Source organism: Guptibacillus hwajinpoensis, from assembly GCF_020524165.1.
Lineage (GTDB): Bacteria > Bacillota > Bacilli > Bacillales > Guptibacillaceae > Guptibacillus > Guptibacillus hwajinpoensis_D.
In genome coordinates this window covers 402,023-517,365 of sequence record NZ_JAIVKU010000005.1, presented here as the reverse complement: position 1 = coordinate 517,365, position 115,343 = coordinate 402,023, and the positions used below count along the sequence as shown (strand labels likewise).

The 115,343-nt window shown below is 41.7% G+C and carries 120 protein-coding genes and 3 pseudogenes (2 of these 123 running past the window's edge); 100 read left to right on the top strand and 23 right to left on the bottom strand.

Going from position 1 to position 115,343, the window contains the following annotated elements; all coding sequences use genetic code 11:
* From LC090_RS15705 to LC090_RS15655, 11 genes are all read left to right on the top strand, one after another.
* Positions 1 to 646, top strand: the 3' portion of a protein-coding gene (locus LC090_RS15705) for an asparaginase (RefSeq protein WP_226658967.1). Its footprint begins 368 nt before the window's first position; only the last 646 of its 1,014 coding nucleotides appear in the window; its start codon lies beyond the left edge, outside the window; the stop codon is at positions 644 to 646.
* Positions 647 to 661: 15 nt separating this feature from the next.
* A complete protein-coding gene (gene aspA / locus LC090_RS15700) occupies positions 662 to 2,092 on the top strand; it encodes an aspartate ammonia-lyase (protein WP_226658966.1) in 1,431 nt (476 codons plus the stop codon).
* A gap of 387 nt (positions 2,093 to 2,479) precedes the next feature.
* Positions 2,480 to 3,757 carry an ABC transporter substrate-binding protein gene (locus LC090_RS15695; protein WP_226658965.1) on the top strand — a complete coding sequence of 426 codons (1,278 nt, stop codon included), beginning with the start codon at positions 2,480 to 2,482 and terminating at the stop codon, positions 3,755 to 3,757.
* Positions 3,758 to 3,877: 120 nt separating this feature from the next.
* Positions 3,878 to 4,777, top strand: coding sequence for a carbohydrate ABC transporter permease (locus tag LC090_RS15690; RefSeq protein ID WP_425590669.1), 900 nt, complete (start codon positions 3,878 to 3,880; stop codon positions 4,775 to 4,777).
* Positions 4,778 to 4,780: 3 nt separating this feature from the next.
* Positions 4,781 to 5,620: a carbohydrate ABC transporter permease gene (locus LC090_RS15685; RefSeq protein WP_224597289.1), complete on the top strand. Its 840-nt coding sequence runs from the start codon at positions 4,781 to 4,783 to the stop codon at positions 5,618 to 5,620.
* A 74-nt stretch (positions 5,621 to 5,694) separates the two neighbouring features.
* The gene (locus LC090_RS15680) at positions 5,695 to 6,708 is read left to right on the top strand and encodes a LacI family DNA-binding transcriptional regulator (protein WP_226658963.1); all 1,014 of its coding nucleotides are present in this window, start codon (positions 5,695 to 5,697) and stop codon (positions 6,706 to 6,708) included.
* Between the two features lie 29 nt (positions 6,709 to 6,737).
* On the top strand, positions 6,738 to 8,081 hold the full coding sequence (locus LC090_RS15675; RefSeq protein WP_226658962.1) for a GH1 family beta-glucosidase: 1,344 nt from the start codon (positions 6,738 to 6,740) through the stop codon (positions 8,079 to 8,081).
* A gap of 499 nt (positions 8,082 to 8,580) precedes the next feature.
* Positions 8,581 to 9,234 carry an ABC transporter permease gene (locus LC090_RS15670; protein ID WP_273834102.1) on the top strand — a complete coding sequence of 218 codons (654 nt, stop codon included), beginning with the start codon at positions 8,581 to 8,583 and terminating at the stop codon, positions 9,232 to 9,234.
* 16 nt (positions 9,235 to 9,250) lie between these two features.
* A complete protein-coding gene (locus LC090_RS15665) occupies positions 9,251 to 10,246 on the top strand; it encodes an ABC transporter ATP-binding protein (protein ID WP_226658961.1) in 996 nt (331 codons plus the stop codon).
* 1 nt (position 10,247) lies between these two features.
* Positions 10,248 to 10,985: an ABC transporter permease gene (locus LC090_RS15660; RefSeq protein ID WP_226658960.1), complete on the top strand. Its 738-nt coding sequence runs from the start codon at positions 10,248 to 10,250 to the stop codon at positions 10,983 to 10,985.
* Between the two features lie 19 nt (positions 10,986 to 11,004).
* On the top strand, positions 11,005 to 11,916 hold the full coding sequence (locus LC090_RS15655; protein WP_226658959.1) for a glycine betaine ABC transporter substrate-binding protein: 912 nt from the start codon (positions 11,005 to 11,007) through the stop codon (positions 11,914 to 11,916).
* A gap of 49 nt (positions 11,917 to 11,965) precedes the next feature.
* Here LC090_RS15655 and LC090_RS15650 read toward each other — a convergent pair whose 3' ends face one another.
* From LC090_RS15650 to LC090_RS15640, 3 genes are read right to left on the bottom strand one after another with little or no spacing between them, the layout of a single operon-like run.
* Entirely contained in the window at positions 11,966 to 12,487 is a 522-nt protein-coding gene (locus tag LC090_RS15650) for an NAD(P)H-dependent oxidoreductase (RefSeq protein ID WP_226658958.1), read from the bottom strand.
* 50 nt (positions 12,488 to 12,537) lie between these two features.
* Positions 12,538 to 13,173, bottom strand: coding sequence for an SDR family NAD(P)-dependent oxidoreductase (locus LC090_RS15645; protein WP_226658957.1), 636 nt, complete (start codon positions 13,171 to 13,173; stop codon positions 12,538 to 12,540).
* A gap of 49 nt (positions 13,174 to 13,222) precedes the next feature.
* A complete protein-coding gene (locus LC090_RS15640; protein ID WP_226658956.1) occupies positions 13,223 to 13,657 on the bottom strand; it encodes a MarR family winged helix-turn-helix transcriptional regulator in 435 nt (144 codons plus the stop codon).
* A 292-nt stretch (positions 13,658 to 13,949) separates the two neighbouring features.
* On the opposite strand from LC090_RS15640, the pseudogene LC090_RS15635 reads away from it, so the two are divergent.
* The 24 genes and pseudogenes from LC090_RS15635 to LC090_RS15520 form a co-directional block, all read left to right on the top strand.
* Positions 13,950 to 14,187: pseudogene (locus LC090_RS15635) on the top strand (glycerate kinase); the annotation flags it as partial.
* Between the two features lie 316 nt (positions 14,188 to 14,503).
* Positions 14,504 to 15,343 (top strand): GNAT family N-acetyltransferase, encoded by an 840-nt coding sequence (locus LC090_RS15630; protein ID WP_226658955.1) that lies wholly within the window; start codon positions 14,504 to 14,506, stop codon positions 15,341 to 15,343.
* Between the two features lie 101 nt (positions 15,344 to 15,444).
* A complete protein-coding gene (locus tag LC090_RS15625; protein ID WP_226658954.1) occupies positions 15,445 to 15,963 on the top strand; it encodes a DinB family protein in 519 nt (172 codons plus the stop codon).
* Between the two features lie 147 nt (positions 15,964 to 16,110).
* Positions 16,111 to 16,647, top strand: a complete 537-nt coding sequence (sigY, locus tag LC090_RS15620) for an RNA polymerase sigma factor SigY (protein WP_226658953.1) — start codon at positions 16,111 to 16,113, stop codon at positions 16,645 to 16,647.
* On the top strand, positions 16,644 to 16,976 hold the full coding sequence (locus tag LC090_RS15615) for a YxlC family protein (RefSeq protein WP_226658952.1): 333 nt from the start codon (positions 16,644 to 16,646) through the stop codon (positions 16,974 to 16,976). The genes sigY and LC090_RS15615 overlap by 4 nt, the downstream gene beginning before the upstream one ends.
* On the top strand, positions 16,963 to 17,175 hold the full coding sequence (locus LC090_RS15610) for a transcriptional regulator (RefSeq protein WP_226658951.1): 213 nt from the start codon (positions 16,963 to 16,965) through the stop codon (positions 17,173 to 17,175). Before LC090_RS15615 ends, LC090_RS15610 begins: the two co-directional genes overlap by 14 nt.
* A gap of 4 nt (positions 17,176 to 17,179) precedes the next feature.
* Positions 17,180 to 17,380: a PLD nuclease N-terminal domain-containing protein gene (locus LC090_RS15605; protein WP_226658950.1), complete on the top strand. Its 201-nt coding sequence runs from the start codon at positions 17,180 to 17,182 to the stop codon at positions 17,378 to 17,380.
* An 11-nt stretch (positions 17,381 to 17,391) separates the two neighbouring features.
* A complete protein-coding gene (locus tag LC090_RS15600) occupies positions 17,392 to 18,285 on the top strand; it encodes an ABC transporter ATP-binding protein (RefSeq protein WP_226658949.1) in 894 nt (297 codons plus the stop codon).
* Positions 18,282 to 19,058, top strand: coding sequence for an ABC transporter permease (locus LC090_RS15595; protein WP_226658948.1), 777 nt, complete (start codon positions 18,282 to 18,284; stop codon positions 19,056 to 19,058). The genes LC090_RS15600 and LC090_RS15595 overlap by 4 nt, the downstream gene beginning before the upstream one ends.
* Before the next feature lie 241 nt (positions 19,059 to 19,299).
* Entirely contained in the window at positions 19,300 to 19,476 is a 177-nt protein-coding gene (locus LC090_RS15590) for a hypothetical protein (protein WP_226658947.1), read from the top strand.
* Positions 19,477 to 19,722: 246 nt separating this feature from the next.
* Entirely contained in the window at positions 19,723 to 21,540 is a 1,818-nt protein-coding gene (locus LC090_RS15585; protein WP_226658946.1) for a sigma-54-dependent Fis family transcriptional regulator, read from the top strand.
* A 151-nt stretch (positions 21,541 to 21,691) separates the two neighbouring features.
* Entirely contained in the window at positions 21,692 to 22,888 is a 1,197-nt protein-coding gene (locus LC090_RS15580; protein WP_226658945.1) for an iron-containing alcohol dehydrogenase, read from the top strand.
* Positions 22,889 to 22,918: 30 nt separating this feature from the next.
* Positions 22,919 to 24,255: pseudogene (locus LC090_RS15575) on the top strand (GntP family permease).
* 30 nt (positions 24,256 to 24,285) lie between these two features.
* Positions 24,286 to 25,743: a CoA-acylating methylmalonate-semialdehyde dehydrogenase gene (locus tag LC090_RS15570; RefSeq protein WP_226658944.1), complete on the top strand. Its 1,458-nt coding sequence runs from the start codon at positions 24,286 to 24,288 to the stop codon at positions 25,741 to 25,743.
* Positions 25,744 to 26,047: 304 nt separating this feature from the next.
* Positions 26,048 to 26,494, top strand: coding sequence for a hypothetical protein (locus LC090_RS15565; protein WP_226658943.1), 447 nt, complete (start codon positions 26,048 to 26,050; stop codon positions 26,492 to 26,494).
* Between the two features lie 223 nt (positions 26,495 to 26,717).
* Complete coding sequence (locus tag LC090_RS15560) at positions 26,718 to 27,416, top strand: DUF421 domain-containing protein (protein WP_226658942.1); 699 nt, start codon at positions 26,718 to 26,720, stop codon at positions 27,414 to 27,416.
* Between the two features lie 467 nt (positions 27,417 to 27,883).
* Positions 27,884 to 28,627, top strand: coding sequence for a hypothetical protein (locus LC090_RS15555; protein WP_226658941.1), 744 nt, complete (start codon positions 27,884 to 27,886; stop codon positions 28,625 to 28,627).
* Between the two features lie 217 nt (positions 28,628 to 28,844).
* Entirely contained in the window at positions 28,845 to 31,916 is a 3,072-nt protein-coding gene (locus LC090_RS15550; RefSeq protein WP_226658940.1) for an McrB family protein, read from the top strand.
* Complete coding sequence (locus tag LC090_RS15545) at positions 31,891 to 34,401, top strand: restriction endonuclease-like protein (RefSeq protein ID WP_226658939.1); 2,511 nt, start codon at positions 31,891 to 31,893, stop codon at positions 34,399 to 34,401. The genes LC090_RS15550 and LC090_RS15545 overlap by 26 nt, the downstream gene beginning before the upstream one ends.
* Positions 34,402 to 34,481: 80 nt before the next feature.
* Complete coding sequence (locus LC090_RS15540; RefSeq protein WP_226658938.1) at positions 34,482 to 34,805, top strand: nucleoside triphosphate pyrophosphohydrolase; 324 nt, start codon at positions 34,482 to 34,484, stop codon at positions 34,803 to 34,805.
* A 232-nt stretch (positions 34,806 to 35,037) separates the two neighbouring features.
* Positions 35,038 to 36,174: a YHYH domain-containing protein gene (locus LC090_RS15535; RefSeq protein ID WP_226658937.1), complete on the top strand. Its 1,137-nt coding sequence runs from the start codon at positions 35,038 to 35,040 to the stop codon at positions 36,172 to 36,174.
* Positions 36,164 to 36,787, top strand: coding sequence for a hypothetical protein (locus tag LC090_RS15530; protein WP_226658936.1), 624 nt, complete (start codon positions 36,164 to 36,166; stop codon positions 36,785 to 36,787). Before LC090_RS15535 ends, LC090_RS15530 begins: the two co-directional genes overlap by 11 nt.
* A 299-nt stretch (positions 36,788 to 37,086) precedes the next feature.
* On the top strand, positions 37,087 to 37,404 hold the full coding sequence (locus tag LC090_RS15525) for a topoisomerase DNA-binding C4 zinc finger domain-containing protein (RefSeq protein WP_226658935.1): 318 nt from the start codon (positions 37,087 to 37,089) through the stop codon (positions 37,402 to 37,404).
* Between the two features lie 113 nt (positions 37,405 to 37,517).
* The gene (locus LC090_RS15520) at positions 37,518 to 38,453 is read left to right on the top strand and encodes a DNA/RNA non-specific endonuclease (protein ID WP_226658934.1); all 936 of its coding nucleotides are present in this window, start codon (positions 37,518 to 37,520) and stop codon (positions 38,451 to 38,453) included.
* A gap of 177 nt (positions 38,454 to 38,630) precedes the next feature.
* Here the strand turns inward: LC090_RS15520 and LC090_RS15515 are convergent, their stop codons facing one another.
* The 9 genes from LC090_RS15515 to LC090_RS15475 form a co-directional block, all read right to left on the bottom strand.
* Entirely contained in the window at positions 38,631 to 39,212 is a 582-nt protein-coding gene (locus tag LC090_RS15515; RefSeq protein WP_226658933.1) for a GNAT family N-acetyltransferase, read from the bottom strand.
* Positions 39,213 to 39,272: 60 nt separating this feature from the next.
* Entirely contained in the window at positions 39,273 to 39,662 is a 390-nt protein-coding gene (locus LC090_RS15510; protein WP_226658932.1) for an SRPBCC family protein, read from the bottom strand.
* 18 nt (positions 39,663 to 39,680) lie between these two features.
* A complete protein-coding gene (locus LC090_RS15505; RefSeq protein ID WP_226658931.1) occupies positions 39,681 to 40,127 on the bottom strand; it encodes an SRPBCC family protein in 447 nt (148 codons plus the stop codon).
* Positions 40,111 to 40,434, bottom strand: a complete 324-nt coding sequence (locus LC090_RS15500; protein ID WP_226658930.1) for an ArsR/SmtB family transcription factor — start codon at positions 40,432 to 40,434, stop codon at positions 40,111 to 40,113. Before LC090_RS15500 ends, LC090_RS15505 begins: the two co-directional genes overlap by 17 nt.
* 278 nt (positions 40,435 to 40,712) lie before the next feature.
* Positions 40,713 to 41,195: a DUF4489 domain-containing protein gene (locus tag LC090_RS15495; RefSeq protein ID WP_226658929.1), complete on the bottom strand. Its 483-nt coding sequence runs from the start codon at positions 41,193 to 41,195 to the stop codon at positions 40,713 to 40,715.
* A 28-nt stretch (positions 41,196 to 41,223) separates the two neighbouring features.
* Complete coding sequence (locus LC090_RS15490) at positions 41,224 to 41,817, bottom strand: DUF4489 domain-containing protein (RefSeq protein ID WP_226658928.1); 594 nt, start codon at positions 41,815 to 41,817, stop codon at positions 41,224 to 41,226.
* A gap of 21 nt (positions 41,818 to 41,838) precedes the next feature.
* A complete protein-coding gene (locus LC090_RS15485; RefSeq protein ID WP_226658927.1) occupies positions 41,839 to 42,318 on the bottom strand; it encodes a DUF4489 domain-containing protein in 480 nt (159 codons plus the stop codon).
* A 282-nt stretch (positions 42,319 to 42,600) separates the two neighbouring features.
* Complete coding sequence (locus LC090_RS15480; protein WP_226658926.1) at positions 42,601 to 42,927, bottom strand: ArsR/SmtB family transcription factor; 327 nt, start codon at positions 42,925 to 42,927, stop codon at positions 42,601 to 42,603.
* On the bottom strand, positions 42,927 to 43,355 hold the full coding sequence (locus LC090_RS15475) for an SRPBCC family protein (protein ID WP_226658925.1): 429 nt from the start codon (positions 43,353 to 43,355) through the stop codon (positions 42,927 to 42,929). Before LC090_RS15475 ends, LC090_RS15480 begins: the two co-directional genes overlap by 1 nt.
* A 182-nt stretch (positions 43,356 to 43,537) precedes the next feature.
* On the opposite strand from LC090_RS15475, the gene LC090_RS15470 reads away from it, so the two are divergent.
* From LC090_RS15470 to LC090_RS15340, 28 genes are all read left to right on the top strand, one after another.
* Entirely contained in the window at positions 43,538 to 44,134 is a 597-nt protein-coding gene (locus tag LC090_RS15470) for a flavin reductase family protein (protein WP_226658924.1), read from the top strand.
* Between the two features lie 126 nt (positions 44,135 to 44,260).
* Positions 44,261 to 44,782 (top strand): DUF6141 family protein, encoded by a 522-nt coding sequence (locus tag LC090_RS15465; protein WP_226658923.1) that lies wholly within the window; start codon positions 44,261 to 44,263, stop codon positions 44,780 to 44,782.
* A 302-nt stretch (positions 44,783 to 45,084) separates the two neighbouring features.
* A complete protein-coding gene (locus LC090_RS15460; protein WP_226658922.1) occupies positions 45,085 to 45,780 on the top strand; it encodes a DUF4176 domain-containing protein in 696 nt (231 codons plus the stop codon).
* A complete protein-coding gene (locus LC090_RS15455; RefSeq protein ID WP_159781778.1) occupies positions 45,767 to 45,991 on the top strand; it encodes a hypothetical protein in 225 nt (74 codons plus the stop codon). The genes LC090_RS15460 and LC090_RS15455 overlap by 14 nt, the downstream gene beginning before the upstream one ends.
* A gap of 15 nt (positions 45,992 to 46,006) precedes the next feature.
* Positions 46,007 to 46,315, top strand: a complete 309-nt coding sequence (locus tag LC090_RS15450) for a hypothetical protein (RefSeq protein WP_226658921.1) — start codon at positions 46,007 to 46,009, stop codon at positions 46,313 to 46,315.
* Positions 46,312 to 48,315 carry a hypothetical protein gene (locus LC090_RS15445; protein WP_226658920.1) on the top strand — a complete coding sequence of 668 codons (2,004 nt, stop codon included), beginning with the start codon at positions 46,312 to 46,314 and terminating at the stop codon, positions 48,313 to 48,315. The genes LC090_RS15450 and LC090_RS15445 overlap by 4 nt, the downstream gene beginning before the upstream one ends.
* Positions 48,316 to 48,329: 14 nt before the next feature.
* The gene (locus tag LC090_RS15440; RefSeq protein WP_226658919.1) at positions 48,330 to 48,584 is read left to right on the top strand and encodes a hypothetical protein; all 255 of its coding nucleotides are present in this window, start codon (positions 48,330 to 48,332) and stop codon (positions 48,582 to 48,584) included.
* A 539-nt stretch (positions 48,585 to 49,123) separates the two neighbouring features.
* Positions 49,124 to 49,438 (top strand): DUF5082 domain-containing protein, encoded by a 315-nt coding sequence (locus LC090_RS15435; RefSeq protein WP_224884981.1) that lies wholly within the window; start codon positions 49,124 to 49,126, stop codon positions 49,436 to 49,438.
* A 130-nt stretch (positions 49,439 to 49,568) separates the two neighbouring features.
* Entirely contained in the window at positions 49,569 to 51,203 is a 1,635-nt protein-coding gene (locus tag LC090_RS15430) for an AHH domain-containing protein (RefSeq protein WP_226658918.1), read from the top strand.
* Positions 51,204 to 51,225: 22 nt separating this feature from the next.
* Entirely contained in the window at positions 51,226 to 51,729 is a 504-nt protein-coding gene (locus LC090_RS15425) for an ankyrin repeat domain-containing protein (RefSeq protein WP_226658917.1), read from the top strand.
* A gap of 137 nt (positions 51,730 to 51,866) precedes the next feature.
* The gene (locus LC090_RS15420) at positions 51,867 to 52,898 is read left to right on the top strand and encodes an HNH endonuclease (protein ID WP_226658916.1); all 1,032 of its coding nucleotides are present in this window, start codon (positions 51,867 to 51,869) and stop codon (positions 52,896 to 52,898) included.
* Positions 52,889 to 53,320, top strand: a complete 432-nt coding sequence (locus LC090_RS15415; RefSeq protein ID WP_226658915.1) for an SMI1/KNR4 family protein — start codon at positions 52,889 to 52,891, stop codon at positions 53,318 to 53,320. Before LC090_RS15420 ends, LC090_RS15415 begins: the two co-directional genes overlap by 10 nt.
* Positions 53,321 to 53,336: 16 nt before the next feature.
* Positions 53,337 to 53,786 (top strand): SMI1/KNR4 family protein, encoded by a 450-nt coding sequence (locus tag LC090_RS15410; RefSeq protein ID WP_226658914.1) that lies wholly within the window; start codon positions 53,337 to 53,339, stop codon positions 53,784 to 53,786.
* A gap of 386 nt (positions 53,787 to 54,172) precedes the next feature.
* Entirely contained in the window at positions 54,173 to 54,691 is a 519-nt protein-coding gene (locus LC090_RS22205; protein ID WP_226658913.1) for a DNA/RNA non-specific endonuclease, read from the top strand.
* 5 nt (positions 54,692 to 54,696) lie between these two features.
* Positions 54,697 to 55,164 (top strand): DUF600 domain-containing protein, encoded by a 468-nt coding sequence (locus tag LC090_RS15400; RefSeq protein ID WP_226658912.1) that lies wholly within the window; start codon positions 54,697 to 54,699, stop codon positions 55,162 to 55,164.
* Between the two features lie 458 nt (positions 55,165 to 55,622).
* On the top strand, positions 55,623 to 57,980 hold the full coding sequence (gene helD / locus LC090_RS15395) for an RNA polymerase recycling motor HelD (protein WP_226658911.1): 2,358 nt from the start codon (positions 55,623 to 55,625) through the stop codon (positions 57,978 to 57,980).
* Positions 57,981 to 58,376: 396 nt separating this feature from the next.
* On the top strand, positions 58,377 to 59,186 hold the full coding sequence (larE, locus tag LC090_RS15390; protein WP_226658910.1) for an ATP-dependent sacrificial sulfur transferase LarE: 810 nt from the start codon (positions 58,377 to 58,379) through the stop codon (positions 59,184 to 59,186).
* 15 nt (positions 59,187 to 59,201) lie between these two features.
* On the top strand, positions 59,202 to 59,969 hold the full coding sequence (gene larB / locus LC090_RS15385; RefSeq protein ID WP_226658909.1) for a nickel pincer cofactor biosynthesis protein LarB: 768 nt from the start codon (positions 59,202 to 59,204) through the stop codon (positions 59,967 to 59,969).
* Between the two features lie 12 nt (positions 59,970 to 59,981).
* Entirely contained in the window at positions 59,982 to 60,710 is a 729-nt protein-coding gene (larC, locus tag LC090_RS22000) for a nickel pincer cofactor biosynthesis protein LarC (protein WP_255648134.1), read from the top strand.
* A 19-nt stretch (positions 60,711 to 60,729) separates the two neighbouring features.
* On the top strand, positions 60,730 to 61,206 hold the full coding sequence (gene larC, locus LC090_RS21995) for a nickel insertion protein (RefSeq protein ID WP_255648133.1): 477 nt from the start codon (positions 60,730 to 60,732) through the stop codon (positions 61,204 to 61,206).
* A 44-nt stretch (positions 61,207 to 61,250) separates the two neighbouring features.
* Entirely contained in the window at positions 61,251 to 63,029 is a 1,779-nt protein-coding gene (locus tag LC090_RS15375) for a PrpR N-terminal domain-containing protein (RefSeq protein WP_226658908.1), read from the top strand.
* 329 nt (positions 63,030 to 63,358) lie between these two features.
* Positions 63,359 to 64,678, top strand: a complete 1,320-nt coding sequence (locus tag LC090_RS15370; protein ID WP_226658907.1) for a four-carbon acid sugar kinase family protein — start codon at positions 63,359 to 63,361, stop codon at positions 64,676 to 64,678.
* A gap of 20 nt (positions 64,679 to 64,698) precedes the next feature.
* Positions 64,699 to 65,730, top strand: coding sequence for a TRAP transporter substrate-binding protein (locus LC090_RS15365; RefSeq protein ID WP_226658906.1), 1,032 nt, complete (start codon positions 64,699 to 64,701; stop codon positions 65,728 to 65,730).
* 75 nt (positions 65,731 to 65,805) lie between these two features.
* Positions 65,806 to 66,297, top strand: a complete 492-nt coding sequence (locus LC090_RS15360) for a TRAP transporter small permease (protein ID WP_226658905.1) — start codon at positions 65,806 to 65,808, stop codon at positions 66,295 to 66,297.
* Positions 66,294 to 67,571 (top strand): TRAP transporter large permease, encoded by a 1,278-nt coding sequence (locus tag LC090_RS15355; protein WP_226658904.1) that lies wholly within the window; start codon positions 66,294 to 66,296, stop codon positions 67,569 to 67,571. Before LC090_RS15360 ends, LC090_RS15355 begins: the two co-directional genes overlap by 4 nt.
* A gap of 24 nt (positions 67,572 to 67,595) precedes the next feature.
* On the top strand, positions 67,596 to 68,597 hold the full coding sequence (pdxA, locus tag LC090_RS15350; RefSeq protein ID WP_226658903.1) for a 4-hydroxythreonine-4-phosphate dehydrogenase PdxA: 1,002 nt from the start codon (positions 67,596 to 67,598) through the stop codon (positions 68,595 to 68,597).
* A gap of 155 nt (positions 68,598 to 68,752) precedes the next feature.
* A complete protein-coding gene (locus tag LC090_RS15345; RefSeq protein WP_226658902.1) occupies positions 68,753 to 69,997 on the top strand; it encodes a lactate racemase domain-containing protein in 1,245 nt (414 codons plus the stop codon).
* A gap of 101 nt (positions 69,998 to 70,098) precedes the next feature.
* Complete coding sequence (locus LC090_RS15340) at positions 70,099 to 70,713, top strand: sulfite exporter TauE/SafE family protein (RefSeq protein ID WP_226658901.1); 615 nt, start codon at positions 70,099 to 70,101, stop codon at positions 70,711 to 70,713.
* A gap of 33 nt (positions 70,714 to 70,746) precedes the next feature.
* Here the strand turns inward: LC090_RS15340 and LC090_RS15335 are convergent, their stop codons facing one another.
* A complete protein-coding gene (locus LC090_RS15335) occupies positions 70,747 to 71,847 on the bottom strand; it encodes a CdaR family transcriptional regulator (protein ID WP_226658900.1) in 1,101 nt (366 codons plus the stop codon).
* Between the two features lie 143 nt (positions 71,848 to 71,990).
* Here LC090_RS15335 and LC090_RS15330 point away from each other — a divergent pair, with 143 nt between their 5' ends.
* From LC090_RS15330 to LC090_RS15310, 5 genes are all read left to right on the top strand, one after another.
* Positions 71,991 to 73,151, top strand: coding sequence for a glycerate kinase (locus tag LC090_RS15330; protein ID WP_226658899.1), 1,161 nt, complete (start codon positions 71,991 to 71,993; stop codon positions 73,149 to 73,151).
* Entirely contained in the window at positions 73,151 to 74,272 is a 1,122-nt protein-coding gene (locus LC090_RS15325) for a 2-keto-3-deoxygluconate permease (protein ID WP_226658898.1), read from the top strand. The genes LC090_RS15330 and LC090_RS15325 overlap by 1 nt, the downstream gene beginning before the upstream one ends.
* Positions 74,273 to 74,386: 114 nt before the next feature.
* Positions 74,387 to 75,649 carry a nickel-dependent lactate racemase gene (gene larA, locus LC090_RS15320; protein WP_226658897.1) on the top strand — a complete coding sequence of 421 codons (1,263 nt, stop codon included), beginning with the start codon at positions 74,387 to 74,389 and terminating at the stop codon, positions 75,647 to 75,649.
* A gap of 204 nt (positions 75,650 to 75,853) precedes the next feature.
* Positions 75,854 to 76,132 (top strand): ArsR/SmtB family transcription factor, encoded by a 279-nt coding sequence (locus tag LC090_RS15315; RefSeq protein ID WP_226658896.1) that lies wholly within the window; start codon positions 75,854 to 75,856, stop codon positions 76,130 to 76,132.
* Positions 76,133 to 76,179: 47 nt separating this feature from the next.
* Entirely contained in the window at positions 76,180 to 76,566 is a 387-nt protein-coding gene (locus LC090_RS15310) for a VOC family protein (RefSeq protein WP_226658895.1), read from the top strand.
* A gap of 145 nt (positions 76,567 to 76,711) precedes the next feature.
* On the opposite strand, the gene LC090_RS15305 is transcribed toward LC090_RS15310, so the two are convergent.
* Genes LC090_RS15305 through LC090_RS15295 form a run of 3 tightly spaced genes read right to left on the bottom strand, consistent with a single transcriptional unit; the run spans position 76,712 to position 82,114 of the window.
* On the bottom strand, positions 76,712 to 78,283 hold the full coding sequence (locus LC090_RS15305; protein WP_226658894.1) for a SagB family peptide dehydrogenase: 1,572 nt from the start codon (positions 78,281 to 78,283) through the stop codon (positions 76,712 to 76,714).
* A 19-nt stretch (positions 78,284 to 78,302) separates the two neighbouring features.
* Positions 78,303 to 80,225 carry a TOMM precursor leader peptide-binding protein gene (locus LC090_RS15300; protein WP_226658893.1) on the bottom strand — a complete coding sequence of 641 codons (1,923 nt, stop codon included), beginning with the start codon at positions 80,223 to 80,225 and terminating at the stop codon, positions 78,303 to 78,305.
* Positions 80,222 to 82,114, bottom strand: a complete 1,893-nt coding sequence (locus LC090_RS15295) for a putative thiazole-containing bacteriocin maturation protein (RefSeq protein WP_226658892.1) — start codon at positions 82,112 to 82,114, stop codon at positions 80,222 to 80,224. The genes LC090_RS15300 and LC090_RS15295 overlap by 4 nt, the downstream gene beginning before the upstream one ends.
* 590 nt (positions 82,115 to 82,704) lie before the next feature.
* Here LC090_RS15295 and LC090_RS15290 point away from each other — a divergent pair.
* Positions 82,705 to 82,872 carry a hypothetical protein gene (locus tag LC090_RS15290; RefSeq protein ID WP_226658891.1) on the top strand — a complete coding sequence of 56 codons (168 nt, stop codon included), beginning with the start codon at positions 82,705 to 82,707 and terminating at the stop codon, positions 82,870 to 82,872.
* Here the strand turns inward: LC090_RS15290 and LC090_RS15285 are convergent.
* Complete coding sequence (locus LC090_RS15285) at positions 82,869 to 83,342, bottom strand: MarR family winged helix-turn-helix transcriptional regulator (RefSeq protein ID WP_226658890.1); 474 nt, start codon at positions 83,340 to 83,342, stop codon at positions 82,869 to 82,871. The two genes, LC090_RS15290 and LC090_RS15285, sit on opposite strands and share 4 nt — an antisense overlap.
* A 309-nt stretch (positions 83,343 to 83,651) precedes the next feature.
* Between LC090_RS15285 and LC090_RS15280 the strand changes: the two genes are divergently transcribed.
* A complete protein-coding gene (locus tag LC090_RS15280; RefSeq protein ID WP_226658889.1) occupies positions 83,652 to 84,137 on the top strand; it encodes a hypothetical protein in 486 nt (161 codons plus the stop codon).
* Positions 84,138 to 84,256: 119 nt separating this feature from the next.
* The gene (locus tag LC090_RS15275) at positions 84,257 to 84,628 is read left to right on the top strand and encodes a VOC family protein (protein ID WP_226658888.1); all 372 of its coding nucleotides are present in this window, start codon (positions 84,257 to 84,259) and stop codon (positions 84,626 to 84,628) included.
* 54 nt (positions 84,629 to 84,682) lie between these two features.
* Here LC090_RS15275 and LC090_RS15270 read toward each other — a convergent pair whose 3' ends face one another.
* Positions 84,683 to 85,078 carry a VOC family protein gene (locus tag LC090_RS15270; protein WP_226658887.1) on the bottom strand — a complete coding sequence of 132 codons (396 nt, stop codon included), beginning with the start codon at positions 85,076 to 85,078 and terminating at the stop codon, positions 84,683 to 84,685.
* A gap of 184 nt (positions 85,079 to 85,262) precedes the next feature.
* Here LC090_RS15270 and LC090_RS15265 point away from each other — a divergent pair, with 184 nt between their 5' ends.
* The 3 genes from LC090_RS15265 (at position 85,263) to LC090_RS15255 (ending at position 86,694) form a co-directional block, all read left to right on the top strand.
* Positions 85,263 to 85,610: a YciI family protein gene (locus tag LC090_RS15265; protein WP_226658886.1), complete on the top strand. Its 348-nt coding sequence runs from the start codon at positions 85,263 to 85,265 to the stop codon at positions 85,608 to 85,610.
* Positions 85,611 to 85,642: 32 nt separating this feature from the next.
* Positions 85,643 to 86,422, top strand: coding sequence for a GNAT family N-acetyltransferase (locus tag LC090_RS15260; protein WP_226658885.1), 780 nt, complete (start codon positions 85,643 to 85,645; stop codon positions 86,420 to 86,422).
* 62 nt (positions 86,423 to 86,484) lie between these two features.
* Positions 86,485 to 86,694, top strand: coding sequence for a hypothetical protein (locus LC090_RS15255; RefSeq protein ID WP_226658884.1), 210 nt, complete (start codon positions 86,485 to 86,487; stop codon positions 86,692 to 86,694).
* A gap of 732 nt (positions 86,695 to 87,426) precedes the next feature.
* Here LC090_RS15255 and LC090_RS15250 read toward each other — a convergent pair.
* Entirely contained in the window at positions 87,427 to 87,741 is a 315-nt protein-coding gene (locus LC090_RS15250) for a heterocycloanthracin/sonorensin family bacteriocin (protein ID WP_226658883.1), read from the bottom strand.
* Positions 87,742 to 87,996: 255 nt separating this feature from the next.
* Positions 87,997 to 88,365 (bottom strand): VOC family protein, encoded by a 369-nt coding sequence (locus LC090_RS15245; RefSeq protein ID WP_226658882.1) that lies wholly within the window; start codon positions 88,363 to 88,365, stop codon positions 87,997 to 87,999.
* A gap of 195 nt (positions 88,366 to 88,560) precedes the next feature.
* Between LC090_RS15245 and LC090_RS15240 the strand changes: the two genes are divergently transcribed.
* From LC090_RS15240 to LC090_RS15205, 8 genes are all read left to right on the top strand, one after another.
* A complete protein-coding gene (locus LC090_RS15240) occupies positions 88,561 to 89,331 on the top strand; it encodes a phosphotransferase family protein (RefSeq protein ID WP_226658881.1) in 771 nt (256 codons plus the stop codon).
* Positions 89,332 to 89,426: 95 nt separating this feature from the next.
* A complete protein-coding gene (locus tag LC090_RS15235) occupies positions 89,427 to 89,702 on the top strand; it encodes a hypothetical protein (RefSeq protein ID WP_226658880.1) in 276 nt (91 codons plus the stop codon).
* Positions 89,703 to 89,999: 297 nt separating this feature from the next.
* Positions 90,000 to 90,515 carry a nucleotidyltransferase family protein gene (locus LC090_RS15230; RefSeq protein WP_226659383.1) on the top strand — a complete coding sequence of 172 codons (516 nt, stop codon included), beginning with the start codon at positions 90,000 to 90,002 and terminating at the stop codon, positions 90,513 to 90,515.
* A gap of 184 nt (positions 90,516 to 90,699) precedes the next feature.
* Positions 90,700 to 91,605: a DUF4367 domain-containing protein gene (locus LC090_RS15225; protein ID WP_226658879.1), complete on the top strand. Its 906-nt coding sequence runs from the start codon at positions 90,700 to 90,702 to the stop codon at positions 91,603 to 91,605.
* 416 nt (positions 91,606 to 92,021) lie between these two features.
* A complete protein-coding gene (locus LC090_RS15220; protein ID WP_226658878.1) occupies positions 92,022 to 92,429 on the top strand; it encodes an HIT family protein in 408 nt (135 codons plus the stop codon).
* A 133-nt stretch (positions 92,430 to 92,562) separates the two neighbouring features.
* Complete coding sequence (locus LC090_RS15215) at positions 92,563 to 93,096, top strand: sigma-70 family RNA polymerase sigma factor (RefSeq protein WP_226658877.1); 534 nt, start codon at positions 92,563 to 92,565, stop codon at positions 93,094 to 93,096.
* The gene (locus LC090_RS15210; protein WP_226658876.1) at positions 93,077 to 94,438 is read left to right on the top strand and encodes a DUF4179 domain-containing protein; all 1,362 of its coding nucleotides are present in this window, start codon (positions 93,077 to 93,079) and stop codon (positions 94,436 to 94,438) included. The genes LC090_RS15215 and LC090_RS15210 overlap by 20 nt, the downstream gene beginning before the upstream one ends.
* 186 nt (positions 94,439 to 94,624) lie before the next feature.
* Entirely contained in the window at positions 94,625 to 95,536 is a 912-nt protein-coding gene (locus LC090_RS15205; protein WP_226658875.1) for a helix-turn-helix domain-containing protein, read from the top strand.
* 276 nt (positions 95,537 to 95,812) lie between these two features.
* Here LC090_RS15205 and LC090_RS15200 read toward each other — a convergent pair whose 3' ends face one another.
* Positions 95,813 to 98,203, bottom strand: a complete 2,391-nt coding sequence (locus tag LC090_RS15200; RefSeq protein ID WP_226658874.1) for an immune inhibitor A domain-containing protein — start codon at positions 98,201 to 98,203, stop codon at positions 95,813 to 95,815.
* Positions 98,204 to 98,676: 473 nt separating this feature from the next.
* On the opposite strand from LC090_RS15200, the gene LC090_RS15195 reads away from it, so the two are divergent.
* From LC090_RS15195 to LC090_RS15125, 15 genes are all read left to right on the top strand, one after another.
* Complete coding sequence (locus tag LC090_RS15195) at positions 98,677 to 99,543, top strand: ABC transporter ATP-binding protein (protein ID WP_226658873.1); 867 nt, start codon at positions 98,677 to 98,679, stop codon at positions 99,541 to 99,543.
* Positions 99,540 to 100,256, top strand: coding sequence for a hypothetical protein (locus LC090_RS15190; protein ID WP_226658872.1), 717 nt, complete (start codon positions 99,540 to 99,542; stop codon positions 100,254 to 100,256). Before LC090_RS15195 ends, LC090_RS15190 begins: the two co-directional genes overlap by 4 nt.
* A gap of 21 nt (positions 100,257 to 100,277) precedes the next feature.
* Positions 100,278 to 100,805, top strand: coding sequence for a DUF6773 family protein (locus tag LC090_RS15185; RefSeq protein ID WP_226658871.1), 528 nt, complete (start codon positions 100,278 to 100,280; stop codon positions 100,803 to 100,805).
* A 6-nt stretch (positions 100,806 to 100,811) separates the two neighbouring features.
* On the top strand, positions 100,812 to 101,012 hold the full coding sequence (locus LC090_RS15180) for a helix-turn-helix transcriptional regulator (RefSeq protein ID WP_226658870.1): 201 nt from the start codon (positions 100,812 to 100,814) through the stop codon (positions 101,010 to 101,012).
* Between the two features lie 209 nt (positions 101,013 to 101,221).
* Complete coding sequence (locus LC090_RS15175; protein ID WP_226658869.1) at positions 101,222 to 103,627, top strand: M14 family zinc carboxypeptidase; 2,406 nt, start codon at positions 101,222 to 101,224, stop codon at positions 103,625 to 103,627.
* 115 nt (positions 103,628 to 103,742) lie between these two features.
* Entirely contained in the window at positions 103,743 to 104,465 is a 723-nt protein-coding gene (locus LC090_RS15170; RefSeq protein ID WP_226658868.1) for a DUF421 domain-containing protein, read from the top strand.
* Positions 104,466 to 104,989: 524 nt separating this feature from the next.
* The gene (locus tag LC090_RS15165) at positions 104,990 to 106,039 is read left to right on the top strand and encodes a TRAP transporter substrate-binding protein (protein WP_369522757.1); all 1,050 of its coding nucleotides are present in this window, start codon (positions 104,990 to 104,992) and stop codon (positions 106,037 to 106,039) included.
* A gap of 98 nt (positions 106,040 to 106,137) precedes the next feature.
* Positions 106,138 to 106,677, top strand: coding sequence for a TRAP transporter small permease (locus tag LC090_RS15160; protein WP_226658867.1), 540 nt, complete (start codon positions 106,138 to 106,140; stop codon positions 106,675 to 106,677).
* On the top strand, positions 106,674 to 107,954 hold the full coding sequence (locus LC090_RS15155; RefSeq protein WP_226658866.1) for a TRAP transporter large permease: 1,281 nt from the start codon (positions 106,674 to 106,676) through the stop codon (positions 107,952 to 107,954). Before LC090_RS15160 ends, LC090_RS15155 begins: the two co-directional genes overlap by 4 nt.
* 100 nt (positions 107,955 to 108,054) lie before the next feature.
* Positions 108,055 to 109,023: a sugar kinase gene (locus LC090_RS15150; protein WP_226659381.1), complete on the top strand. Its 969-nt coding sequence runs from the start codon at positions 108,055 to 108,057 to the stop codon at positions 109,021 to 109,023.
* A 17-nt stretch (positions 109,024 to 109,040) separates the two neighbouring features.
* Positions 109,041 to 109,697, top strand: a complete 657-nt coding sequence (locus tag LC090_RS15145) for a bifunctional 4-hydroxy-2-oxoglutarate aldolase/2-dehydro-3-deoxy-phosphogluconate aldolase (RefSeq protein ID WP_226658865.1) — start codon at positions 109,041 to 109,043, stop codon at positions 109,695 to 109,697.
* Positions 109,694 to 110,842: a galactonate dehydratase gene (gene dgoD / locus LC090_RS15140; RefSeq protein ID WP_226658864.1), complete on the top strand. Its 1,149-nt coding sequence runs from the start codon at positions 109,694 to 109,696 to the stop codon at positions 110,840 to 110,842. Before LC090_RS15145 ends, dgoD begins: the two co-directional genes overlap by 4 nt.
* 6 nt (positions 110,843 to 110,848) lie before the next feature.
* Entirely contained in the window at positions 110,849 to 111,745 is an 897-nt protein-coding gene (locus tag LC090_RS15135; RefSeq protein WP_226658863.1) for an AEC family transporter, read from the top strand.
* Between the two features lie 96 nt (positions 111,746 to 111,841).
* Positions 111,842 to 112,108 carry an HPr family phosphocarrier protein gene (locus LC090_RS15130; protein WP_226658862.1) on the top strand — a complete coding sequence of 89 codons (267 nt, stop codon included), beginning with the start codon at positions 111,842 to 111,844 and terminating at the stop codon, positions 112,106 to 112,108.
* 89 nt (positions 112,109 to 112,197) lie between these two features.
* Positions 112,198 to 112,959 carry an SDR family oxidoreductase gene (locus LC090_RS15125; protein WP_226658861.1) on the top strand — a complete coding sequence of 254 codons (762 nt, stop codon included), beginning with the start codon at positions 112,198 to 112,200 and terminating at the stop codon, positions 112,957 to 112,959.
* A 158-nt stretch (positions 112,960 to 113,117) separates the two neighbouring features.
* Here LC090_RS15125 and LC090_RS15120 read toward each other — a convergent pair whose 3' ends face one another.
* The gene (locus tag LC090_RS15120; RefSeq protein WP_226658860.1) at positions 113,118 to 113,285 is read right to left on the bottom strand and encodes a hypothetical protein; all 168 of its coding nucleotides are present in this window, start codon (positions 113,283 to 113,285) and stop codon (positions 113,118 to 113,120) included.
* Positions 113,286 to 113,461: 176 nt separating this feature from the next.
* Here LC090_RS15120 and LC090_RS15115 point away from each other — a divergent pair, with 176 nt between their 5' ends.
* Both LC090_RS15115 and LC090_RS15110 read left to right on the top strand, forming a co-directional pair.
* The gene (locus tag LC090_RS15115; RefSeq protein ID WP_226658859.1) at positions 113,462 to 113,647 is read left to right on the top strand and encodes a hypothetical protein; all 186 of its coding nucleotides are present in this window, start codon (positions 113,462 to 113,464) and stop codon (positions 113,645 to 113,647) included.
* 92 nt (positions 113,648 to 113,739) lie between these two features.
* Positions 113,740 to 114,549 (top strand): hypothetical protein, encoded by an 810-nt coding sequence (locus tag LC090_RS15110; protein ID WP_226658858.1) that lies wholly within the window; start codon positions 113,740 to 113,742, stop codon positions 114,547 to 114,549.
* Positions 114,550 to 114,626: 77 nt separating this feature from the next.
* Here the strand turns inward: LC090_RS15110 and LC090_RS15105 are convergent.
* A pseudogene (locus LC090_RS15105) lies at positions 114,627 to 115,088 on the bottom strand (FtsX-like permease family protein); the annotation flags it as partial.
* Between the two features lie 134 nt (positions 115,089 to 115,222).
* Between LC090_RS15105 and LC090_RS15100 the strand changes: the two are divergent.
* A protein-coding gene (locus LC090_RS15100; RefSeq protein ID WP_226658857.1) for a hypothetical protein crosses the window boundary here: on the top strand, positions 115,223 to 115,343 show its 5' portion. Its footprint extends 152 nt past the window's final position; only the first 121 of its 273 coding nucleotides appear in the window; the start codon lies at positions 115,223 to 115,225; its stop codon lies beyond the right edge, outside the window.

The window sequence follows — 115,343 nt, the reverse complement described above, 5'->3', positions numbered from 1 at the left end:
AAGAAATGTGATTGATGCGCTTCGCTTTGCGAGTGAGGACGTCGGTGGCGTGTTCGTTGTCTTTGATGGACGAGTCATTATTGGGACGAGAGCTGTGAAGTTACGAACGAAAAGTTATGATGCGTTTGAAAGCATTAATTATCCATATGTCGCTCATATCAATAAAGACGATGTGACCTACCAATGGAAGCCTGAGCGTACGGACGTACCATTCAGCTTACGAACTGAACTTTGTACGGATGTGCTTTTGTTAAAATTGTACCCTGGCATGAAGCCGGAGATGTTTGATATTGTTAAGAACCTCTACAAGGGGGTTGTGATTGAAAGCTTCGGAAATGGCGGTTTGCCGTTTGAAGGAAGAGACTTGCTTTCCAAAATTCAAGGATTAACAGATGCGGGTATACCGGTCGTCATTACTACGCAGTGTTTAGAAGAAGGAGAAGACCTGCTTCTCTATGAAGTGGGGCGCAAAGTGGCTGAGCATCCCATCATTCTATCTGGGGATATGAATACAGAAGCGATTATCGCCAAATTCATGTGGGCGCTTGGTCAAACCGATTCTTTTGAAGAGATCAAAACAATCATTGAAACGCCTATTGCGGGAGATTTATCACTAAGATTCGATGGACTAGAGGACGAAGAATAAGAAGGAGACATGATCATGCCGACAACAATGAGCAACACGAGAGTCGAATCCGATTTTTTAGGGGAAAAGGAAGTGCCGATTGATGCCTATTATGGCATTCAAACACTGCGAGCGGTTGAGAATTTTCCGATTACAGGCTACCGCATTCATGAGGAATTGATTAAAGGATTCGCCATGGTCAAAAAAGCGGCGGCGCTCGCCAACATGGAAGTGAAGCACCTGTATGCAGGAATCGGGAATGCCATCGTGGAAGCAGCGGATGAATTATTGGAAGGAAAGATGCATGACCACATTATCGTCGACCCAATTCAGGGAGGCGCTGGTACTTCCATCAATATGAACGTGAACGAGGTCATCGCGAACCGTGCGATTGAATTGTTAGGAGAAGAAAAAGGAAATTATATCGTATGTAGTCCGAATACCCATGTGAACATGTCGCAGTCGACAAACGACTCGTTTCCAACGGCTATTCATCTCTCTGTCTTAAATATGATGGAGCAGCTGCTAAGTACAATGGAAGACATGCATGCGGTTTTCGAACAGAAAGCAGAAGCGTTTAATCACATTATTAAAATGGGACGTACCCACCTTCAGGATGCTGTCCCGATTCGACTGGGTCAGGAGTTTCAAGCTTACAGTCGTGTGATTGCACGGGATATGAAGCGAATCAAACAATCGCGTCAGCACTTATATGAACTGAACATGGGCGCAACAGCAGTAGGAACCGGATTAAATGCCGATCCACGCTACATTGAATTCGTCGTCAAAGAACTTGCCGAGATTAGTGGTTTACCACTCGTAGGAGCGGAAGATATGGTGGATGCGACGCAAAATACCGATGCGTACACCGAAGTTTCAGGTACGTTAAAAGTATGCATGATGAACATGTCAAAAATCGCAAATGATCTGAGACTAATGGCGTCAGGGCCAAGAGCGGGATTAGGCGAAATTAGCTTACCGGCGAGACAGCCCGGCTCTTCGATTATGCCTGGTAAAGTGAATCCCGTTTTACCAGAAGTGATTAACCAGGTCGCTTTCCAGGTGATCGGAAATGATAACACTATCTGCCTCGCTTCCGAAGCTGGTCAGCTTGAGCTAAACGTGATGGAGCCCGTGCTTGTCTTCAATCTTCTTCAATCACTCAGCATTATGAAGAATGCGTTCCGCACGTTCACAGACAACTGCTTAAAAGGTATTGAAGCCAATGAAGATCGTCTCAATGAGTACGTAGAAAAAAGCGTCGGCGTACTTACCGCCGTGAACCCACACATCGGGTATGAAGTAGCAGCAAGAATTGCACGAGAAGCCATCCTAAGCGGCGCGTCAATCCGAGAGCTTTGCTTGAAGTATGATGTGCTCACAGAGGAAGAACTGAACTTAATCTTAGATCCTTATGAGATGACACACCCAGGCATCGCTGGCGTGGCGTTATTTGAGCGGGAGTAATGTTAATCGTGAAAAAGTCGTACTTCGGTTTTAGAAGTGCGGCTTTTTTTGTGAGAAGATCTTTCGGAGTGAATGGTGGAAAGGGCTGAGTCGGGAGATTAGAAGGCTAATATATGCGTGTTTTGGCCAATTAGCAATACCCTGGAAAATTAATCAATGAAGAGGAGGACGCTGCTCTGTAAGAATTCGATTTAAGGAAACCGGTTTACTAAAATAAACTAAAAATTTTAGAAAACTCTCACATTAACCATTGAAATCGGATACATTATGTGGTTTAATCATACCTAACGAACCATTTCGGCTATTTTTTTTGCCGTTTTACGAAACCGGTTTCTATAACTTGTTTTGTTCATCTATGGGTCTATTATTTAACGGAGGGGATATTGCATGAAAGGTAAAAAGAAATTTCTTGCTGGGCTGTTGCTCGGTACATCTCTATTGCTAGCTGCTTGTAATGGGGGCGGAGAAGAATCATCTGGAGATGGCGACAAAGTAAAGTTGGACTTTTGGACATTTGGAGCGACAAACTATCAATCTCTCGCGGAAGAATATATGAAAGACAATCCAGATGTTGAAATTAATGTGAAGACATCTGAACTAGGCGATCATCATAACAGTCTCTTTACCTCCATTTCTGCAGGTACGGGTGCTCCGGATCTTGCGATGATCGAAGTGGATCAGCTTGATCGCTACCGTGAAGCACAAGAGCGTTTTGTGAATCTGTATGATCTTGGGGCAGATGAAGTGCAGGGTGATTACCTTGATTGGAAATGGAACATGGCAGAAAGTACAGATGGCGACTTCTTATTTGGTCTTCCGACAGATATCGGTCCAAAAGCAATGTACTTTAACGTTGATGTTTTTGAAGAAGCGGGTTTACCAACAGAACCAGAGAAGGTAAAAGAAATGATTTCAACACCTGATCAATTTGAAGATGCTGCGAAAACCGTGCTTGATAAAACAGACAAGCCGATGGTTGATAGCATGGAAATGGCTTACCGTGCCAACATGGATGCATTAGAGAAAAGTTATTTTAACGAAGACGGTGAACTGATCATTGGCAAAGAAGGTAATGAAGTAAAAGACGCTTATGATTTCGCTGTTTCTCTTTATGAAAAGGGTTACGTAGGAAAATACGAAATGTGGACGCCTGAATGGGCAACGGCTCTTAACAAAGGTGACTTTGCTGTTGAGATGGCGCCAGCTTGGTTGAAAGGCTATATGACAGAAAATGCACCAGAAGGAAAAGGGAACTGGCGTGTGACAACGCTACCAAGTGAATTTGCTGGTAACTGGGGTGGATCTTACGTCGCAATCCCTGCAGAAACAGAGCATAGTGAAGAAGCTTATGAATTTGCACAATGGCTTGTTTCTCCAGAAAATCAATTGAAATCTTTTGAAGAGAGCGGACTTTTCCCTTCTGCTCCATCTGTGTACGAAATGGACGAATTTGTGAATAACGAAGATGAATATTTCGGTGGTCAAAATACGGCAGCGACTTTTGCTGAAGCAGCAAAAGAAATTCCAGCTGTTTACAAAGGACCAAAATATGTCACGGTCAATGATGAAGTACTGACTGCTCTAAGAAACGTACAGGAAGGCGCTGACCCTGAGAAAGAATGGAAAGATGCGGTTAAGCGAATTGAAGGATTAGTCAAACGTTAGGCATAGCTGTTCAGAGGCTGGCGGGGGGAACTCTTCCGGCCTTTCACTTTGAAGGAGGTTAAAACGTTGGAGGAAGTGCAGAGGCAAGCAAAAGCTCGTTCAACGACCAAAGCTAGAAAAATGTCTGAAAAGAAAAAGGATATGATTTCAGGCTATTTATATGTAGCTCCATTCTTTATCGTATTTGGAATCATTGGGTTATATCCGGCTTTGTTTAGTATTGTGCTCGCGTTCCAGGAGTGGAACGGACTTGGTGAAATGGAGTATGTCGGCCTTAGTAACTTTACCGTCGTTCTTCAGGATCCGTTATTTTGGAAATCGTTATATAACACGATCATTATCGGTTTAATGGGAACGGCGCCACAGTTAATTGTAGGGATTGTGCTCGCTTACTTCCTTAACCTGGCTGTTATTCGCTTTACCAATTTCTTTCGCGTCACGATTTTTATGCCATACATTACGTCGATGGTTGCGGTTGCGCTCGTATTTGGTGTTTTCTTTAGTAGCAATGAAACAGCACTTGCGAACTACGTGATTGGCTTGTTCGGCGTTGATCCGGTGAGTTGGAAAACGTCTGAATGGGGTGCGAAAATTGCGATTGCGCTCATGGTATTCTGGCGCTGGGTTGGCTATAACACGATCATTTATCTCGCTGGATTGCAAAGTATTTCGAAGGACTTGTATGAAGCGGCTACTATTGATGGAGCGAATAAAGTACAGCAGTTCATCTACATTACGATTCCACTGTTGAAGCCATTCATCATTCTCACGGTGTTTATGTCGACCGTCGGAGCCCTTCAATTATTTGCTGAACCAACCGTGTTCTTAGGTTCATCTGCATTCAGTCGTGATGAAGCGATGACCGTTGTGATGTACTTGTACCGTGATGCCTTCAACCTTGGTTCATTCGGAACAGCATCTGCGACAGCTGTCTTGCTGCTGATCATCATCATCGGAGCTGCGGCTATCAATACGTGGTTAACATCAGGAATTGGCAATAAGAAGAAGAGAGGTGCGTAAGGGATGAAACAAAAGCATAAGAAACAATCAAAAGCTGGCACGTTGCCGATCTACCTTATTTTAGGGTTTACCTCTCTCTTTTCACTGTTTCCATTTTATTGGATGTTCGTGATGGCGACACAGCCGAGTGCGGCGTATAACTCGATTCCGCCGACGCTATTACCGGGTGGAAAGCTCGTGGAAAACTTCCAGAAGGTACTGGATACGATTCCGTTTTTCCAGGCGATGTGGAATACGATTCTCCTTTGTACCGTTGTGACGTTAGCCGTCCTGCTGATTAGTTCATTAGCTGGATTTGCATTTGCGAAATTCACCTTCCCTGGGAAAAACTTTTTGTTCATCTTAATCCTGTTAACAATGGTTATTCCGCCACAACTGGGATTGATTCCACAGTATTACCTTATTTCGCAACTAGGCTGGCTTGATTCCCTATTAGGAGCGGGGATTTTGTTCTTACTGAATCCGCTCGGAATTTTCTTAATGCGCCAATACATCAGTGAATCGGTTCCGGATGAACTGATCGAAGCGGCGAAGCTTGATGGCTGCTCGAATTTCCGCATTTATTGGAGCATCGTGCTTCCGATCATCAAGCCTGCTTTCGCAACGCTTGGCATTATCGTTTTTACATTAGTATGGGGAGAATTCCTATGGCAGTTCACCGTTCTACGTGACCCTGCTTCCTATACATTACAGGTGGCCCTTGCATCTCTAAACAATGCCTTCCGCGTTGACTTTGGTATGCTGCTATCTGGTGTGTTCTGGGCAACGGTGCCTTTGATTGTGATTTTCCTTATTTTCAACAAATGGTTTATATCGAGCATTACGGAAGGATCTGTTAAATAATCGGCTGTCTCTCCTCCGTATTTTGATACAATAAACGAGAATACGTTAGCAATGTTGCTAAGGAGATGAACGCGATGAATTTAACGATTAGAGATATTGCTAGGATGGCTGGGGTTTCTCCAGCGACTGTATCAAAAATTATTAATAACTACGGGGGGATCAGTGAAGCCACTCGTCAGAAAGTATATAAAATCATTGAAGATACAAAGTACCAACCAACCTTTTCAGCAAAATCACTGGCTACGAAGAAATCGAACCTAATTGGGTTAATCTATGCCGGGAAAATCAACGTCGATTTCAAACACCCTTTCTTCAATGAAGTGATGAATACATTTAAAAAAGCAGTGGGAGCGCTCGGATATGACCTCCTTCTGTTTTCCAATGAAAAGTTCTATCAAGGTGAAAGCAAATACCTGGAACGATGCAGGCATTTCCATGTAGATGGCTGCCTGATCGTCGCGGGGGATGAAATTGAAGCGGCAGTTCATGAAATCGCACAAAGTCAGATTCCGTGTATTGGCATCGATTTAAAGCTGGAAGGACCAAAATCCAGCTACATCATGACGGATAATGCCAAGATTGGCATGAAGGTCGTTGAGAATTTCTATTTAAACAAAGTTAAAAAGGTCGCCTATATTGGGGGGAAACAAGATTCGCTCATTTCAGGCATCCGAAACGAAGGATTCATGGATGCGATGAAGCAGTTCGGCCTGCCGTTGAATGAAAAGTGGATTCACTACGGGGATTTCTTCGAGGAGAGCGGATACCACGCCATGCAAAAGATTCTTCAGGAGGATGAACGTCCGGAAGCCGTGTTCGCCGCTTCTGACATGATGGCGCTCGGTGCGCTGAAAGCGATGAAGGAGCATGGTATCAAGGTTCCAGAAGACATGCAACTGATCGGCTGTGATGACATTGAATCTTGTCGCTATAGCGATCCCCCTCTAACGACCGTGAAACAGGACAAACAAAAGTTAGGAAAGCTCGCAGCCTATATGCTGGATGATTTAATCCAAGGAAACGAAGAGATCCATCCAGTGAAAGTGGACCCTGAACTTGTGATTCGATCATCTAGTATAGAAAGGTAAGAGGGCTCCGACTACAGGAGGCTACCAACATGACAACCATACAATTTCCAGAAACGCTGAAATGGGGCGCAGCAACCGCTTCTTATCAAATCGAAGGCGCAGCGAATGAAGATGGCCGATCGCCGTCCATTTGGGATACGTTTTCTCATGCGCCAGGCAACGTGAGTAATGGAGACCATGGAGACGAAGCGTGTAACAGCTATCATTTATATAAAGAAGACGTGCAGCATCTGAAAAAGCTCGGCGTCGATCTTTACCGCTTCTCGATTGCATGGCCACGGGTTATGCCGGAGGGGAGAGGTGAGCTGAATCCAAAAGGCGTTGCTTACTACCAAAACGTGATCGATGAGCTCATTGAAAATGGCATTGAACCGATGATTACGCTTTATCACTGGGATCTTCCTCAAGTCCTCCAGGATAAAGGCGGCTGGGAAAATCGTGAAACGATCGATGCGTTTAACGAGTATGCGGTCGCGATGTTTAAGGAGTTCGGGGACAAGGTGTCCAAGTGGATTACGATCAACGAACCGTGGTGCGCTTCTTTTCTATCAAACTACTTAGGTGCTCACGCTCCAGGGAAAACCGATTTACAAGCAGGCGTCGACGTTGCGCATCATTTGATGCTTGCGCACGGAAAAGCCGTGCAATCCTTTAGAGAGCTTTTACCAGACGGGGAAATCGGCTATGCCCCAAACACAGGCTGGCTTGAGCCGTTTAGTAATAAGCAAGAAGATATCGATGCTTGTAAGCGAGCGATGATGTGGCAAAAGGAATGGTTTATGGATCCAGTCTTCAAAGGATCGTATCCAGAAACGCTGATCACGATTTTTGAGAATCACAACGCTAAGCTCAAGCTTGAAGACGGCGACCTTGAACTCATTTCACAGCCGATCGATTTCATGGGCATTAACTATTACACGGGTAGTCTCGGACGATACAAAGAAGGGGAAGGGCTTTTTGAAGTAGAGGAAGTTCCACTCGATTATCGGAAGACCGATATCGGCTGGCCGATCTATGCAGACGGGTTCTATAACGTCTTAACCGATCTTCATGAAACGTACGGCGATGTACCGATCTATATCACTGAAAACGGTGCGTGCTACAACCATGAAGTAGAAGACGGGGGCGTTCAGGATCAGGAACGCATTGATTACTTAAAGCAGCATCTTACTTCTCTTCACCGCGCCATTGAATCTGGTGTGCCAATCAAAGGCTACATCGTCTGGTCACTGCTCGATAACTTCGAGTGGGCATTTGGCTACGAAAAGCGCTTCGGCATCATTCATGTGAACTATCGCACGTTTGAGCGGACGCCAAAAGACAGCTACTACTGGTATCGCCAGACGATTACGAATGGGTGGTTTGAGGTATAGGGCTTTGAGGTTGAGAGCAGGACTCGTGGATGACGCGAGTGAGGGTTGCTCAGTCATGAACAACCAGGCAGGAAGACACGTTGTGTGTAGACTGCCTGGTTTTTTGTATTTGACCGTGCGTCTTGTGTGTGGAGCGGTTTAGTGGTGATGAGTGCGGTGCTGCAGTTTTTCAGTGGTCAGGGGATTAGGATGGTTCTCGTTAGCTAATACAATCCGTTTTTGCTCATTGAATCGCGTTTAAATGCCTTTAGCTTACGATTTTAGCTCGACCATCGGTTTGGACTTTGGATTTCTAGTGACTTTGATGCTTATCTGCTTGAAACGCTAGGTGACATGAGCAAATTCAGCCTCATGCAGCAGGTGACACCATTCGCTATATAACGGGTGGTGACAGGCACCATTCTGCGCTTTCCTGTGTGAAAGCGCCAAAAATAGGAAGGACTATGTTACCATTAATAGTGTTGCGTTTCAGGAATAAAAAGGGGAGGGAGGTGTAATTTTGGAAAAATGGATGAAGTTTCTTGAAGTAAATTCTTCTCGCATTTTTGATTTGACGATTGAGCACGCCATTTTAGTAGGGTTAGCTATTCTAGTAGCGCTCCTCATTGGTGTACCGCTAGGAATCTATTTAACGACAAATGACTATCTGGCCGAAACAGTTCTACAGATTGCGTCTGTTATGTTAACGATTCCAAGTATTGCGTTATTTGGTGTGATGATTCCTGTCTTCTCGATCGTGAATCAGGGGATCGGGTTTGTACCAGCTTTCGTGGCATTGGTTCTCTATGCACAGCTTCCGATTATTCGGAATACATACACCGCGATTCGTAACGTTAATCCTCAAATGAGGGATGCTGCGATTGGGCTCGGGATGAAGCCTATTCAACGTTTGTTTCGAGTAGAGATTCCAAATGCGTTTCCGGTGATTATGGCTGGTATTCGCACCGCTGTTGTGATCAATATCGGCATCGGTGTTATCGCTGCCTATATTGGCGCGGGTGGTCTTGGTGTGTTAATTACCCAGGGCATCTCACGAGGAGATAACTATTTGATCATTACCGGCTCAGTTGCTGTTGCGATTCTAGCCATGATTGCGGATGGCATTTTACTGTGGATTCAAAAACGGTTCACGCCGAAGAGCATTGCTAATTAAGGAGAGAGGTGTACGGATGATTACGTTTGATAAAACGACGAAAACATATGAAGGCAATGTGACTGCCGTCAAAGGGGTCGATTTTACCGTTGAAAAAGGTGAAATTGTCGTTCTATTAGGCCCTTCCGGCTGTGGGAAAACAACATTGCTGCGAATGGTCAACCGACTTGAGTCGATCTCAGACGGGAAAATCACCATTGATGGACAAGATTCAATGTCACTGAACCAAACGGCCTTAAGAAGAAAAATTGGCTACGTGATTCAAAGCAATGGCTTGTTTCCGAATATGACCATTGAAGAGAATACGATGATCGTTCCAGATCTCTTAGGCTGGAGCAAAAAGGATAAGAAAGAACGGTTTCAAAAGCTCATGGAGATGATTGGATTAAGCGGAGAGAAATTTGGAAAGCGGTATCCGCATGAGCTTTCCGGAGGACAGCAGCAGCGCATCGGAGTTATTCGAGCACTAGCGGCAGACCCACCGGTTATGCTCATGGATGAACCTTTTGGAGCACTTGATCCGATTATCCGTGAAAAAATCCAGGATGAATTTTTGCAAATCCAAAAGGAAGTAAAGAAAACGATTTTGTTTGTCAGTCACGATATTGACGAAGCGATCAAAATGGCCGATAAAATTGTGCTTCTCCGTGGTGGAGAGCTGATGCAATATGACACGCCTTCTGAGATGCTGGTCCGTCCTAAGAATGAATTCGTTCGAGAGTTCTTTGGAAAAGACAGGGCCATTAAAAGCTTGAGTTTACATACAATCCAGGATCTCCAGGAAATGATTGGTCTTGCGGAATTTGATGATGCAATTGCTGACACAAAGACGATTAATGTAAACCATGACCTCCGAAACACATTATCCATGTTACTGAATCAGGAAGCGGATCAGGTGATTGTGAGTGATGATGATGGAAACAAGCTCGGTGCAATCACCATTGACATTGTTCAGAAATACCTTCATTACGAAATCAAAGCAAAGCCAGCCCCAGTCCTAGAGGGGGTATAACATGAATAAGAAGAAGGTCATTAGTCTTGTTGTACGCTATTCTGTTTACGGATTGGTCGCTTTGTTTTTCTTTTGGGCAATCCGTAACCATTATTTTGATTATATTTTTACGGAATCAACAACATTTTGGCATTTAGTTAAACAGCACTTACAGCTTGTGCTTGTTTCATCGGTACTCGCCTTACTCATTGCGATACCTGGAGGCATTCTCGTCACACGAAAACCATTTCGACGAGCCGAATGGGTTGTCTCGAATACGGTTAACCTCGGTCAAACGATTCCCAGTCTTGCCGTGCTCGCCTTGATGATTAGTATTCTTGGGATTGGCTTTCAAACAGCGGTATTTGCCCTGTTTATTTATTCTCTTCTGCCAATGTATCGCAATACCGTCGCTGGAATTGATTCCATTGATGAAAATTTAATTGATGCAGCGAGAGGAATGGGGATGAAGCCGATCCAAATTCTGCTCCGAATCGAATTACCGAATGCTGCGTACTCCATCTTAGCGGGAGTTCGGACGGCGATTGTACTAAATATCGGAACGGCTGCGCTAGCTTATGTCGTCGGTGGAGGCGGTCTTGGCGTATGGATTTTCACTGGCATTCAGCTGTTTGATAATGGCTATTTAATTTCCGGTGCGATCCCTGTTACGCTACTCGCCATTTTTGTCGATTATTTGCTTCGACTACTTGAGCGTCTCATCGTTCCTGAAGGCTCGAAGCCACCACAAGAATTGTAATGGGATTGGAGGTGTTGATGTGAAAAGCAAGATGCTTTGTGGAATCATCATCGTTGTGATCTTAACGATGGTAACATCCTGTTCAACGGTTGGAATTGGCGGAAAACCCATTTCTGTTGGTGGGAAGAACTATACGGAACAATACTTGCTCTCAGAAATGACGGCTTTCCTTCTGGAGGATGCCGGTTATGATGTGAAGCAAATGAATAACTTAAGTAGTACCGTTGTGCGGAAAGCCCTTGAGAATGAGCAGGTCGACTTGATGTGGGAGTACACAGGTACCGCCCTGCTTACCTATATGGGGCAGGATACCATCGCTGATCCTGCCAAAGCGTTTCAGAAAGTAAAAGAGATTGATGGGAAAGAAAATGATATCCATTGGATGAACATGTCTAACGTGAACAACACGTATGCGCTAGCCATGAGAGAAGAACAGGCAAAGGAATTAGGGATTCAATCCATCAGCGATCTCGCAGCTTATATGAATGACCATCCCGGCGAGCTTTCCATTGCCTCTGACGCCGAGTTTGCGAACCGTCCAGATGGCATTCCGGGGGTAGAAAAAACGTACGGATTTCAATTCGATACAAATCAAATCAATCAGATGGACATCGGATTAACGCAACGAGCATTAGACAATGGCGACGTTGACGTATCGGTCGCGTTTGAAACCGATCCTACCATTGTTGAATATAACTTAATAACGCTTGAGGACGATAAGAATTTCTTTCCTCCTTATACAGCAGCAGTGACGATTAATGAAGACGTCTATGAAAAATATCCTGAAGTAAAAGAAATCACAAAACCACTTGCCGAACAGCTAAACAGCGACATCATGCGAGAATTAAACTACAAGGTAGACATTGAAGGAAACAGTGTCTCTGTCGTTGCGCATGATTGGCTTGTGGAAAATGGGTTATTGGAAGAGTAGACAAAAAGGCCTTTCCCTTCGTATAAGAAGAGGGAAAGGCCTTTTTCTTTTAAAAAGAAGCTTCTATATGCTGTACATAGGCTTCTGCTTTATCACGAAGTTCATCCTCAGATAAGCGCGAAGCCCCTTGCACCGTAAAGATCGGCAGGAAGCGCATGCCAGTAAGGTTCGCCGTAGCATGAAATGGCTTCACGAGTTCACTCATGCTGTAGTGATTGAAACCGCCAGCTTGATAAGCTGCTTCAGGCCCGCCAGTGGAAATCGCAAGCAACAGTTCTTTTCCATGAAGGGCTGTACCCTCACTGCCATACGCCCATCCGTAGGTGAGCACGTTGTCCTGCCATTCTTTTAAAAGGGCTGGACTGCTGTACCAGTAGAATGGAAATTGAAAAACGATGCGATCATGCGAAGATAATAGAGCCTGTTCATGTTCAACGTCAATCTTTCCATCTGGATAAACGTCATAAAGCTTATGGATCGTTACATCGGTTTGTTCCAAACGAGTGATGAGCGTACGATTGATTTTGGATTGTGAGAGATTTGGGTGTGCTAGGATGACGAGTGTTTTCATGAGATCCCATTCCTTTTCGTTTGTATATGCAAATGAACTATTAAAAAAAATTAGGCGATATCAGTTTCTACATCGGTTTGATTTTCATACATCTTGTAAAAGGCATCCGCTACGTGAGCAGGAGCGAGAGAAGTTCCTTCTTCTACAAAGCCTTTGATCGTGAGCGTTCCAACATAAATGCCTTTTGGCTGAAGCTCTTCATGTAAACTGTAGGCAAGATTTCGAATGCCCGCTTTACCAATTGCAAGGGAAGCATAGTCTGCATAAGGCTGTAGTGCGAGGCCTCCACCTGTTAACAGTATAAATCCTTGCTCCATGTGAGGAAGCACACTCTGAACACTTGAAAGGGCTCCACCAACATTAATCTTAAAATCGCGTGTTACATCACTTACGCTAAGCGTCGTTGGTTTTCCAGGCGTGCCGCTTGCCGCATTGTACAGCAATCCGTCAATGTGACCAAACTGTTTCTGAACTTGCTCCATCGCATACTTCAGCTCATCACCTTTTCTTGCATCGGCTACATACGTACCAACTTCAATGTTTTCCCCGCGTAGCTCTTCTGCATACTGCGCTAACGTTTCTTCACGACGTGCAACCAAGGCAATTCGGAAGCCCTGTTGACCAAATTTTTTCGCTGTGTGAAGACTAATTCCGGGACCTGCCCCAACAATCACAAGTGTTTTCATTTTCATGTCCTCCTTATATTTGTATATGCAAATGATAGTGTAAAAAAATTTAGTTGTTTTTTTCTAATTTTTGACTTGCTTCATGAAGCATGAGACTTAAATTCATACTGAGCTCTTTCCCGAGGATTTCGTTATAATCCTCAAATAAAGACTTCAAGCCCTTACGAAACGCCACATAAAGTGCTTCTCCATCTTCAGTAAGCGAGATCATCGTTTGTTTCCCGCTCGTTTGTTTACGCACGAGATTTTGCTTTACTAGCTTCTCAATAAAGCGCGTGCTCGTTGAAGGCGCAATGGAAAGCTTCTGACATAGCTCTTTTTGCGTGATGTTCGGCTGTCCATGAATCACCATGATCATATAAAAATACGAAGGCGCCAGATCGCTAAAATCAAAGTTCTTCTCCGCAAGCTTCGTAATGTTGCGAGCAAAGCGATTCGACGTAAAGAACAAGCATTGCATTAATACCTTTTCCTCTTCTTGCATATCATCACCCTTTTCATTTGCATATACAAATTAACATGATGGATTTGGATTGTCAATGGTTTGGGTTTTGGAAGGGAGGGGGAGCAAGGGAGACTGCAGTTGAGAGCGGGGTTGGTTAGAATGATTCTCGTTAGCTAATAAATGGGAAAATCGGCAAAAAAAGATCAGATCACCTCCGAGAGGAAAAGTTAATCTGAATGCGCAAGAAGTCTGCTATTTCACCTTTCATAAAGTAAGAATTTCTACCTTTCAATGAGAATGAACAGGTCTATTCTTTGATTCGAAGAAATTCGGCGGTTCCGCCACAAACGATGGCGGAGCTGGAATGGCGCAGGCACTCGGTGCGAAACTCGTTGATCAAACGAACAAAGAGGTCTCTCCAGGTGGGTAAGCCCTTAAGCGAGCTAGCCACGATCGATGTCTCGGATCTGGACCCCTGCTTAAAAATCGTTCAAATTGAAGCGGCGTGTGATGTGACCAATCCTTTAACAGGAAAGTCTGGTGCTTCAGCTGTATTTGGTCCGCTAAAAAGGCGTAACCTCTGACTATAAGAAAAATGATTAGGAAGAGTTGTCTGTTCTATGGGAGCTTATATGTGATAAATTAGAATTATCTGTAATTAATGGAAGATTTGAATGAAAGAGAATAAGATAGATGTAATTCAAGATAACCCAACGCTTAAACTTTATGAAAACCTTAAATTCTTAAGGAATAAATCAATAATTGATAGGGATCTTGTATGACTGAATGTAGAGAGGGGTTCAAGTGTTTGTAAAGCTAACAGAAGAGTAGTTTAAAAGAGTTACGTTTGCAGAAGTCACTTTTCTGAAAGGAATTCTATTTAAAATGATACGAGCTTATGTTGAAACAGAAGATAGAGAAAAGTTACTCACTTTTATAGAAAAATTAAGTAGTAAAGAGCATGTAGGAGACATAGATGAAGTCGTTTCAAATTCTAACCACATTCTTTTGTATGAGAAAAATGGTTTGAGAGGGATTTCATATGCATCTAACTCTTCTAATGATGAAGAGTCTATTGCCCAAATTAGCATATTTGTTGAACCGAATGATCGTCTTAAAGGGATCGGTTCTGCCTTATATCGAGAGATGGAAAAGTTTATTTCAGCAACTAAACCTGATTTTTTATGTGCTTACATGAGAGTGGAATCAGAAAATCCAGTTGGATTCGCTCAAAAAATGGGCTATAAAAAATGGTGGGGATCTTCTGAATTAGTTTACAGGGGAGGATCTTTTCCTAAAGCAGATCTAGCGTTTGTTAAATATGAGGATAAGTTTTTTGAGGAATTTGTAAAAGTTGTACAAGATTCTTATTATGATTTGCACAAAAAAAATGACCTAAAACCATATTTGGCTTCAGCAGACATTGTTAAACAGTACAAATTAAATAATAAAGACAGAGTTTATTTAATCTTAGATCATAAGGAAATTGTAGCATCCATCACAACTGGTGAAGGAGAAATAGATAATGTGATGGTTGCACCAAAATACCAGGGAAAAGGCTATGGGCGTCAAGCTATGCAATTTGGTATAAACAAGATGATAGAAGAAGGTTACAATGATATTCGCCTTTGTTATGTAGAAGGGAATGAAAATGCTGAGAAGTTATACACTTCGTTAGGCTTTCAGCCGCTTCACAATACACAAGTTTTTCGTAAGTTCTTGTAGGTTCTTTATTCTGCAATCTCAGATCATATTAGCAAAACCAGACCGAACGAATATGAAGATCTGTTTACTGGATCATAGTAGGAAATAAGGGGGCTTACCACATGAATTTTAACCTGGCTGAAGCGATTCAGATATTAGAACGAACACCACGGTCATTAGAGGAATTACTCACTGGATTATCGAACGGCTGGTTAACGACGAACGAAGGAGAAGGGACATGGAATGCCTTTGAAGTCATTGACCACCTAATCGAGAGTGAAAGAACCAACTGGATGCCAAGGGTAGAAACGATTTTAGAAGGAGAGGCAAATCCTTTTCCGCCATTCGATCGGTTTGCTCATCTCACCAGTGCTGCTAACCCTATTGAAACGAAGCTGGCTGAATTCAAAGAAGCTCGATCGAAAAGTTTAACGCACCTGAAGCAGGCGGTGCACTCAGATGCTCAGCTTGGATTAACGGGTCATCATCCCGCATTTGGTGAAGTAAGACTAAAGGAATTGCTAGCCACTTGGGTCGTCCATGATTTTACTCATGTGTCTCAAATCACAAGAGTGTTGGCAGAAAGATATAGAAAAGATGTTGGGCCGTGGGAAGCGTATTTGGGAGTTTTGAAACGGTGAAAATGAAAAGAAGAGGAAAGCTAACTTTCAAAGGACGGAAGTTAGCTTTTTTTATATATCCTTTTTTGGAAAAAATAGTGATAAAAATAAAATGAACGATTTCAACGAGGTCAGCGTCATATAGGTGCAGGTAAAGGAGAGGGTTGTATGGAACGCGAGGAGGAAATTCAATTAATTCAGCAGGCACAAGCCGGAGACGATGATGCGTTCACTCAGCTTTTTCAGTGCTATTATGCTTTCCTCTACAAATATCTTTTAAAACTAACCTTGAATGAAGAAACGAGCGTTGAGCTTGCACAGGAGACGATGATGAAGTGTTATGTGAAGCTTTCCTCCTACAAAGGGGAAGGGAAGTTCTCCACCTGGATGATCTCGATTGCGTCAAGGCTATACATGGATGTGCTTCGAAAACAAAAACGAGAGAAGAAATGGGTGGAAGATGAGAAGCATGTCCTGTCGCGAAAGCTAGCGTGGGAGGCAAGTACAAAAGGGATGAACTGGAGCGACCTTTTCACTGATTTTAACGCGTTAGACTCCACCTTAAGAGTTCCGATCTTGCTCCGGCATTATTATGGCTACTCGTATGATGAAATAGGAAAAATGCTTGGAATCCGTACAGGAACTGTGAAATCCAGGGTACACACGGGGATACAAAAGTTACGAAAGGAGTTGGATACGCCGTGAATGACAAGGAAGATAAAAAGATTGTGCAACACCTTAAACAAGATTGGCAGCAAATCGATGAGCTTGGAAAAGAATCGCTTTCAAAGGTAGATATGCAAGAACAGCTTCTGAAGTTCCAACAAAAAAAGAAAAAAGCTTTTTATCTCGAAAGTGCGCTTTTCCTGTTAACAGCACTCGTGATTTTAACAGCCGTCACGGTTAGTCTTTTCCAAGCTCCGATCTTCTTTCTGTTCATCCAGATCGTGGCCAGCCTGATCGTTCCTTTTGGCGTCTATTTCACCTATAAGAAAGTGAATAAGAAAGGAGTGGCCACTCATGACAAACCTTGAGCTCTTTGTCCTTGTTCCAATTCTGATTCTCTTGTTACTCACACAAAGCATGCTTCTCTTTGTCGATGCCAAGAAAAAAGGCAGCTACCCGTGGCTATGGGGAATCTGGGGATTGATTCAATTACCGATGCCAACATTATTTTACTTACTTTTCGTCGTGTGGCCATATAAACGAAAAATTAAAAAGGAGAGGAGTTGAAAACATGGAAGCTTTGAACGACTTAAACTGGGCTTTGGTTGCGCCACTATTGATCTTGCAGGCGATCTTAACCATTTCAGCGCTTGTGAGCTGTATCAAGCAAAAGGAAACAAACGGACCTAAATGGATGTGGATCCTTCTGATTCTGTTTGTGAATCTTTTTGGGGCGATTCTTTACTTTGTGATCGGACGGAAAAATAGTTAGGGGTGGAAATCTTGCTTGTTAACATCGACAATCTATCGAAACAATACAAAGAAAAAAGAGCGGTCTCGAACCTCTCATTCAACATACGTGAGGGCAGTTGTATCGCCTTGTTAGGTCCAAATGGAGCGGGTAAAACGACAACGCTACAGATGTTAGCCCGCCTCCTCACACCTGACTCGGGCGCCATCCAATTTAAAGGATATGCCGAGAAAGACTATCGGCCATTGATTGGCTTTTTACCTCAGCACCCATCCTTTTTTAATTGGATGACAGCTAAAGAATTTCTTACTTTCGCCGGGAAGCTTTCCTCGATTCCAAAGGAACAGCTTCATGATCGTGTACAGGAGACGTTAAGGTTTGTGAGTTTAGAAGAGGCGATGAATAAAAGAATCGGCGGCTTCTCTGGCGGAATGAAACAACGCCTCGGCTTAGCGCAGGCTTTGCTTCATAAACCGAAGCTTCTCATCCTAGATGAACCGGTATCAGCGCTCGATCCAAAAGGAAGGCGTGATTTCCTCCACCTGATCGAAGAACTGAAACAAGACATGACAGTGCTATTTTCAACTCATATTTTGCATGATGCCCAGCAAATCTGCGATGAAGTTCTTATCCTGAAAGATGGCTGTCTAAAGTGGAAAGGGTCATTACCTTCTTTACGTAAAGAGTTTGACCTATTGCCCATTAAAGTCCAAACTGAAGAACCGATGAAAGATATTATCGAACAGTTTGAGATCATCGAAGACTATGAGTATATTGATGCGAAAACAGTGAAAGTAAGATTGCTTGAGCATGTTCACCATAATGAGCTTTTACAGGAGCTCATTAACCAGAAGCGATCGGTGACTCATTTTGAAATCATGCAGGACTCATTAGAGGATGCTTATATGAAGGTTGTGAGACAATGAACCGGTTTCTAACGCTACTAAACAAAGAAATCACTGAACTGATGCGGAATGGTAAGTTGATTTGGCTCCCGATCGTTCTCATGATTATTGGCATCTCGCAACCACTGACAAGTTACTATATGCCACAAATCCTCGATATAGCCGGTAACCTACCAGAAGTAGCGAGTATCACGATCCCCACGCCAACGGGTGAAGAAGTATTGAGCGGCGCGCTGTCTCAATATGGCACGATTGGAACCTTGTTGTTCGCGCTCGCAACCATGAATGTCATCGCTCAGGAACGACAAAATGGTTCCATTACGCTCGTCATGGTAAGACCCGTGAACGAGTGGCAATATCTAGGCAGTAAAACGGTTGCCCAGCTTGCCCTTTTGCTTCTATCACTTATCTTAAGCTACTGCCTCACATGGTATTATACAAATTTATTATTTACTCCCGTCGACTGGCAGGTCATGTTGAGCAGCCTCGTTATGTACTGCTTCTGGGTGCTCTTTGTCGTTTGCGTCACGATTTTTGTTGGCACGATCATCCGACAGAGTAGCGCGGTCGCCGGAGTCAGTCTTCTCTTTCTAGCGCTAATCGGCCTGCTGACATCACTACTTCCGAAATTCATGGAATGGAGTCCAGGAAACATAAGGGGAGAAGCAACGAAGCTTTTAGTCGAACAGCAGTGGACCGAGTCGGCCTGGACTGTCATCGGTAGTACCGCGACGTTATCTCTTTTGCTATTTATAGCAGGCGTCATGGTGATGAAGAAGTATAAGCGTTATTAGAGGGGGGAGGCGTGGCTATACGTATCATACGTTTCTGCCCGGTCATGAGACGTTAGTGATTAATAATAAGGTTTCAGGAAGGGAAAGAAGTAGCGTAGCACGCAAATAGCGGGAAAGATGTTAATTTTCGAGTCTTAAAATATATGAGAAGTATGTTTCCTATATGAGGTTAAGTGGTAGTTAAGAAGTAAGTTACAATATTTGGATGGTGTGAGTGGATAAAATCTAGAAGGAGGCAAACATGTCTGCTGGAAAGAGATTTCTCATTACATGGTTAATTATAATGGTTTTAATGAGTATTGAATATGCGTTTTTACCTGATCATGTCATCATAAAGGGACTTGCACTTGGATTAACATCCATGACAGTTGTTACTATATTAAACAGATTGTATCCAAAAAAAGAAAAAGCCAATTGATCTTTAAAACCAAAAACAAGATGCAGAAGTTTGAAGAGAAAGAGTAGAAGTAAATGAGGATGAAGATTATGGATGACATGTTACATGACAGTATAAATGTTAGGTGAGGGGCGTCTTGTTATAGGGAGGTCCTTTTGTTATGCCTATCGAAAGTAATAGGGGCAGACTTACGCTCAATCGCTTATTTCGACAGCATTCACCATAAAACGGGTGGTGACAGGCACCATTATAATGGAGGGTTAACTTATGTCAATCAATGATCTTATTGAAACGAATCAAGATCTACCAGATGTAGACCCGATTCTGTATGTGAAGAATTGGATGACGCCGGAACCTCTTTGCATCAAATCGGACAAGTCGATCCAGAAGGCTGGTGAATGGATGATCAGCCATAAAGTAGATGCATTACCGATTGTGGATGATGATCATCATTTTCTCGGAACGATCACGTTGAGGCAAGTGCTATCTTATTTTCTACATGACAGCAGGGACGTAAAGGTAGGGAGAGATCTTTTTAAACGAAACTTCGCGGTGGTCCACCCTGAAGATTCCATCTTGGAGGTTTTTTCACTACCATACAATGAACTGCCTGTCCTTGATTCAAAAGGGAAATTGATTGGCTTGTTATCAAAAGGCGATATAACGGATGGGTTTTCCAAATACATTTCAAAGCTTAAGCAAAAGCAGCATACCGCAGAGGCATTGAACACTGTGCTTGAAAGTGCCTATGAAGGCATTGCCGTTGTTGATGAAAACGGAACGATTCAGGAGTTTAACGAAGCGTACAGTCGTTTTACCGGGATCGAGAAGGAAGATGCGATTGGACGCCATGTGACTGAAGTGATTGATAATACAGAGCTTCACATGACCGTGAAAACAGGCGTAGCCGAGAGAGGGGTCCTTCAAACGATCCAGGGTCATGAAATGGTCGTTCATCGCATTCCCATTGTAAAAAATGGAGCTGTTATCGGCGCCATCGGGATGCTTATTTTTGAAGGGATATCGGAAATCTATAAAATCTATGAACGCCTTAAGGAAACGGATGCAGATGAACATGAACGAGGCACAAAACAAGTTGGAAAGCAGACAAAGAATCACATCACCCTTGATCAAATTATTGGTGTAAGTGAAGAAATCAAAGCAACGAAACGACTCGCTAGAAGAGCAGCCAGAACAGCTGCGACTGTTCTTATTACAGGTGAAAGTGGTACGGGGAAAGAAATGTTTGCGAAAAGTATCCACCATCTAAGTCCATTTGCGACAGGTCCCATGATTAGCGTAAACTGTGCGGCTATTCCTGAGCATTTGTTTGAATCAGAATTATTCGGATATGAAGAAGGCGCGTTCTCAGGTGCCAAGAAAGGTGGAAAGCCCGGGAAGTTTGAGCTAGCAGATAACGGTACGATTTTTTTGGACGAAATTGCAGAACTTCCGCTAAGTATGCAGACGAAACTTCTTCGTGTGCTCCAAGAAAAAGAAGCCGAGCGGGTTGGTGGTGTTAAGAAATACCAAACCAATGTGAGAGTGATCGCGGCAACGAATCAACATCTTCAGGAGCTCGTCGAAAAAGGGGCGTTTCGTGAAGATCTGTTTTATCGACTAAATATCATTCGCCTCCATATCCCGGCTCTCCGTGAACGGAAGCAGGATATCCCGATTCTTCTGTCTTACTATGTGAAAGAGATTTGTGAGAAGTATCGTGTGCAGTCAAAACGATTTACCCACGAAGCTCTATCAACTCTTACGCATTCTGAATGGAAAGGGAATATTCGGGAACTGGTGAATACGATTGAACGTGTGGTCACGCTGATTGATGAGCCGGTTATTGGGAAAGCTCACCTGGATGAACTTGTTAACGTGAAGGAAGATCATGAAAAACATTTCTCTGATGAAAGACCCATCAGCTTATTAGAAGAAGCCAAACGAGTTGGAAAGGATCGGGAAAAGGAAACTATTGTCCAAGCGATAAAAGACGCTGGTGGCAATAAAACGAAAGCAGCGGAACGACTGGGGATTCATCGGACCACTCTTTATCAAAAGTTAAAAAACCTCGATATCTCCTAAGTAAAGTGTAGGGGAATCGCTACATAAAATCGACAACTGTAGTGTAGGCACTACAACCAGTAGCGCAGAAATGCTGAATGTAGCGATTGTGAAACCTGGCATGAATCTTGCTTCTATTATGAGTAAGACAGATTGAAGGAGTGATAGCCAGGTGGAAACCTATGCCGTTTTTCGAACACCTCAAACCATTTTATACGGTCGAGAGTCGTTTAAACAAATTGGAGTGGAAGCTTCGATACGTGGACGTAAAGCACTGATTATAAGCGATCAGGTGATGGCTAGTCTCGGCTATGTGAGTGAATGTCAGGATTACCTGAAGGAAAAAGGGGTTGAAAGTGAGGTTTATACCGGAGTAGAGTCAGAACCGACGGATCACTATGTCGCAGAATCGTTAGCCCTTTTAAAAGAAAGTCAGTCTGATGTGGTCATCTCCCTTGGGGGTGGAAGCTGTATCGATACAGCGAAAGCCATTGTTGTACTTGCAACAAACGGGGGGGACATAGGCGATTACCGGTTAAACAAGAAACTCGCAGAGAGAACACCAATCCCACATATCGCTATCCCCACGACAGCAGGAACGGGCTCAGAAGCAACGGATGTCACGGTGATTACCAATACATCAAATGATGTGAAAATGATGGTCAAGCAGCCGGCCTTTATGCCAGCTGTTGCGATCGTGGATCCACTATTATCAATTTCATCACCACAGCATGTGACAGCAGCGACAGGCGTTGATGCGCTGAGTCATGCGATTGAATCGTACTTATCTAAACGATCTCATCCGATGACAGATACATTTGCGCTATCGGCCATTCAGCTCATTGCCCAAAATATTGAGAACGCTTACTTTGACGGAGACAATCTTGAAGCGAGAGAAGCGATGAGCTTAGCGGCGTTACAAGCAGGCATGTCGTTTACAAATGCATCCGTTTGTCTCGTTCACGGAATGTCGCGACCAATCGGGGCACTCTTCCATGTGCCACATGGCTATTCCAATGCGATGCTCTTACCCGCTGTTCTTGAATTTAGCAAGGGTGCCTGTCAGGAGCGCCTTGCCCATATCGGTCGCATCTTCCAACCGAACAGTGCCGCTCTCACTGATGAAGAAGCAGCTGAACATGCGGTGGCTTCGGTTCAAGAGATCTGTCGCACGTTAAACATCCCAAATCTGAAATCATGGGGCATTGAGCAAGAAGCCTTTCACCGGTACGTTCCTAAGATGGCGGTGGATGCGCTTGATAGTGGGAGTCCAAGCCATAACCCTCGCGTGCCTACTCAAGCAGAATTAGAAGAACTCTATCTCACTTGCTATGACTACCAATTTCGTAGCGAGCACAAGGTTCAATAACGCGCTTAGAGGGTACAGGGAGGGAAGAACATGCTAGGCATGCTGGGCTTAATTTTATCCTTAGGCCTCCTCATTTATTTAACGATGAAAGGGATCAACATCATCATTGCGGCGTGCTCGTTGCCCTTACCGGAGGACTAAATCTAGAAACAGCGTTAACCGATTATTACATGACAGGATTCACGTCTTACTTTGCTTCATGGTTTCTCATTTTCTTATTAGGAGCCATTTTTGGAAAAGTGATGCAGGAAACGAAAGCGGCAGATAGTATTGCGAATTGGATTAAGAATACGCTAGGTCCTTCTCGCTCCGTCTTTGCAGTCGTTGCAGCGGCAGCCATCATGACATATGGCGGTGTTAGCTTATTCGTGGTCGGCTTTGCGGTTTACCCCATTGCTGTCTCTCTCTTTAAATTTGCGAACCTACCACATCGCTTTATCCCTGCAGCACTCGTCTTCGGCTCTATTTCCTTTACGATGACAGCGCCGGGATCACCAGAAATCCAGAACCTGATTCCAACCGAGTATTTTGGAACGAAACCGACGGCTGGCGGGTTCATCGGCATTCTCATTGCCATCTTGATCATGCTAACGGGTGGATGGTTGTTAGGAAAAATGGTGAAAAAAGCGGTGCGGAATGGGGAAACTTTCTCATTACCTAACGCGACTTCAAAAGCATCAAATGAAATCGCTGCAACAGCCAAACTGAAGCAGGTGTTGCCAGAACCAGAGCCAAAGGAAAAGCACTTGCCGAATGTCGTTTTAGCCATCCTGCCACTCGTTACGGTGATTGTCTCGTTAAATACGCTGTCCAATTTCATTTCATCAACCGGAGCCGCCCTTATTTCGCTCGCTTCCGGTATCGTTTTAGCCTGTTTAATCATGCTTCCATACTTACAGGAATTCTGGAACCCGCTCGCAAAAGGGACGCATGATGCGTTAATTGCTGCTGCGAATACTTGCGCCGTAGTTGGCTTTGGTAGCGTGGCGGCACAGGTGGCGGCTTTTCAAACCGTAGTCGATAGACTTGTGAATATTCCGGGTCCACCACTTATGGGACTTGCAATTGCAGTTACGCTTATTTGTGGACTAACGGGCTCAGCGTCCGGTGGTCTTGGAATCGCACTCCCGATTTTATCCCCGATTTATTTAGGGATGGGGAACTTAGGTCCTGGTGCGATGCACCGTATTTCAGCCCTCGCTTCAGGTGGACTTGATTCGCTCCCACACAACGGCTATGTGGTGACCACGATCCGTGCGATTTGCGGTGAAACACATAAGCGTTCTTACGGACCGATCTTTTTACTTAGCGTCATCTTGCCAACGATCGCCTTGATCCTGGCAGTCATTCTATACTCGATTTTCTAAAAAGTGTACAAAAAGGAAGGGGACTTTAACATGGCAACGACAACAACAAACACTCTACAAAACTACATTAACGGTGAATGGGTAGAGGCAAAAACCGATCAATTTCAATCTGTACCGAACCCAGCAACGGGTGAAGAACTTGCTCAGGTACCGATTTCCTCGAGAGAAGATCTGGATGAGGCGGTAAAAGTCGCAAAGGCAACCTTCAAAACGTGGAGCAAAACCCCCGTACCTAAGCGGGCGCGCATTCTTTTTAAATACCAGCAGCTCCTCGTTGACAACTGGGACGAGCTTGCGCGATTGCTCACACAAGAAAATGGCAAAAGCTTTAAAGAAGCGCAGGGCGAGGTACAGCGCGGGATTGAATGTGTGGAATTCGCAGCCGGTGCGCCTTCCTTAATGATGGGGAAACAGCTTCCGGATATTGCTACAAATCTAGAATCCGGCATGTACCGCTATCCCGTCGGCGTCGTGGGTGGCATTACACCATTTAACTTTCCAATGATGGTGCCATGCTGGATGTTCCCGCTCGCCATCGCCATGGGCAATACGTTTGTTCTTAAGCCATCAGAACGCACACCGCTACTCGCGAACCGCCTGGCGGAACTTTTCAAAGAAGCGGGTCTTCCAGACGGCGTCCTCAATATCGTTCACGGTGCGCATGATGTGGTAAATGGCCTATTGGAACACAAGGACGTGCCAGCGATTTCCTTCGTCGGCTCACAGCCTGTCGCAGAATACGTGTATAAAACAGGGGCAGCAAACGGCAAACGCGTTCAAGCCCTGGCGGGTGCGAAAAACCATTCCATCGTTATGGCAGACGCTGACCTTGATGCGGCGGTGAAAGAAATTATTGCTGCTTCCTACGGCTCAGCAGGAGAGCGCTGCATGGCCTGCTCGGTCGTTGTCGCGGTAGACGATGTGGTCGAGCCACTGCTTCAAAAGCTGAACGAAAAAGCAGATGAAATTAAAATCGGAAACGGACTAGATGACGATGTGTTCCTAGGGCCCGTCATCCGCAAAGAGCACAAAGAAAGAACAGAAAGCTACATTCAAAAAGGACAGGAAGAAGGCGCAACGCTTGTCCGAGACGGAAGAAACGATGAAGCTTACAACGACAAAGGCTACTTCATTGGACCAACGATCTTTGATCACGTGAACACGTCCATGCAAATCTGGAAAGACGAAATCTTCGCTCCCGTTCTATCGATTGTACGGGTGAAAAACCTAGAAGAAGCGATCGAGCTCACCAATGAATCCGACTTCGGAAACGGTGCATGCCTCTTCACACAAAGCGGCAGCAACGTTCGCTACTTCAGAGAAAACATCGAAGTCGGCATGCTAGGTGTGAATATCGGAGTCCCAGCACCGATGGCGTTCTTCCCATTCTCAGGGTGGAAAAACTCCTTCTACGGCGATCTTCATGCGAATGGTTCTGATGGGGTGGAGTTTTATACGAGAAGGAAGATGTTGACGGCTAGGTGGTAGAATAGAGAAAACTAAATGGAGAAATGCAAAGGTGTAGAGAGGGAAAATCTTCTCTACACCTTTTATATGACATCATCCTGAAGGTGTTTATCGATCACCAAGAAGGAATGACTTAGGGTATTAACCGTAAAATTCTTGTTCTACAATAGGAGAATCGTCGTTTATACGATTCGTTATCAAAGTCCATTGGGAGGAGCAGAAATCAATTCTCTTTGTTTTTCCCTTTTCAAAATAGGTGCAGCATAGGTTTTTTTATAAAAATACCTTAAGTAAGGAATAGTAAGGATAAAAAAGGGGGGGTTTGATGCCGAATGCTATCAGGTTACTTCAACTAATACTCCCGTGGTTTTCGATCGTCTTCTATCCTAAAAAATCGTTAAGGAGATTTCTACCTGTATCTATTGTTGCATCGATGCTTGTCGTTGGCATGTGTATACTAGCTGTTCCTTACAAATGGTGGGAAGTCAAAGGTGGATTCAAAAGCAAAGTTTATAATGATTTGAGTTTTCTCGCAGGTCCATTCTTTGTAGGAACATTATGGATTTTCTATTTTACGTATGGTCATTTCAAACGCTACTTCCTCACTAATTTAGTATTTGATGGGCTGTTTTCTTTTCCGTTAGCTTACCTTTATCAAAAGTTAAAACTCTTTAAATTAGTGAATTTCAAGCCAGTTTACATCTTTCTTTCGTTCATGAGTTATTCCATTATCATTTACGGATTTGAACGGTTATTAAAGCAGGGGAGATAACCCAAATCTATTCTTGCTAAGAATAACTGTGAGTAAGTTCTCCTATAAGTAGGAGGGCTTTTTTCATTTGTCTCCATGTATCAATTGGTCAATCGACAACGTTCGAGCAAAATCGGGTGGTGACAGGCACTCCCTGCATAAACATGAAAGAAATAGAAAACATTAGAAGTTAATGTTATTCAATGCAGACGAACCACAACATACGGGAGAAAGGTGTTTTACGATGAGCATGCCAGAATTATTACTTCGGGTAACAATCACGTTCTTTGTCCTATTTCTCCTAGCGAGAATCGCAGGAAGAAAAGAAATCAGTCATCTGACGTTCTTCAATTGGGTATCTGCCGTAGCAATCGGATCACTCGCTGGGAATATCACGGTCAATCAAAATTTAAGTATTCTAAAAGGTGTGACCGTGCTCGTTGCATGGATATTCTTCACCCAATTCATTGGGTTTATCGATATTAAGTTCAAAGGGGCACGTAGGGTGATGACAGGGGAGCCGATCATCGTTATTCGAGAAGGGAAGATCATGGAACATTCTCTTCGTCAAACAAGTTTGGATATCGATACGTTACGAATGCTTCTAAGAGAAAAGGATGTCTTTCAACTATCAGAGGTCGAAATAGCTATATTTGAGATGGATGGAAAACTATCTGTTTTAAAAACCGATCCTCATCAGCCTGTGACGAGAAACGACATGAATGTTTTGAGTAAACCAAAACTGTTCCCGATCGCAACGGAGGTCATCTCTGATGGGGTGGTCAATGTAAAGAACCTAGTGATGTTGAATCGTGACCAGAAATGGTTAACTGAGCAAGTGCTACTAGCAGGTGCTACTTCTCCTTCTGAAGTGTTCTATGCAGAGGTACAGCAAGACGGCACGGTCTATGTGGATTTGAAGGATGATCAGCTTGTGCGTTAGGCGCTGCTTTGGCTGAATCAGTCCATCCATCATTTTTATAACCTTAAGACACAGGTTCGGTTTACGATCGGTCATGAAAAGCGTCTTGATGCATCAAGACGTTTTTCAGGGTTGCCTATTTTTCTGATAGTAATGAATGAATTTGAGTAAATGAGCGCAGCAAGTGTATTTAACTGGCTTGGTGATAAAGAGATCCATATTGAACTAGAATAAAGGGAATCTGGATTATCGAAAAATGAGAGGGCACATCATTCAGTAATCCCCCGCATTTTTGTTTTTCTCTGGGAGACAGACACCGAGTGAATGATTTCGTAGAAATGATTCACGTACCATAATACATTATTCCTTTCGGTTAATTCCAGATAATAGTAAAATAATAGAAGGAAACAGAAGAATTTACAATAGATCTGATTTTACATATCAAAAAAACCGACATAGTACATATGCATCATATTGGAGGGAGTTAAGTGGCCATTTCTAGTTATTCAAAATTTACTAACTTCAAAGAATCAATTCACTCTCTAACAGATCCTACTAATCAGGAAGAGCTAATGACCGAAACATTCTTACTAGAACGAGACGAGAAAAAGAACTTGGAAATGTATTATGCTCCGTTCGAACATGTGAATGAACATGCGAAAATCGTGATTGTCGGAATTACTCCTGGACTTCATCAGATGAAGAAATCATTTGAAACGGTTTGGAATAATGATAATGAAGAAATGCCAGATGAAGAAGTTTTACAAAAGGTGAAGAACCATTCCAGTTTCGAAGGTCCGATGAGGAAAAACCTGATTACGATGTTAGATGAATTGGAACTACATACATACTTAAACCTGAACTCTACAAGTGAGCTGTTTGGTCCCGCTAGTCATCTCGTCCAAACGACTTCAGTTCTTCCTTATCCAGTATTTTATAAAGGAAAGAACTTCAGTGGCGCCACCCCAAACATATTAAAAACGGAAGTATTACATAAATATGCATTGAACCATCTACCGACCGAGTTAGAGAAGTTAAACGATCCGTTGATTGTGCCTTTAGGTGTCAATGTAACGAAAGTACTTATGCATTTAGCTGAAAACAACTTGATTTCAGCCAATTCGATCGTAAACGGTTTTCCACATCCTTCGGGAGGAAATGGCCATCGTCATCGTCAGTTTGCAGAGAACAAAGAGGGAATGAAGGAAGTGATTCGACGGTATTTTAGCTAAGTAATAGGGATGTTTTTATGATTCCCTGTTTTAACAAAATAACTAGAATACTATGGAGAATAGTTAAAGAAAAGCGCAGGGAAATGTTGGAGTTTACCTTAGTATATCTGTTTATTGTGTAATCACGTTGTTTTAAAAAACAGAGTTGTTTAAGATAAAGTAAAAAAAGAGAGAGTCTCTCCATAGGGGAAATAGAAGCAAGTTGAGGTGATGAAATTTGTTTGAATTACTTTACAATCTCTACATACACCATGAAAAAGTCTATACTCTAACAAACAATAAACCAAATTACCTAAAGCCAGCAGATAACCAAGGAATATTGGTGAAAACTCAAGAAACAGAAAAGTTAGAAGAGAATTCACAATGGAAGTTAGTTTCGAAAAATATTATTCTATCAGCTACCACTGATCTTTTAACTCATAAACAAATTTTTCGTAACGATTTAAAAAAGTATGGCAGAACATCTTTTCTCCATTCTTTGTTAGCTCAGCTACCTTTTACAAAAGTAGAACGGAATAATGACAAATCAGTTGTGAATCTAATTGAATATACTACAGAGGAACTCCCAGAAGCTCAACTTAATCAAGTGATTATTTTTCTTGATGAAATTATTGCAGGTAAATATAATCCTCAACGTATTAGTAGTCAAATCTCGGAAGATAGTAAAAAACGTTTGAAGTCACGAGCAAGACAAGGTCTCAAAATCCTTGGATTTCTAGACTCTTCCTTCAATATGAATGAAGAAAGGCTCAGGAAATATGAGCAAGCTAATAGCAAGGTTAGCCTCATAAGGGACGGAATACTTAAGCATCGATACTTTAAATTGATTCTTGAACTTCTAAGATCCTCAAATTCATTCACTAAAGAAGAGAAGTTAGATTCTTTAGTAGAGTTAGGCATGCACATCGTTCGGAATTCACAAGGTGAAAACCTAATGAAAGAATCAGTAGCAAAGTACAGAACAAGAAATATCCTATCCTGGTTAGAGGAGGTCAACCTTATCGATTCTGATTGGAATGTTATTGATAGTAGTAGTTTCATACATAAGAAAGACGAATTTCAAAGGTTAAGACAAGACACTTTTCACTCAGTTATTATAAAACTCAGGAAAGAAAGAGCAAAACAACTTCGTAAATTGTTAGATAGTAAGAATCACATTTCATATGATGCCTTCAACAATGAAGTATGGAACTTAGGGCACGCTGTTTTAAATGGAGAGAAAGTCGATATATTTGAAGCCTTATCTATAAGAAATCACACCATTTTAAATCAGTTAGAAAGTGAACTGGAAAATGGCTCTTTAAAATATTTGGGTAACTCTATATGGGGATCTGGAAGTAGAGTGTTTGGCTCAGGTATAACTAGTCTTTCAGTAAATGAAAAGGAAAGTATTATACGGGACGCAGTCCAACTTCTGAATGATGAAGGTATGCAGCCAATCGAAAAGGCAGAGAGAATTGCTAGTTTGAAAGGGTTCGGGGAAAATAGCGCAACTGGACTTGTTATGGTCTTTCATCCTGATGAGTTTGGTATATACAATGTTCGATCAAAGGAAGCACTAAACAAACTAGGGTATGAACATCATGATTTAGAAAGTTTCCATCAACAGCTTTCTAACCTTAAAAATGATGTTGATGCTGACGATTATATTGAACTGGATTGGTTTCTCTATTGGATAAGTTTAGATACAGGGGAAGACCACGGTGACCACCAATACTGGTGGGTTAACCAAGGCCAAACACATCGTTCCGAGAAGCAAGGCGGATTTCTATGGGCTCCAAAGCAAAACAAACAAGGTAGGCCACTTAAACACCATGTTGACTTGCTAGAAGCTAAGGTAGAAGATCCAATATTCACTTATTCTTCTGGCGAGGTAAAAACAGTAGCGATTGTTCGTGAGCCTACAATTTCACAAGCTCAACCTGATACGATCTCTAATGGTATGTGGGAGAAGGAAGGGTATTATACTTCGGTAGATTACTACGATTTATCTCCTCCTATTGAAAAAGCAGAAGTGCCAGAAAAGTGGAGAATAGAAGAAGAGGGGCCGTTTGATCGTAATGGGAACGTGAAGCAGGGATATTTTTTCAATGTAACAGATGACTTTGCTACAAATCTATTTCATCGATTTAAAGAACGTTTTCCTGAAGAGGTTCATTCGTATTTTGAAGGTAAGGGAGAAATAGTAGAAATGACTGATTCAGAACTCGTTTCTCACATTGATTCCTACATAGCCAGTAAAGGCTTTTACTACGAAAAAGAAGAAGTAGAAAACCTTTTTCTATCATTAAAAACGAAGCCATTCGTCATTCTATCTGGAATCTCTGGTACGGGTAAAACTAAGATCGTTCAATGGTTTGCTGAAAGTGTAGGAGCGACAGAAAAAAATGGTCAATTCACTCTAATTCCAGTCCGACCTGACTGGAGTGATGGATCAGATCTATTAGGCTATGTTGATATTAAAGGTGAATTTCAAGAAGGTCCGTTAACTAGGGTGATTCGAGAAGCATCTATTCATAGAAACAAACCTTATTTTGTGTTACTAGATGAAATGAACCTCGCACGTGTTGAGTACTACTTTAGTGATATCCTCAGTGTTATGGAAAGTAAACGCTTGGAGAACGGAGAGCTTGTCACGTCCTCTATTTTGCCTGAAGAAACGATTGGAGAACACCTGGGGATTCCAGAGAACCTGTATTTTATAGGTACAGTTAACATGGATGAAACAACGCATCCCTTCAGTAAAAAGGTATTGGATCGTGCAAACACGATCGAGTTCAATCGAGTGAATTTAAATAACTTTTCTTTCTTTGAGAGTGTAGATGAGATAGAAAAGCTAGAAGTCAAAAATGAAGCGTTAAGTGGAGAATTTTTGCATTTAAAGGATGCGTATGAAGGAAATCAAGACATTGTACATAGAGCAACCAATCTCCTTGTAGCATTAAATCAAATACTCGAACAAATAGGTGCGCATGTTGGCTATCGTGTGCGTGATGAGGTTTGTTTTTATTGTATCTACAATGACCAGGCAGGTTTAATGACATTTAATAATGCCTTTGATTATCAGTTGCTGCAAAAAATTCTTCCGCGCCTTGCCGGAAGTGATGCTAGAGTATTACGCGTGTTAGAAGATCTTTATACATTTACTACAGGAAAGCGAGTTTCTGATGATCAGCTTGAAAATCTAGTGGAATCAGCAAAACAGGCAGCCTATCCGAAATCTGCTCATAAACTGCTTGAAATGATAAGGAGGTTCCGTGACGATGGCTTTACTTCCTTCTGGACTTAATCAAGAAGAAGTAGAACTAGTTGTGGTTGAAACGGGTGAACTTACCCTTTATTTAAAGGGGAAGCCTTATCATGAGCGTTACGAAACCCTCATGCAGTATCACGAGCGATCTTATTTCCAAGATGAAAAAATGCAGTTAGAGGTAACTGGAGAGAGGCTTCAGTCTGTACAAGTGTTTGATGTTCAGAAGGGAGAGCTTGTCGAAAAGGACGACCATGCCCCTATTTTCTTTGAGAATGTTGTTTATCAGCTCGTTGCTTTTTCGAAGCATGGAAAGTCACTCCGTTTCCATCATGAACATCCTCGCTTAAGACATGCAGTTAGTATGGTGAAGGCGGGGAGAGATCCAATTCTCATGGGGAACCTTCAGTTTCAAAACGAAGTAGGGTATTCCACATTTGAAATTTACGATGGGGAGAAGAAGCTACTTGAAGTAACGATTGAGGTATTTCCTTCAAAGCTAAATTATAAAGAAGATTATGATATGCTTCTAAAGGAAGTAAATGACGAGATCTATAATCTTGCTTATCATTTTGTGAAAAAGACGTACGTTGGAGCAGTTTCTAAAGTAGAAGAAAAGCCATCATTGGCTGAATTCTATCGTTTAATTCAAGCCCATTTTCAAGATTTTCTCCATGCTCTTAAGCGGATTGAAACACAGCCACATCATGAATTAATAACGATCCATGAGCATGTTCGAGGCGATCAGCTACGACGAGTTGATTCTAGAGGTAGGAGTTATTTAAGAAAAAAGCCGCATCTTTTGCAGGAGGTTCCAAAAGGGATTGAAATTGCAGGAAAGTCCTATATGCCATCTAAAGGCTTAGGTATGAAAAAAGTACTTTCTTATGACACCCATGAAAACCGATTTGTGAAGTGGATGATGAATCGATTGATCAACAAGCTAGACGAATTAAGAAAGAAAGTGGCTGACCCTGGATGGAGAAAAGCAGAGGTTGATGAAACTTTACTATGCCAAGTCGATGGAATGAAAAAGGAATTGGAAAGGAAGCTACGCTCGACTTTTTGGAGAGAAGTCGGGGAGCTTGATCGTTCGGTTATGAGCTTAGTCTTACAAGTGGCGCCAGGGTACCGAGAATCTTATAAAATTTTTTTGATTTTATCGCGTGGGTTAGCCCTTGAAGGCAGGATTTATCAAATGTCTGTTAAAGATGTCGCTCTTCTTTACGAGTACTGGACCTTCTTAAAGCTCGGACAAATGTTAAGTAAGAAGTACATACCAGTTAAGCAGGATATTATTAAAGTGGATCGCGATGGTTTGTTTGTAAATCTTGTGAAGGATAAGTCAGCACGTCGAGAGTTTAAACATCCATTAACGAATGAAAAGATTATTCTGGAATTCCAGATGAAGGACGGGAATTTACCTACAGTGACTCAAATGCCCGATACTGTTCTTAAAATCGAGAAAAAAGGGAAAAATCATCACTATCATTATATCTTTGATGCGAAGTACCGAGTTGATTTTGCTGTGGAAGGAAGCTATTACTCGAGTAAATATAAGACGCCTGGTCCACTCGAAGAAGACATCAATACCATGCATCGTTATCGTGATGCCCTTGTTGTTCAAGAGGAAGGTCCATATGAACGATATGCATTTGGTGCTTATGTCTTATTTCCATGGTTTGAAGAAGAAACGTATAAACAACATGACTTCTATAAAAGCATTAACAAAGTCAATATCGGGGCACTGCCATTTTTACCACAATCAACTCGCTTAGTAGAACAGTTTATCGAGCATCTCATTGAAAAAAGTCCAGAAGAGATCCAACAAGAAGGGATCCTTCCTAAAGGATCGATCCAGGAGTGGAAGTCTTCTCTTGAAGAAAAAGTCCTTATAGGAATAGTACCGAGAGAACAGAACTACCAGGCTCACCTTCAGAATCGCTTCTATCATATCCCAGTCAACCAGTTAAAGAAAGGCTGGCAGGAGGCAACGTATATTGCACTATATCCTAAAAAGGGTGCAGCAAAGACAAACGGTGTCACCTGCTACGGTAAAATCATTAATGTGAAGTTCCTTAAGCGATATGAAATTCATGAGCTTCCGAAAAATAGCTCGGATGAATATGTTCGATTTGAAGTAGACGCTTGGAACATGCTCGATAGGGTTATTCGACCCGTTGGTTACGGCATTTCTGTTTATGCTTTATCTACATTTAATTTACTAAAGCAGTCGAGAGAACTTCCAGAGTTGTTTATGAAAACAAAAGAAGAAATAACTCTGTGGAGGATGTTGAGAAGGTTTTCTAATCAAGTAAGAACTGAGTTAGATAGTACTCATTTAGATAAGGCCACGGGAATAAAAGCTTATAGGATGAGACATATTAGACTTTCTATTGACCAGAACAAAGATTTATTGATAATTGAATCTTCAAATGAGGTTAGAAAAATACAATTAAAATGGTTAACTCAAAATCCTGCAACTGTATTTAAGAAGGTTTCTGAGATGCTATCTCTAAAGTAGATTAATCTAGCAATTCCTTTCCAATTTAGATTGTCTTATATTATTATTAAATTAACTGACAATTCAAAGGGGAGAAGGGAATGCCTACCTACAATAAGCTGGTGAGAGATCGTATTCCAGAAATCATTCGTACGAATGGTAATAAGTGCAGTACCGTAATTCTGGACGAAGCTGAGTATAAAAAAGAACTGCAGCTAAAGTTAAAAGAAGAGCTACAGGAGTATCTTGAAGCTCAGGAAGATAGTCATGCGGTTGAAGAACTTGCGGATATGCTTGAGTTGATCTATTCATTAGTTGAGGTGCATCATTCTTCGAGTGAAGAATTGGAAGAAGTGCGTAGGGAGAAGAGAGAAATTCGTGGTGGGTTTGATGAGCGGGTTTATTTGATTGATGTGGAGGATTAGAGTGATTTTGGAGTAAATAGGTTACATGAGCACTTTTAGAGGAAGGCGAGATGATATCTCGTCTTTTTTTGATTTGTTATTACTAATTAAAGTTAAATCGTAGTATTGGCTAAATTCACAAAAGTAAACTATCATCCAAAAAATCTCATAATTACAACATTATTATAACTGTTGTAATTACTTGGTAAAGATTGTTTAATAGATATAGATTTCATAAGGGGGAATTTTCATCATGAAAACAAATTGGATTGGGCTTGGTCTAGTCATATTGTTGCTAATCACCCAGCCTATATCTGCATTTGCACATTCGGGGAGAACTGATTCAAGCGGAGGTCATAACTGTTCTCAAAAATCAATCGACAAAGGTTTGTGCACAGGCTATCACAATCATAACAGTGGAAATAGCGGTTCCAGCAGTTCATCGAGTAGTTCTTCAAGTAATTCGTCAAGTAACTCATCAAGTGGATCTTCAACAAGTTCCCAATCTTCAAACTCATCTACTGGAAGCTCATCAAACAGTAGTAGTTCTTCTCAATCAGAGAAGCCAGCTCCAAAACCAGAGCCAAAAATAGATGAAAAACAAGTTAAAGCAGATGAGTACACTTCTGTAGCAAAAAGCCTAGTAAAAGAAGAAAAGTATGAAGAAGCATTACAAGAAATTGAAAAGGTTTACGACCTTGATAAGGATACAGCTACTATCGATTCATTTGTTGCTTCAACGGTTAGTAGTATGTATTCTAACGCTGAAAATGCTTTGAAAGATAAAGAGTATGACGAGGCTAAAAAAGAAGCGAATAAGATTCTTGAATATGATCGGGCAAGTGAAAAAGTTGTGACCGAAACTGAAGAATTAATTTCAAAAATAGAAACCGAAGAGAAGTATGAAGAAGCAATTGAACGAGCTGAAAATAAATTAGATGAAAAAGCATTTAGAGAAGTTTTTGAAAGTCTAGAAGAAGCTGAAGAAGTTAAGGAGTCAGATAAGACAGAACAAATAAGAGAGCAAACGATCCAAAAGCTAGAAAAAGACGCTAAGAAACTTTACAACAACGCAAAATTAAAACAGGCAAAAGCACAGTATAACCTTTTGTTTGAAGTAAACAAAAAAGATGTTTACCAGGACATGATTACTGAGATAGAGGGAGAGGAGCGTCTTGTGGATACATATGGATTAGATGTTCCTGATAAACAAGGAGATTCTATTTCTTTATATGACCATTTGCAAATTGAAGAAAATGAAACTCCTTATCAAGAAAAAGTAGTCGATAAGCTAGAAAGTCTAGTAGGGAATGCGAAGGATCACGTTATCTTTATATTTGAAAAGTCGATAACAGAGCTATTTAATGGTGGTGAAAAGGATGCGGCATAGATCAGAACAACGAGGAAATAAACGGTTTTATCAAAAAGCCTGGTTTATGTGGGTTTTTCTTATTATTTTTCCACCGGTAGGGATCTTCTTATTGTGGAAGCATAAAATATTTAAAAAACCGACACGATTTATTTTGACAACAGTGGGCGTCCTTTTTTTTGCTTCACCGTTCTTTCTTGGAACAAATCTAACTATACCATTGTTTAATAATCACGAAGAGTTTGTAGAAGCATATCAAGCAGAGGCTAAAGAAGTTGATGTACCTTTTGAATTTAAGCAAGAAGAAGAAACAGATCATTCAATCACATCAAAACTTAGCGATGATCTTACTATCATTGAAAATAAAGATGATACAGGACAAATTCATGAAGTCGTTTTAGTAGGTCAGGGCGAAGGATCGGATATTGTCTTAGCAATGGGGCTTACCATTGGCCTAGCTAACGAAGACCAATCTACCGACGAAGTAAAAGAAATAATGAATGAATTAAAATTATTTGATGAAAACTATGATTTTGAAAACAATGAAACAACTGTTGAGCGTGATACAATTCGATATAATATGAAATACAAACAATCGGAAGGTTTGTTATTGACAGTATCAAAAGTGAATTAAATTATTGAAATGTTTTTGGGAAGTTAAACCCTTGAATGGAATAGTCATTCGAGGGGTTTTTTAATGAAAAAGATAAACATAATGATTATTGGTCAAAAATTGATAATAATTATCTATTAAGCCCTAAACTTTGCTCCTATCCAAGCCGATCGAAATAAATGTAGGTTATCAATATAGTTAGATAGGTGCAAAAAACATGTCATTGATCTTTTTTCTATTATTTATGGGCGGTCTTATATTTCTTATCCGTAAGTTCATTCTTATTCACCAACCGTTCTGAGCTAAATCTTAAGGGGCCTTTGCAAAATAGTGATGTGATTCATCCAGAGGATTTGAAACGGATTGTTGTTAAGTATTCTGGTGATGTCCTTCCTTTGTTTTCACAACAGGAAATTCGTGTGAAGCTAAAGGTGGTGCTTGAAAAGCGAGATAAGGAAAACATCAAGGAAGTGCAACGGGCGCACATTGATGGGATCCAGAGGCAGAAAGAGATCAATCAGACGAAGGTGAATGAGAATATTTGCCCGAAGTGTGACGAGAAGCTGGTGCACCGAACGGGAAAGAGGGGCGAGTTTCTTGGGTGCTCTAGTTTTCCAAAGTGTCGGTTTGTGGCGTAAGAGATGAAGCGTGAAAAATGGGTTTAATATACTCTTTCTTTTAATTTTTTTATAGTAGTACCGTTAATATATGTTAACAATACGAAATTTCCCTATTATAGGAGGGTTCTAATATGAAAAAGAAAATGAACTATTTCTTCTTACTTTTAACTATTTTTATAGTCGGTTGTACGAACTTAGAAGAGGCATCCAATAAAGATGCAGAGACAGATACACAAGAAGTAAGTACAGTTAAAACAAATGAAAATAGTGAAAAAGAAGAAACGAACACTACGGTTGTTGATGAACCAGTAGTAGAGGAAACATCAGAACCACCAAATAATGAACAGTTCTCAGAATACAAACTTATTGAAGTTGATGGTGGTGATTTGTCTGGACATCGAGAACCTAACGTCGTCGTTGATATAGGTTACGGTGACCGTGAATATTGGGCATTTACGAATGAATACGGACAACTCGTACGTGTCGTTGCTGACGAAATCATTCTACAAGATGATCGTAACGAACCTGTATTATCGTCTGGCAGGTACTATTCTGATGAGGCCAAGGTTCCGGGTGTCGAAAGTGACGTTTTAGATGAAGGACATATTATTGCTGATTCTCTCGGAGGGGTATCGAATGCTTATAACATTACCCCACAAGAGAGTACACTCAACCGACATGGTGATCAAGCTTATATGGAAGACGCGATCCGTAGCGCAGGTGAAGCTACTGATTTTGAAGCCATTATCACCTATTCGGATACGGAAAAGCAGATACCTTCAAGTTATCAGTACACGTATACGTTGAACGGAAATGAGATCGTTGATACATTTGACAATGTGAACCCTGATGAAGTCAACGCATCGCTCGGTTTAACTGAGAGCGAGCCTGACGATTCAACTCTTTCAGACACAGAGGGTGATATTTCAAGTATTGATACAAACGGTAATGGGCAAGTGACTATTAAAGAAGCAGAGGAAGCAGGTTTCAGTATGCCGATAATGAGTGATCATTGGTTATATCCTTATATGCGTGATAACGATAACGACGGTATGGTAGGTGAATAAGAGTCTAGATCTCTGAAGCCAAATGAATTAATAATAGAACGTTTTATTGGTAAACTATTTATATATTTTGCGAATTGGTGGCAGTAAAGGCATCGCTGGGACGTTTCTTATGATTCGATATTTCGATATAAAGTGAAAAGGAGCATTCATTATTCCAATAATGAATGCTCCTTTTCTTTAGGTGATGGAATCAGCGGAACCGTCCCGGCGATGCACTTCGGACTTTAGGATCGCATATTGGTATTCATCGACCCATTGTCCTTTACACATATAGTTTTGCATTAGATGGCCTTCACGCCGCATCCCTACACGCTCAAGCAATGCGATCGATTTGTCGTTGCGAACATCCGAAAATGCAATGACTTTGTGCTTTCCTAGTGTTTTAAAGATATAGTGCAATAAACCATGAACCGCCTCACTTGCATACCCTTTACCCTGATGGTCTTTAGAGAGAGTGAACCCAATTTCTACGATTCTAGGCTCATCTAAAAGCGTATGTAATGCGCAATCTCCAATTAATTGATTTGTCTCTGTTAGAGCAATGGCGAACTGAAACCAGGTACCTGGTAGATCAGGGTGATGTGTGCTTTGATTCTTCACAAACGCTTCTGCTTCGTGATACTGATAATCCTGCCACGACTGAAATTTAGCAACTTCGGGATCGGCGCGATACAAGTGAAAGGATTCAATATCAGACACATGAAATCTTCTTAATGTCAGTCGGTTTGTTGTTGCGAAAACCTGATTGGTTTCTTTCATTCGTTATACCTCCAAAAGCGGGGGCAAGTAAGTACTTGACCCCTATCTCTTTGATCGATATTAATCTAAATAAGTCCTTAATGGATTCCAATAGTTTTCCGTCCATCCTCCTGTTAGATGTTCAGCTTGTCCTTCTGGGAAACCGGTATGATCAAAGACAAGGAGCGTTTCAGATCCTTGTTGTTTCAGTTCAAACTTTGCGATTGAATATACGCCTTCGTCCCAGTTTCCAGCACGCCATGCTTGAACGATACGCTCATTTGGAACAAGCTCAATCATTCTTCCTGTGATCATGCCTCCGAAGCAGGAGAATGATCCTCCAGCTTCTGCTTGGATGTCCGTGGGAGCTCCGCCGGACATTTCACTGAACTGTTTTGAATCGGTAAGGGATTGATAGAGACGTTCGGGTGTTGTTTGAAATGTGATTTCTTCATGAATAGTAGTAGACATTATGATTCCTCCAATAAATTATTTAGTTATTGACCACGGATCGACACCAGGGTCATTTCCTTCAGCAAGAAGTTTCATACGCTCCATATAGTGCGTCCATCCTTTGTTATTCGATGTTGCTTTTTCTTCAGGTAAATCATAGTGAGTCAATATGAGAAGCGTTCCGTTCTCCTTCGGTGTGAGGAGGAATTCGACGGTGCTTGAGCCAGGTGGCATGATATCTGAACCTTCCCATCCCCAGGTCATGACGACTTTTTCATCCGGGATGATTTCTTTGTATTCCCCCAAGGCAATGTTTTCACCGTTGATATCGATGCGGTATTTTCCGCCAATTTTCGGTTCGAGCAAGATCTGTCTCCCCATCCAACGAACCATCTTGTCAGGATCGATGAAAAATGAGAAGAGAGTGCTTGGGCGACACTCTATGAAAATTTCTTTGCGAAGTGTTTCAGTCGTTTGACTCATGATTTCTCCTTTCCTCTTCTTCAGCTGCCTCCTTCAAGCTGAGTAAGCTAGTGTCCCAGAATTGATCGATGAATTTCACTAACTCTTCAAAACCATCTCTTCTAATGCGGTAGTAGCGTTTCGTTCCTGCTTTTCTCATAGCAACAAGTCCAGATTGCTCTAATACCTTTAAATGCTGAGAAATGGCAGGAGCGGAGAGCTCGAATTTAGACGCGATTTCACTTGAAGTGAGCTCTCCATTACGTAGAACGGATAGAATGTCACGACGTGTCGGCACGGATAAAGAATGAATGGCTTTTTGTATCATACACTTAATTTAGCATGTACTTAATTAAGTGTCAACTTAAATAAAGAGGGGAGCGGAATTTCACATTGCATTTCCGTCCTATTATTTGAACGTACGATTGATTTCATGCTTCACTCTTCTTTATTCGATGGGAGGTTAAGGGGGTGACCTTCTCTACTTGGGGAGTGCATCGCTTGTGCATCGCTGGGACGGTTCTTATGATTCGATATTTCGATATAAAGTGAGAAGGAGCATTCATTATTCCAATAATGAATGCTCCTATTATTTATGAGATGGAATCAACAGAACCGTCCCGGCAATTCCGAAGACCCACAACTAACAATAGCAGAAACTTCCTGCCTACTTAAATCAAACGTCGTATTAATCGTCGTTACGCTAGAGATTTGATATTCATAAGTGAGTTTGCCGCAGTTATCGCTCAGGCAATCACAAAAGTTAAGAACTAATGGCTCGATTGTCCTGGTATTTGGAACGGGGGTGGGGATGTTTTCAGCTAATTGATAAGTCCACTCTTCTAGTATCGTTTCTTTCGTTTGGTTAGCTATACGTACTAACCTTAATTCAATAATGAGAGTCGCATTAAAGCCTGTCGTTTGGAATGATAGATTTTGTGAGGAATTCAAGAGAACACATGGCATTTTCGAGTTTTGGGGATTCACTGTAACTTTCGCTATTGTGATGGGCTTATCGATTTTTACGAGAGAGTTGATTGGAAAGACTTTTCCGCATACTAAAAAAGGGTGGCACGTTTTATCGTGCATTCTTCATGCTCCTTTCTTTACCTAATTCTTAAAGCAATCCGTCTGGTCCTTTGAAAACTTGAGCCGTCATGCTTTTGTTCGTGATGTTATAAGACGATTGTTCGGAGAGGTTAACCTCAACCAAATTAACTGTATACGTGAATGGATCACCTTTCACGGGGATGCTTTCACAAAAGTCATAAACAACGGGCTCTTTAATCTCTGTATCACTAACAAATTCCCTCAGGAATGGCCATTCTCTTAGAACTTTTGTCGTGTTGTGTTTATGAGAGGATCTTACCAATTGAAAAACTAAATGATTAAATCGTTTTTCTCGTAAAGTGGAAGTGACAAAGCCGGAGAAGTCAATGAATATCCTAAGATTACTGACTCCTTCTGTATGAACGTTTGCTTGCGTTAAGACGATTGGTGGATCTTTCTTGCTAAGGTGTTGAGGTAATACAGGGTTAAAGACTTTCCCACATATCACGAATGGAACAAATTTTTTAGGCTTCACTCTATGACATGTCCGATTAGGTGAACGGCTAAAAGGAGTATGGTTGAGATTCTTGCCTGCTGTGTTTCTGTCATGTTTTTGCTTCATGTACCTTCGGGGATTAGCTGCAGGACGGCGCTTGTTCATGATGAAACCTCCTTTTTTCCTTCATTGAACTTCACCCTGAATCACGGTAGCGGTGATGAGTTGATTTGTAATAGCAAAATTTTTGACACTGTTTGTATCAATTTGGACAATCTCAAGCTTGTAGATGATATCTTCGTCCTTTTCACAATCCAAACAATCGCAGAATGTAAGAACAGTTGGTTGCTTGGTATCCACCGTTGTGACCTCGAATACCTCTAACGAATCGAAGCCAAAATCCCATTCTTCGAGTATTTGTGCCTTTTCATTCGAGTTCGTTTCTTTAACAAGTCGATAAGTAAGAGTGAGTTTTGGATTTAAACCTAGGAATGATAAGGTAATAAACTCGGAATACTTCACGAGGATACATGGTTTGGATCGATTCTTTGGATTTACACGAACTTCTGCTAATAAGATGGGTGGTTCATAGGGCCTTAATTGGTCAGGCAACTCTGGTTCAAAGACCTTTCCACATTTCACAAAAGGAAATTCTACCTTTTTCATTTTTTCCTCCTATACTGTTTAGTCGTAATAAGAAATGGTCATGCCTTGTACTAGTGTATGCAGGTGAGTTAAACCTGTTTGGGGGAGGTTTTGCTGAGTTACTTTATCTTCAAAAAAAGACTTTCCATTTAGAGTAATCAAGCGAGGAAACGAATCGGCATAACCGTCCCGCCGATTCCATAGGTTAACGGATCATGATTTGCTAACTTAAAACGCCTTTCTTAATGATTGTTCATTAAGAAAGGCGTTTTTCTAGCTGGAGAAAACATGAAGGTGCTAAGGCTATTCTTCACCATCATCCTCCACCATATGCCTCAGCATACTAAGCTTATTATCCCAAAACTGCTCAAAATACGAGACCCATTCTTTCACTTCTGCTAACTGCTCGGGTTGAAGGGAGTAAATTTTGCTACGACCGGCTTTCCGATCACTTACCAGGTTCGCATCCGATAACACATTCAGGTGCTTTACGATCGCAGTTCGACTAATCGAGAAGTGCTCACTAATTTCTTTAATCGAAGCATCATTTTTAGCGAGGAGCATGAGCATTTCTCTTCTTGAGGAATCAGCGATGGCCTGATAGACATCATGCTTTGGTGCTGCGGACATTAGGCTTCCACAACCTTACGCAATCGTTCGTTGACGATGCTTTCCCAGCCGTTGTTCATCGTATTGCGGGCGTCTTGCTGCGTCTTATCGGTTGGTTTCATGATTTCATCTGGATGACCCCAGCCATCGTGAATGAGTGTGAATACCGTTTTGTTCTCCACTTCTTCTAACAAAAAGTGAATCACCCAGCCCTGATTTCCCCATGAAAAGGAGAGTTCTTTGGGTGGATTCACCGTTAAGACTTTACAAGGGGAGGTTTCAAAGGGGGTTTCTAGTTTAAATTCGTGCCCTTCCACAGGCTCGAAGTCATTTGGCATAAACCATTCCGCCATGCCTTCTGAAGAAGAAACAGCTTTCCAGACCTTTTCTATCGACGCTTGAAAGGTTACTTGCTTTTTGATTTGTGGTACTTTGTTTGTTTCACTCATATGGATCCTCCTTGATATGACACCATTCGGTTTTATATAGATTATAACACCTTTTGGTTATATATCAAGTTGAGGAAGTGATAGTTAGTTACTTGCTTAATACCATTGTCATTCGTTTCATAGGAGTTCATATAGGGAAATAATGATGACAGTCATGATAAGTATTTAGAGGAGTGAAACCAATGGACTTAACCCCTTCCGACCTAAAAACAAAAGATATCTACAAACTACTAACCGGTTCCGTAGTTCCAAGACCGATCGCCTGGGTATCAACCGTGTCAGAAGACGGCGTACTTAACTTAGCGCCATTTAGTTTCTTTACCGTTGCTTCCACGAAACCTGCCATTCTTGCAATATCCATTGGTCAGGGGTCAGGTGAGAGACTGGGTGCGGAGAAGGATACGCTCGCAAATATCCGATCGCAAGAAGAATTTGTGATCAATGTGGTGTCGAGCTCGCTTGGAAACGAAATGCAAAAAAGTGCAGAAAACCTTCCGGCTGAAGTGGATGAATTTCAATATGCTGGTTTAACACCTGTTGACAGTGTAACGGTAAAACCGAAGCGGGTGAAAGAGGCTTTGATTCATATGGAATGCAAGCTCCATCAAATCCTTCCGCTTGGTTCGAATGCGCTAGTTTTAGGTGAGATGACGCACTATCATATTCAGGATGAGGTGTATCTAGGAAACTATAAAGTGGATCTCGAAAAGCTATCTCCTCTTGGTAGGCTTGCGGGGAACTATAGTGAGAGTAAGGAGTTTTTTACGTTACCGAGATGAGGTCAGCAAAGTTTCTTTCATCAACCTGCTTTCTAACTTGAGTCCCTGCAGCATACTTTAAAGAGTGATGGAAGAGTATCTGTTCGCTCAGGGTGTCATTTTTAGTATCCGTATAGGGAGGGGCTGATGAAATTGAACCAAGAAATCCACTACAAAGAAGTCCAGCGCCCAAACCAGATCTGGATATGGGCGATTGTGCTAGGCATCGCGATCCTAATGTGGATTGGCTTTTTCCGCCAGGTTTTGATGGGCATTCCGTTTGGAAGTCATCCAGGTACTGATATGGAAGTTATCATTTTATGGATTATTTTCGGGATTGCTTTTCCAATCGTTATGCTCGGATGGCTGCGACTGATTACTGAGGTGAGGGATGATGGGATTTATGTGCGATTTGTCCCATTTCATCTGACACCTCGTGTTTTCTTATATAAGGATATAACGCGTTATGAGAGTTTGAACTACCGTCCACTACGAAGGTTTGGTGGATGGGGAATCCGATGGAATTTCAGCGGTGAGAAGGCTTATTCCATTAGCGGGAAGCATGGCGTTTTGATTGAAGTGAACGGTGAGAAGGTTTTGATTGGATCACGGGAACCGGATCGGTTGGTGGAAGTGATGGATCGGGTGAGTGGAAATAGAAATGACTAGCTACGATTGTGAACAGCATACGAGATTCGCAGAAATAGTCCTTTTCTCCTAAGAGAAAAGGACTATTTTCATGGAATGCGTCGAAAGACATAGAAAAGGAGGGAAAGAGAGGGTATTCTAAGTTTAGAAATTAATGGAAGTTCATTAACAGCAGTACTTAGAAAACCTACTATTCTCCTGAAATTTGAGAAGTGTGAGGAATAGTAGTTTAGATGATTTATTAGTAAACGATAGTGGAGAGCAGCTGTCGTATCAAGGGGGTTATTCTTTCAGAGTAGCCTTGAAAGTGAGGAAAGCCAAATATGAACAACGAATATAAGACGAAGTTAAAAGAGTTAGGGATGAAGAAAATACAACAGCTTTTTGGTGAGACGGCGTTTGCATCAGAGATTCATGAGTTTGCGAATTTGTTTTTGGAAGACGCGTCTATTTTCACCCATTTGCATGATGTTTATAGACATCAACTCGATTCCTTGGAGGTAACGAGTCAAGGTGTTGATATTTTTTATCGTAAGGAACAAGAGCTTCACATGATCTCTTTTTTAGATAAGAGGTTTTCGTTAGACGACGCTTCTTATGTTTCCTTTTTAACTTATTCTATTGATCTCATGCGTGAGGTTTTGCCGTTAGGTACTGTGGTTGAATTGAATCCACGCTATTTTAAACCGGGGGAGCCTGCTTCCGAACCGATTAAAGTGGTGATTACAGGCCGGTTTATTTTTCCGGAAACTTATCATTCTTATTTTCCTTATGCTGGTGTCGTGTATCCATTTGGCGAATTGAACAAGAGGAACACGATCCATTTTACGTATCCATTGATTCAGAAAGTTGTGCATATGGGTTACCAAGATGAAACGGAAGAGTCGTATGACTATCTCATGAAAGAAGAATTGATTCTGGAGAAAGGGATCACGTCGATTGAGTTTTCGGATGAGGACATGAGGAGAATTCAGAATCTAAGTAGTCGAGGGCAGGTGAGCGATCATGCAACTGTATGATTATGACTTTTGCCACAATCTGTTGTACGCAGGATGGGATGGTGGCATTATCAATAATTTAAATGATGCCCGACACGAGATTTTACAAAACTTTGATCAAATGGATTTTGAAAATGCTTCTGCCTACGAGGAGATGAGGGAGATCGTCGAAGGCATGGTCGCTGAAATCGATCAGCTTTTGTCTAAGATTCAATCCGTTCAATTTAAATAGAAGGAGGTTACACCGTTGTCGAGTCAAAAGATTGAATTGAATCTATCTGAGCTGCGATCCGCATTGAATTCGTTGGATTCAAGCATCTCAGAATTTAAAAGTTACACAAAGAATTTCCATGATTCCACTAGAGACGAGTTAAAAAGCTTTAATTCCGATTTCATTGAAGAAGTCGATGCGTTACTAGATAACATGCATAATGGTAGCCAAACGCAGTTGTTGAACAATCTAGATGCGATTTATCAAGCAGGGGACATGCTGTTAGAAAAGATGAAAGAAACGGATGAAAAGATCGGCACGACCATCAGGAGCAACACGGAATGAAGCGGGATCTCAAGATCAATTATGGTATACTGGATGGCATCATAGAACAGCTACATAAGTACAAACATGCCCTCGATACGATGGAGTCGTCCCTAGCTAAAATCAATGAATATGTGAAGCCGAACCAGGGGGAAAGCATTGATGCCTGGGTTTTCACGATCGAAGAATCAAAGGATTACATCCGAGCCTATCATGAACAAATTCAGGATCTCCTGACCTTATTTGAATCCTATGTATCTGATACAAATGCCTACATCACGCCATTAGCGCGACAAGCGATGATGCAGGTGGATCGAAATGATATTTGGATCAATCTGCAACAAATTGAACGTGGGATATCTGGGAATGTCGGAAAAGCCTCGCGCGTCGCAAGCCGGGTTCCCTACAACACCTTCTCGTTCTTTGAAGATCCAACCGAAAGTGAAATCGAAAAAAGCCGAAGCAATGAAGCCAACTTGAATCAAATTCGTCGTGAAATCAATCGGTCTGAAAGCGTCCTTCAACAAAAAATGGACGACCTATGGGGCATTTACAATACTAAAGTGAAGCCATTTGAGAATACGGATGACGACTATTATGGGAAAGCTCAAAAGCTAAAGATGTCCTACACGGGTCTGTTTGAAGGCGTTTGGGACGGTGTAGAAGACCTTTCCTCCGATATTTATGGCTTTGGAAAAGGACTAGTTCTCGGTTTATATGAAATCGGCAAAGGCATCGTCACAGTTGCCGGTGACGCCGGGATCGTATACACCTCCCATCACCTTCCTGATTCCGTGGAACCCGATTTTCTAAAGGAAGCAGCGGATAAACGAGTCGAAGGGTATAGAGCTGCCGCCATGCAGGCGATCAAGGATCCAATGGGTGTCGCTGAATCCATCACACAATCCTTCTCCGATACCTATGAAGAAGAAGGGATCGCCTATGTCGCAGGAAATACCTCCACAGCCTTTATCCCGTATGTCGGCATGGCAGGTAAATCAGCCACCCTCGCCAAAGTCGCTGGAAAGATCCCGAACTCAAACTTAAGCAAGGTGGCTGGAAGCAGCAAAGTAGACGTCGCAGCCATCGTGAAAAAGCATAACGCCTTTGAAGGAATCAAGCGCGGCATGGGTGAATTTGTTCAAGACGTTAGAGGCGGCATGCAGATTGCGGGGAATCCGAATAGGGTGGCTTTTGGGGCGAATGGATCAGTACCGAGTAATGTCGTAAACTCTACCATTGTACGAAAAGAAATGGATGATACGATTAGTAGGATTGTAGGGAGTAAAGATTCAGGTATAACATTCAAGAGTCCTGGAGAATATTTTGACCACATCAATGACATTGGTAAACGAAATGACTTAACGAATGAAGAAAAATTAGCAAAAATTCATGAAGCGTATGATAGATTAGAAGTAAAAGGCGATGTGACGGTTGTCTCTGACACGAAGTATTTGGAACCTGACGGATTTGGTAAGAATGGTCGAATGTTGATGGATTGGCCAGAGAACATGGGATTTGAAGAAGTTTCAATTCAAGCAATTACTAGAGATAATCCTTTACCCGAGAGATGGGATAGAATTGGTGGAAAAGGTGGAGAGAATTTTACTACTTTACCTGATAATGGTGGTCCATATACGTACAATCAACGTGCCATACCCTATCTAGAAAATCCTGAAGCAAGGCACGTAGGGAACTTTCATAATGAATCCTACTTTGAAACTATTGATGCTGTTAAGAATGGAAATCTCGAAGAATTAAACAAGATTGTAGAGGCTAATGGGAGAAAACCAATTTCTAATGCAGAATTTGTTGAAATTCAAGCAGATTATAATCGGTTCCAAGAGAGGATAAGAAAAGTCGTTGTAAATGTAGAAGCTACATATGGAGTAAAAGGCATAGCTGCCCCATGGAGGAGTAGTTCTACAGGTGAGAAGTTAATGAATGGTGGAGCTGAGCAAATAGTAACACCACTGAATGGGGAAACTTTAGAAATTTTTGGAGTTATACCTGAATATTAGGAGGAGATTTAATTATGACAAAACAAGAGTTTTTAAAAAGATGTAAGATAGAAAACCTGAATATTGGTGATGAATATATGATAGTACTAGATGGAATAACAGATGAACCATTTGTATTAGGGTGTGTTTATGATCAAGGAGAATGGAAAATTTATAAAACTGGTGAACGCGATGGTCACTACATTATTAAAGCATATACTAATGAAAATGAAGCGTTTGATTTTTTTTATGAGTTAGTATTAAGTAAACATAACAGACGTAACAATTAAAATCACATTAGAGTCTTTAATAGAAGGAGGAAACTTTATATTTACCAGCTTCTAGAATTATACAAAATGATAGATTTATGTCTCTAGGAACCACAAATTTAATCTTCTTAATTTTACCAATCAATTTCATAATTATTAGCAACTAATCGCCGGCTGAATGCCGGCTTTATTTTTTTACAACTTAAACTACTGTTTCTGATACGAATGCTTACATCACGCCATTAGCGAGACAAGCGATGATGCAAGTGGATCGAAATGGGACAGAGGGACAGGTTTCTTGTCCCACCCATAAGTCAAAAAGCGACGACGTTTGTAAGAGTTACTAACTTGCCAGCTACTTTACTTCTGTTTGCAAGAAAAATTACTACGATTCGCTTTATGCCCTTTGGTTTATTAGAGCATTGTTGGGACGATGTACCTGTCCCTGTGTCCCCGAGAGCGATCATTCCCTGCTCGACAATACAGCGGCTATACCTAACCAGACGTACACATAGACTTCATTTGTGGTGAAACGAGGTTTGGTCGAAAAGGAGGTTGCGGTGCTAAACGAACTAGAAGAATTTAAACGTTATTTAGAGCGTATGAAGTATCGGGCAGAAGCCGAGGCGTTGGAAGCGTATCTAGGAAAGGTAAGGGAAGCTAGATTTGATATCGATGATAGTAAACGAGTCTTTGATCACCATCATTCGACTTACTCGTCGAATTGGGTTGGAGAGGCACGTGAAGCTTATGAATCGCTTATCGGAGAACTCGAACAAGCCTCTCAAAGTGTGTATGCGGTTCATGAGGAACTGACCTCTGCGATTAACGAAGAAATCGACCGACTTCTTCAGAAAGCGGAGGGCTTGAAGTGACGAGAATAGCAATTAAACCAGAACAATTAAACCAGAACAATTAGACCAGCTAGCAAGCGGCATACAGGATGCCGAGCGAAAAGCAGATGAAGCGATTAGCGATTTTAAATGGAATTATCAATCTTTTCTAATGAACATCACAGGCGCGAACACCGGTAAGATTGATGCTCTTCAAGCGGAGTTACAGTATGAAATGCGCAAATACCGGGACAAGCTCCATGACCTGCAGGCGGCAGTGAAATTAACTGAGAGAAAAATGACGGAAGAAGATCACTCGCTTTCGGCAAAGTTTGGCCTTATGGCATTAAAATTTAGTGGTTTAAACAAGCTGTTTCAGAATTATGATCCTATCACGGGAGAAGCATTAAGCTGGAGTGAACGGCTTTTTGGAAAAAATCCACTGACGGCTTCATCCAGTAGTGCATTTGGAGAGATGTTTCCAGACCTGCAATATACCTTAAACCCACAGGTGATTCAGAGTAGGATGAAACAGACGTATGAAAGTGTCGTGCTTGATCCTTTATCGAAAACGACGGCTTATCTAGACGAGGTACGCCAGGATGTGTCGCATAGTGTGGTTAGGTACTCAAACTATGTGGATCGCTGGTGGGGAGAGACGCAACAGAAGGTTGATGATGCGCGGAATACGGCACGGAGCTTTTTAGGTGATATAGTAAAGGGTGTGCAGGTTGGTAGCGGGAATGCAGTGGAAGATATGATTGAGGGATTTAAGGATCTCAACGCATTAGCTGAAAAAGCATTTGGACCGAATCTTGCATTATACCGCGATGAGGAAGATCTCCCTGAATTACTATTTAAAAGCTTAGAAACGATAAACTTCTATAAAAACATTTTTGGTGATCCTAAAGGCAATGTTCAGAAGGTGTTGGATGTACCGAAATACATGTGGCAAGGGTTTAAAGAAGCATGGGATCGAGACTTTGTGAACGGCGACGCCGAAAGTCGAACGGCATTCATTACTTACGGTCTAACATCATTAGGAATTGGAGCAATAGGAGATAAAGGTCTCGGCAAAATCGGAACAACCGCAAAAACGATCGACGATGTTGCGGATGCTGCGAAGAGTGTTAAGGTTGAAGGGAAGGGTGCTCAACCGGCGTTAGCTGGAGCGGGTGCTGGGGGAGCTTCTAGAGGTGGCGCTCCTTATAATGTTTGGAATGATCCGGTTTCTCGGATTAAGACTGAGATTGATCGGGTTTATGGTGGGAAAGGTACTAAAAATAAAGCACTTACAGTAAATGATTATCTTGATGAAATAGTCGTATCTGGTAAGGTCGATGCTACTAAACTGAATAAACTTAAAAATGCAATTCAAAAGAATACATTTAGTGTAGAAGAACTAGCTGAGATCAGAGAGAAGATGAATAAATTAGGCATCACTAAAGAATACAATCAAGTGTTAATAAAGATTGATTTTGGTAAGTACCTAAGGGGACTAATAGGTGATCCCCCTAATGGAATGATTAACCCACATGCCCATCATATTCTTTTTAAAAAAGGCCTTGGCGAGAAGCAACAGAAGCTTGTGCAAGAAGGCCAAGAAATATTAGATAGTTATGGAATAGATCCGATAATTGGCAAAGAAAATCTAATCTGGGCACCGAATGCTGTAGTAGGACAACATAGTATTGATGCTCTAGAGGAAGTTGTGAATAGGTTAAGAGCTGTCGAGGAAATGGGCGGGGACTTAGATGATATCGTAGAAGCACTTGAAGATTTAGGAGAGGTCGCTAGTACAAGATAATAGAGTTATAGGAGGTCTTGGTGTGGATGAAAAAATGTTAAATAAAAGGATAAGAAATGCTATTAAGAATGGTGATCTTCATGAAGTAAGACATTTAATAGGGCGTAACCCTCGATCGTTACTTACAATAACACCATTTGGTACGTGGTTACATGTTGCATCAAAGAAAGGGCATTTAGAAATAGTCAAATATCTGGTTCACGAAGGAATTGATGTTAATACAAAAGGTGATATATTTGATGCTTCTCCCTTAAGGTTGGCTGCAGGAGCGGGACATGTGGAGATAGTAAAGTATTTAATAAAAGAAGGCGCAGAACTAGATGTGACCTTAGCGAAACGAAATCCATTATTTGGAGCAATTTATGGAGGGCATAAAGAAATAGTTGAGCTTTTAGTTGAAGAAGGGATCGATATTTCAATTAAATACACTGGGGAAAACATGAAAGATATGAACGCATATGAATATGCGAGAGAATTTGGACAAACAGAAATCGCTGATTATTTGAAGAATAAGATGAATAACTAATCTAGGCTCTTCTTCCAAATAATTTTTGACGTAAGGTTGTCATTTATTAAATAATAATTTGAAGGGAGCGTTATTCATTTGAATATCGCTCCCTTCATTAATGAGATGGAATCGATAGAACCGTCCCGACGATTCCGATGGGCGTCGCTGAAGCGATCACACAATCCTTCTCCGATACCTATGAAGACGAAGGAGTCGCCTATGTCGCAGGAAATGTCTCCACAGCCTTTATCCCGTATGTCGGCATGGCAGGAAAATCAGCCAGCCTCGCCAAAGTCGCAGGAAAGATCCCGAACTCAAACTTAAGCAAGGTAGCTGGAAGCAGCAAAGTAGACGTCGCAGCCATCGTGAAAAAGCATAACGCCTTTGAAGGAATCAAGCGCGGCATGGGTGAATTTGTCCAAGACGTTAAAGGCGGCATGCAGGTTGCGGGGGATTCGAATAGGGTGGCTTTTGGGGCTAATGGGATTGCAGGGAATTCGCTTGGGAGAGTCGAGGATGTAGCGGAGAGTGGAGTCGCTTCGGTTATTAGGAGTGGCGGTCCGAATCATGTGGTAGATGATTCGATCATGCGGATTAAGACTGAGGTTGAGCGGGTAGATGGTGGTAAGGAAAGTCCGCCTAATAAATCTATAAATAAACAGATATATGAAAAAGAAATGGTTAAAGCTTTAAAAGAACAACCACTCTATAACAGGAAGCCAAACAAACCAAGAAACTTTACAAGTAAAATTCGAAATGAGGATGGGAGCACAACTTATACTTTTACTTCTACAAAAAATGGTGAAGAATATGCTGTGACTTACGATAAAACAGGTTTTCCTATTTTTAATTCGAAATATGAAGTTACCTTAGAAGAAAAATTGTACTTAGAGACAGATGCAGTTCAATTTAATTATGCATCTAAGCAACTTTACAAAGAAATTAATAGGAATCCGGAGTTAGCAAATCAGTTTAATAGTCAAGAAATAAATATACTAGAAGCTGGGAGAGTGCCACAAAATTTAACGTGGCATCATCATCAAATACCAGGCAAAATGCAAATTGTGGATTACTTTGAACACCAGTCAGCAAGTCATACTGGAGGAAGAGCTATTTGGGGTGGCGGTGAGGCTGGTCGAAGAGGAGAAATTAAAAAGAAGATTTTGGAGAGGATTAAATGGGAATAGATAGTTGGTTGTTTGTAGATGAAAAATTAAATGATAGTAAAATTAATGAAATTGAAAAATCGTTCGGTATTAAATTTCCATCTGATTACAGAAAATGTATAATAAATAATAATGGTGGCTTTCCAGAACCAAATATTTTTGATTGTGATGATGGAAGAATCGAAGTTGTATTTAATAATTTGATTAGTTTTACGAATAAAGATTTAAATATAAAAATGTATGAAGAATTTTCTTCGAAAAAACTGTTTCCATTTGCTAGAGATCCATTTGGAAATTTAATATGTTTTGATTATCGTGACAACCAAATATTTCCTGAAGTTGTTTTCTATAATTATGATGAATTAGATGGTTCAGTAACTAATACGATTTGTAAGTCGTTTACAGATTTGTTAGAGAGATTATATTCTTTAAACGAAATATAAAATAGGAGGTGAAAAAGTGAATATTAAATATGAGTATTCGTATAATAATTTGAGTGTTACAGACATCGAACTATTTGAAAGTGAATACGATATCAATTTACCTTCTGCCTATAAATCATTTTTATTGTTTAATAATGGTGGTAAACCAAAAAATAGAAGGTTTAAAACCTCTGATGGAAAAATTACATCCTCTGTTATGTTGTTTCTTCCAATTTCTAAAGAAGAGGATTTGAATTTAGGGCTATTCTTTGAGAAATATAATCACAGCGAAATTCTCCCTTCTAATCTTATACCAATTGGAATTGACCCTGCTGATAGTTTAATTTGTCTTGACATTTATGGAGAAGATAAAATTTTCTTTTGCGATATGGATTACTTTGAAGAAGATAATGAATTAAAGGATGAGTATATCCTATTAGTTTCGAAGCATTTCTCTGATTTTATTAATTCTTTACAAGAAACTTGAACTTAAGTGAAAGAAAGACAAGGATACAGGTTCATTGTCCCTGGGAACCACGAATTAAACTCCTCAGTTTTAAGGATAAATAAGCAACTATTCGCCGGCTGTATGCCGGCTTTATTTTTTTCTCACATCCCAAACTACTTGATCAAAAATCAGAGGATTATATCAGAGCTTATCATGAACAAATCCAGAATCTCCTAACCTTATTTGAATCCTATGTATCTGAAACAAATGCCTACATCACGCCATTAGCGCGACAAGCGATGATGCAAGTGGATCGAAATGATATCTGGTTCAACCTGCAGTTGAGAATACGGATGACGACTATTATGGGAAGGCTAAAAAGCTAAAAATGTCCTACACGGGTGTGTTTGAAGGCGTTTGGGACGGTGCCGAAGACCTTTCCTCCGATATTTATGACTTTGGAAAAGGGCTCTTTCTCGGTTTATATGAAATCGGCAAAGGCGTTGTCACAAATAGAACGTGGCATATCTGGGAATGTAGGAAAGGCATCGCGCGTCGCAAGCCGGGTACCTTACAACACCTTGTCGTTCTTTGAAGATCCAACCGAAAGTGAAATCGAAAAAAGCCGAAGCAATGAAGCCAACCTGAACACTATTCGTCGTGAAATCAATCGGTCAGAAAGCGTCCTTCAGCAAAAAATGGACGAACTGTGGGACATTTACAATACTAAAGTGAAGCCGTTAGTTAGTCAGTCTAGTAATGTTAATTTGAACAAGTATAAAACACTAGAAAATAAGTGGGTAACGGCCATACAAGAGGGTAAAAAAGGTTCTGTAAATGTTAAAATCGATTATGAAAATGATGGATTAAGACCCATTAGCTTCGAAATAAAGTATGTGATAGATGGCGCTATAAAGAAAGTGAAATTATCAACCTCGAGGTGATTCATATGAGTAAAGTATTTGAAGATTATTTTTCTGAATTACATGCAGATATGGTAGCGGTATGCCTAGAATATGTGGAGAATCAAGCTGAAGAAATTTTTATCTATTGTTCGTATGAACCTGAAATGTATGCATTTGATGTATTTTATAAAATAAATGGAGAGTATTTACAAAAGCATGAATTAAATAAGGGAGATAATACAACTGTAACTAAGGTGAGAAAATATGATACTTCTGAGAACAGACAAGAAATGGTTTTGGATATTGGATTAAAAAATTTAGAAGAAATTCATCAGAAGTGCAAAGTGTATGATAGAGAAATGCCAAGTGAAATGAAAGTATATTATAATGTAAAAAATAATAGTTTAAAAGGAAAGTATAAATATGATTTAATATATTCGAATAGAGATGATATCTTGCCCGATGATATTTTTGAATCATGGTTGGAAGAAGTAAAGTATAGTAATTATTAAATTTTAGTCAGTGTATAGCTCGTACTGTTCTTATGTACTATTACTGAAAAATAGTTAAAAGAGACTAAGACATAACAGGGACATAGAGACAGGTTCTGCCTTACTTCAACCTCCGATTACATTCTTTAGCTTTCAACAGAAATTAAGTACAATTATGAGCAACTATTGGTCGGTTAAATGCCGACTTATGCGTGTCCCTTTCCCTTTTTGCATCATGAGAACCGTCCCCATGATGCCCCCGCCGCGATTCTCCCTATCAAAAAAAGCGATGTTCACGCAAATCCGTAAACACCGCTCTTTCCTATGTAAAAAAACATTGTCGTTCAACCGATCTTATGGTAAATTTATATAGATGCGCGCATACAAATATAAATTTACTCATATTACCCTATCTTAATTATACAATGCGCGCGATTCGTTTGTCAATCCTTTTATCCATTATTTAAAGGAGTGTTTGCATGGATTCGAAACTGCTGCAGGAAAAGAAGCGATTGGACAGTGTCATGGACACGATTCAAGAAGAAGTTGAACGATTAGAAGATGAAACCTCTAGACGAAAAAATGAAGTGGTTCATATTCGCAAACACTTTTGGGATGAAGTGAAAGTGAATACGGATACCTTCGATGATTATCTGGAGACCATCATTGGATTAAGGCAAGAGGCTCAAGCCCTTTCGGTTAGTCAGAGCTCTCATAGGCATGCGTCCAAACGCTTATCCACGCTGCGTCGCATGGAGGAGGTTCCTTATTTCGGCCGGATTGATTTTAAAGAAGAAGGGTCATCCGATCAGGAAGAAATCTATATTGGCATTAGCTCATTAAGGGATGCGAGCGGCGATAACTTCCTGATCTACGATTGGAGAGCGCCGGTCTCAAGCGTCTATTATGACTATCCGCCAGGTCCTGCGACGTATGATACACCAGGAGGCGAAGTTCAGGGAACCCTTGAGAAGAAGTGGCAATATTTGATCCGTGGTGGCGTTTTGCAGTCTATGTTCGATACAAGTCTTACGATTGGCGATGAGATTCTACAGGAGGTTTTGGGCAGAGGCACAGATAAACAGATGCATAACATCGTCGCTACCATTCAGCAGGATCAAAACCGCATCATCCGTCATGATCGTGGAAAGCTTTTGATTGTTCACGGGGCGGCAGGGAGTGGCAAGACTTCAGCCGCGCTACAGCGGATTGCGTATTTATTATACAGAGATCGGGATCATCTCAATGCTGAGCAAATTATCTTGTTTTCACCGAACACGATGTTTAACAGCTATGTGTCCAATGTGCTCCCAGAGCTTGGTGAGGAAAATATGCAGCAGGTGACTTTTCAGGAATACTTGAACCATCAGCTTAGTGAAGAGTTTGACGTTGAGAATCCGTATGAGCAGCTGGAATATGTGTTAACGGCAGCTGATACACCATCTTACAAGGCGAGAATCGCGGGGATTAAATGGAAAACGTCGACTCGTTTTTTTGAAGCGATCAATGCCTATTTAGAGTCCTTGAAGCAGTCTGGGATGCGATTTCATGACGTGACCTTCAAAGGAACACCGATTGTTTCTGTGCAGCAGATGGTAGACAGATTTTATCGTGATGATACTTCACTCCGTTTTCCTAATCGACTTGAAAAGCTGAAGGAGTGGATTCTGAAGCAAATCAATGAGTTTGAGAAAGCGGAATGGAATCAGCAGTGGGTGCAGGAGAAGATCGAGTTGCTTAGCAACGAGGAGTACCATAGCATGCAAGCTTATCTCGCGAAAAAGCACGGCATTGAAGGAGAAGCAATTTATGAATATGAGGTGGAGCCAAAAGAATTAGCTCGCTTAATCGTCCGGAAAATGCTGAATCCGTTGCGAAAGAAAATCAAAGAATTGCGTTTCGTTGATTTTAATGAAATCTACAAGCAGCTGTTTAATGATCCGATGCAGATGAAGAGGCTAAAAATGGATGTACCGGCGGAATGGACAGCGATTTGTCAGGCGACGATCCAAGCGGTGGATGAAGGTCGCCTGCGTTATGAAGATGCGACGCCGTTTTTATATGTGAAAGAGCAGATTCAGGGCTTTCAGACAAACAGTTCCATTAAGCATATCGTGGTTGATGAGGCGCAGGATTACTCGGCTTTTCAATTTGAGTTTCTAAAGCGTCTGTTTCCATCAGCCAAAATGACGGTTCTTGGGGACTTCAATCAAGCGATCTTTGCCCATGCGAGTGAAATGGTCGATTTTCACTCACTAACGGACTTATATGGAGCGGATAAAACGGAAGTCATCAACATCGCGCGAAGCTACCGTTCCACTAAGCCAATCATTGAATTTACGAGACGGCTCGTGCCTAATGGGGATAAGATCATCCCTTTTGATCGAGATGGAACAATTCCCGAGCTGAAACAAGTGGAGGATGACGCAGAGCTACACAGTAGCATTTCTTCAAAAGTGGCGGAATACCGAGGTCAGGGGTTAAACAGTATTGCGATCATCTGCAAATCAGCGGAAGAAAGTTCCCGTGCTTATGCTGGTTTGTCGGGGATTGATGGTATCAAGCTCTTGAAAAGCAGCTCGACTGAATATGAACAGGGTGTGGTTGTCATCCCGTCGTATTTATCCAAGGGAATTGAGTTTGATGCAGTCATTATTTATGATGCGTCTGAGCGTGTCTATGGGGATGAAAGCCTGCGAAGGGTATTTTATACCGCATGTACGAGAGCGATGCATGTTTTGCAGCTGTATAGTGTGGGAGAGCCGAGTCGGTTGGTTCGGGAGCGCATCGCGGGCGCATCCCTGGTGCATCGTGGGGACGGTTCTCATGATGCATAGTCGTTAGGAAAAACAGATTGTGTTGAGATTTGACTTGATCCATTCTCTTAAGTGACCCTGCCTGGCAATGGCAGGGTCACTTTGGGTTGTGTTGGACGGTTGGTCTTATCTTAACCCGTTCAGTTGAATCAGTAGAACCGTCCCTGCGATTCCCTCAGCGATTCCCCGATTCGCCAGCGATTCTGCGATTTCCCTCTTTTCCTTTGGAACAAACTGTATTATAATGAATGTGTTGCAAATTGCAAAATATCTGTGGAAGATGTTTAGAAGTGGTTCATTTCAACAGATTTATTTTGCAACATTTTTTATAGGTAGTTGAAAACGGTTACAACTTTTTGGTGATGCAAATGCGTTTTAAATGAAATAAATACAACCTACATAAGGAGTGAAATTCTCATGTTGAGCGATAAATATCAAAAGTTGCAAGAGATATTACAAGAGATGGAAAGCATTGTCGTGGCGTTTTCTGGGGGAGTAGACAGTACTTTATTGTTGAAAGTTGCCATCGATGTGCTAGGTAAAGAAAATGTGCTCGCGGTTACGGCTGATTCAGAAACGTATCCGAGCAGTGAATTAGAGGAAGCGAAACAGCTCGCGTCATTAATTGGTGCGCATCATCAGGTGATTGAGACGTCTGAGCTTGCGATTCCGGGGTATACGCAGAATGATGAAAATCGCTGTTACTTTTGCAAAAATGGATTGTTTGAAGAGGTTGTTCCGATTATGCGGGAGAAAGGGTTTCAAAATGTCGTGTATGGCTTAATTGCCGACGATATGGGCGAGCACCGACCAGGAGTCCGCGCAGCAATCGAGCACGATGTGCGGGGGCCGCTGCAAGAGGCGGACCTTTACAAGGATGAAATTCGTACCCTTTCAAAAGAATTAAATCTGCCAACCTGGGAAAAGCCTTCGTTTGCTTGTTTGTCTTCACGCATTGCATATGGCGAGGAAATTACTCAGGAGAAGTTAACGAAGGTTGATAAATCAGAAGCTTACTTAAAGAGTCTTCGCATTCGACAGGTTCGTGTTCGAACGCATGGGGATATGGCTCGGATTGAGGTTGAACCTCAAGACATGCAGCTAGTGATGGCTAATCATCGAAGCATATCGAAGAAGCTACAATCGTTTGGCTATCAATACGTGACCATCGATCTTGATGGGTATAAGAGTGGAAGCATGAACAAAGTTTTGGAAGAAAGCAATTAAGAGGAGGCGTACAGCATGGGAGCAACAAACTTAGATGACGTTCTAAATCAAGTGAAAGAAGGAAAGATGGATATAAAGGAAGCGAAGACGCTGCTTTCTTCCTTTGAGGATATTGGATTTGCGAAAGTGGATCACCAGCGCGAAGACCGGACTGGTTTTCCTGAAGTGATCTTTGGTGAAGGAAAAACAGTAGAACAAATGATTGATATTATCGCGTCTCTAAAGAAAAACACGAACCGAGTACTCGCAACAAGGATTTCAGAGGAAAAAGCAGAAGAGGTGATGAAGGTCGTAGCGGATCTCGACTACAATAAGTCTGCTCGCACTTTATTCTGGAGACATCCCGATGAACCGGCTCTTCTCTATAATGGCTATATTGCCGTGTTGTGTGCTGGTACTTCAGATCTTCCTGTAGCTGAAGAAGCAGCCGTAACAGCAGAAGCATTCGGGGCTTCGGTGAAACGCATGTATGATGTTGGTGTGGCGGGCATTCATCGACTATTTCATCACCTTGAAGATATCGAAAATGCGACGGTCGCGATTACGGTCGCGGGGATGGAAGGCGCCCTCACAAGTGTTGTTGGTGGGTTGATTAGTAATCCAATTGTAGCGGTGCCGACGAGCATTGGGTATGGCGCGAATTTTCAAGGAGTTTCTTCATTGCTATCCATGCTTAATGCATGTTCACCAGGGATTAGTGTGATGAATATCGACAACGGGTTTGGTGCCGGTTATTACGCAACATTGATTCATAAAAATCATCGAAATACGATACTAGATTAGAGGATGAATGACATGAGAACATTGTATCTTGATTGCTTTTCTGGAATTAGTGGGGATATGACAATTGGAGCGCTACTTGATCTTGGTGGAGATTTAGCGCTTCTTGAAAAGGAAATTGCGAAATTAGAGATCGAATCGGAATACAAGCTAGAATCGTATAAAGTAGTGAAAAAGGGCGTTTCTGCTACAAAGTTTGATGTGATCCTAACCGAGCATGAAGGAGGACATCACCACCGCCATTATTCTGATATTGTGACGATGATCAACAAAGCGGAATTAAATGAAAATGTGACGGCGATGGCGCTTTCCATATTTGAAAAAATAGGGAGAGCGGAAGCCAAAATACATAACATGGCGTTTGAGAAGGTTCACTTTCACGAGGTTGGCGCAGTCGACTCGATCGTCGACATTGTTGGAGCGAGTATTTTAATTGATTCATTGGATATCTCAAAAATCGTTTCCTCTCCGGTTCCAGTAGGCAATGGAAAAATCCGCATTGCTCACGGCTTGTATCCTGTACCTGCACCGGCAACTTTAGAGTTGTTAAAAGGTATACCGATTCAACGTACAGAAATCAAAGGGGAATTAACAACACCAACAGGCGGAGGAATTTTAGCAGCCCTTGTGAATGAATATGGACCAATGCCTTCTTTTACAATTGAAGCTATCGGTTATGGTGCAGGAACGAAGGATTTCCCGGATCATCCGAACGTCCTTCGGGCCTTGCTCGGCAGTCATTAAAGGAAAGGGGTGAGAGTGGATGTCGCAACGATTTGCACATGGGGAAGAGCATCTTGATCATGGGATGATCAAGGTTGAGGTTAATCTTGATGACATGCCTGGTGAGTGGCTAGGGTATGTGATGGAGAAGTTGTTTGATTGTGGGGCGAATGATGTCTTCTATTCTTCTATTTATATGAAGAAAAATCGTCCTGGCGTGTTGCTTCAGCTCTTATGTGATCGAACGAACTTGGATGAGATTAAGAGTGTTTTGTTCAGAGAGACAACAACGCTTGGTATTCGCCATTTCCCGATATCTGTCCACCGCCTAGCGAGAAAATTCTACCAAGTGGAAACCGTATGGGGAAGTGTAACGGTGAAACAGGGGATTCACGAGGGAAAAGTTGTTGAGAATGCTCCTGAATACGAAGATTGTCGGGAGATTGCTGAGAAACATCATGTTCCAATAAAAGAAGTCTACAAAATTGTGTGGGAAAAAATACTGGATCACAAGTAATATCTCCTTCTAACACAGTTATTTAGGGCAGGAGGTAAATAGAGATGATAAAAGCACTCGTTATTGCGCCTTATGAAGGGTTAATCGAGATCATGCGAGAAATCGCAGAAGAAGTCACTGATTTTGAGCTACATACGGAAATGGGTAACTTGTATGAAGGGGTTGAGATTGCCCAAAGATCGAAGGCAGATGGCTATGATATGATCATTAGTCGCGGGGGGACGGCCTCATTGGTGCAGGAGGTAGTATCCATTCCGGTGATTGATATTCAGGTTTCCGGTTATGATATTCTTCGTCTCTTAACGCTGGTCAAAGGGTTTTCTGGTAAGGCAGCGATTGTGGGGTTTCCGAATATTTCTCAAGGAGCTGCTACAATCTGTAACTTATTGGATTTGGACATTAATACAATGACCATCCAGAAAGATGTTGAAGTGGAGGATCGCTTAAAGAGTTTAAAAAATGATGGATACGAAGTTGTTATTGGGGACGTTGTCACTGTTGAAGCAGCGAAGCAGTTAGGCATGAATGGGGTGCTAATCACCTCGGGGAAAGAAGCGGTTATGGAGTCATTGGATGAAGCGAGGAGAGTGTATCAGCTATTCTCAAAATTGCACGAAGAAATTTTAGTTTATCAATCCATCATTGACGCTGAGGAGAGATTGATTGGCGTTGTGTCTGATGACGGAAAGGTGATTTGTGCAAACAAACAATTTCACGCCGCATTCGCTCATGAAATGATTGAAAACTCTCCTGAGTTGAAAGAAATCATGGAGGCTACTTTCAAAACTAAAACAACTCAAACGAAAATGCTTACCCTTCATAACCAGTTATGGAATGTAAGTTCACAATTTAATGAAGAACATCTTATATTATTTCTCGAGAAAGCTTTCCCAAATCAAACCACTGTTCAGAAGGAAGATGGTGAGCGATACGCCGTTGAAGTGCAAACGACTATCCCTCATGTGCTGATGACCGGAAAAAGCAAACCAATGCAAGAAGTGTTGAAACAAGTGGAGAAGTACAGTAGAATGACTGAACCCTTATGGATTATTGGGGAAACCGGTAATGGAAAAGATACAGTTGCTCAATCGATCTACTTGAAAAGCAAGAAAAACAACGAACCGTTTATTACCATTCATTGTGAGTTAATGAAAGAGGGGCAGTTAAAAGAGTTGCTTCAAGAGAATTTTTTTAAGGATCATGCCAATGGAATTGTTTATTTAAAGCGTATCGATCGGTTAGACGCCTATTCACAAAAAGAGTTGTATCATTACTTTCATGCCAACAAAGGAAAGTTGCCTCGGCTGATTGTGTCGTCGGCTGATGAGTTCACTATCGATGAACGTCATGCTACAATCGATCACGAGCTGTTTACCCTTTTAGGCAGGTTAATTATCTATCTACCGCCTCTTAGAGAACGTGTGGAAGACATTGAGAATTTAATTCCAGTCTTTATTTCGGAATTTCATTCGAAGTACAGCAAACAAATTGTTGGGGTGAGGCCGGAAGCGATGCAAGAACTGGTTGAATATGATTGGCCGCGTAATGTCGATCAGCTGAAGCAAGTGATTGAACAGCTCGTTTTACATTCGAACTCCTATTATTTAGAACAGGAAGAAGTCTCTTCGGTCATTTCGCTATTAAAACAACGTCAAGAAGAGGAAGAATCTGAACGAAATCAAATGGAAATAAGCGGGACATTAAAAGACATTGAAAAGCGAGTCATTACTCAAGTGCTTGAAGAAGAAGAGATGAATCAATCGAAAGCAGCAAAACGACTCGGTATCAATCGATCAACGTTATGGCGCAAGCTTAAATTATAGGCTTGCGTCTTTTTTGTGCTCGATTCTTGGTATACAGTGGTGTTTTTTTAAAAGAAACCTCCAGTTGTTTCAAAATGCAACATATTATTGTTGCAACATGCAACTAATTTCGTATTAAGTAGAAAAGTTTAAAAATAGTATTGTTATATGCAACATATTCGTATACTATAATAAATGTAAGCGTTTTAAAACGTTTCTTTATAAAACAGTGCCAGGTCGTTAAGAGAACTGAATCAATGAGATTGGTTGTTGAAAAGTAAAAATGAACGTGAGTGAACAGGAAGAGAAGAGTTAGTTCTCTCACACTTGTTAATCGAAAGGGGGTGGGAATGGTTTTGAAATTAGCAGTTATTGCAGATGACTTAACAGGAGCGAATGATACGGGGGTACAATTTGCAAAACAGGGGTTAGATACAACGGTGTTGTTTCCTGATACAATCTTGCAACCTACCAACATGACTGGAGATGTGATTGTATTAAATTCCAACAGTCGCGCCATTCCGACTGAGAATGCTCATGCAATCGTGTCGAAGCTATCGAAACAGTTACGTGAGCTAGGCGTAACATCTGTTTTGAAAAAAATTGATTCCACGATGAGAGGGAACATTGGTACAGAAATTGATGCTGTGATGGATGTGTATGATTTTAATGTCGCTTTCGTTGTTCCTGCTTTTCCAAAAAGCGGACGAGTCACCTTGAATGGGATCCATTATGTCGATGGCGTACAGCTTGAAGAGACTGAAATCGCAAGTGATCCGACTTGTCCAGTGAATGAAAGCTACTTACCTGAGCTTTTGCAAAAGCAGAGTAAGCGGGAAGTGGAACTTATCTCTATCCGGGATGTTCGAGAAGGGAAAGAGTCCTTAGCCCAAAAGATGAAAGCGCTATCGCTTCAGAGTCCCTCGAAAATTGTGGTGGTAGATGCGGAGACAGATGAAGAATTACATACCATCGTTGAAGCAACACAACAACTGGAAGAAAATATTCTTTGGGTTGGATCAGCGGGTATTGCCTATCATCTTTGTAACTCGTTTCATGATCAAACGCTTTCAATAGAAGATTGTGAGAATAAACAATTACCACTATTAGTTGTGGCGGGAAGCATTAGTGCAATTACCCACAAACAAGTGGAAGAGTTAAAGCGGCAGACAAGTATTGAAGAAGTCATGATTGCTCCGTATAAGTTCTTAGGTGAAAAAGAACGGCAGAGTGAAATCGAACGAGCCGTTCAATTAGGAGAAGTTCTTCTAGACAAAGGAGACGTAATTGTCTCAACGAATCGCGATGCCGATGCAATCAAACAAGTAAGGGAATTCCAACAGACTCTCGGACTATCAAACATGGAAGTTGGAAGCCGAATTGCTGATGCACTTGGCATCATCGCTGGTCGTCTCATTGAAAAGAAACGAATCCAGGGTGCCGTGTTAACAGGTGGTGACATTGCTGGAGCAACGTGCAAGGTGTTGAATGGAAAGGGCATTCGAATTATCGGAGAAGTGGAAGACGGACTTCCGTATGGCACATTATTCGGAGGTTTGTACGATCGTCTCCCTCTTGCAACGAAAGCAGGCGCATTTGGAAGTGAGCGGGCTCTTGTGAAAGCGCTTCAGACCTTGAAGGAAGTTACGATGCAAACGGTCAAACAATAAATCATATTGGAGGAAAAAAGATGAAGAGTTTATCTAAAAAGATATTAGGTGCTACGACAGCATTAAGTCTCAGCGTACTTGTTGCTTGTGGTGGAGGAAATCAACAGGCAGATTCAAGTGGAGGAGAAGCCGCTTCAGGCGAAGCGAAAACATTGCAGGTTGGGATAACGCTTGCTGAAGACTCTCATTACTACAAAGGTCTTGAACATTTTGCTGACCTCGTTGAAGAAAAGTCCGACGGTGAGCTAGCGATTGAAATTTTCCCAAATGGATCACTCGGTGGCGAACGTGACATGGTTGAAAGTCTTCAAGTTGGATCGTTAGATATGGTCCTTACTTCGACTGGTCCACTTGGTGGTTTTGCCCCTGAAATTAATGTTGTCGATCTTCCGTTTCTTTTTGAAAATCGTGAACACGCATACAAAGTATTAGATGGTGAAATTGGTCAGGATCTCTTATCTGGTCTTGAAGACCAAAGCTTAAAAGGTCTTGCTTGGTGGGAGAATGGGTTCCGTCATATTACGAACAGCCAGCACCCAATTGAAAAGCCAGAGGATCTAAAGGGATTGAAGATCCGTACGATGGAAAACAACGTACACATGGATTCCTTTAAAGCCATGGGTGCTGATCCAACGCCAATGTCATTTACAGAGCTATTTACTGCCTTACAACAGGGCGTCGTTGATGGACAGGAGAATCCAGTTCCGATTATTTCAACTTCTCGCTTCTATGAAGTTCAAGATTATTTAACACTAACGGGTCATTTCTATTCACCAGCGGCACTATTAGTAAGTTCACAAGTGTTTGAAGGTCTTTCTGAAGATCAACAAAAAGCGCTACAAGAAGCAGCTTCTGAAGGTGCAGAGTATGAACGTGAAATCGTTGCAGATATGGAAGAAGAAATGATTGCAGATTTGAAAGATCAAGGTATGGAAATTGTTGAAGATGTCGATAAAAAGGCCTTCCAGAAAGCAACGACGTCCGTATATGATCAGTATGCTGATCAAGTTGGAGAAGATTTAATTAAACAAATCCAGGATGCTGCGAAATAAAAGCAGGCATTAGACTTATGATGTGGGGATAACCTTCCCCCATCATATTGTTTTATGGGGGAGGTTAGGTTACATATGAATACAATCATCAAAAACATTGATCGATTTAATAAGGTTCTTGGCGTCATTTTAGCTCTTTTGATTATGGTGATGTCAGCCGTTATCTTCTATCAAGTGTTTTCAAGATTTGTGTTGAAGGATTCATTAAGGTGGTCTGAAGAGTTAGCAAGATATTTAATGGTTTGGAGTGTCTTTATTGGATCTGCTTTAGCGATTCGAAAACGGGATTTAATCTCAGTCGATGCGATTAAAGAATTGTTGTCTGAACGTGCAAAAGTTGTACTGAATGTATTCGTTTATGTCGTTTCGATTGTGTTTCTTTCTGTGTTGGTGAATTACGGGTTTGTCTTAATGGGGAATATTGTTCATCAAACATCCCCTGCTATGAACATTTCTATGGGTTGGGCATATGCAGCGATACCAGTTGGTGCCATTTTCATGATTATGAATTGTGTAGCGGTCATTATGGAAACGATTATGATGCAAAAGGAGGGCGATGAACAATGACAACAGTCCTATTAATCTCAATGCTCGTTTTGTTTTTGTTAAGCGTTCCAATCGCCCTCGCTATTGGTTTAGCTTCTGTTATTGCCATTTATTTTACTAGCGATCTACCAATGCTAGTGATTGTGCAACGCATTTTTACATCACTCGATTCTTTTCCATTAATGGCGATTCCCTTCTTCATTCTGGCTGGAGCACTAATGGAAACAGGGGGAATCTCGAAGCGGTTGGTTCACTTCGCGAATACGCTAGCTGGTTCGATGACAGGCGGGCTCGCGGGTGTAACGGTTATCACTTCCATGTTTTTTGCAGCGATTTCTGGATCAAGTCCGGCAACCGTTGCAGCCATTGGGTCCATTATGATTCCTGCGATGGTAGCGAGACATTATGATGTCAACTTTGCAGCAGCTGTACAATCTGTCTCAGGTGCGCTTGGCGTTATTATCCCTCCAAGTATTCCAATGATCTTATACGGTGTCGTTGTTGGTGTATCGATTGGGGATCTCTTCATAGCTGGTATCATTCCCGGTCTCTTAATTGGATTTTCTTTAATCTTAACCGCCTTCATCTTTTCGAAGAGACGTGGTTACAAGGGAACAGAGCACTTTACATGGAAAGAGAGAATGGATGCCTTTAAAAATGCGATCTTTGCCTTGTTAATGCCAACGATTATCCTTGGTGGTATTTATGGCGGTATTTTCACGCCAACTGAAGCGGCAGTCGTAGCGGTAGCATATGCGCTTATCATAGGAGTCTTTGTTTACAAAGAAATCAAAATCAAGGACCTTATCCCTGTATTTGTGAAATCAGGTTTAACGACGTCCATTATTATGTTGATTATTGGTACAGCTGGTCTTCTAGGGTGGTTATTAACAAAAGAGAGAATTCCACAAACTGTGGCTCAGTCCTTTATTAGTTTCTCTGATAACCCGTTAGTGTTTCTATTAATTGTTAACGTATTCCTTCTTATCGTAGGAATGTTCTTTGAAACTTCAGCGTCCGTCATCATTCTTGCACCAATCTTAGCGCCAATTGCTATTCAGCTAGGCGTAGATCCAGTTCACTTCGGTATTATTATGGTTGTGAATCTAGCGATTGGTATGGTGACACCTCCACTGGGTGTCAACCTATTCGTAGCGATGCAAATATCGAAGATTAGACTAGAAACGCTATCCAAAGCGGTATTGCCGTTTTTAATCATATTAATTGCCGATGTGTTACTGATTAGTTATGTACCAGAGATCTCACTATTCTTAGTGGAGTTATTAAAGAATTAATGAATTAAGAGGAGGAAATAATGTATGACAGCTAAACCAATTATTGCGATTACAATGGGCGACCCATCGGGGGTAGGGCCAGAGGTCATTGTCAAATCGTTTAAAGATGAAGCCATCTATGAAAACAGTTCGTTATTTGTCATTGGTGATCGTAAAATGTTAGAAAGAGCGATCGATGTGACGGATGTTCAGCTTGAGGTACGTAGCATTGATAAGCCTGAAGAAGCGAAGTTTGAATACGGAACAATTGATGTTGTTGATTTAAATCTTGTATCTGACGAATTGCCTTGGGGTGAAGTGTCCTCAGAAGCTGGAAATGCCGCATTCCGCTATTTAGAAAAGGCCATTTCTTATGCGAATGATAAAAAGATTCAGGGGATTTGTACCGCTCCACTTAACAAGGAAGCTCTGCATAAAGCGGGTCATATTTATCCAGGACATACCGAAATTCTGGCTGAACTTACGAACACAAAAGATTTTGCAATGATGTTGTCTGCTCCTGGCTTACGAGTGATCCACGTGACCACTCATATCGGTTTAATCGATGCGGTGAATAAAATCAATGTAGACCGTCAATACACTGTTATTAAATTAGCTCATGAGACGTTACTAAAAGCCGGCATTGCTGATCCTAGAATCGCTGTCTGTGGCATTAATCCTCATGCCGGAGAAAACGGTTTGTTCGGTAACGGAGAAGAGGAAGAGAAAATTATCCCAGCTGTTGAAAAAGCTCAAAAAGAAGGAATCAACGTTGTCGGACCACTTCCAGCTGATACCTTATTCTTTAGAGCAAAACGTGGCGATTTTGATATCGTTGTTGCCCAATATCATGATCAGGGGCATGGTCCTATCAAAGTATTAGGTCTTGAGTCAGGCGTAAACATTACCGTTGGACTTCCAACAATTCGTACGAGCGTTGACCATGGGACGGCCTTTGATATCGCTGGCAAAAACATTGCGGATGAGAAATCGTTAAAAGAAGCGATCCGAATGGCTTATGAGCTAGCACCAACTAAGGTTGTCTAGTAGATCGATCAACTGAATAAAACCACATAGCAAGAGACAGCGTGTATCGTCTCTTGCTATCCTTTTTGTAAAAGACGAGGTAAAGTTATAAATGGACAATTCGTGCAACGGAAGCATGTCGAGAAAAGGAATGATTCTGAAAAGGGGTGGGAAGGATGGCTTTTCCTAAGGTTGCGAAAATTAGGCAGAAGTTTGAGGTAGAAAGTATTACAGATGTATCGAAAGTGATCGAAGAACAGTTTCAGACCGTTGAAGCAAATCAAAAAATAAAGCCAGGTATGGAAATTGCAATTACGGTTGGGAGTCGAGGGATTGCGAACATCGATTCAATTGTAAGAAGCATTGCGGAAGAAATCAAAAAGCGCGGAGCCACACCGTTTATCATTCCAGCGATGGGCAGTCATGGTGGGGCAACGGCTGAAGGACAAGTGGAAGTACTTGAAGGATTAAATGTCACGGAAGAAACAACAGGATGTGAAATTCGCTCATCTATGGATGTTGTTGAGATCGGTGAAACTTCTGCTGGTATCCCAGTCTATATTGATAAGCATGCGTATCAAGCTGATGGAATCATTGTCATGAACCGAGTGAAGCCACATACCGACTTTAAGAAAGATATTGAAAGTGGCGTTTTAAAAATGGCTTCGATCGGTATGGGAAAACACAAACAGGCACTTGCTCTTCATACTTATGGTATAGAGGGAATCCGAGATATGATGCCTGAGGTAGGGAAAGTAGCGATTGCGAACTCCAACACGCTGTATGGCATAGCGGTGGTTGAGAATGCCCTTGAAGAAACGGCGATCATTGAGGTGATGGAGCCAGAAGAAATTCAAGATCGGGAACGGAAGCTTCTTCGAAGAGCATTTGAGTTAATGCCGAGCTTACCAATCGATGAAATTGATATTTTAGTTGTCGATGAAATTGGTAAGAATTACAGTGGAACTGGCATGGATACCAATATCATCGGTCGTATACGGGTCCTTGGTGTAGAAGAGCCAGAGAAGCCAAGTATCAAATACTTAATTGCTTCTAACTTAAGTGAGGCGAGTCACGGTAACGCGCTTGGAATTGGACTCGCGGATCTGACAACGAAGCGGTTATTTGAGAAGATTGATATGAAAGCAATGAACGAAAATGTGATCACCAGTACATTTCTTGATCGCGCCAAAATACCAATTGTTCTCGACAGTGATAAAGAGGCATTAACTGCAGCACTTCGCGCAACATGGGGCGTGAAGGATGAGGAGACAAGGTTCGTCCGTATTCCTAATACGCTTCATATTGGTGAAATGATTGTATCCGAAGTGCTTTATCATGAATTGAAAGGTCAACCGAATATCGACGTAATCGAAGAGCCAACTAAGATGCAGTTTGATGAAGATGGGTATTTCCTATAAAGTAGAGTAGATATATTTCCGGATCAGAGGTAGACTTGCTGGATACATCAGTGAGGAGCTACCTTTTTTTCTGTGGGTATTTAGCACAAAGGAGTGAAAAGATGATTAGTAGTTTAACTTCAGTATTGTTTCTAGGTCTTATTTTAGGGATTAAACATTCCATTGAACCAGATCATGTCATCGCAGTCTCAACGATTGCAAGTGAAACAAAGAAATGGTGGCGATCATCATTAGCCGGGGTGTTTTGGGGGATCGGTCATACGATGACACTCTTTATTGTTGGGATGATCGTTATTCTGATGAAAGGTGAGATACCTGAAGCGTGGGCCGTTGCAATGGAATTTCTAGTTGGTGTTATGCTCGTCTATCTTGGATTTAAGAGTGTTTTGATGATAAGAAAACACACAGAACGTCACGAAAAGAATCGACATGCTCCATTTATTAAATCTACGGCTATTGGCTTCGTTCACGGTCTTGCAGGCAGTGCAGCAATGGTCCTCTTAACGATGTCTTCTGTTACGACGATTGGAGAAGGGGCTCTCTATATGCTCGTTTTTGGAGCTGGCACAGTGATCGGAATGCTTGGTTTTACGACCATTATCGGCATCCCCTTTGTTCTTAGCAAAAATAAAGTGAAGATCAACAACAACCTTACAAGGCTAACTGGTGTCGTTAGCATGCTGTTTGGTGTGTACTATATGTATAGTGTGTGGTGATGCTAGGAGTCTAGTCATCACCTTTTCCTTTGTTCACAATTTTCTATCGCTCGATCTTTGTGAAATCCATATCGCCATCTGCAGGGTAAGGGCATCTTTAAATTGCCGGGGATCATACCCTGTGTCCTGCTTGATTTTATTGATTCGATAGACGAGCGTGTTGCGATGAATGTACATCTCCTCAGAAGTTTGTTGGAGATTGAGATTGTTCTTAAAAAGAAAAGAAAGCGTATCGCTATATTTAGATAAGGTTTGATTAAACACTCGATCTTTGAATCGTTCCGCAACATGAGGATTGATTTGATAGAGAATCGCTTGTGGTTCTACATCTTCAAAGAAAATAATCTTCTTGTTTGGATCACTTATTTCAAAGGCCAGCTCACAATCTTCATACGATTGACGAAACCCTTCAAACGTGGAGAAGGGGTTACTTACTCCCATACGACATGGAAGGGATAGATGATGCATTTCTAAAGAGATACGCTTAATTAGTTTTTTGACATTATATTCATTCACACCACATAGTCCGATAAACAAACGATTCACGTTAATAAATCCTACAAGGGCGTAATGATGATTGAAAAGGTTTTCAATTCGTTCGACAATGGTTTGGTTCGGAATGGAACGTTCCCCTATATGGATAATGACGGTGGTAAAAGGAGCTGGAAGCTTTGTGTTTAGAAGTTCTAATCCCCTTTCAATCTGTTCGTATGAGGGGACTGGCTTAAGCAATTCCTCCGCAATCATTTCTTTTGTGCGCTGTTTCCATTCCAATTGCCGGGCGATGAATTCCTGCTTGATCATTAATTCTGTCGCCATTTTCACAAGACCTCCCACATCACCCATTTCTTCTGGATTTCCTGTGATGCCAATGACGCCTACAACCTGATTTTGAAACGAGATTGGTAAATTAAGTCCAGGTTGGGCACCCCTCCATTTCCCTTCTTCATCAGAGGAGATGGAAAGTGATGCTTTCCTTTTAATGACTTCGAGTGCACCTTCATGGATTTGATCGATCCGTTCCATATTTCCTGAAGCAATAATGACACCCTGCTCGTTCATAATGTTGATATTGCGATTTAATCTGTTTGACGTCTCGAGGACAATCGTTTTGGCAATAGCTCTTGTTAACATAAAAACCCTCCTTTAGCTATAATAGACGAAAAATTCTTGAAAATCATCCCCTTTTTTATATACTCCATACAACGAAATCATTCGTTAAGCCAAGTATAATAGGATACAACGTATGAAAGCGCTTTCTAAAAGGGGGTAATTAATTGAAGGTTGTCATCGCTCCAGATTCATTTAAAGGTAGTCTGACAGCAAGAGAAGCAGCTGTTGCAATCGCTCAGGGTGTCAAAAATGCGGATCCCCTGGCAGAAACGTCCTTAATTCCAATGGCGGACGGAGGGGAAGGCACGCTCGAAACTCTTGTGGATGCAACCGGGGGTTCCACGACACACGTGCAAGTGATGGGACCACTTGGTAACCAGGTGGACGCAAGTTACGGAATTCTTGGTGACAATAAAACGTGCATTATCGAAATGGCTAGTGCATCTGGACTTGTGCTAGTACCAGAAGGGAAATTAAATCCACTCGTTACTACAACCTTTGGCACAGGAGAGCTGATTAAACATGCTCTTGATGAGGGATATAGAAAGTTTATTCTTGCCATCGGAGGATCAGCTACGAACGATGGAGGCGCTGGGATGTTGCAGGCGCTTGGATTACGCCTTCTTGATCAGAAGGGAGACGAAGTCGAATTTGGTGGAGGGTGTTTGAAGGACATTGCTTGCATTGACCTTAAAGCATTCGACGAGCGAATTAAAGAAAGTTCATTTTTAATCGCTTCAGATGTGGAAAATCCACTTATCGGTCCTAATGGGGCATCTTATGTTTTTGGCCCACAAAAAGGAGCGAGTCAGAAAGATGTAGCATTCTTAGACGGTCAACTAACACATTGGGCAGATGAAATTGAGAAAACAACAGGGATTAGGATTCATGACAATCCCGGTGCAGGTGCTGCAGGCGGCATTGGTGGAGCATTTCAGGCGTTCTTTCCTTCAAAAATGGAGCGTGGAGTCGACGTCGTGATTCATCATACACAATTGAAGGAAAAACTTGCAGAAGCTGATCTTGTCATTACAGGGGAAGGGCAAGTCGATTCACAAACAGCCTCAGGGAAAACACCAATGGGAGTGGCTCAGACTGCCCAATACCTTGGTGTTCCAACTATTGTGATGGCTGGTTCCGTTGGGGCGGGCATAGAGGTGCTATATGAGTATGGCGTTGTCAGTGTGCACAGTATCGTGAATCGCCCAATGAGCTTGGAAACAGCGATTAAACAAGCATCGATTTTATTAGAAAAAAGTACAGAACAAGTCGTTCGATCTTATTTTCATCATCATGCTTCAACACTACAAGGGGGTTTTGTTTAATGAAGATTAAAAAGACGATTGAGAAGGTTCCAGGCGGCTTAATGGTCGTTCCATTGATGTTTGGAGCTCTTGTGAACACGATTGATCAGATGCATCTTCCTTTTATCATGAATGCATTAAAGTCACTTGGAGTTGCGCCAACAGAGGAAGGTTTCTATGAAATGCTTCGAATCGGTGGATTTTCAGAAGCTCTTTTTAAAAATGGGGCGCTTGTGTTGATTGCCCTATTCTTGTTCTCAGCAGGAAGTCAAATGAATTTAAGGATTGGTGGCGTTGCACTTAAGAAAGGCGTATTGCTTACGGTTACGAAATACATAACGGGTTTAACGGTTGGCCTGTTATTCGGTTATTTCTTTGATCCGATGTCGGGGCTGTTTGGACTATCCACGCTGGCTATTATTGCTGGAATGACAAATGGGAATGGTGGCATGTACGCTGCCCTTACAAGTCAGTATGGAAATCGTTCCGATGTTGGTGCCGTTGCGATTCTTTCACTAAACGATGGTCCGTTCTTAACGCTTCTTGCGCTCGGTTTATTAGGGTCCAGCTTCCCGATTATTGCCTTTATTGCTGTCCTGCTTCCAATTGCTATAGGCATGCTGCTTGGAAATTTAGACGAAGAGATTAGAGAATTTCTCAAACCTGGTGAAATTCTACCCGTTCCTTTCTTTGCATTCGCTCTAGGAGCAGGCATGAATCTTGCGAATTTCTTCAATCCCGAAGTCGTAGCGGCTGGATTGACGATTGGAATTCTAACAACTGTTCTGACCGGTGGAGCAGGAATTCTCGTCTTTAAGCTATTTAAAGAAAAAAGTTACATTGCACCGATATCTGAGGCTTCCACAGCAGGAAATGCAGCAGCGACTCCAGCAGCCATTGCCGCTGCAGCAGCTGTAGCGGCAAGTTCCGGTATGATGTCGGCGAGTGAAGCTGAATCCTTTCAAAGTATTGCAGCCATCGCGACAGCACAGATCTCTATTGCCACACTAACCACAGCGATTCTTTGTCCTATCGCGGTTATTCTAGTCGATCGCTATCAACGTAGTAAAGGAATTGATGGCAGGTTAGAGTCTGAGGAGTTAAAGCAATCCAAACAAGATAAAGAAGTTCAATCTGCATAATAAGGACAGGTGGACTGACTAAATTCATGTCAGTCCATTTCTCTATTTGTTTTAGTAGTAAAATGAACGAAAGAAGTTATTCAAAATAATTATGGAAAAAGCGAGGGGAAAGAGATGGAAACGACATTACTTTATGGGAAAGAAAACCTTTCAATAAACCTCCCGGACAACGCATTCATCGTTGAACCTACAAATATGTCTGGATTAAAGGATACCAACAGAGAGATAAAGGCTGCCCTTCAAAATCCTATTGGGACACCCCCATTAAAGGAAAGGGTAAAGCCTTCAGATACTGTTGCTATCGCAATTAGTGATATCACAAGACCGACACCGAATCATATTCTTATTCCCTTACTTATTGAAGAGTTAAATCATGTTCCACTTGAGAACTTCGTTATTATTAATGGAACTGGCACGCATCGAGATCAAACGCGTGAGGAATTTATCCAGATGCTAGGCGAATGGATCGTTGATAACATACGGATTGTGAATAACCATTGCCACGACATAGAAACGCTTGTTAATCTGGGTGAAAGTTCATTTGGTTGTGATGTTTACTTAAATAAAGATTATGTAGAGGCTGATTTCAAAATTGTTACTGGGTTTATTGAACCTCATTTCTTTGCTGGATTTTCTGGTGGACCAAAAGGAATTATGCCAGGCATCGCCGGAATTGAAACGATTATGACATTCCATAACGCAAGAATGATCGGAGACCCACTTTCTACCTGGGGGAATATGGTTAACAATCCTGTGCAGGATATGACGCGTGAAATCAATGGCATGTGCAAACCTGATTTTATGCTGAACGTCACACTAAATAGAGAAAAAGAAATCACAGCGGTATTCGCCGGGGAATTATATGAAGCACATGACAGAGGATGTGAGTTTGCTAAGGAACATGCGATGATCAAGTGTGATGAACGCTTTGATGTGGTGATTACGTCAAACTCTGGCTATCCTCTTGATCAAAACTTGTATCAGGCCGTGAAAGGAATGAGTGCAGCTCACAAGATCGTGAAGGAAGGTGGAGCCATTCTGGTAGCATCTGAATGTTCGGATGGTTTACCAAGTCACGGAAACTACTCGAAAATCTTTGAAATGGCTAATAGTCCGGAAGAGTTACTCGAGATGATCAACAATCCAGAATTTAAAATGTTTGATCAATGGCAAGTCCAGAAACAGGCGGTTATTCAAGTGTGGGCGGATGTCTATGTTCACTCCAAGCTAACGGATGATCAGGTTAAGGGTGCGATGTTAAAACCGATGCACAACATTGAAAAGACATTAGAAGAATTGAAAAAGCAGTATGGGGAAGAGATGACAGTTGCTGTGTTGCCGTTAGGGCCGTTGACGATTCCTTATGTTGAAGAATGACTCCCATTAGGGAGTCTTTTTTGTTGGCGTCGCTGGTGCATCGCTGGTGTGTGCATCGCTGGGGCGTCGCTGGGGCGCATCGCTGGTGTGCATCGCTGGGACGGTTCTCATGATGCAGGAAGAGAAGGGGGTCAGGCACGTACCTGACCCCCTTCTCCACGCTGAACGTTGACGTGCAACCTAAAGGTTGCGTATAATTAATATATGAACTGGGATAAAGACGCTATATTTAAAGCACTGGGTGATTCAACTCGTCGGATGATTTTAGATGAACTGTCCGAACGGAACGAGCTAACTTTGTATGAACTGACGACCCGTCTCATTATGAAGCACAAGCTTACTATTTCTAGACAAGCAATAGCGAAGCACCTTTCCACTTTAGAAGCAGCGGGACTTGTCCTTTCAAAACGAAAAGGAAAATATCGCGTACTTCTATTTAATAAGGAACCGCTTAAAAATTTGTTAAAAGGTTGGGTGGATTAAATCTTTTCATTGAAGGATTCCAAGGTAAAATTAGAGGAGGTAAAGACATGTTAAAGATCATTATTACAAGTGTTTTTGTAGAAGATCAAGACAAGGCGTTAGCATTTTATACAGAAACGTTGGGGTTTGTTAAAAAGAATGACGTTCCGACAGGGGAGCATCGCTGGATCACGGTTGTTTCCTCAGAGGAACAAGGCGGAGTCGAACTTTTGCTTGAACCAAATGAGCATGAAGCTGCAAAAGAATATCAACAAAAGTTATTCGATGATGGCATACCGGTAACGATGTTTGGGGTAGCGGATATTCAAGAAGAGTATAAGCGCCTAGTGGAAAAAGGCGTGCGTTTTACAATGGAACCGACGGAAATGGGTGGAATCACAATCGCTGTCTTTGATGATACATGTGGTAATTTGATTCAGCTTATTCAGCAGTAGTTGTGCGCCGCATCGCTGGGGAATCGCTGGGAATCGCTGGGAATCGCTGGGACGGTTCTCATGATGCAAAAATATAAACAAACCCTGCCTAAAGAAAGGCAGGGTTTGTTTATAAGCACTAATTCTTTATCTATCGCTCGCTGAATCAGCAGAACCGTCCCAGCGATTCCCCAACCAACCAACTCTTTGCCCGATGAAACCCAACTGGAACCTGAATAATCGTCGTTTTCTGTGCCCCCTCCAGCTCGTAAATCTCATCACAACCATTGATATCAAACCCAAGCAGGGGGTGGCCGTTCATCCCAAGTGCGCTCGCTGTTAACAATATTCGCTGAAGCAGCATACCCGCTTCCATATGTTGAATGCGATATCCTCTGTATCCAAGTTCACCTTTGTGATGTGTGCGATCTCCAACGATATGGAGGCAAGCTGGAACTTGATGCAGGTTGACGTTGTGAAGCGACATCCCAGCTTGAAGACTAAAACGAAAGTCACCCTCTTTTATGAGAAGGAGCGAATGGGAAGTAGCGTCATACCGATATGCCCCATTCGGAATGCCGTCAATCTGATAAAAGCAGCCATAAATGGTGACCCGCGGTTTCTGGTTTTCTTCTTTATCCAGATCGTTATCGTATCCATAGGAATCCATGCTTTCCTTAAGAAGCGAAGCAAGCTGAACGTGATCCATTCGCTGTGCGCTAAAATCCATTTCTGGAGAATAGCGATTTTGGCAGACGTGAGCGAAGTCTTTGGAGAGCTTCTTTGGTTCTGGTAAAGCGATCTTTATCTTGTATTCTATTTTTTCTTCTCTGGTTTCTAATTGCCGGAATAAATCTGTAGATTCCATTAGCGTTTCATGATGAAGCTGCACAATTTCAGGAAAAGGTAATACGTTATGCGAACGTTGAACATGGGTCGTTTTGATTTCTGGAATTGCTTCACTCAATGCTGTTGCAGTGTATTTACCGAGCGTCTCATCACGCGCGATTTTATGCTCTGAAAGCGGGATAATAGCATAGGTGCTTTCCTCCGTACCGTCTAGGCCAAGTAGGTGATTGACAGCTTGATCGAGAAATTGTAAATGAATCTTAGGATGAAAACAACATCGCTTACTTACTTCTAACAGCTGCCCCATTAGCACGCCGGCATCCAACCCCTGAAGGCGGTATGAAAAGTTGTGGTATTTGAAAAAGTTTTTCCAAAACATCGTGGTGATGATGACTGCTCCAAAACAATTGGATAGGGGAGAGCTGTTTCCTAGTGCGCTCGTTAAATAGGAATCAAAATTTCCCTTTCGCAGCAAAAGAAGGCGATGGTGTGCGACATCGTAATGGTAGATCCCGTATGGTAATTCTTCTAGTTTTAGATAAATATAGAGTTCACTCGGATATAAGCCGCCACCCGAAGGCGGGAAGCGGCGGAATCCTTGCATTGTTTCAGATGATTCTTCCCCTGTGGGAGAAGGGAAAGCGGTTTGGTTAAACTGAGTCAGCCCATACACATACCACAGAAAATAACCGATTGTATTCAGATCAGGTGTTGGATGAGGGGAATGCTCTTCAATCGCAAGTGGCATCTCATAAGGAAGACGGTATTCCGGTAAATGGCGGTAGAGCTTAAAGGGATGAGGAGCATCGTCCCAATCCACTTCCCAGTTTGGTGGCGTCACTAGGTCATTTTGGAAATGCAGCTGGTGTACAAACAGGTCGAGATCCATAACATACCTCCTCGCCACGTTAAGGAAATGGATGCGGATAAGGGTTGAGCTCTTCAACTGTTAAGTCTCGATCAACAAATCCGAGTTGTTTCGGAACCGTTAATACGCGGCTTAAGCCGGTGACGCGCCTTAAATGATGGCCAAATGTCATCGGAAGCATGCCCGGAATGATTACTTTTGCACAGTGGAGTCCGTTTCGTTTAATTTCAGGTGTTGTTTGATCAACGACGATCACATCTAAGTTTAAGTGACGGAATGTTTGTAACAGGTTATTCAAATCATCTGTAAGATCGTCATGATGCTTTGCTGGTTGAAACGCTTCTTGGAATGTTTGCAATGGACGATTTTGATGGAGTAAAAAGTGAAGGCGTTCTTCTGCTTCAGGTAATCCGTAAACCATGCCATGATCATCCATTTTTTTCACGAGCGAAGAGTCATGATACATGGCTAGAAAGTCATCTTTCTTCTTTTTAAACTCTTTATTTAACGGCGTGATCATGCCTACACTTTCAAAAATGGCGCTTTTCACAGCTCGAATGGGATCGAGATGGGCGCCAGCCGCACACATCAGATTTAAGCGATCAGAATCAGAGGTGCGGTTCTTTGTAATCGTTAAGATGCAGGGGATACCGTGTTCCATCGTGGCATTGTATAAATAAAGGTCATAGCCCGTTATCTCCTGCATGCGGTCGATCATCAAGTGGAGCTCTTTGTCGTTTGATGTGTAAGGATCAATTTGCGGGAGCTGGAGCTGGGCGTACCAGGTGATGAGAAAAGAGTCGCGTTCAAGCACTTCCATCATGCCGTAGAAAATGGCTTCCTCAAGACTTCCGCCGATCGCACAGCCGTTTGACGTTTCAAACACAAACCCATCTCCGCATCCCATGCTGTAATACGCGAGACGCTCAGGAACGAGAATCGGCTCGTTTTCAATAAGTGAGTAGCCCCATACCCAGTTCATTTTTCGATCAGTGTGAAAAGGAGTGAACGGATAACCCTGCTCCGCATACTGTTTCTCGGCATGAACACCAAGCTGAAGCGGGTTTAAGGCGCGGTCCAGGTTACGATAGCAATCGTGAACGACAGTCCTTTTTCCTTTCGGATCAATCCCACACGAGCGTTCCAATCCTTCCAATATCGCAGTCATTTGACTCATCGCATACGAGTTTGTTCTTCCTGCCGAGCCTTCATTTCCATTGAAGAGAGGGAGGTTCACAATCGCATCTGCATACGTTGTTTCAAAATCGATCATGAGACGATTTAACAGGCCCGTGCGTGGATCAAGATAGTCTTCTGAGAGTACGTTGCGTAAATCGTTTATCGACCGACAACGATAGCCGCTGATTTTGATACTTGGTTTTAATGACATCACTGTATCCGTGTCTTCTGGCAGAGAACTGCAAATGGAGCAATAGGCGTCTGGTAAAATCCGGTGACGAGAGCTTTCAAGGGATGCCATGTTAAGGAGGTGAATGGTCCCTTCTAATTGAGCAGAATGGGACTCCAGCACTTCATTTTTGATCAATTGAGCCATGTGGAAAACGCCCGTTTGTGAGACCCATTGATCCTGAATGGCGTTCCCGTTGGTAAAAGCCTGTTGGATCTTCCATAGATCCTCACGATCGGTGGCGGCCATCATCTTTCTTGTATCCGCACACTGTGAACAGCCTGCGATACCAGGCTGAACGAGTGGCCCGATCACACCTTCACCAAATGATAAGAAGGCGCGTAGCCAATTGATGCCAAGCTCTTGGGCGACTTCTTCTGCTTGTTTGTGGATGGAGGGATTCCAGGCGTCGTGAATGACGAGCAACAGGGATGTGTTCTTAGGAATCGTCTCTTCAAAATCTGATCGAAGCGTGAGGGAAGAGTGGGGAGCGAGTTGCTCCGCTACGCAATCTCGAAGCAGACCATTTCCGACTATGGTAATGCGTGCGCTCACGTCATCTCCCCCTCTCCTAACAGCACCCCGTAAATGTCTAGTGCTCCATCTTTTTCAAACGTTTCAAGCTTTATTTTGACAATGGAGAGCTGGTCGAAACGGTTCATGACAGAACGAAGAACGTTCGCCTGGTCGTGTGGGCTATATGCAGGGATATCAATGGACTGGATCGAGTTATTTTCAAAAGGAATCGTTGAAAAAGAGAGAGCTGCCGAAATGGTCTTGTTTTGAGCTTCTTTCACGGCTTGTAGGAGTGCGCGTTGTAATGCGAGCTCGAGCGTCATCCCGACGCTACCGTACCAGCGGCTATCCGATGCTTTTCTCCATACGACGGGAAATCCGTGCGACTCTTTTCCTAATGCGAGATCCGGTACTTTTTGCATCGTCGTTAAAACTTTCAAATAGTAGCGACAGGTATTGTCTTCAACATGTTGAGGTGCGAATCTGAAAATGCCTTCCATACACTGATCGGCTTTCTGATTCCATTCCTCTTCTAACGCTGTTTGCAGTGCCCGACTGACAGCCTCAACAAACGTTTCTCCAGCACCTATGTGGAGATCGGTTTCTGAGTACGTAGCCTTGTCGAAAGGAGAGGGGAGTGACGAGATTATCTCTTCTTTTAATGGAAGAACGTACTCCTCAATACCAGTCAATCCTGCATCAAGCCTTGCTTCTTCGTGTGTTAATGCTGAACTTATGAGACTCGGATGTAACACAGACGATCCGGATGGTTTGACGTTAACTGGCTGAATCTCACACTGAGCTAAAGGCAATTGATTTAGCTCACCCTCTTCCCACTTATGAAAAATCCCCAACTGGCTGGTTAACTGACTGAAATAGTAAAGGAGTTTGTTCGGATCTTTTTTCTTCTCTTCACTCATTTCTTTGGAGACCTGTTCGACTTTGATCTTTCCAGATACGAGCGGATGAGGGCGATAAGGATGCCATTTGCCTTCAAGGGTTTCGAGGTTAAGCAGAAATACCTGATTGTTCGAAAGTACAGGTATGCCTGTGCTCTTTTTAAACCATTCAAATACGACCATATTTGCGAGCATCGCGCCAGCTGGCGGTGAAAAAGAGTCAGTGTTAAGCGGTTCATGTAAACTTCGCCACGCAGATTCCCAGCAGCCGCTATCCGGGGTAACAAGCGGGCCGGCCATTCCAACGCCTTTCGCGCAGATGGCGGGGAGAAATGTCTTTCTCTTTTCTTTACAAGCATGGAGGAGACTGCGTAGCTCCTGTACATTTTCTTCTGAGGAGACATATAAAATCGCATCGAATCGTTCGATCTGTTCCTCCCAGGGCACCGGACCTCTTTTTAACACAACCTCAATCGAGACTTCAGGGTCTGATTTTTTTGATGCAACTTCTAATTGTCTGATTCGATTTTGACTCGTCTTTTCATCTGTTAGTAGGATTTGGAATCGAGGCAAACCGGATGTAAGCAAGGAAGAAACCAAACCGATTAACATGGTGCCTTCTCCGACAACGAGAACGTTTTTCTGCCGGTATTGCTGAAACCGATAGGCTCCAGAATCACAGAAGCTTTCGATGTACTCAATTTGTGAAGCGAATTTCTCCACGATAGGTGGTTTTAATTGGTGGGGACGGTCCTGACTAACGTCACGAAGAAACCCATTCGTATAGAGGGTATTTGTAATCTCGTAAACTCGATCACGATAAGGCTTTGTTAGACCCTCTGTGAGGGTTTCTAGCGAATATTCGCCGTTATACATTGGAATCAGCTTTTCGATCCATTGATGGATCGTGCTCCCTTCCATTCGAAAGGAACCTGCATTGTTTCTGAAATAGACGCTTCCACTCGGTTCCGGCATGAAAAACGTGCCTTTCTTTAGCTTTAAACGCATGGAAGGTTGAACATTCGTCATGACACACCTCCTGACCCACAGATCTGACTTCATACTATGAGTCTATGTTTGCAGATTTGTCTCATATGTGTGGACATGATGGTTAAGGGGGGGGGTTAGGATGAATTCTGGAGATGCTGCACAAAGGTTATTAAGATCATTAAATCTGTAGTCAACTGGATCAACGTAAGGGAGAGGTTATAAGCTGGGTTTTGACGTTTCGCGGAATTATCCAGAAAATCGCGGAATTAACATGTTCTTCTCCACCATAGAAGGAATATGCAAGGAATACTAGAGCGATGGGGGACTTCTAATGCCATGTGGACTAGAATTGGAAGATCGGGTGGAGCAATAGTAGGTGTGTTGTTGGATAAGAATTGTTTTTATAGGATGGTTTTAGGTGTAGCGGTTGGTTTAAAGTTGTCTTCATAAACAAATGGATGAAGAGAGACTTGCTCTCTCATTATTCATCTCGCGAAAGAGCGCTTATCTTTTCATTGATAAACGCTCTTTTCTCCTCCCAACATATACAAAACACACCTAAACTATCCATCTTAAAATGAAGTCGGTACACTTTTATATATCTTAAAAAGTAAGGAGATTTTCATACCGTGTCTCGTATAAAATCAACTGAATTTTTTTGTAAAAACTGTTATCGAAATTTTACTCCCGGCCAGCACGTTGCTTATTTAATTGAGAAGCATTATACCGTTTGTGAATCTTGTTCTGCTCACGAAAATCACATTGAATGGCGAATTGTTGAAGATTTATTTGGTTAATCAGCTATCGGCTTTTTTGAGGTTTGTTCGACCCATTCTACAAATGAATGGCCATAGAAGTGTTTGTTCATATCAGAGATGATGGACATGAACTCAGCAAGTTTCTGTGGATCCATTTCCTTCATATAGTTCCAGAATTGATATTCGTAGGTTGAAGAGGTATGCAGAATGTTCTCACCTTCTGGGCTGAGTGATACATAGGTTATGCGTCGATCCTGATCCATTTTCGATTGGATGATCAGGTCCTTCTTTGTCATACGCGCTATTACTTGAGCCACTGTTGAAATATCTAATAGGCTAAATTCAGCTAGTTTTGTGAGGGTAATGGATTTTTCTAGATATACGATCCACAAAATGTGTTGTTCCGCTTGAGTAATCCCTAGATCTTTTGCCGCCAGTTGCCATTCCTTATCCAACACTTTGAATGCCGCACGCATGTGATTCATGATGTAATGCAATTGATTTTCCATATATCGATCCTTTCCATTAAGAGGTTTAGTTCTATTTTACTATAAAATGCGTTGAGCGGGAAATGATCTGATAGACTAGCAAAGATCTAGCACCTTAAAACATTAACACATTACCTTTCGTTTTCATGATATTCTTCTACCTATTCCGATTAGCATCGGGTACAGCCACGTTCCAAGTAATAGGCATACCGCCGCTGCATTAATTAAAAAATGAAGTTCCTTTTTTAATAAAGGAATGATTGTGTTACAGAATTTTTTTTGAAATACTTAACATACAGAAAAATTTTACAGCGAGATGAGGAGAAAACAATGGATTTAAAGTTTGCCGCAGAGATCCATCGAGTGGGTCTTGAGGTTGAATATTTCACCGTAAAAGATGTCATTCAATGGACGGACCAATTAATAGAAGAACTAGATCATCCACCGTATGAACTGATTGACGTCTCGTTAGCTGTTAATCAGCACTCGGCTGATGTACGCTCGAAACTAAAGCTTATTAAGGGAGAAGTAGATGATACGTTTACAGTAAAAGTGATTCTTGGACTTATTCATCGGTATCTGATTGAGAGTCGAGATTTTTCTAGCGTTGAATACATGCTGTCGATGGTTAACGATCTACCAGTAGGAGACAGCGAGTTTGCTAATGAACTAGACTGGCTGATGGAGTTAAAATTCTTAGCCCATTCAGATATACTTGGTAATTTAGAAGATGCAAGGAAAGGGATTGAAAAATTCCTAGAACAGTTTAGCGGATACGAGAAATACTATACACCTGAAAATACAGTCGTTAGTTGATCGGGAATTAGCACATTGGAAAAGGAATTCTTGAATGAACTACGAAAAAGGTAACGATACCCCTCAGCGATTAACCCGAATTGGTTGGGGAGCCTACTCATTTAATAGGAGGAGATCAAATGAAACTAGGAGCATTTTCAATCAGTTTAAGCGTAAAGGATATTCATCGTTCAAAAGAATTTTATGAAAATCTTGGGTTTGAAACGTTAGGTGGCGACATTGAACAGAAATGGCTTATCTTGAAAAATGATACAACGATCATTGGCCTCTTTCAGGGGATGTTTGAGAAAAACACGCTAACGTTTAATCCAGGCTGGGATCACAATGCTGAAAATCTAGAAGAATTCACAGATGTTCGAGAATTACAAAAAACGTTGAAAGAAAAGGGCGTTCGCTTAATTGAAGAGGCAGACGAGGAAACGGAAGGACCGGCGTATCTTACTTTGGTAGATCCAGATGGTAATCCGATCTTAATTGATCAACATCGTTAAGAGGTACTGAAATAAGGAAAAAGGCGCGAGTGAAGCGCCTTTTCTAACCGAATGCTACTTCGCATTTTCATCTGGCTGATGAACCCCAAAGATATTCCCTTCCGTATCCTTATAGTACCCTTGCCACGCCATCCCCGGCAGCGCGTATTTCGGCAATGCGACCACACCGCCTTTTTCAAGAATTTTCGCTTCAATCGTATCGTAATCTCCTACCCCCATGGTACACGCATAGCCGTTGACGGGCTGATTTGGTTCTGGAGGTGGACCTTGTCGCTGCATGAGGGCACCATTGATCCCAGGCTGATCGTCACCGCCAGTGATCACGCCAAAATAAGGCATGCCAGCATATTCGCTCCAGTCTTCAAACGTCCATCCAAATACTTCTCCATAAAAATGTTTTGCCCGGTCCATGTCATCGACGTGAATTTCGAAATGTACGAGTCTTCCCATAATTCCCTCCTAAATGGTCGTTGTGTCTTCCTCATGTATGTTCGATAAGGTGCTTAAGCACTCCTCCTAGAATGAATGAAATGAACGCAGATTTTTGGTGGAAGGAGGATTCTTTCATTGTATCGAATTGATAGAATGGAGCGAATCTGAATAAGTGAGTGATTCTCAAAGAGGAGGGATATCGATGCTGTTTATGCTGATCGTGAAAGCATCAAGGAATTCGGAAGCTGGAAATCTACCAAGTGCTGAGCTGAGGGAAGCGATGTCAACGTACAATCAAGAATTAGTAAAAGCAGGCGTTCGGGTTATGGCAAAAGGTCTACACCCAAGTTCGAATGGGTTGCGTATTTCGTATCCACACGGTGCTCCGGTGGTTACGGAAGGACCGTTTCCTGAAACGAAGGAAATAACTGCCGGGTTCATTCTCATTGATGTGGAGTCGAAAGAGGAAGCGGTTGAGTGGGCGATGCGCATGCCAGACCCGCAAGGACATGGTGAGGGCCAGGTTGAACTGCGTCAAGTGTTTGAATAGGTTTGATTAATTTTGCAGTAGGAGGAAGTACCGTGATTCATGAACTTAATCAAGATGAATTCTACAAATGTGAAAGGTTACTAAATGATGTTGGGCATATAGAGGCGAAAGCCGTCATTGAAGGGAATAACCCTGGACGCGTTTTTGTGGATCATGTCGTTTTCCCTAAATCAGGACTGATCTGGTTAGGAAATCACGATGGATTCTTTTTTATTGGGGATGAAGAAAATACAGGGTTTCTTCAGGAGATGAATGAGTATTTAGATCAAAACATAATTCCTGAAGCAAGGGAGCTCGGCTTAACGTATTTTATCGCGATTGGACATCATTCAAGATGGGATAACACGATCGAGATGCTCTTCGCCCATCGTCACATGCAAAAATTCGATCAAAATGTGTATCGTCTTGACCATCCTAAAGCGCATCATCAACCTTCTGTTAAACCAGAGTATGAAGTCATAAAAATCAGTGAAGACCTTCTTGGCGATCAGAACAACTCGATTCAGAATAGAAGCTTTTTACAGTCTAAACTAACGGAATTCTGGGCTTCACCTTCTGACTTTTTGGATAAGGGAATTGGGTATGGTGTTGTCATTCAAAATCTGATTGTGAGTTTATGTTTTTCAGGATTTGTGGCTGGAAAGGTTCATGCGTTAGATATGGAAACAATTGAGGAGCATCGGGGGAAGAAATTAGGTCAGCTGGCAGCCTCAAGTGTTGTGAATGATTGTGTGAGTCAGAGCATGATTCCATATTGGGACTGTGAAGAAGCCAATCAGCCATCAAATGCGATTGCGAGAAAGATCGGGTAATAGAAATCATGTTCTTACCACGTTTATATTTTTTCGATTGATACATAAAGGGAGCTTTTTATATGAAAAACAAAGAGAATCGTAAGCGTAAAACCGTTCAATGGATCGGATTTAGCATTGTTATGCTCACCTTCCTAGTTAACTTGCTCCTGTATGTGACAGGCATTTCGAGAGACATCTCAATCAGCACACTCGATGGAATGAAGTGGTTTGGAATAGGGGCAGGTTGTGTCGTTGTCTCGTCTTCCTATTTCATTCCTAAAACGAAATGAGTAAGCTTTTTCACATGATTGATGAAAGAGGTGAAGGTGGATGGAAAACCCACCGGAAACCTCGTACAAGGATGTGAGGATAGGTACACTTGGGAGTAAGTATTAATTAATTGATAAGGGAGGGGCACCGTTGAAAAGAGTCATAGATATACTACAAATTGCCCTGCTATCTTTAATGGCTGGGTTGATTGTGAAGGCACTATTTAATCTCTCCCTATCATTGTTCTTGGTTGCATTAGGGGTGCTAGCAGTGTATGTAATATTGAAATTTTCTTTGAAAAGAAGAGAATCACTTAGTACAAACACGTACACTCTAATTACTGGGCTTGCTATTGGTATACTAATTGCAATAAATGTTTAAAAACATAAGTTGAATTAGGGCCAAACTAAATATTTGATAGTAAAAAAACCGAATATGATCGTTAGAATGGGAAAGTTATCGCGTCATTCAGGGAGTGGCGATCAAGTGTTATTCGCTCTGAAATTTTATAGAGAATGGGAGATTAGGAGAACGCTGATTAAAGGAGGTGCAGTAGAAAACAGCTAAGATGTCGATTTGGATGATTAAGTGAGAAATTCACTTAAAAAAATGGTGAAGCTGGCATTCTTTTTACATATAAAGAACCTGAAAGAGCATGCCGCCCCCCCAGGTTCTTTTTGTGTGATTATCTATGTGAGTTAGCATGGAGTGTATCCAGAAGAAAACCATCAGAGTGTAAGACCTGATCAGGTTCAACGACCACCGCATCGACCGCATCCGCCACATCTTGCGGCACAACCACCGCATCCACCACATCGAGCACAGCGAGCGCATCCACCACAACCGGCACAACCGCCGCATCCAGCGCAACCCGCACATCCAGCACAGGCTACGCAACCCGCACAGCGGAAACACCCGAAGCATACAAATCCAATTAAACGCGTATCATTCGGATCTATATTCTGATCTCCATTTGGATAATAGTTGGCTTGCTCGCAAGGAACTAATTCCTGGGCATGGTACTCTCCAACATCTAAGTGCTGAAGATCGTTTTGAAATTGATTCATTTATGTCACCTCCATCGACGTTCATCATGGACTGAAATCCATCTTCCTAAGTGATTACCTAATAAAACACTTTCTTCAACAAACTATGTCATTGGGCTGGGTGATGTTCCTGATGAAAGGGCGGAAAGTATGTGGACGAAGTGGTAGGAGCAGGGATGTTTCCGTTGAAAAGAGGAGAAGGGCTTCGTACTGCATTTCGTAGCCTAAAGTTTGGTCGTTAAAAAAAGCTACCCTAAAAGAGTAGCTCGATAACATTTAGTTATGTACCTGAAGTTTGTTTCCATTAGGGTCATAAAAGTGAAAGAAATGGTGGCCTTCCTCTTCCTGAATCGGTTCGACTTTCACTTCCTGATCAACTAAATAGTCGTAGAGTCGGTTAATGTTTGCCGTTGTCAGTCCAACCGCAAATTCAGGTTCACCATTTTTGAAAAAATGACCTCTCGAGTTCTCATCCGCTTCTACCAACACGAAGAGAGGCCCTTGTTCAAGCGCAAGAACAGCTAAATCACCTCGATTAAATTTTAAGGTAAACTGCAAACACTCTGTGTACCAGGAAACGGATTCATTGAGATTGATGACTGGTATTCGTATATAGTGAATATCAGAGAAAAGAGAATCGCTCATTTTATTCCTCCTTTAGTCATAGTTTCCTAAAACTATTTCGTTACCTTCCTAGCGTGTCCTTCTTATTTTTATGATGATTGATAGATTTATTGATGGAATTTTGAAATAATTGGTATGATCAATGTTGCACTTTAGGAGACACAAATTGTTCTTCACCTATAGCAAAGCATGTTCATTACAAAAGGAAGTGTAGGTATGTCACCAGTGAATAAAGAGATTGAAAGTAAGATCGAGAAAGTAATTGGTAAAATAGAGCGAGTGAATTTACTACAAGACCAGGGTTGTACGTCAGAAGTACATGAAATGATTGCAGCTGAAGGTAGGTATGTGCTGAAAAGTTCCTTTGAACCAAAATATCGAGAGTGGTTAAAGAATGAAGCTGACGTATTAGAAAAGCTAAATACGAATATAGAGATCCCAACGCCACGCTACTATGGTTATGTTGAGGGGGGGAATAGCAGTCATCTTATCATGTCATACGAGAAGGGAATGACTTTAACAACTGCATTAAAGAAAGCTGAGAAGAAGGAGCAGTTGGCTTTAATTAAGAATTTTGGGCATTTTCTTCATCGTCTTCATGAAACGTCTGTTGCTGGATTCCATAATCATAATTGGCTAGCTGAACAGTTAGAAAAGGCGGAGGGTTACGTGGAATCAGGTGATGCTGACGGGGATTTTGAGCTTTTACAGAAGTTAACCTTACATCAACCCTCAAGCGTCCATCAAACGATGATCCACGGGGATTGCACAACCGATAATGTGATGGTGATTGATGGAAAAGCAAGCATGTTTATTGATGTTGCAGGCATGACGTTAGGAGATCCTAGATATGATGTATCCTTAGCGATTCGAAAATGGGTCAACCATAAGGAATACATAGAAGCATTTTACGAAGGATACCGCCGTTATAAGGTGACAAAAGAAGAGTTCGCGTATTTTAATGAGGGGTTATATGAATTCTTCTAATCTAGTGGATCGACGATTAAAGCATATTAAAGGAAACCAAAGCTTCTTAGTAATCGTTATTATAGTAGATTGTCAAACTTAATGGGGGAGATTTCGTGTGGTGGGAGTATTATGGTGATGCAGTCATTGCTGTATCAACCTTGTCTATTATTTTGATTTTGACTTTTATCCATTTCTCTAGAGCGAAAAGAAAAAGAGGATTGCTTGTCCCTGTATCTCTAGCAATGATTGGTTACACCTCCTTTGTGGTAGGTATTGTGTTTATTAGAGGGTGGAGTGGCATGGGGTTTATCGTCTATGGTGTAATCATTATGGCGATCGGTCTGCTTTATTATCTTGGAATCGGGTTATATCGAAAAATAAGGTGCTAAAGAAAAGGAGTGAGGGTGTGGGCGTTTGGTATTTTTTAATCTTATTTATTGGATTATTTTTAGTAGGAAAAGGGCTCATTGGAAGTAAACGTATTTCTTTCGTCTGTTTAGGAATCCTATGTATCTTGTTCGCTCTTTTTATGTTTTCACCGGGAAGTGATGAAATAATTTCGGATTTATTGAATTTGAGCTGAAAGGTAGATTAAGACAGAAGATCAAGAGACGTAGGAAACCAAACGAGGTGTTAGGTTGAAAACCAAAGAAGACATTATTTTGCTCATCCAAAACGATGATCGCATGATGGATATCATTAAAGCTGCAAGTCAATTGAATTTGCCAGATTGGTGGATATGTGCGGGATTTGTGCGTTCAAAAATTTGGGACACATTACATGGATTTGAAAACAGAACGAGTACGCCAGACGTCGACGTCATTTATTATGATCAAGACGATATGAGTGAAAAAACGGAAAAAGAATTAGAAGCTGAATTGAGGAGAATTCTCCCTGATGTACCCTGGTCTGTGAAGAATGAAGCACGAATGCATGTGATCAATCACATAGATCCCTACACTTCTGCAGAGGATGCGATTTCCAATTTTCCAGAAACCGCCACTGCTCTTGGTGTCAAAATCGATATGGCTAACAATCTCATTCTGACTGCTCCCTGGGGTGTAGATGATGTAATCAATTTAGAGTTGAAGCCAACCCCATTTTTCACAGAAACAAAAGAACGAGCCGCCATTTATGAAGGAAGAGTGGTTAAGAAAAATTGGAAGGGAATTTGGGAGAAAATCAAAGTTCATCAGCTATAAAAAAGATGCGCTTAGATTGAGCTTATCAGCAATATGATAGGCTTTTTTTAGAATTGAAAGGACTTTTTGAAAGCTGGCATTTTGGGGATATGTTCGATTAAATACCAGATTATTACCAAATTTTGAAACGTAAGACACTTCTTGTTCGTATATCTAATTAAGACAGTAAAACGGAGGTTGTCGCTTGTCTAAAAAAATTCTATTCATTACGATTATGCTCATACTTACTGCTGGTTGTGCATCTAACCAGTCTGCTAGCGAAAACATGAAAGAAGAGAATACGACGGAAGATGATGTCACTACGGTACTGAAACGCATATTTTCAGGACCGGATGAAGAGTTAGCACAGTTATATAAAGAGGAAGAGTATGAAAAGGTTTCGAACTACTACATGGATCATTTCAAACCTTACTTTACAGAAAAATCTATGGAGCATGCGGTGAACACTAATTTACTTAACAGCTTCCATCTTAAGGCGTTTGGAAAAGGTGTAGAAATGACGATTGGCACTATTAACGTTCAGCAGAGCGAAGACACTACAACCGCTTATGATTTTGAGATACAAGTGAATGTAAGTAATGGTCAAACTGCAGATGTTAGTGGGAGAGTCAACACAAACGACGAGGGGAAAATTACGCAAATCCGTTATATGGATAGTCAATCATTGCCCCATGCTTTCGATACAGCAACAGAAACAGAAGATGGACTATTCGTCTATGATCGTTCAAGATTAGTAAGTCGAACGGGAAATGAAGCGTATCAGCCTCTGTATCCGACAGTCATGCCTTTTAAAGTGGATGGGGTAGAAATCAAACATGAGAGTAAGGATGACAGCTCCATAACGTTTATCTTTCATGGCGAAACTGGTGAAAAGATGGAACTGATGACCGTTAAAAATGGTGAGATCTCTTCTGATAAGTTAGAAACAGAGGAGGTTTCGGTTGGAGATCAAAAAGGACAATATGCGGGAAATGAAGGCGAGACGCAGCGATTGATTTGGACAAATGGTTCGATCACCTATGAGTTGAAAGGGAAGATAGAAGACTTATCAAAAGAAGATCTGCTTACAGTTGCGGAGTCTTTTGAATAAGGAAGGGTTCAGGGAGCTGATCATTAAGAAGATGAGCTCTCTTTCTCTAGTAATCTCGTATTGAATTCGTGTTTTTTAAAAAAATAGGGTAGGTATTCTTATGCTAAAGTTATCTGTTTCTCCCTTTACGTATACTTGGAGCTACCATGAAGAAGCAACATATAAAGCCTCCAATGGAAGAGCCAGTTAAAACACTCCATTTAGGAAGTTCACCACCTAATAGTAAAACCAATAAAATCCATACAATCGGATAGATTAATACACCTATGAATCCCCAGAGAAACCGATTTTTTATATCCAACTCTCCAGTTTATCTTTTTACATACTAGTAGCCTTCTTGATAACAGATTAAACGAAGAGTAGAGTTAATCTGTCCTATACAGGAATGCTTTTTAAAAAAGAAAGGTGGGATTTTATTGACGTACAAAGAGGACTGTCCATTTTGTAACCCCGAAAGAGACGAGAAACAAAAGATTCTATTTGAAAATGAATGTTGTTATTTCTTACAACATGACAATCAACAAGACGTCTTAGAAGGCTGTGGCGTCATTGTTCCAAAAAAGCATCACGCAAACGCATTTGAATTATCGAAAGAAGAGTGGAACGATACATATGAACTCTTACAGCATGCAAAGACATACCTTGATCAAGCCTTTTCTCCAGATGGCTATACACTTGGGTGGAATGTTGGAGAAGTCTCCAATCAATTCATTTTTCATAGTCATCTGCACGTTATACCAAGATATAATGACGAGCCTTTGGCTGGGAAAGGATTGCGTTACTGGCTGAAGCAGCCTGAAAATAAAAGAAAAAAGCACATCTAGCCAAAGAGCGGTGATGATAGATCAAAGGAAATCCCATTCGATCGGGATTTCCTTTTTTGCTCCAACACTAGTTTTTATTATAAGTGAAACTTTTTGCCTTCTCCATCACTCTAATGGCAAAAGGAGGTTAATCATGAATGAAGTAAAGCTTGTTAAGAAAGCGAAAAGGGGAGACAAAGAAGCTTTTGAACAACTCCTTGTCTTACATAAAGATCAATTATATCGAACAGCATTTCTTTATGTGCGAAATCGAGAGGATGCATTGGACGTTGTTCAAGAAACCGCCTTTCGAAGCTATTTAGCCATCACCACGTTACAAGAGGAAAAGTTCTTTGTTACATGGCTAACGAAGATCCTCATTCGCTGTGCTTACGATTCCTTAAAGAAAAGAAAAAATGATGTTCCATTAGAGAAGGTAACGCCAATTCTATCAAAGCTAGATAAACGTTCAGACGAAGGGATGGATTTAGCCAACGCTACAAATAAGCTGGAACAGAAGTACCGAGATGTGATTGTCCTGTTTCATTATCATGATCTGTCGATAAAAGAAGTGGCGAAGGTTCTGGACCTACCTGAAAATACGGTAAAGACGTATCTCCAAAGAGGGCGAAAGCAATTAAGAACAATTCTAGAGGGGGCTCATTTATATGAAGGAAAATCTCTATAAGGATCAGTATGACAAAATCGATGTGCCTGAGGATGAATTAGTGCGTTCGATTCAATCTGGTATTGATCAAGCGGACGGGAAACGGTCATTTAAACGTCAGCGAAACATAAAGCGATCCATTGTTTCAACGGCGGCAGCGGTTGTTCTATCAGCAACATTCCTTTCATCCAACGTCTCGAATGCGCTAGCAGACGTCCCGGTTATTGGCGAAGCTTATCATGTCTTTAATGATATGGTCGGTCGGAACTTAACATCTCAACAGTTAGTGACAGAACTTGATGAGAAATCGAGTGGTAAAGGGCTTGATGTGATGATGACGAGTGCCTATTATGATGGAGCCGTTATTGGTGTATCGTTTAAAGTAGTAGGAGACGTGAAAGAAGATGAGTTTCGTGAAGTGAACGGTTTCTATGAAATATACGGAGGCAATGAGGCCATTAGCGATAGTAAAGAAATCGTTCCTTTGGAGAAAAGTGGCGATGACTACATTGGACAAATTCAGTTAGCTTATCCAGGCAAAGAACTACCGGCCAACACTTCCTTCCCATTAGAATTTAAACGAATTGGGGAAAAAGAAGGCTCGTGGAAATTCGACGTTCCGGTTGAGCAGCTTCCATATGAGGAAGTGGAATTGGATCAAGTAAGGTCGAATGAGCAAGCAGATGTTGCTGTCCAATTTAACTCGATCATAGAAGGGCAGGCGTCAACGGCTATCAATTATACTGGTACGTTCCCGCTTGAAGGAAAGCATGATCAAGTTCGTCTTGAAGTAGTTGACGAAAACGGAGAACAAGTGAACGTATCAAGGGATGGGATCGATCTTGAAACGAGTCAAGAAAATGATCATATCGTTGTCAAAGGAAGAAGTATTATTCCTGAGAATCTAAAGGAGAGAACGGATTATATAGAGATCCAACCAAAAGTAGCGCTAAGTGGAGTAGAAGATCAATTCATTCATCTTTCTGAAAAACTCCCTATAAAAATAGAATCTACTAGACAGGATCATGTTATTTCAGTCAACGATATGAAAGTTGATGGGGAGAAAGTAACACTTGATTTCCAAATTAATAATGGAAGAAACGATCGATATTTTGAGTTCTATGAAGACATGGCTCGAAATGAAGTTTTGCTAGTTAAGGAAAGCAGAAAAGACATTTATGAAGAACCACTAAAACATACTGTGAAAGTGCTTGATAAAGAAAAGCTTTCTTTTAGAAGTACGTTTGATGTTAGCAAATTGAAAGGTTTCAATGAAAATAACTACGTGGTAAGAGTGAGTTTAGGAACGTTAAGTAGCAATTTGCCTGTCGAACTGGAACCGGTCAAAATCGAATTAAATTAAACCTCCTAATCAGGATTGCTTTTTATCTCAAGCCATCCTCTTTATGTGATGATCACAAGTTCTTTCCATTCAATTTCTACTTGAGTTGATACAATGACTCTCTTCAAGAAATAATTGATAGGATCTAGATGATTTGCAAGTTACACTTATAGCATCTTAACGAAAGAGGTGGTAAGGGTGTTTGATATGAATAAGGTCGGGAAAAGAATAGCGCAATTGAGGAAGGAAAAAAACATCACACAGATGGCACTCGCTGATCTTTTAGGCGTCAGTTTTCAAGCTGTTAGCAACTGGGAACGCGGTCAAACGATGCCGGATATCTCCAAACTCCCAGAGCTCGCTAAACAATTCGATGTAAGCATTGATGACATTCTGGATGAAAATAAAGGAACAAGAGTGGTTACTCAATTAGTAGAAAAAGGGTCATTAGAAAGTACAGCATGGATCGAGAAAGAAGAACTGATTCAAGCGGCACCAATCATAACGACAGAGCAGGCTGAAATGGCATACCAAAAGATCGATGGTGAATTGACTTCTGAAGAGATACCCATTCTTTCACCCTACCTTCATCAAGAAACGATCGATGGATTGGCAAAGAAAGAATTTACTAAGAGAGGGATAAAAGGGTTATCTACATTTGCATCTTTTATTAGTCAAGAAGTGATGGACGAATGTGTGAAAGAAGAGTTCACGCGAAGTAGACTGGAACACTTTTCGATCGTGGCGCCCTTTATTAGCCAGGAACTCATAGATGCTTGTGCGCTAGAAGAATGTCAATTAAATGGAATCGGAGGATTATTATCTATTGCGCCTTTTATAGGCGAAGAGGCTCTTGACGACTGTATTAAGGTTGAGTATGAGAAAAACGGATTAAAAGGCTTGTCGTCGATTGCGCCTTTTGTAGAAGAAGAGACGTTAAATCAGTATGTTGAAGAGAGTTACCGTGTAAATGGTATTTCTTCTATCGTTTCACTAGCTCCGTTTGTTGATGAAGAGATTTTAAATGAACTCGCACTAGAAGCCATTTCGAAAGAAGGCATAAGTGGAATAACCTCGATCTTGCCTTATATTGATAATGACTTTTTATCAAAGAAGTAGCTGAATAGTTACGCGATCCATTAGTGGTAGAAAGTTGCCAGTGCGGCACTTATCTTGAGGAGTTACTTGCGATTATTTAAATTAAAGATGGAATTCATCGTCTCATTTATTCTCATGATTTCTTTTCTTCGGCGATCCTCTTTTGACTTATAAAGGAGTGCTAATAAATGATTTTATTAGCACTCCTTTTATTTATAAGATTTATTCAGCGGAATCGTCCCGCCGATTCCATTTCCCACTGAATCAGCAGAACCGTCCCACTGATTCCCACTGATTTTACTTGTAAATGACTACTGAGCCAACAGAATGATCGACTGATTGTGCATTTACTCGAACTTTTAGACCTAAGCTATCAATGTTACGACCAGCATCTGGCATAAACGTATTCATGAAGGAACGACTGTCATCAAATAGAGAGACGGCTTTCTGGCTCTTGAGTTGCAAAGTTTGCGTTGGGTATTGAAGATTTAATCCGGAAGTTGGATTAAGGCCAAACGCTGCATCGGCGATATGATAGCGTGTCGATGCTTGGACGCCAGTGTTCCAAAGTAGATTCGTTCCTTGGTGTGCATCCACAACTCCAAGATAACCATCACCAGGGTGAACGCCTGTCCAGTTTTCTGTGTAGCTATCATCCACATACCACACCACTAATCCACCATCATAGCTCATTAATGAGTTTCCTCGTTTAAGGTGTGCAAGTCCCTCATCGACACCTTGATGGTTTCTCCATTCAAGTAAATAATATTGATTGGTCAGTTTGTTTCCATTCATTTTTTCAAAACCATCTAAGGTAAAGGATGACTTTTCGGACTCCGCGCCATCGTCTATAAGGGTTTGTCCATCAGCAACAACCTTAATGTTATCAGCGAAGAAACCAACGTTTGAGGTACCCCAGTCAGTAGCATACCGAAGTCTAAGCTTGATTTCCTTACCTGCATACTTCGATAAATCAAAGGATTGTGCTTCCCATCCATCAGAGTTTCCAGTAAAGCCTGGCATTGAATTAAGGATGGTTGGATATCCTCCTTCAACAACATCAGAGCGAGTATTTTCATTTCCTAGTGATTTCCAAGTAGCGCCATCGTCTTCAGATACTTGAACAAAGCCAAAATCCCATTGCTCTTCGATATCATACCAGGCATCAAATGTTAACGTAGCAGAAGTTTTGCCAGTTAAGTCCACTGAAGTGACCATATTTGTATCAATTTCATCTGCCTGGCCACCCCAATATTCATAATTTCCAGTCGGTTTGTTGATCGGTGTTTCTTTTTTCGGTAAGTTGATTCGAATTGCCTGGTTGTTTTGGCCGAGTGGTGAGTTTGCCTGATCTAGTAAAAACTGTGTGCCTTTTGTTGTAACGTCCGACCAGTCTACGATAGCAGGGTTTGACCATTTTCCACCTAACGTAGATTGTAAATACTGCTTAGCCCATGGAGAGAAACCGGTTGGTTCCGCACCAGGCGTTTTTCCAGCCCATGATCCACTAGCCATGATCGACCAGTAACCGACTGCTTCACCTGTTCCAGAATAAATCGTGTCATATTCATCCGGTAAGCCTAAATCATGTCCGTATTCATGAGCGAATACGCCAGTTGCGCCATCTTCTGGCATCATTGTGTAATCATAGAATCCTGGTAATCCATTGCCTAGACCATCTGGATCAAAGAATTTAGCTGAACGATGAGACCAGATTGCCTTGTCTCCAAGAGATCCGCCACCAGCTTCTTGACCCATCCCAGCATGAATAATCTGCAGGTGATCGACTAAACCATCAGGTTCCCAGAAATTCCCGTCTCCATCTAAATCGTGTGGATCCTCCAAGTCATAGTCTTCTAAAGGAAGCCCTGCTGCTAGTGCCGCTTTATACGTATCGATGACTAATTGCTTTGATCCGCCAGGGGTAACATTATCATGACCACCTGATGCTTTGTCAGTACCATAGTAAGCTGCAGTTCCTGGTACTTTTAGCCAGCCATACGCATTCCCCTCAATTGTATAAGTGCCTCCAGATTGCTCTTCATAATACTGTTTTTGAGAAATCGTGTCTTCACCATTTGGCCCTTTAAACTCGCCTTTATCACCGAAGATCATATTCTCAAAATGCTCCGTATCATAATCAGAATAGTAGTTATCGGTCTCTTCAGGTTTAATGTTATTATGTTCGAAATCAGAGAACTCTACCATTAGCGTTAAGAGTTTCCCCTTTTTCTGTATGCCAGGTGAATTGCCTTCCTGCACAGGATCAGGGTTGCCCTTTAAATGACCCTTTTTCTCTCCTTTTCCATTTACAAGTCCGTTTGTATAGTCTTCAAAATTCTTTTGCTTAGAAGATTCAGCATCTTTTACTTTTGAAGCAAGTGGATCACTTTCTTTTACGCCAACATCTTTGCCTTTTAACTCAAGATAGTTAGTAAGAAACGTCTGCTTTTCTGCCTGCGAAGCGTCTTTGGATAGAAGTCCTCGTTTTACGAAGGATTCGATTAGCTTGTCATCATTCACGATAGCTAAATCTAGTAAACTATGTGATTGAGAAGCTTGAATATTCGAGCCTACTTTATGTAAATCATTTCCTTCCTTGGGCGAAGCGTTAACGCCCTGCATTCCAGCTAATAAGGTGCCTGCAATCATGACGGAAGAGATACTCGTTTTAATAAACTTGTTCAAATACAATTCCTCCTTGGATTAATAGATGAATTACTATTACATAATATTAAGAAAATTCTAAAAAAACAATGTAAATTTATTGGAAAAATACAAGAAATAACGAATTATAAGGGATAATTTAGTGAATTTTTAAAAAATATGTCTAAAGAACTAGTTGATTCGGTAGGAATCAACGAAGACGCTACTCATCGATTTCTTCTTCATTTCTAACCATTGTTTAGAGGTTGAAGTGAAAAAGAATCATTTATAGATTAGAAGTCTTTCGTTCTGATTGGCACAAACGATTTGGGTGTGAATTGTGAATGGAAGGGGGGAGGTAACTAACCCCTATGAGCGTTTTTTTCCTAAATAAGTGTTGTAAAAATATATAGAAAACTATAAACGTCTAAATGACAAATATATATTGCAAAAAGACGTTGATATTATATAATGGAAAAAGAAGGATAGTATTCACTTAAACAAGGGGGATGAAGATGAGTGTCGAAATGCATAAGCTTTCAAAGACGTTTAATAGGCAGGAACTTGCGCTTTCTGAGGTTGATTTTACGCTTCGAAAAGGGGAGGTTGTTGGGCTCGTTGGGCCAAACGGGGCAGGGAAAACGACTTTAATGAAAATTATCTCAGGGATTATCGTTCAGTATGATGGTGTGCTTACTTTCCGTGGAGAAGGTCGTTCTGTTGGAAGTTTAATTGAAAAGCCGAAGTACTTTCCAAATAAAAGCGGACGGTATAATATCGATTACTTTCATTCGTTATTCGGTGGAGACGATGAGCATTTCGATGAGATCATTGAGTCTCTAGGGATGGCTTCCTACTTAAAGAAAAAAGTAAAGGACTATTCGCTTGGAATGAAGCAGCGTCTAGGAATAGCACTCGCGCTGATTTCAAATCCCGATTATCTTGTGTTAGATGAACCGACAAATGGTATGGACCCAGATGGAATTCGTCATATTTTGGGGTACTTAAAAAGACTCGCAAAAGAAAAAGGCATTGGCATTCTCATTTCAAGTCACATTTTAGAAGATATCGAGAGTATGAGTGATCGCGTTTATGTGATTAAAGAAGGACGGATTATCAATGAATATGCTAGGGATCAGCACGATAGGGAAGTGTTAGAGCTTACGTTTTCAGAAGGCGATCTACACCAGGCTTTACATGTGTTAGAAGCTTATGAAGGAGTAACCCGTAGTGGTCAAATTCTATCCGTTCCGTTTGCGGGGGATATGAAACAGGTACTGAAGCACTTAAGTCAAAACGATCTTTTCCCGATCGATGTGAAGCGGAAAAAGGACACGCTCGAGGATTTCTATTTTCAAAATATGGAGAGTGAAGCGAAGTGAATGTGAGCCAATTCTTTAAACTTGAGATTAAACGAAATCTTAACCTGGCGCTGTTCCTGTCGATTGGATTTGCCTTTTTGTTTGGGGGAGCAATTGTTTATTCGATTTACCAGATGGATGGTCCGTTTCAGCCTAGAAATGTCTCTGGACTATATGCTGGGATTGCAACGGTGGCGCTTGGTGTGTATTGTTCAAAAATCGTTATTGCCGATCTGCATTACGGAACGATCTATCTTCTTTTTACGTCAGCTCGAGATCGGATCGTGTTTTTAGTGTCACGTGTTTTGGTGATTTCGATTGTGTCGTTCATGTTCGGGCTTGGATGCGCAGCGCTTCTTTATGTCAATCATGCTTTAAACGGGCAGCCTTTTTCAGCAGGGGATGTCGGGAATGCGGTACTGCAATATGTGTTGTTTGGGGTTTTCTTTACCTTACTGTTTCAAGTGATTTCGATGGTTTATCAAAAGGTGATGCAGCTATTAATTCTTTCACTTGTGACAATCTTGGTGCTTCCTGGGCTATTGGGCATCGTGTTTCAGGTAGAGGCAATTCCTGAATTTGTGAAGGATTTTGTCGCCTATGCACCGATTTATAGTTTACCGAATCAGTTGCCGTTTCTAGCCCTAGATGGAATGGAAATGACGCTAACCGCGGTTGTTAGTTTACTATTGTTTGTGTTTGCGTTTAAGCGGTTACCTAAGATTGATTACTAGTATATAGGAGGAAAAGGAACGATGGGATTTGGTTTTAAGAGAAGGCAGAATGATGAACGGGTGACGAATCTTCAAAATATGATTTACCGGGAAATGTACATGTTGATTGTGGGGATTTGTGCGATGTCTATTTTATATAAGCAATTTTTCGTTGAAGGGGGGACACGTCACTTATGGACAGAAGTGATTATTTTGGTTGCAAGTTCCGTGTTCTATGTTGGGAGATCAGCGATGCTCGGGATCTTTTCAGATGAAGTAGAGATGTCTGAGCAATCGAGTAAACTGAGCTTTAATACAAGAAACTTTGTGATTAGCCTGATTGTAGGAGTTGGCATTTCGCTGTTTTTTGCTATTGTCAACTCTCAGAAGTATGCTGATAGTACAGAAGAAGCTTTTACATTCTTCTTTGTCATTCTTTTTGGCAGCTTAATGATTTACATTCCTGTTTTATTTGCCATAATGGTGTTACCCTATGCGATAGCGAAACGTAAAAGTGATCAAGTAAATGAGCGAGAGTTAGAAGAGATGGATGATGAAGATGTGCGGTGATCAATTGTGAAGAATGTGAGATTAAAAATGGCGAGAGTCGAGCACGACCTCTCGCAGCAGGAGCTTGCTAAAAAAGTGGGCGTGTCGAGACAAACGATCGGGCTGATTGAGCTCGGAAAATACAATCCGACGCTTCAGCTTTGCTTGTCGATTTGTTGGGCATTGGATAAGTCACTGGATGAATTGTTTTGGATGGATCCGGAATAGAGGAAAAGCTACGTTATTCTACGAGTTGTAGAGTGAGGTAGCTTTTTTGCATTCATTGACGATCGCATATCAGTGTTCTTTCGACAGGAATCGGGTGGTGACAGGCACTAAAGACCTACGCTTAATCAGGAAGAATGTCGTATACAATATTTTGCATAAACGTTATAAAATAGAATTTAGACTATTTTGATAATTTTAGGGGGAATGGGATGAAGAAGCAACTAATTGCTGGTGCTGTGATGCTGGGTCTATTTGCAACGCCGATGGCGGGGTCAGTATCTGCAGAGACGAGCTGGAAGAATGTGAACTGGAACGAAACGTTACAGGAGGAAGATGGGAGTCCATTTAATAGTGAAAACTATGATTTTGTAAAGTACTCTAAAGTGGATGAAAAGCTTCAGGAGATTGAGAAGAGCAGCAATCGGATTACTGTCGAGACACCAGCACAGTCATCTGGCGGACAGGATCTTTATGTGGTTACGATTTCTGATCCAGAAGCAAAAGGGAAATTTGGCTATCAAAAAGCATTAAGAAAGAAAATGTTTAAGAGTCCTGATAAAGCCGAAACGTTTATTGAAAAGCATCCCGATTTTAAAGTGCCGGTCATGATTAATGCTTCGATTCATGGAACGGAATTCGTTGGTTCTGATGCAGCACTTCAACTGATTGAGCGATTCGCAACGGCGGATGATGCGAAGACAAAGGAGTTACTCGAGAATCACATTTTAATTTTTAACGTGGTGGCGAATCCAGATGGACGAATTGATGCGACTCGCTTTAACTCAAACGGAATCGATTTGAATCGCGATTTTATTACGCAATCTCAAGCTGAGACGAAGCATACGGTTAAGTTGATTAAAGAATGGAATCCGATGGTGTTTTTGGATTTACATGGCTATGTGAAAGCCTACGGCGGAGCAACAAGTCCTGGATTAATCGAACCCTGTACACCGCCACATAACCCGAATTATGAATATGATTTGTATTCAAAGTGGGCCATGGATCAGGCAGAATCAATGGAAGGAAACATTGTTGATCATCGCAGCGAATACGACAACACGAACACCGGTACTTCCAATGTGAATTATCAAACGATGACGGGTACATATATACCGCAGCGTGACGACGAAGCAGGCTGGGATGATTATCCTCCGATTTTCACACCGATGTATGCGATGTACCACGGGGCATATGGATACACACTTGAAGCCCCAACAAATGACTGGGACGGCGTGAAGTGGCACTACGATGCGGTCATGGGCGCACTGGAGTTTTCGAATGATAACAAAGAAGAGATGATTAAGGATCAGATCGAAGTGTTTAAGCGCGGGATCCAGTTCGATCATCCCTATCATACGGAAGGCTTTTTCCCGAAGGCTTATATTCTTCCTGTAGATGAAACGGATCCAACTGCAACGGAAAAAGCAGTGAAGCACCTTATGTTCAATGATATTGAAGTGTCGCAAGTGAAAAAATCATTTACGTTTGATGGAGAAACGTATCCTGCAGGCACTTACATCGTCGATATGAGTCAGGCAAAAGCAGGACTTGCGAACACGATGCTGTGGGATGGGGAAGACATCACGGATATTACGCCAGCCATGTATGATATTTCCGCCTGGAACTTACCTGAACTTTGGGGATTTGAGGCGATTGAAGTAGAGGCCGGAAGTTCTTTTGATGTAAAAACGTTTGACGTGAAGAAGGTCGATGGAGACGGTCTATTAGTAGGGGATGGCCCTTATGTGATCCAAAACTCATCTGTAAAAGCAGTCAGCCTGGTGAATACGCTCATTGAAAAAGGGTTTGATGTTCAGTGGGGAGAAGATGGTGCGTTCTATGTTGATGAAGCACCGACGCCTGAGTTGAAGAAACTAGTAAAAGAATCTGGTATTCAGGTTACGACTGCCTCTCTAGTGGAAGGAAAAGAACTCACTTCTCAAAATGTAACGATTTTAAAAGATGGTGGGATTTATAAAGCCCAATCTCATGCTGGGACACGATTAGCGCTAGAGCGATTAGGTTTTCATGTTACAGAAATCACGCCACGAGAGCTTGCGGAAAATGGTCTTGGCGATACGGATGTGTTTTTCTATAGTGGAACGTCTCGTATGATCTCCTACAACAATACCGAAGCGAATGCACCTTTTGGTTTGGAGAACGAAAGCCAATACCAGGCGTTTAAGCAGCACATCCAATCGTATGTTGACGGGGGCGGCAAGTACGTTGCCGTTGGAGCTGGTGCTTCGGATGCATCGAAAAAGCTTGGCGTAACAGACGTAACCGTGAATAAAGGCTACTCAAACAGCAACGGGATTGTGAAAGTAGACTACGGTTCTGAACGTTTAACGTCAGGATATGAATTGGATGATTACGGCTTTGTGTATCAACCGGTTTGGTATTCGAATGTTGAAGATGTCGACGTGCATGCTTCGTTTGGTACGGGAGATTTCTTTATCGCAGGTCACTGGGAGAACCGTGAAGCTGCGGGAGGTCAGCCGGTTATCGTAAAAGAACGTGATCAAGACGTCACGTTGATTGGAATAGAAGCTGGATTCCGCGATCATACGGATGATTTGTTCCGACTTCTTTCGAATGCGGTGTTTAGTGAGTAAGGGAAAGGTGGAATCAGTGGGGCGTTTGTTCCGCTGGTTCTTTTTTAGTTGAAAAAGGTGTGATGAATCGTCTAATGGGCATGATGAGGGTATCTGTCTGAAAGAGGTGCTCATCATGGATATCGCAATGGATGCCTTAAAGGTCATTTTTCGGGTTCTAACCATTCTCCCCTTTATGCTTGCGATCGGAATTTATATGGGAAAGCGTTCAATGGGTGAACTTCCCGTTTTTGATTTTTTGATCGTACTTGTCTTTGGTTCGGTTGTAGGGGCGGATATTGCGGACCCAAAAATTGAACACATCCATACGGTTGTGGCGATGATTGCAATTGCGCTATTACAAAAAGTGATTGTTAAACTCAAGCTGAAGAATCAGAAGGTAGGAAAGCTTTTGTCCATTGAACCAACGGTGGTGATCTACAAGGGAAACTTCCTTAGAAAAAATATGCAACAGATTCAATACTCTCTTGATAATATTCTACAGATGCTCCGAGAAAAGGATGTGTTTCATACAAAAGATGTGGAGCTTGCGATTGTGGAAGCGAATGGAAGGCTTAGTGTGAAGTTGTATGCTGATAAGGAAGCTGTCGTGCGAGAAGATATCGGGGTTTACAAGAACAGCGATCAATTTGAAATCCCTGTTATTTTGGATGGACGCGTGCAGTACGAATTGTTAAAGCATATCAGACGAACAGAAGCATGGTTAATGGCTGAGCTTGAGAAAGCAGGTGAGCCCAAGGTTGAGGGGATTTTTTATTGTGGAGTGGATCAAGATGGTTCACTGGTAATATCAAGGAAAGAACAAACTTTAGCTGATGTTCCACCTTTAATACATTGAGGCGAAGTAGTCAGAGTCAAACCTGACTACTTTTTTCTTGTTGAAAATTAATTTCAATCTATGATAGGCTATACGTTGTGTTGATTTGAACATAAAACTAATTATTTCTATCGGGTTTCGAAAGGAATAGGAAGAGGATATAAACTAGGAAATGTTTATTTTGAAGGGTATAGGTAAGGAGTAAGCTTTTTATGAAAGCCTTATCAATACTCAGACAAAATATTTCTACTATATATATTTTTGAATAAATATTTTTTCTTGAAAACCATTGTATTAAAAATAAATTCATGTATAATCAAATTTACAGAATAATTATTTCATTACGATATTCCAAATAAGGGGGAATGAAAAGGGAACCTGTTCCAGCAAAAGGTTGAAATTGCTGTTTTTTTACAGGTCATGTGAAAGCGGTTACTGTATTTTTATGAATTTAAATGACACTGGGGTCTAGTGAAAATGGTCTACCTTGAAATTGGCGACCGAGGGGTTAACAAAAATAAACTACATAAAGGGGAATGAGTATTTTGAAAAAATTAGCAATGGTACTATCTACTATTCTATTAATCGCGATGCTTGCAGCTTGTGGTAATAGTAATGAAAAAGCTAGTAGTAATGGTGGAGATGAAAGCGCTTCAGGTAGTGGCGATGCGAAAGTGATTAAAGCAGGTATTGGACTAAATGAAGATCACCCTCAATATAAAGGGCTGTTAAAATTTAAAGAAATCGTTGAAGAAAAAACTGACGGTGCGATTAAAGTTGAAACTTACCATAGTGGTCAACTAGGCGATGACCGTTCGATGACGGAAGCACTTCAACTTGGTACACAAGAAGTTACGATTCCATCAACAGCACCACTTGCAAACTTTGTTCCGGAATTTAGCGTATTCGATATTCCGTTCCTCTTCCCGAATGAAGAAGTGGCAGATACCGTTCTTGATAGTGATGTTGGACAAGATCTACTTAAAAAGCTAGAAAGCCAGAACCTTGTTGGTCTATCGTATTGGGAGAACGGTTTCCGTGATCTAACGAACAGTGAACATCCTGTAGCAACAATGGATGATTTTAACGGTCTTAAAATCCGTACAATGGAAAATGACCTTCACCTTGATGCCTTTAAAGCACTAGGAGCAAACCCGACGCCAATGGCATTTACAGAGCTTTTCACTGCATTGCAGCAGGGTACAGTGGACGGCCAAGAGAACCCTTACGCAACAATCTATCTTCAAAAGTTCTATGAAGTTCAAGACTATGTTTCAAACACGCATCACATCTATAGCCCATTTGTCTTCTTGATGAGCAAATCGTTCTATGATGGTTTATCAGAAGATCAGCAGAAAATTGTAAAAGACGCTGCTGTTGAAGCTGGGAAATATGAGCGTAAATTGAACCGTGAAGCGAATGAAAAATATCTTCAATCTCTTCAAGATGAAGGCATGGAATATACAGAAATCACTCCTGAAGCAAGAGAAGAAATGGTGAAAGCGGTTGCTCCAGTAATTGATGAGTATAAGAGCCAAATTGGTGAAGAAACGGTTGATAAAGTCTACAAAGCGATTGAAGACGCACAAAAATAATCCAATCGTGAGGGGGTATACGCTGTGGAAATAATGTGCAGCGTATACTCTTTCTATCTTATTTATTCAATAATACTAGAATCAGTTGAGGTGAAGGTATGAAGATCATTCGAGCGATAGATCGTAGACTGGAAGAATTCCTGCTCGTAGTCTTTTCAACGTTGATGGTGAGTGTTATTTTCCTGCAAGTTGTGATGCGGGTGACAGGAAACTCCCTATCATGGTCAGAAGAGCTCGGGCGATACAGTTTCATCTGGTTAGTGTACATAGGCATTAGCTACGGGGTAAAGAAGCAGCGGCATATTAAAGTTGAAGTCATGCTTCTCCTCTTAAAGGAAAAAGGTAAATTAATTGTTGCAATGATTGCGAACTTATTATTCTTTGTTTTTTGTCTTTATGTCATTTTTTATGGATACGACATCGCGAGCCAATTGCTAAGCTTCGGTCAGAAGTCGCCAGCGTTACATATCCCTATGGGGGCTGTATATATGGCAACACCGATTGGTTTTGGGTTATCAGCGATTCGACTATTGCAAAACCTTTATGGTCAGTTCAAGATGCTGACAGGGAAACAGGAAGTTAATGTCGAGGACGAACGTGATCGTATTATGAAACAGGAAGGGGACGATGAGTCATGACAACATTGATACTATTTGGTTCATTTGCACTTCTCCTGTTTTTAAGTGTACCAATTGGAATTGCGCTTGGCCTTTCGACACTCGCAACTATTTTGTATACAGGAGCGATCCCGATCCCTTTTCTAATGAAGGAACTGGTTACTTCTGTTGATTCGTTTCCATTAATGGCTGTTCCGTTTTTCATCCTAGCTGGTGAAATTATGGGGAAAGGCGGCATTTCTGAAAGACTCTTTAACTTTGCGAATGCGCTTGTTGGAAACAAAACAGGTGGCTTTGCGATGGCGACCATCGTCACGTGTATGTTCTTCGCCGCTATCTCTGGATCAGGTCCAGCAACAGTTGCTGCGATCGGTGGGATTATGATTCCAGCAATGGTGAAGCAAGGGTATGATAAAAAGTTTGCGACAGCTACTGTTGCAGCAGCAGGTTCGATTGGCGTTATCATTCCACCAAGTATTCCAATGGTTATCTATGGTGTCGTTGGTGGCGCTTCTATTGGGGATATGTTTATCGCGGGAATCATTCCAGGGCTTTTAGTGGGGCTTTCTCTTATGGTTTGGGCCTACATGTATTCAAAGAAAAACAATTACCGTGGATCTGATCAAAAGACGACGCTTGCAAACATTTGGAAAACGTTTTGGGAAGCAAAATGGGCGCTTGTTATTCCAGTGATCATTCTTGGTGGCATTTACGGTGGTATTTTCACACCGACAGAAGCAGCAGTTATCGCTGTCGTCTACGGGATTATTGCTGGACTGTTCCTCTACCGCGAATTGGCGTTGAAAGATTTGCCGAAGCTATTAGCAGATGCTTCTTTAACAACAGCGACTGTGTTAATTATTGTAGGATCAGCAACAGCTTTCGGACGTTTGCTAACGATTGAGCAAATTCCAACGCAAGTTGCGAACTTCTTACTCTCAATCTCTGATAGCGAAATCGTTATCATTCTATTAATTACGGTTCTCCTTCTATTAGTAGGTTGTTTCATGGATACGCTGGCAGCGATTATTATTCTAACGCCGATTCTTTTACCAATTGCCGTTAATATTGGGTTTGATCCGATTCACTTCGGTATCATTATGGTCGTTAACTTAGCGATTGGATTTATTACACCTCCTCTTGGAGTAAATCTCTTCGTTGGTTCAGGTATTTCCGGTTTATCGATTGAACAGTTATCTAAGGCGATTATTCCATATTTCTTTGCAATGGTTTTCTCGCTCTTAATGATTACATTTATTCCGGAATTGTCACTCTGGCTGATCAGTTTTGGAAAATAGGGAGGCAACGGTCTCCAAGTTTCATAGATCCCTTGCTTCTGCGCAAGGGGTTTTTGTTACATAAAGAAGTTAAAATTTAATGAAGAGAGTAGGGATCGTCATGAAGTCACTCGATGTTGTGACGTTAGGTGAAACAATGGTTTTATTTAGCACTCCCGATCAGCTCTCGCTTGAATATGCTCATCACGTGGTGAAACAAATCGCAGGAGCGGAATCTAATGTCGCAATTGCCTTGTCCCGTTTAGGCGTTCAAGCAGGTTGGATAAGCAAGCTGGGAGAGGACCCATTTGGTCGTTATATTCATAAGTTCATTCGTGGCGAAGGAGTGGAAACGAGTGAGGTGATCTTCACACATGAAGCGCCTACCTCAGTCTTTTTTAAAGAAAAGGTATCTGCAGAGAATGTGAATGTGTATTATTATCGGAAAGATTCAGCGGCAAGTCGATTAAGCAAATCTGATTTGAACGAAGCTTACCTGGCGTCCGCACGATTTTTGCATGTGACCGGCATTACTCCGGCTTTAAGTGAGTCGTGTAAAGAAGCGGTTCTACATGCGATCCGTCTCGCGAGGGCAAATGGGTTAACGGTTGTGTTCGATCCAAATATCCGCTTTAAGCTTTGGAAAGATCACGAGGAAGCTCGTAACGTTCTCCTCGAGATTGCCTCTCTATCAGACTATCTTCTGCCAGGAGTTGATGAGGCATCCTTTCTAACGGGTGAACGTGACTACGAGAAGGCGGCAAATGCGTTATTAACAAGGGATGATCAAACGGTCATCATGAAGTTAGGAGCAGAAGGCGCTTACTATTCTTCCAAGCATGAATCAGGGGAAGTCTCAGGCTATCCGGTAAAGCACGTTGTGGATCCTGTTGGAGCTGGTGATGGCTTTGCTGCAGGTGTGATTAGTAGTTTAGTAGAAGGATGTACGATTCCAGAAGCCGTGGAGCGAGGAAATGCGGTTGGATCGTTTGTCGTTCAAATGAACGGTGATGTGGAAGGTCTTCCAACTAGGAAGCAACTGGAACAATTTATGGATTCGGGAAAACGTCATGCTGACGTTGAACGGTAGGAAAGGTGGCGGGGAAATTGGAAAAAGCAAAGAAGCTCATGCAGATTCACTCTTCTGGAGTGGTCGCGGTGATTAGGCGACAGCGTCCGGAAGATGTTGTGCCTCTGGCTGAGGCCCTCGTTAAGGGTGGGGTAACGACACTGGAAATTACGGTGGATAGTGAGCAGTCGTATCATTTAATTGGAGAGGTGAAAAAACGTCTAGGGACAACAGCTCTTGTTGGGGCTGGGACAGTTCTTGATGCGGAAACCGCCAAAACTGCTATTCAAGCAGGTGCAGATTTCATTTTCTCTCCAATCTATAGCAAGAGTCTTATTGAAATGGCAAAACGATATGGTGTGATATCGATGCCTGGTGTGTTAACGCCAAGTGAAATGGTTGAAGCATATCAAGCGGGTGCTGATATTGTTAAGGTCTTTCCTGCTTCAGCTTTCGGCCCTTCCTATATTAAAGATCTACAAGGTCCGCTTGGACACATCTCGATGATTCCGACGGGCGGAGTGACTGTTGAAAATATAGGAACCTATATTGCAAATGGGGCAGTAGCCGCTGGGGTTGGTGGCTCGTTAGTGAAACAAACATTTATTGACAGTCAGGATTTTGCAAGCATTACAACACTTGCTGAACAATTTTCAGAAGCAGTAAAAAACGCAAGAACGGAGAGTGACGCATGAAAATCAAGACGATTGAAACATTTGTTGTGCCGCCAAGATGGTTGTTTCTAAAGATCACAACCGACGAAGGTATTGTCGGATGGGGAGAACCCGTCATTGAGGGACGCGCGGCAACAGTTGAAGCTGCTGTCCACGAGCTTAAAGACTATCTTATCGGGAAAGACCCGCTCCCAATTGAAGACCATTGGAATGTGATGTATCGTTCTGGTTTCTATCGTGGTGGGCCGATTCACATGAGCGCGATCGCTGGAATTGATCAGGCGCTTTGGGACATAAAGGGCAAATATTACAATGCGCCGATTTCAGAGTTAATGGGTGGAAAGTGTCGTGATGCGATTGATGTGTACTCCTGGATTGGTGGAGATCGTCCATCCGATGTCGGGCGTGCAGCGCAGGAGGCAGCTGAGAAAGGTTTCCGTGCGATCAAGATGAATGGTACGGAAGAACTGCAGTACATCGATTCTTATCAAAAAATTGATGAAACGCTTGAACGAGTGGATGCGGTACGAAAAGCTGTTGGCAAGGATTTTGGAATCGGTATTGATTTTCATGGTCGTGTCCATAAGCCGATGGCGAAGATCCTTGCGAAGGAGCTTGAAGTGTATCGCCCGATGTTTATCGAGGAACCTGTTTTACCAGAAAATAATGAAGCACTGAAGGAAATTGCTTCTCATACGTCGATTCCGATTGCGACAGGAGAGCGTATGTATTCACGCTGGGATTTCAAGAAGGTATTTGCTGATGGGTATGTTGACATTATTCAGCCGGATTTATCTCACGCTGGCGGGATTACAGAGTGCAAGAAGATCGCAACGATGGCTGAGGCTTATGATGTAGGGTTGGCACCACACTGTCCGCTTGGCCCGATTGCCTTAGCTGCGTGCTTGCAAGTCGATGCCACTTGTCACAATGCCTTTATTCAGGAGCAAAGCCTTGGCATCCATTACAATCAAGGAAGTGACCTTTTGGATTACATAACAGATTCGTCTGTTTTTTCTTATGAGAATGGTATGGTTTCGATGCTGACTGGACCTGGTCTAGGCATTGAAATTAATGAAGAGAAAGTCATTGAGATGGCTCAGGTTGGTCATCGCTGGCGCAATCCTGTCTGGAGACACTCAGATGGTAGCGTTGCCGAGTGGTAAACGGCCATGACGGTATTTATTCAGGTTGTATTGCCTGTTCTCCTTGTGTTTGGAGCAGGTTTCTTACTCCAAAAATTAGCTAAGCTAGACTTGAAATCAGTATCAACAGTAGCTCTCTATATCATGCTACCGTGTCTAGTGTTTAAGACATTCTATAACGCTGATTTAAACGGTGAGTATGTGATGATGCTCGTGTTTTCCATCCTTCTTCTTGTGAGTATTCTCGTCATTAATAAAATCGTAGCGAGAATAAAAGGGTATGATCCCTCGATGGAAAGCGGCTTAATCTTATCAACGGCATTTATGAATTCTGGCAACTACGGAGCTCCCATCATTCTATTTGCTTTCGGTGAAGCTGGATTCGTTTATTCCGTATCGTTTCTCGTTCTGCAAGCGATCATCATGAATTTCTTTGGGGTTTATTATGCTGCTAGAGGAAAGTCAGGGCTCAGGATGGCGATTGTATCCGTGTTAAAGATGCCTCCGACCTATGCAGTGATTGTGGCCCTGATAATGAACCTTGGTTCAATTAAAATGCCTGGAAATCTCATGTCGAGCGTAGAACTACTTGCCAATGCCTCCATTCCAATGGTGATGGTTGTACTTGGTATGCAGCTTGCAGGGATTTCAATGAACAATATGGACTGGTCAAAAATTTCTTATGCTTCAATCCTTCGATTGATTGCCTCACCAGCCATTGCGTTTGGGTTGACGCTCGTTTTACCAATGAGTGATTTAATGGCAAGTGTATTAATAATCTCTGCCGCCATGCCTTCCGCTGCCACGACAACCATTTACGCTGTGCAGTTTGATTCGAAGCCAGAGCTTGTCTCGAGTATTACGCTAATGACGACGTTGTTGAGTGTGATTACAATACCGATTCTCTTAATGATGTACATGTAGCACAATGATGGAGTGAGTCGTTCGATCGGATGGCCAATGGAATTGAAGAAGATGTTGCTTGTTTTGCTGACATCATAAACGAAAGGATGAAGGAACATGGATAATAAAGTAGAGAAGAAGATTCCTGTATACATGACAGAATCTCAAACAATCATAGAATTGAGCGAGATCATTCAGCAATACAAAGCTGAAATCATCCTTAAGAAAAATGTGAATGGAAGTTTAATTGAAGCCAACTTAAAGAGCTTTCTGGGCTTAATCAATCTTCGTTTACATAACGGAGACGAAATCACGGTGGAATGTGTAGGGGAAGATGCTGCGGAAGCGTTGAGTGAAGTGGAATTATTTTTGAGCGAAGGATAAAAAGGATAGGGGGACAGGTACGTACCTGTCCCCTATTCATTTAATGCGTTACCTCACTATTAAAATAAATCCATAAGGAGTGTAGAATAATGGGTATGAACTTATTTGACTTAACTGGCAAGGTGGCGGCGATTTCAGGAGCTACAAGAGGGATTGGGAAATCGATGGCCCTCGCTTTAGCAGAGGCAGGAGCAGATATTGCCTTGCTTCAGCGGAATATAGAACAAACCAATGTAAAAGAAGAAATTGAGCGCTTGGGAAGAACCTGTGTGATTATCCCATGTGATTTAGAACAGACAGACCAAGTGAAGGCGGCTATCCCGAATGTTGTTTCTCGATTCGGAACGATCGATATTCTGGTGAATAATGCAGGCATACAGCGAAGATCGCCTTCTGTTGATTTTCCTGAATCGGATTGGGACGATGTTCTTGATATTAACTTAAAAACTGTTTGGCTGTTATGCCAGGAAGCCGGCCGACATATGGTTCCAAAAGGTGAGGGGAAAATCATTAATGTTGCTTCGTTACTTTCCTACCAGGGTGGCATTAACGTTCCAGCATATGCTGCTGCCAAAGGCGGAGTTGCCCAATTAACAAAAGCATTATCAAATGAATGGGCAAAGCATCATGTCAATGTGAATGCGATCGTACCAGGATATATTGCGACAGATATGAACACAGCCATACTTGAGGACGATGAGCGGAACGCACAAATTCTTGACCGTATTCCAGCGGATCGTTGGGGTAACCCTGATGATTTCAAGGGAACAGCTGTTTATTTATCTTCATCTGCTTCTAATTATGTTCATGGCCATCTTGTGGCAGTCGATGGTGGTTGGCTAGGTAGATAAATGAGAAAAAAAGTGTTATCTAAGCATCTAGTAAAAATGGGAAAGGCGTGTCAGAGATGACACGCCTTTTTTGTATCGTTTTTGATGATCGAGTGTCTGTTATTCCGCAATTCGGTGGTGTTCTTAAGTAATTGTGTAAAAGATACCTTTGTAAGGTTTTATTGTTTTTGGTCCTTACGCTGATGATTTTCTTCTTTTGTTTCAAGCATGCCGTCATCATTATTCATCGCTTGTTCATTCTGATCAATACCAAGGTCAACTTCATTCACATAGGATTTTTTCGTGGCAGTTGGCTGATTTTGATATTTTTTCTTGTTTAATTTCATTAGAATCACCTCTATCGATTAGCATGGCTTATTGGATGAGAGATATACGCATTAGACGCCCAAACTGACGACACAATGTGACATAAACCGGGTGGTGACAGGCACTCGCTATTAGGTTTCATCGAGAGGCGATCGGGTAATCATTAATGGTATAACTTTCCATGGGTGGTGCAGTGATGGCTAAAAAGATTGGATTGATCGTTCTATTCATCGTAGCCACAGTTGTGATTTTGTGGATGGGTGTGGCGGATTATCAAGAGGATGGGTCATATAACCGCTTAATCAAAGGTTTTATAGCGATTATTGTGATAGGCATTGCTCTTAGTCAAGTACCTACAAATCATAAGAATAGTTCAGGCTGAGCATCATGTTTCTTCTTTCTGCTTAATAGGGGGTAAGAGAAAGGATCCTCATTTAATTAAATCGAAGTAGAAGGGTAGAAGGGGGATTCTACATGAAATATGCCGTTTCGGTGACCGACACGAAGAAAACGGAAGAAATTGAACGAAGTGGGCTGGAGCTTTTAGCGGTCCTTGAATCATATCAGGTGTCTTTGAACAACATTACATCGATTGAAGAGCAGCCAAGAGGTATGATCTTTCATGATTTAGAATCAGCGACAAAGCTGTATTCGACGATTCCGCTGCCAGCTTATACGTCGAGAGATTTGATTCATCTCACGCCACTATTAGAAACGTGGAAAGACATTTACTTAACTACGACGAATGGCGTGAAAGAAGCGGAGGATTATTATCGGAATCTTGAGATAGTCGATGTAGCTGAAATTGCTGCTCATGAATTAACACATCATGCAGACTTCTTTCACTCAGAGTTTGAAGATTGGGAAGAAGAGCATGCGAGTGACATGTGGTTTGAAGAAGGGATTTGCTTTTATTTACCGCGCAAGCTCTTAATGTCAGAGGAGCGTTTTGAGAGAGTGATGGAGGTAGAGCGACTGTTGATTGAGGCTTATAAAGAAGAGTACGGAGAGTACTCGTTAGATGCCTTTGGTGAAGCAGGGTATCGAGGTGGAGACAATTTTGCCTATTCGGCAGCGTTTTATGATTACTGGAGAAGCACGAGAACTGTTGCAAGATTAATCGATGAGTATTGTAAAGGGGAAGTACAGAAGCTGATCGGCTACTATCGAGAGTGGGTCGACGGTGGGGAGAAGGGACGACTTCAAGATTTCTTTGTACAGCGCTTCAAGTTATCGTCAGAAGAGGCAGAGGGACTTTGGTTACATAGTAAGGTGAAGGTATAAGAGAAGTGGAAATGGCTTTTTTATTTCGACAAAATCTAACATAAAGCGGGCGGTGACAGGCACCCCCCGCTTTTTCTTTATAGCGCTTCTCGAATGACTTTTTTGTAGTAGACGACGGATAAGGCGCCGAAGATGGAGTAGAGCAACGTATAGATTCCCATCACAATCAGCGTTGGTGTATACAATTCGGTTCCGAAGAAAAACCAACCGGATCGAACGGCAAAGTAACCGTGCAGTAGTCCGACAACAAGTGGGACGCCGAAGTTCACTATCTGCTTGCCACGAATGCCACGTGAAAGATCTGTTTGGGTGAAACCAAGCTTTCTAAGAACGGTATAATTCGGACGTTCTTCTTCGCCTTCATTCATCTGTTTGAAATAGAGAATGCAGCCAGATGTAATCAGGAACGTAAGACCTAGAAAGCCAACGATGAACATGATTAGCCCCATATTTTCTTTTTGCTGAAGAAAGGCTTCGTACTGTGAGCTTTTCCCCTGGTCATCCTCGAAGGAAAGAGATTGGAATAAATCGGTTGCTTCAGCTAGTCCTTAGCGAAGCACGAGGGGGGTCAGGTACGTACCTGACCCCCCTCGTGGACATTTGTCTTTTTTACATAATTCTCCTATTTTAATCAATAATAAAGGAAAACCGGTTGAAGTCAGGAGTTGATCACTTGAACGAGATAAGCCAGCAAGTATTACGCGAAGCCCATCAGGCGTGTGGAGATATTGAAACGATTCGTCACCAGTTGCTAGATGCAAGGCAGCGAGGAGAAATTGCGTTAGCTCAACGGT

Coding starts and splice junctions, on each gene's coding strand:
- LC090_RS15535 (WP_226658937.1), top strand. CDS start 35,038: ATGAAAACAAATTGGATTGGGCTTGGTCTAGTCATATTGTTGCTAATC.
- LC090_RS15285 (WP_226658890.1), bottom strand. CDS start 83,342: ATGGAAAATCAATTGCATTACATCATGAATCACATGCGTGCGGCATTC.
- LC090_RS15695 (WP_226658965.1), top strand. CDS start 2,480: ATGAAAGGTAAAAAGAAATTTCTTGCTGGGCTGTTGCTCGGTACATCT.
- LC090_RS15340 (WP_226658901.1), top strand. CDS start 70,099: ATGATTAGTAGTTTAACTTCAGTATTGTTTCTAGGTCTTATTTTAGGG.
- LC090_RS15240 (WP_226658881.1), top strand. CDS start 88,561: ATGTCACCAGTGAATAAAGAGATTGAAAGTAAGATCGAGAAAGTAATT.
- LC090_RS15545 (WP_226658939.1), top strand. CDS start 31,891: ATGGCTTTACTTCCTTCTGGACTTAATCAAGAAGAAGTAGAACTAGTT.
- LC090_RS15370 (WP_226658907.1), top strand. CDS start 63,359: ATGGTTTTGAAATTAGCAGTTATTGCAGATGACTTAACAGGAGCGAAT.
- LC090_RS15360 (WP_226658905.1), top strand. CDS start 65,806: ATGAATACAATCATCAAAAACATTGATCGATTTAATAAGGTTCTTGGC.
- LC090_RS15690 (WP_425590669.1), top strand. CDS start 3,878: ATGTCTGAAAAGAAAAAGGATATGATTTCAGGCTATTTATATGTAGCT.
- LC090_RS15505 (WP_226658931.1), bottom strand. CDS start 40,127: ATGAGTCAAACGACTGAAACACTTCGCAAAGAAATTTTCATAGAGTGT.
- LC090_RS15150 (WP_226659381.1), top strand. CDS start 108,055: ATGAAGTCACTCGATGTTGTGACGTTAGGTGAAACAATGGTTTTATTT.
- LC090_RS15345 (WP_226658902.1), top strand. CDS start 68,753: ATGGCTTTTCCTAAGGTTGCGAAAATTAGGCAGAAGTTTGAGGTAGAA.
- LC090_RS15355 (WP_226658904.1), top strand. CDS start 66,294: ATGACAACAGTCCTATTAATCTCAATGCTCGTTTTGTTTTTGTTAAGC.
- pdxA (WP_226658903.1), top strand. CDS start 67,596: ATGACAGCTAAACCAATTATTGCGATTACAATGGGCGACCCATCGGGG.
- LC090_RS15500 (WP_226658930.1), bottom strand. CDS start 40,434: ATGATACAAAAAGCCATTCATTCTTTATCCGTGCCGACACGTCGTGAC.
- LC090_RS15610 (WP_226658951.1), top strand. CDS start 16,963: ATGACAAACCTTGAGCTCTTTGTCCTTGTTCCAATTCTGATTCTCTTG.
- LC090_RS15295 (WP_226658892.1), bottom strand. CDS start 82,114: ATGACGAATGTTCAACCTTCCATGCGTTTAAAGCTAAAGAAAGGCACG.
- LC090_RS15365 (WP_226658906.1), top strand. CDS start 64,699: ATGAAGAGTTTATCTAAAAAGATATTAGGTGCTACGACAGCATTAAGT.
- LC090_RS15520 (WP_226658934.1), top strand. CDS start 37,518: ATGAAAAAGAAAATGAACTATTTCTTCTTACTTTTAACTATTTTTATA.
- aspA (WP_226658966.1), top strand. CDS start 662: ATGCCGACAACAATGAGCAACACGAGAGTCGAATCCGATTTTTTAGGG.
- LC090_RS15565 (WP_226658943.1), top strand. CDS start 26,048: ATGCCGAATGCTATCAGGTTACTTCAACTAATACTCCCGTGGTTTTCG.
- LC090_RS15510 (WP_226658932.1), bottom strand. CDS start 39,662: ATGTCTACTACTATTCATGAAGAAATCACATTTCAAACAACACCCGAA.
- LC090_RS15130 (WP_226658862.1), top strand. CDS start 111,842: ATGGATAATAAAGTAGAGAAGAAGATTCCTGTATACATGACAGAATCT.
- LC090_RS15440 (WP_226658919.1), top strand. CDS start 48,330: ATGACAAAACAAGAGTTTTTAAAAAGATGTAAGATAGAAAACCTGAAT.
- larB (WP_226658909.1), top strand. CDS start 59,202: ATGGGAGCAACAAACTTAGATGACGTTCTAAATCAAGTGAAAGAAGGA.
- LC090_RS15560 (WP_226658942.1), top strand. CDS start 26,718: ATGAGCATGCCAGAATTATTACTTCGGGTAACAATCACGTTCTTTGTC.
- LC090_RS15585 (WP_226658946.1), top strand. CDS start 19,723: ATGTCAATCAATGATCTTATTGAAACGAATCAAGATCTACCAGATGTA.
- LC090_RS15305 (WP_226658894.1), bottom strand. CDS start 78,283: ATGGATCTCGACCTGTTTGTACACCAGCTGCATTTCCAAAATGACCTA.
- LC090_RS15490 (WP_226658928.1), bottom strand. CDS start 41,817: ATGAACAAGCGCCGTCCTGCAGCTAATCCCCGAAGGTACATGAAGCAA.
- larA (WP_226658897.1), top strand. CDS start 74,387: ATGGAAACGACATTACTTTATGGGAAAGAAAACCTTTCAATAAACCTC.
- LC090_RS15255 (WP_226658884.1), top strand. CDS start 86,485: ATGAAAAACAAAGAGAATCGTAAGCGTAAAACCGTTCAATGGATCGGA.
- LC090_RS15665 (WP_226658961.1), top strand. CDS start 9,251: ATGATTACGTTTGATAAAACGACGAAAACATATGAAGGCAATGTGACT.
- LC090_RS15650 (WP_226658958.1), bottom strand. CDS start 12,487: ATGAAAACACTCGTCATCCTAGCACACCCAAATCTCTCACAATCCAAA.
- larC (WP_255648133.1), top strand. CDS start 60,730: ATGTCGCAACGATTTGCACATGGGGAAGAGCATCTTGATCATGGGATG.
- LC090_RS15245 (WP_226658882.1), bottom strand. CDS start 88,365: ATGAGCGATTCTCTTTTCTCTGATATTCACTATATACGAATACCAGTC.
- LC090_RS15120 (WP_226658860.1), bottom strand. CDS start 113,285: ATGAAATTAAACAAGAAAAAATATCAAAATCAGCCAACTGCCACGAAA.
- LC090_RS15605 (WP_226658950.1), top strand. CDS start 17,180: ATGGAAGCTTTGAACGACTTAAACTGGGCTTTGGTTGCGCCACTATTG.
- LC090_RS15675 (WP_226658962.1), top strand. CDS start 6,738: ATGACAACCATACAATTTCCAGAAACGCTGAAATGGGGCGCAGCAACC.
- LC090_RS15160 (WP_226658867.1), top strand. CDS start 106,138: ATGAAGATCATTCGAGCGATAGATCGTAGACTGGAAGAATTCCTGCTC.
- LC090_RS15590 (WP_226658947.1), top strand. CDS start 19,300: ATGTCTGCTGGAAAGAGATTTCTCATTACATGGTTAATTATAATGGTT.
- LC090_RS15185 (WP_226658871.1), top strand. CDS start 100,278: ATGGGATTTGGTTTTAAGAGAAGGCAGAATGATGAACGGGTGACGAAT.
- LC090_RS15175 (WP_226658869.1), top strand. CDS start 101,222: ATGAAGAAGCAACTAATTGCTGGTGCTGTGATGCTGGGTCTATTTGCA.
- LC090_RS15315 (WP_226658896.1), top strand. CDS start 75,854: ATGAACTGGGATAAAGACGCTATATTTAAAGCACTGGGTGATTCAACT.
- LC090_RS15530 (WP_226658936.1), top strand. CDS start 36,164: ATGCGGCATAGATCAGAACAACGAGGAAATAAACGGTTTTATCAAAAA.
- LC090_RS15645 (WP_226658957.1), bottom strand. CDS start 13,173: ATGAAAACACTTGTGATTGTTGGGGCAGGTCCCGGAATTAGTCTTCAC.
- LC090_RS15460 (WP_226658922.1), top strand. CDS start 45,085: ATGAACAACGAATATAAGACGAAGTTAAAAGAGTTAGGGATGAAGAAA.
- LC090_RS15660 (WP_226658960.1), top strand. CDS start 10,248: ATGAATAAGAAGAAGGTCATTAGTCTTGTTGTACGCTATTCTGTTTAC.
- LC090_RS15630 (WP_226658955.1), top strand. CDS start 14,504: ATGATACGAGCTTATGTTGAAACAGAAGATAGAGAAAAGTTACTCACT.
- LC090_RS15480 (WP_226658926.1), bottom strand. CDS start 42,927: ATGTCCGCAGCACCAAAGCATGATGTCTATCAGGCCATCGCTGATTCC.
- LC090_RS15275 (WP_226658888.1), top strand. CDS start 84,257: ATGAAACTAGGAGCATTTTCAATCAGTTTAAGCGTAAAGGATATTCAT.
- LC090_RS15280 (WP_226658889.1), top strand. CDS start 83,652: ATGGATTTAAAGTTTGCCGCAGAGATCCATCGAGTGGGTCTTGAGGTT.
- LC090_RS15625 (WP_226658954.1), top strand. CDS start 15,445: ATGAATTTTAACCTGGCTGAAGCGATTCAGATATTAGAACGAACACCA.
- LC090_RS15485 (WP_226658927.1), bottom strand. CDS start 42,318: ATGAAAAAGGTAGAATTTCCTTTTGTGAAATGTGGAAAGGTCTTTGAA.
- LC090_RS15230 (WP_226659383.1), top strand. CDS start 90,000: ATGATGGATATCATTAAAGCTGCAAGTCAATTGAATTTGCCAGATTGG.
- LC090_RS15680 (WP_226658963.1), top strand. CDS start 5,695: ATGAATTTAACGATTAGAGATATTGCTAGGATGGCTGGGGTTTCTCCA.
- LC090_RS15210 (WP_226658876.1), top strand. CDS start 93,077: ATGAAGGAAAATCTCTATAAGGATCAGTATGACAAAATCGATGTGCCT.
- LC090_RS15125 (WP_226658861.1), top strand. CDS start 112,198: ATGGGTATGAACTTATTTGACTTAACTGGCAAGGTGGCGGCGATTTCA.
- LC090_RS15455 (WP_159781778.1), top strand. CDS start 45,767: ATGCAACTGTATGATTATGACTTTTGCCACAATCTGTTGTACGCAGGA.
- larC (WP_255648134.1), top strand. CDS start 59,982: ATGAGAACATTGTATCTTGATTGCTTTTCTGGAATTAGTGGGGATATG.
- LC090_RS15325 (WP_226658898.1), top strand. CDS start 73,151: ATGAAGATTAAAAAGACGATTGAGAAGGTTCCAGGCGGCTTAATGGTC.
- helD (WP_226658911.1), top strand. CDS start 55,623: ATGGATTCGAAACTGCTGCAGGAAAAGAAGCGATTGGACAGTGTCATG.
- LC090_RS15495 (WP_226658929.1), bottom strand. CDS start 41,195: ATGCACGATAAAACGTGCCACCCTTTTTTAGTATGCGGAAAAGTCTTT.
- LC090_RS15265 (WP_226658886.1), top strand. CDS start 85,263: ATGCTGTTTATGCTGATCGTGAAAGCATCAAGGAATTCGGAAGCTGGA.
- LC090_RS15420 (WP_226658916.1), top strand. CDS start 51,867: ATGGGCGTCGCTGAAGCGATCACACAATCCTTCTCCGATACCTATGAA.
- LC090_RS15570 (WP_226658944.1), top strand. CDS start 24,286: ATGGCAACGACAACAACAAACACTCTACAAAACTACATTAACGGTGAA.
- LC090_RS15430 (WP_226658918.1), top strand. CDS start 49,569: ATGAACATCACAGGCGCGAACACCGGTAAGATTGATGCTCTTCAAGCG.
- sigY (WP_226658953.1), top strand. CDS start 16,111: ATGGAACGCGAGGAGGAAATTCAATTAATTCAGCAGGCACAAGCCGGA.
- LC090_RS15335 (WP_226658900.1), bottom strand. CDS start 71,847: ATGTTAACAAGAGCTATTGCCAAAACGATTGTCCTCGAGACGTCAAAC.
- LC090_RS15375 (WP_226658908.1), top strand. CDS start 61,251: ATGATAAAAGCACTCGTTATTGCGCCTTATGAAGGGTTAATCGAGATC.
- LC090_RS15470 (WP_226658924.1), top strand. CDS start 43,538: ATGGACTTAACCCCTTCCGACCTAAAAACAAAAGATATCTACAAACTA.
- LC090_RS15205 (WP_226658875.1), top strand. CDS start 94,625: ATGAATAAGGTCGGGAAAAGAATAGCGCAATTGAGGAAGGAAAAAAAC.
- LC090_RS15110 (WP_226658858.1), top strand. CDS start 113,740: ATGAAATATGCCGTTTCGGTGACCGACACGAAGAAAACGGAAGAAATT.
- LC090_RS15155 (WP_226658866.1), top strand. CDS start 106,674: ATGACAACATTGATACTATTTGGTTCATTTGCACTTCTCCTGTTTTTA.
- LC090_RS15475 (WP_226658925.1), bottom strand. CDS start 43,355: ATGAGTGAAACAAACAAAGTACCACAAATCAAAAAGCAAGTAACCTTT.
- dgoD (WP_226658864.1), top strand. CDS start 109,694: ATGAAAATCAAGACGATTGAAACATTTGTTGTGCCGCCAAGATGGTTG.
- larE (WP_226658910.1), top strand. CDS start 58,377: ATGTTGAGCGATAAATATCAAAAGTTGCAAGAGATATTACAAGAGATG.
- LC090_RS15310 (WP_226658895.1), top strand. CDS start 76,180: ATGTTAAAGATCATTATTACAAGTGTTTTTGTAGAAGATCAAGACAAG.
- LC090_RS15115 (WP_226658859.1), top strand. CDS start 113,462: ATGGCTAAAAAGATTGGATTGATCGTTCTATTCATCGTAGCCACAGTT.
- LC090_RS15465 (WP_226658923.1), top strand. CDS start 44,261: ATGAAATTGAACCAAGAAATCCACTACAAAGAAGTCCAGCGCCCAAAC.
- LC090_RS15515 (WP_226658933.1), bottom strand. CDS start 39,212: ATGAAAGAAACCAATCAGGTTTTCGCAACAACAAACCGACTGACATTA.
- LC090_RS15215 (WP_226658877.1), top strand. CDS start 92,563: ATGAATGAAGTAAAGCTTGTTAAGAAAGCGAAAAGGGGAGACAAAGAA.
- LC090_RS15250 (WP_226658883.1), bottom strand. CDS start 87,741: ATGAATCAATTTCAAAACGATCTTCAGCACTTAGATGTTGGAGAGTAC.
- LC090_RS15595 (WP_226658948.1), top strand. CDS start 18,282: ATGAACCGGTTTCTAACGCTACTAAACAAAGAAATCACTGAACTGATG.
- LC090_RS15170 (WP_226658868.1), top strand. CDS start 103,743: ATGGATATCGCAATGGATGCCTTAAAGGTCATTTTTCGGGTTCTAACC.
- LC090_RS15415 (WP_226658915.1), top strand. CDS start 52,889: ATGGGAATAGATAGTTGGTTGTTTGTAGATGAAAAATTAAATGATAGT.
- LC090_RS15640 (WP_226658956.1), bottom strand. CDS start 13,657: ATGCAAGAAGAGGAAAAGGTATTAATGCAATGCTTGTTCTTTACGTCG.
- LC090_RS15400 (WP_226658912.1), top strand. CDS start 54,697: ATGAGTAAAGTATTTGAAGATTATTTTTCTGAATTACATGCAGATATG.
- LC090_RS15685 (WP_224597289.1), top strand. CDS start 4,781: ATGAAACAAAAGCATAAGAAACAATCAAAAGCTGGCACGTTGCCGATC.
- LC090_RS15540 (WP_226658938.1), top strand. CDS start 34,482: ATGCCTACCTACAATAAGCTGGTGAGAGATCGTATTCCAGAAATCATT.
- LC090_RS15135 (WP_226658863.1), top strand. CDS start 110,849: ATGACGGTATTTATTCAGGTTGTATTGCCTGTTCTCCTTGTGTTTGGA.
- LC090_RS15270 (WP_226658887.1), bottom strand. CDS start 85,078: ATGGGAAGACTCGTACATTTCGAAATTCACGTCGATGACATGGACCGG.
- LC090_RS15445 (WP_226658920.1), top strand. CDS start 46,312: ATGAAGCGGGATCTCAAGATCAATTATGGTATACTGGATGGCATCATA.
- LC090_RS15195 (WP_226658873.1), top strand. CDS start 98,677: ATGAGTGTCGAAATGCATAAGCTTTCAAAGACGTTTAATAGGCAGGAA.